This is a genomic window from Flavobacterium sp. GSB-24 (assembly GCF_027924665.1).
GTDB lineage: Bacteria > Bacteroidota > Bacteroidia > Flavobacteriales > Flavobacteriaceae > Flavobacterium.
This window is the reverse complement of record NZ_AP027043.1, coordinates 1,844,868-1,960,210: the sequence shown is the minus strand read 5'-3', so window position 1 is coordinate 1,960,210 and position 115,343 is coordinate 1,844,868. Positions and strand designations below refer to the sequence as shown.

General features: G+C 32.6%; 105 protein-coding genes and 4 tRNA genes (2 of these 109 cut by a window edge). 56 read left to right on the top strand and 53 right to left on the bottom strand.

All coding sequences use genetic code 11. The features are described 5' to 3' along the window. Positions 1-1,695, bottom strand: partial view of an alanine--tRNA ligase gene (gene alaS / locus QMG60_RS08770; RefSeq protein ID WP_281867508.1) — the 5' portion only. Its footprint begins 942 nt before the window's first position; the window shows 1,695 of its 2,637 coding nt (coding positions 1-1,695); it begins with the start codon at positions 1,693-1,695; its stop codon lies beyond the left edge, outside the window. 280 nt (positions 1,696-1,975) lie between these two features. Here alaS and QMG60_RS08765 point away from each other — a divergent pair, with 280 nt between their 5' ends. From QMG60_RS08765 to QMG60_RS08730, 8 genes are all read left to right on the top strand, one after another. Continuing rightward, positions 1,976-2,953, top strand: coding sequence for a M23 family metallopeptidase (locus QMG60_RS08765; protein ID WP_057117100.1), 978 nt, complete (start codon positions 1,976-1,978; stop codon positions 2,951-2,953). Positions 2,954-3,001: 48 nt separating this feature from the next. Continuing rightward, a complete protein-coding gene (locus QMG60_RS08760; protein ID WP_057117101.1) occupies positions 3,002-3,334 on the top strand; it encodes a MerR family transcriptional regulator in 333 nt (110 codons plus the stop codon). Positions 3,335-3,368: 34 nt separating this feature from the next. Beyond that, complete coding sequence (locus QMG60_RS08755) at positions 3,369-3,953, top strand: LemA family protein (RefSeq protein WP_057117102.1); 585 nt, start codon at positions 3,369-3,371, stop codon at positions 3,951-3,953. Positions 3,954-4,023: 70 nt separating this feature from the next. Then, the gene (locus tag QMG60_RS08750) at positions 4,024-4,461 is read left to right on the top strand and encodes a TPM domain-containing protein (RefSeq protein ID WP_281867507.1); all 438 of its coding nucleotides are present in this window, start codon (positions 4,024-4,026) and stop codon (positions 4,459-4,461) included. Between the two features lie 3 nt (positions 4,462-4,464). Continuing rightward, complete coding sequence (locus QMG60_RS08745; RefSeq protein ID WP_134139542.1) at positions 4,465-5,304, top strand: TPM domain-containing protein; 840 nt, start codon at positions 4,465-4,467, stop codon at positions 5,302-5,304. Positions 5,305-5,408: 104 nt separating this feature from the next. Continuing rightward, complete coding sequence (locus tag QMG60_RS08740; RefSeq protein ID WP_281867506.1) at positions 5,409-5,822, top strand: Rrf2 family transcriptional regulator; 414 nt, start codon at positions 5,409-5,411, stop codon at positions 5,820-5,822. Between the two features lie 250 nt (positions 5,823-6,072). Further along, complete coding sequence (locus QMG60_RS08735; RefSeq protein ID WP_057117105.1) at positions 6,073-8,619, top strand: TonB-dependent receptor; 2,547 nt, start codon at positions 6,073-6,075, stop codon at positions 8,617-8,619. A gap of 166 nt (positions 8,620-8,785) precedes the next feature. Beyond that, on the top strand, positions 8,786-9,523 hold the full coding sequence (locus tag QMG60_RS08730) for a DUF2490 domain-containing protein (RefSeq protein ID WP_281867505.1): 738 nt from the start codon (positions 8,786-8,788) through the stop codon (positions 9,521-9,523). Between the two features lie 127 nt (positions 9,524-9,650). On the opposite strand, the gene QMG60_RS08725 is transcribed toward QMG60_RS08730, so the two are convergent. From QMG60_RS08725 to era, 3 genes are all read right to left on the bottom strand, one after another. Further along, positions 9,651-12,404, bottom strand: a complete 2,754-nt coding sequence (locus QMG60_RS08725; protein ID WP_281867504.1) for an outer membrane beta-barrel protein — start codon at positions 12,402-12,404, stop codon at positions 9,651-9,653. A gap of 154 nt (positions 12,405-12,558) precedes the next feature. Continuing rightward, positions 12,559-13,869: a ribosome biogenesis GTPase Der gene (gene der / locus QMG60_RS08720; RefSeq protein WP_281867503.1), complete on the bottom strand. Its 1,311-nt coding sequence runs from the start codon at positions 13,867-13,869 to the stop codon at positions 12,559-12,561. A 274-nt stretch (positions 13,870-14,143) separates the two neighbouring features. Next, a complete protein-coding gene (era, locus tag QMG60_RS08715) occupies positions 14,144-15,025 on the bottom strand; it encodes a GTPase Era (RefSeq protein WP_281867502.1) in 882 nt (293 codons plus the stop codon). A 116-nt stretch (positions 15,026-15,141) separates the two neighbouring features. Between era and QMG60_RS08710 the strand changes: the two genes are divergently transcribed. Next, a tRNA-Met gene (locus tag QMG60_RS08710) sits at positions 15,142-15,214 on the top strand. Between the two features lie 158 nt (positions 15,215-15,372). Here QMG60_RS08710 and QMG60_RS08705 read toward each other — a convergent pair. Continuing rightward, positions 15,373-15,798 (bottom strand): hypothetical protein, encoded by a 426-nt coding sequence (locus tag QMG60_RS08705; protein WP_281867501.1) that lies wholly within the window; start codon positions 15,796-15,798, stop codon positions 15,373-15,375. Positions 15,799-15,819: 21 nt separating this feature from the next. Continuing rightward, positions 15,820-16,611, bottom strand: a complete 792-nt coding sequence (locus tag QMG60_RS08700; RefSeq protein WP_281867500.1) for a hypothetical protein — start codon at positions 16,609-16,611, stop codon at positions 15,820-15,822. A 408-nt stretch (positions 16,612-17,019) separates the two neighbouring features. On the opposite strand from QMG60_RS08700, the gene QMG60_RS08695 reads away from it, so the two are divergent. From QMG60_RS08695 to QMG60_RS08685, 3 genes are all read left to right on the top strand, one after another. Next, positions 17,020-18,159, top strand: coding sequence for a hypothetical protein (locus QMG60_RS08695; protein ID WP_281867499.1), 1,140 nt, complete (start codon positions 17,020-17,022; stop codon positions 18,157-18,159). Between the two features lie 9 nt (positions 18,160-18,168). Next, entirely contained in the window at positions 18,169-18,762 is a 594-nt protein-coding gene (locus QMG60_RS08690) for a hypothetical protein (RefSeq protein ID WP_281867498.1), read from the top strand. An 824-nt stretch (positions 18,763-19,586) separates the two neighbouring features. Further along, positions 19,587-20,681 carry an exopolyphosphatase gene (locus QMG60_RS08685; protein WP_281867497.1) on the top strand — a complete coding sequence of 365 codons (1,095 nt, stop codon included), beginning with the start codon at positions 19,587-19,589 and terminating at the stop codon, positions 20,679-20,681. 73 nt (positions 20,682-20,754) lie between these two features. Here QMG60_RS08685 and QMG60_RS08680 read toward each other — a convergent pair whose 3' ends face one another. Further along, a complete protein-coding gene (locus tag QMG60_RS08680) occupies positions 20,755-21,000 on the bottom strand; it encodes a hypothetical protein (protein ID WP_057117114.1) in 246 nt (81 codons plus the stop codon). 288 nt (positions 21,001-21,288) lie between these two features. On the opposite strand from QMG60_RS08680, the gene QMG60_RS08675 reads away from it, so the two are divergent. Then, positions 21,289-22,548, top strand: a complete 1,260-nt coding sequence (locus QMG60_RS08675; RefSeq protein WP_281867496.1) for a putative DNA modification/repair radical SAM protein — start codon at positions 21,289-21,291, stop codon at positions 22,546-22,548. 5 nt (positions 22,549-22,553) lie between these two features. Further along, entirely contained in the window at positions 22,554-23,336 is a 783-nt protein-coding gene (locus QMG60_RS08670) for a TIGR03915 family putative DNA repair protein (protein ID WP_281867494.1), read from the top strand. Between the two features lie 6 nt (positions 23,337-23,342). On the opposite strand, the gene QMG60_RS08665 is transcribed toward QMG60_RS08670, so the two are convergent. Continuing rightward, positions 23,343-24,809 carry a glycoside hydrolase family 130 protein gene (locus QMG60_RS08665; protein WP_057117116.1) on the bottom strand — a complete coding sequence of 489 codons (1,467 nt, stop codon included), beginning with the start codon at positions 24,807-24,809 and terminating at the stop codon, positions 23,343-23,345. A 204-nt stretch (positions 24,810-25,013) separates the two neighbouring features. On the opposite strand from QMG60_RS08665, the gene QMG60_RS08660 reads away from it, so the two are divergent. Together QMG60_RS08660 and QMG60_RS08655 are read left to right on the top strand one after the other, a co-directional pair. Continuing rightward, positions 25,014-25,553 carry a helix-turn-helix domain-containing protein gene (locus QMG60_RS08660; RefSeq protein ID WP_134139527.1) on the top strand — a complete coding sequence of 180 codons (540 nt, stop codon included), beginning with the start codon at positions 25,014-25,016 and terminating at the stop codon, positions 25,551-25,553. Between the two features lie 88 nt (positions 25,554-25,641). Continuing rightward, positions 25,642-26,580, top strand: a complete 939-nt coding sequence (locus tag QMG60_RS08655; RefSeq protein ID WP_281867493.1) for a hypothetical protein — start codon at positions 25,642-25,644, stop codon at positions 26,578-26,580. 27 nt (positions 26,581-26,607) lie between these two features. Here QMG60_RS08655 and QMG60_RS08650 read toward each other — a convergent pair whose 3' ends face one another. After that, positions 26,608-26,853, bottom strand: coding sequence for a hypothetical protein (locus QMG60_RS08650; protein ID WP_281867492.1), 246 nt, complete (start codon positions 26,851-26,853; stop codon positions 26,608-26,610). A 406-nt stretch (positions 26,854-27,259) separates the two neighbouring features. Between QMG60_RS08650 and QMG60_RS08645 the strand changes: the two genes are divergently transcribed. The 4 genes from QMG60_RS08645 to QMG60_RS08630 all read left to right on the top strand — a co-directional run bounded on the left by QMG60_RS08645 (position 27,260) and on the right by QMG60_RS08630 (position 30,224). Further along, entirely contained in the window at positions 27,260-27,808 is a 549-nt protein-coding gene (locus QMG60_RS08645; RefSeq protein ID WP_281867491.1) for a DUF4494 domain-containing protein, read from the top strand. 202 nt (positions 27,809-28,010) lie between these two features. After that, the gene (locus QMG60_RS08640; RefSeq protein ID WP_281867490.1) at positions 28,011-29,543 is read left to right on the top strand and encodes a glycosyltransferase family 39 protein; all 1,533 of its coding nucleotides are present in this window, start codon (positions 28,011-28,013) and stop codon (positions 29,541-29,543) included. Then, entirely contained in the window at positions 29,536-30,060 is a 525-nt protein-coding gene (locus QMG60_RS08635) for a DUF4269 domain-containing protein (protein WP_281867488.1), read from the top strand. The genes QMG60_RS08640 and QMG60_RS08635 overlap by 8 nt, the downstream gene beginning before the upstream one ends. Positions 30,061-30,151: 91 nt before the next feature. Continuing rightward, a tRNA-Met gene (locus QMG60_RS08630) sits at positions 30,152-30,224 on the top strand. 206 nt (positions 30,225-30,430) lie between these two features. Here the strand turns inward: QMG60_RS08630 and QMG60_RS08625 are convergent. The 5 genes from QMG60_RS08625 to QMG60_RS08605 form a co-directional block, all read right to left on the bottom strand. Further along, a complete protein-coding gene (locus tag QMG60_RS08625; protein ID WP_134139522.1) occupies positions 30,431-32,599 on the bottom strand; it encodes a peptidase domain-containing ABC transporter in 2,169 nt (722 codons plus the stop codon). 7 nt (positions 32,600-32,606) lie between these two features. Then, complete coding sequence (locus QMG60_RS08620) at positions 32,607-33,749, bottom strand: HlyD family efflux transporter periplasmic adaptor subunit (RefSeq protein WP_281867486.1); 1,143 nt, start codon at positions 33,747-33,749, stop codon at positions 32,607-32,609. Between the two features lie 114 nt (positions 33,750-33,863). Beyond that, on the bottom strand, positions 33,864-34,331 hold the full coding sequence (locus tag QMG60_RS08615; RefSeq protein WP_281867485.1) for a CPBP family intramembrane glutamic endopeptidase: 468 nt from the start codon (positions 34,329-34,331) through the stop codon (positions 33,864-33,866). A gap of 69 nt (positions 34,332-34,400) precedes the next feature. Next, positions 34,401-34,565 (bottom strand): class IIb bacteriocin, lactobin A/cerein 7B family, encoded by a 165-nt coding sequence (locus tag QMG60_RS08610; protein WP_134139518.1) that lies wholly within the window; start codon positions 34,563-34,565, stop codon positions 34,401-34,403. An 18-nt stretch (positions 34,566-34,583) separates the two neighbouring features. Further along, on the bottom strand, positions 34,584-34,742 hold the full coding sequence (locus QMG60_RS08605) for a hypothetical protein (protein ID WP_166669269.1): 159 nt from the start codon (positions 34,740-34,742) through the stop codon (positions 34,584-34,586). Between the two features lie 322 nt (positions 34,743-35,064). Here QMG60_RS08605 and QMG60_RS08600 point away from each other — a divergent pair, with 322 nt between their 5' ends. The 9 genes from QMG60_RS08600 to QMG60_RS08560 all read left to right on the top strand — a co-directional run bounded on the left by QMG60_RS08600 (position 35,065) and on the right by QMG60_RS08560 (position 45,066). Further along, the gene (locus QMG60_RS08600; protein ID WP_134139517.1) at positions 35,065-36,780 is read left to right on the top strand and encodes a helix-turn-helix domain-containing protein; all 1,716 of its coding nucleotides are present in this window, start codon (positions 35,065-35,067) and stop codon (positions 36,778-36,780) included. 145 nt (positions 36,781-36,925) lie between these two features. After that, complete coding sequence (locus tag QMG60_RS08595) at positions 36,926-37,102, top strand: hypothetical protein (RefSeq protein WP_166669268.1); 177 nt, start codon at positions 36,926-36,928, stop codon at positions 37,100-37,102. Positions 37,103-37,144: 42 nt separating this feature from the next. After that, entirely contained in the window at positions 37,145-38,836 is a 1,692-nt protein-coding gene (locus QMG60_RS08590) for a S8 family serine peptidase (RefSeq protein ID WP_281867484.1), read from the top strand. A 46-nt stretch (positions 38,837-38,882) separates the two neighbouring features. After that, positions 38,883-40,583: a S8 family serine peptidase gene (locus tag QMG60_RS08585; protein ID WP_281867483.1), complete on the top strand. Its 1,701-nt coding sequence runs from the start codon at positions 38,883-38,885 to the stop codon at positions 40,581-40,583. Beyond that, on the top strand, positions 40,580-42,781 hold the full coding sequence (locus QMG60_RS08580) for a lantibiotic dehydratase family protein (RefSeq protein ID WP_281867482.1): 2,202 nt from the start codon (positions 40,580-40,582) through the stop codon (positions 42,779-42,781). Before QMG60_RS08585 ends, QMG60_RS08580 begins: the two co-directional genes overlap by 4 nt. Further along, on the top strand, positions 42,782-43,657 hold the full coding sequence (locus tag QMG60_RS08575; protein ID WP_281867480.1) for a thiopeptide-type bacteriocin biosynthesis protein: 876 nt from the start codon (positions 42,782-42,784) through the stop codon (positions 43,655-43,657). It begins immediately after the preceding gene. Positions 43,658-43,797: 140 nt separating this feature from the next. Next, positions 43,798-43,953 (top strand): hypothetical protein, encoded by a 156-nt coding sequence (locus QMG60_RS08570; RefSeq protein ID WP_166669266.1) that lies wholly within the window; start codon positions 43,798-43,800, stop codon positions 43,951-43,953. A 141-nt stretch (positions 43,954-44,094) separates the two neighbouring features. Then, positions 44,095-44,601, top strand: coding sequence for a PRC-barrel domain-containing protein (locus tag QMG60_RS08565; RefSeq protein ID WP_134139512.1), 507 nt, complete (start codon positions 44,095-44,097; stop codon positions 44,599-44,601). Positions 44,602-44,994: 393 nt separating this feature from the next. Next, positions 44,995-45,066, top strand: a tRNA-Glu gene (locus QMG60_RS08560). Positions 45,067-45,175: 109 nt separating this feature from the next. Here the strand turns inward: QMG60_RS08560 and QMG60_RS08555 are convergent. Beyond that, positions 45,176-45,481, bottom strand: a complete 306-nt coding sequence (locus tag QMG60_RS08555) for a hypothetical protein (RefSeq protein WP_057117129.1) — start codon at positions 45,479-45,481, stop codon at positions 45,176-45,178. A 523-nt stretch (positions 45,482-46,004) separates the two neighbouring features. Here QMG60_RS08555 and QMG60_RS08550 point away from each other — a divergent pair. Continuing rightward, positions 46,005-46,493, top strand: a complete 489-nt coding sequence (locus QMG60_RS08550) for a DUF1761 domain-containing protein (protein ID WP_057117130.1) — start codon at positions 46,005-46,007, stop codon at positions 46,491-46,493. A gap of 118 nt (positions 46,494-46,611) precedes the next feature. Beyond that, complete coding sequence (locus QMG60_RS08545; protein WP_057117131.1) at positions 46,612-47,757, top strand: GNAT family N-acetyltransferase; 1,146 nt, start codon at positions 46,612-46,614, stop codon at positions 47,755-47,757. Between the two features lie 12 nt (positions 47,758-47,769). On the opposite strand, the gene QMG60_RS08540 is transcribed toward QMG60_RS08545, so the two are convergent. Continuing rightward, positions 47,770-48,639: a diacylglycerol kinase family protein gene (locus QMG60_RS08540; protein ID WP_134139508.1), complete on the bottom strand. Its 870-nt coding sequence runs from the start codon at positions 48,637-48,639 to the stop codon at positions 47,770-47,772. Positions 48,640-48,700: 61 nt separating this feature from the next. Between QMG60_RS08540 and QMG60_RS08535 the strand changes: the two genes are divergently transcribed. Beyond that, positions 48,701-49,663: an App1 family protein gene (locus QMG60_RS08535; RefSeq protein WP_057117133.1), complete on the top strand. Its 963-nt coding sequence runs from the start codon at positions 48,701-48,703 to the stop codon at positions 49,661-49,663. Positions 49,664-49,875: 212 nt separating this feature from the next. On the opposite strand, the gene abc-f is transcribed toward QMG60_RS08535, so the two are convergent. Then, entirely contained in the window at positions 49,876-51,789 is a 1,914-nt protein-coding gene (abc-f, locus tag QMG60_RS08530; RefSeq protein WP_281867479.1) for a ribosomal protection-like ABC-F family protein, read from the bottom strand. A gap of 65 nt (positions 51,790-51,854) precedes the next feature. On the opposite strand from abc-f, the gene QMG60_RS08525 reads away from it, so the two are divergent. Further along, positions 51,855-52,238 (top strand): DUF983 domain-containing protein, encoded by a 384-nt coding sequence (locus QMG60_RS08525; RefSeq protein ID WP_057117153.1) that lies wholly within the window; start codon positions 51,855-51,857, stop codon positions 52,236-52,238. Here QMG60_RS08525 and QMG60_RS08520 read toward each other — a convergent pair. From QMG60_RS08520 to topA, 8 genes are all read right to left on the bottom strand, one after another. Continuing rightward, positions 52,219-53,292 carry an FAD-binding oxidoreductase gene (locus tag QMG60_RS08520; RefSeq protein WP_281867478.1) on the bottom strand — a complete coding sequence of 358 codons (1,074 nt, stop codon included), beginning with the start codon at positions 53,290-53,292 and terminating at the stop codon, positions 52,219-52,221. The two genes, QMG60_RS08525 and QMG60_RS08520, sit on opposite strands and share 20 nt — an antisense overlap. A 71-nt stretch (positions 53,293-53,363) precedes the next feature. Continuing rightward, the gene (gene gldN / locus QMG60_RS08515; RefSeq protein WP_134139669.1) at positions 53,364-54,353 is read right to left on the bottom strand and encodes a gliding motility protein GldN; all 990 of its coding nucleotides are present in this window, start codon (positions 54,351-54,353) and stop codon (positions 53,364-53,366) included. Between the two features lie 188 nt (positions 54,354-54,541). Further along, the gene (gene gldN, locus QMG60_RS08510) at positions 54,542-55,531 is read right to left on the bottom strand and encodes a gliding motility protein GldN (protein ID WP_057117156.1); all 990 of its coding nucleotides are present in this window, start codon (positions 55,529-55,531) and stop codon (positions 54,542-54,544) included. A gap of 44 nt (positions 55,532-55,575) precedes the next feature. Further along, positions 55,576-57,117, bottom strand: coding sequence for a gliding motility protein GldM (gldM, locus tag QMG60_RS08505; protein ID WP_057117157.1), 1,542 nt, complete (start codon positions 57,115-57,117; stop codon positions 55,576-55,578). A 51-nt stretch (positions 57,118-57,168) separates the two neighbouring features. Further along, positions 57,169-57,816 (bottom strand): gliding motility protein GldL, encoded by a 648-nt coding sequence (gldL, locus tag QMG60_RS08500; protein WP_057117158.1) that lies wholly within the window; start codon positions 57,814-57,816, stop codon positions 57,169-57,171. Positions 57,817-57,875: 59 nt separating this feature from the next. Next, positions 57,876-59,276: a gliding motility lipoprotein GldK gene (gene gldK / locus QMG60_RS08495; protein WP_134139488.1), complete on the bottom strand. Its 1,401-nt coding sequence runs from the start codon at positions 59,274-59,276 to the stop codon at positions 57,876-57,878. A gap of 263 nt (positions 59,277-59,539) precedes the next feature. Then, positions 59,540-60,691, bottom strand: a complete 1,152-nt coding sequence (locus QMG60_RS08490) for a formimidoylglutamase (protein WP_281867477.1) — start codon at positions 60,689-60,691, stop codon at positions 59,540-59,542. A 6-nt stretch (positions 60,692-60,697) separates the two neighbouring features. After that, on the bottom strand, positions 60,698-63,214 hold the full coding sequence (topA, locus tag QMG60_RS08485; RefSeq protein ID WP_281867476.1) for a type I DNA topoisomerase: 2,517 nt from the start codon (positions 63,212-63,214) through the stop codon (positions 60,698-60,700). 407 nt (positions 63,215-63,621) lie between these two features. On the opposite strand from topA, the gene miaB reads away from it, so the two are divergent. From miaB to QMG60_RS08435, 10 genes are all read left to right on the top strand, one after another. Continuing rightward, positions 63,622-65,067, top strand: coding sequence for a tRNA (N6-isopentenyl adenosine(37)-C2)-methylthiotransferase MiaB (gene miaB, locus QMG60_RS08480; protein ID WP_057117162.1), 1,446 nt, complete (start codon positions 63,622-63,624; stop codon positions 65,065-65,067). Between the two features lie 84 nt (positions 65,068-65,151). Further along, positions 65,152-65,523 carry a GxxExxY protein gene (locus QMG60_RS08475; protein ID WP_281867475.1) on the top strand — a complete coding sequence of 124 codons (372 nt, stop codon included), beginning with the start codon at positions 65,152-65,154 and terminating at the stop codon, positions 65,521-65,523. A gap of 61 nt (positions 65,524-65,584) precedes the next feature. Continuing rightward, positions 65,585-66,844: a sigma-54 dependent transcriptional regulator gene (locus tag QMG60_RS08470; protein ID WP_057117163.1), complete on the top strand. Its 1,260-nt coding sequence runs from the start codon at positions 65,585-65,587 to the stop codon at positions 66,842-66,844. A gap of 96 nt (positions 66,845-66,940) precedes the next feature. Next, complete coding sequence (locus QMG60_RS08465) at positions 66,941-67,444, top strand: LptE family protein (RefSeq protein WP_281867474.1); 504 nt, start codon at positions 66,941-66,943, stop codon at positions 67,442-67,444. An 80-nt stretch (positions 67,445-67,524) separates the two neighbouring features. Then, positions 67,525-69,207, top strand: coding sequence for a tetratricopeptide repeat protein (locus QMG60_RS08460; protein ID WP_281867473.1), 1,683 nt, complete (start codon positions 67,525-67,527; stop codon positions 69,205-69,207). Positions 69,208-69,210: 3 nt separating this feature from the next. Continuing rightward, complete coding sequence (secG, locus tag QMG60_RS08455) at positions 69,211-69,552, top strand: preprotein translocase subunit SecG (RefSeq protein WP_134139479.1); 342 nt, start codon at positions 69,211-69,213, stop codon at positions 69,550-69,552. 143 nt (positions 69,553-69,695) lie between these two features. Further along, a complete protein-coding gene (locus tag QMG60_RS08450; RefSeq protein ID WP_012023920.1) occupies positions 69,696-69,971 on the top strand; it encodes a co-chaperone GroES in 276 nt (91 codons plus the stop codon). A gap of 81 nt (positions 69,972-70,052) precedes the next feature. After that, the gene (locus tag QMG60_RS08445; protein ID WP_281867470.1) at positions 70,053-70,409 is read left to right on the top strand and encodes a four helix bundle protein; all 357 of its coding nucleotides are present in this window, start codon (positions 70,053-70,055) and stop codon (positions 70,407-70,409) included. A gap of 128 nt (positions 70,410-70,537) precedes the next feature. Beyond that, complete coding sequence (groL, locus tag QMG60_RS08440) at positions 70,538-72,169, top strand: chaperonin GroEL (RefSeq protein WP_057117167.1); 1,632 nt, start codon at positions 70,538-70,540, stop codon at positions 72,167-72,169. Positions 72,170-72,468: 299 nt separating this feature from the next. Further along, on the top strand, positions 72,469-73,668 hold the full coding sequence (locus QMG60_RS08435) for an ectonucleotide pyrophosphatase/phosphodiesterase (RefSeq protein WP_281867469.1): 1,200 nt from the start codon (positions 72,469-72,471) through the stop codon (positions 73,666-73,668). A gap of 253 nt (positions 73,669-73,921) precedes the next feature. On the opposite strand, the gene QMG60_RS08430 is transcribed toward QMG60_RS08435, so the two are convergent. The 5 genes from QMG60_RS08430 to QMG60_RS08410 form a co-directional block, all read right to left on the bottom strand. Continuing rightward, positions 73,922-74,761, bottom strand: a complete 840-nt coding sequence (locus QMG60_RS08430; RefSeq protein WP_281867468.1) for an oxidoreductase — start codon at positions 74,759-74,761, stop codon at positions 73,922-73,924. Positions 74,762-74,852: 91 nt separating this feature from the next. Next, a complete protein-coding gene (locus QMG60_RS08425; protein ID WP_281867466.1) occupies positions 74,853-75,761 on the bottom strand; it encodes a helix-turn-helix transcriptional regulator in 909 nt (302 codons plus the stop codon). A 360-nt stretch (positions 75,762-76,121) separates the two neighbouring features. After that, a complete protein-coding gene (locus QMG60_RS08420; protein WP_281867465.1) occupies positions 76,122-77,651 on the bottom strand; it encodes a SulP family inorganic anion transporter in 1,530 nt (509 codons plus the stop codon). Positions 77,652-77,894: 243 nt separating this feature from the next. After that, positions 77,895-78,134, bottom strand: a complete 240-nt coding sequence (locus QMG60_RS08415; protein ID WP_241774361.1) for a hypothetical protein — start codon at positions 78,132-78,134, stop codon at positions 77,895-77,897. Between the two features lie 8 nt (positions 78,135-78,142). Then, positions 78,143-79,132, bottom strand: a complete 990-nt coding sequence (locus tag QMG60_RS08410; RefSeq protein WP_281867464.1) for a hypothetical protein — start codon at positions 79,130-79,132, stop codon at positions 78,143-78,145. 87 nt (positions 79,133-79,219) lie between these two features. Between QMG60_RS08410 and QMG60_RS08405 the strand changes: the two genes are divergently transcribed. Next, a complete protein-coding gene (locus QMG60_RS08405) occupies positions 79,220-80,305 on the top strand; it encodes a histidine kinase (protein ID WP_281867463.1) in 1,086 nt (361 codons plus the stop codon). Next, complete coding sequence (locus QMG60_RS08400; protein WP_281867462.1) at positions 80,278-80,991, top strand: LytTR family DNA-binding domain-containing protein; 714 nt, start codon at positions 80,278-80,280, stop codon at positions 80,989-80,991. The genes QMG60_RS08405 and QMG60_RS08400 overlap by 28 nt, the downstream gene beginning before the upstream one ends. Positions 80,992-81,065: 74 nt before the next feature. Here QMG60_RS08400 and QMG60_RS08395 read toward each other — a convergent pair whose 3' ends face one another. Further along, positions 81,066-81,482, bottom strand: a complete 417-nt coding sequence (locus tag QMG60_RS08395) for a hypothetical protein (protein ID WP_134139471.1) — start codon at positions 81,480-81,482, stop codon at positions 81,066-81,068. Between the two features lie 287 nt (positions 81,483-81,769). On the opposite strand from QMG60_RS08395, the gene QMG60_RS08390 reads away from it, so the two are divergent. The 6 genes from QMG60_RS08390 to QMG60_RS08365 all read left to right on the top strand — a co-directional run bounded on the left by QMG60_RS08390 (position 81,770) and on the right by QMG60_RS08365 (position 86,003). Beyond that, positions 81,770-82,234, top strand: coding sequence for a hypothetical protein (locus tag QMG60_RS08390; protein WP_057117174.1), 465 nt, complete (start codon positions 81,770-81,772; stop codon positions 82,232-82,234). Between the two features lie 379 nt (positions 82,235-82,613). After that, on the top strand, positions 82,614-83,843 hold the full coding sequence (locus tag QMG60_RS08385; RefSeq protein WP_281867461.1) for a TMEM143 family protein: 1,230 nt from the start codon (positions 82,614-82,616) through the stop codon (positions 83,841-83,843). 89 nt (positions 83,844-83,932) lie between these two features. Next, positions 83,933-84,397, top strand: a complete 465-nt coding sequence (locus QMG60_RS08380; RefSeq protein ID WP_281867459.1) for an Mpo1-like protein — start codon at positions 83,933-83,935, stop codon at positions 84,395-84,397. Positions 84,398-84,477: 80 nt separating this feature from the next. Beyond that, entirely contained in the window at positions 84,478-85,011 is a 534-nt protein-coding gene (locus tag QMG60_RS08375) for a hypothetical protein (RefSeq protein WP_281867458.1), read from the top strand. A 253-nt stretch (positions 85,012-85,264) separates the two neighbouring features. Continuing rightward, positions 85,265-85,456, top strand: a complete 192-nt coding sequence (locus tag QMG60_RS08370; RefSeq protein ID WP_281867457.1) for a hypothetical protein — start codon at positions 85,265-85,267, stop codon at positions 85,454-85,456. A gap of 163 nt (positions 85,457-85,619) precedes the next feature. Then, positions 85,620-86,003: a hypothetical protein gene (locus tag QMG60_RS08365; protein ID WP_281867456.1), complete on the top strand. Its 384-nt coding sequence runs from the start codon at positions 85,620-85,622 to the stop codon at positions 86,001-86,003. 266 nt (positions 86,004-86,269) lie between these two features. Here the strand turns inward: QMG60_RS08365 and QMG60_RS08360 are convergent. From QMG60_RS08360 to mraZ, 15 genes are all read right to left on the bottom strand, one after another. Next, positions 86,270-86,343 (bottom strand) — tRNA-Arg (locus QMG60_RS08360). 94 nt (positions 86,344-86,437) lie between these two features. Further along, a complete protein-coding gene (locus QMG60_RS08355; protein ID WP_057117182.1) occupies positions 86,438-86,887 on the bottom strand; it encodes a GatB/YqeY domain-containing protein in 450 nt (149 codons plus the stop codon). Between the two features lie 205 nt (positions 86,888-87,092). After that, positions 87,093-89,069 carry a cell division protein FtsZ gene (gene ftsZ / locus QMG60_RS08350; protein ID WP_281867455.1) on the bottom strand — a complete coding sequence of 659 codons (1,977 nt, stop codon included), beginning with the start codon at positions 89,067-89,069 and terminating at the stop codon, positions 87,093-87,095. A gap of 86 nt (positions 89,070-89,155) precedes the next feature. Further along, positions 89,156-90,565: a cell division protein FtsA gene (gene ftsA, locus QMG60_RS08345; protein WP_057117184.1), complete on the bottom strand. Its 1,410-nt coding sequence runs from the start codon at positions 90,563-90,565 to the stop codon at positions 89,156-89,158. Between the two features lie 6 nt (positions 90,566-90,571). Beyond that, positions 90,572-91,294 carry a hypothetical protein gene (locus QMG60_RS08340; RefSeq protein ID WP_057117185.1) on the bottom strand — a complete coding sequence of 241 codons (723 nt, stop codon included), beginning with the start codon at positions 91,292-91,294 and terminating at the stop codon, positions 90,572-90,574. Continuing rightward, on the bottom strand, positions 91,281-92,630 hold the full coding sequence (gene murC / locus QMG60_RS08335; RefSeq protein WP_057117186.1) for a UDP-N-acetylmuramate--L-alanine ligase: 1,350 nt from the start codon (positions 92,628-92,630) through the stop codon (positions 91,281-91,283). The genes QMG60_RS08340 and murC overlap by 14 nt, the downstream gene beginning before the upstream one ends. Before the next feature lie 202 nt (positions 92,631-92,832). Beyond that, positions 92,833-93,918, bottom strand: coding sequence for an undecaprenyldiphospho-muramoylpentapeptide beta-N-acetylglucosaminyltransferase (gene murG, locus QMG60_RS08330; protein ID WP_281867454.1), 1,086 nt, complete (start codon positions 93,916-93,918; stop codon positions 92,833-92,835). A 42-nt stretch (positions 93,919-93,960) separates the two neighbouring features. Further along, complete coding sequence (locus QMG60_RS08325; protein WP_281867453.1) at positions 93,961-95,271, bottom strand: FtsW/RodA/SpoVE family cell cycle protein; 1,311 nt, start codon at positions 95,269-95,271, stop codon at positions 93,961-93,963. 78 nt (positions 95,272-95,349) lie between these two features. Next, positions 95,350-96,681 (bottom strand): UDP-N-acetylmuramoyl-L-alanine--D-glutamate ligase, encoded by a 1,332-nt coding sequence (gene murD / locus QMG60_RS08320; RefSeq protein ID WP_057117189.1) that lies wholly within the window; start codon positions 96,679-96,681, stop codon positions 95,350-95,352. Next, on the bottom strand, positions 96,682-97,917 hold the full coding sequence (gene mraY / locus QMG60_RS08315; RefSeq protein WP_281867452.1) for a phospho-N-acetylmuramoyl-pentapeptide-transferase: 1,236 nt from the start codon (positions 97,915-97,917) through the stop codon (positions 96,682-96,684). 112 nt (positions 97,918-98,029) lie between these two features. Further along, positions 98,030-99,493 (bottom strand): UDP-N-acetylmuramoyl-L-alanyl-D-glutamate--2,6-diaminopimelate ligase, encoded by a 1,464-nt coding sequence (locus tag QMG60_RS08310; RefSeq protein WP_281867451.1) that lies wholly within the window; start codon positions 99,491-99,493, stop codon positions 98,030-98,032. Continuing rightward, positions 99,490-101,499: a penicillin-binding protein gene (locus QMG60_RS08305; RefSeq protein WP_281867450.1), complete on the bottom strand. Its 2,010-nt coding sequence runs from the start codon at positions 101,497-101,499 to the stop codon at positions 99,490-99,492. The genes QMG60_RS08310 and QMG60_RS08305 overlap by 4 nt, the downstream gene beginning before the upstream one ends. Further along, entirely contained in the window at positions 101,490-101,837 is a 348-nt protein-coding gene (locus tag QMG60_RS08300; protein WP_134139452.1) for an FtsL-like putative cell division protein, read from the bottom strand. Before QMG60_RS08300 ends, QMG60_RS08305 begins: the two co-directional genes overlap by 10 nt. A 21-nt stretch (positions 101,838-101,858) precedes the next feature. After that, a complete protein-coding gene (gene rsmH / locus QMG60_RS08295; protein WP_198530118.1) occupies positions 101,859-102,767 on the bottom strand; it encodes a 16S rRNA (cytosine(1402)-N(4))-methyltransferase RsmH in 909 nt (302 codons plus the stop codon). Then, the gene (gene mraZ / locus QMG60_RS08290) at positions 102,742-103,215 is read right to left on the bottom strand and encodes a division/cell wall cluster transcriptional repressor MraZ (RefSeq protein WP_134139448.1); all 474 of its coding nucleotides are present in this window, start codon (positions 103,213-103,215) and stop codon (positions 102,742-102,744) included. The genes rsmH and mraZ overlap by 26 nt, the downstream gene beginning before the upstream one ends. 378 nt (positions 103,216-103,593) lie before the next feature. Here mraZ and QMG60_RS08285 point away from each other — a divergent pair, with 378 nt between their 5' ends. Next, on the top strand, positions 103,594-104,358 hold the full coding sequence (locus QMG60_RS08285; RefSeq protein WP_057117196.1) for an alpha/beta hydrolase: 765 nt from the start codon (positions 103,594-103,596) through the stop codon (positions 104,356-104,358). 43 nt (positions 104,359-104,401) lie between these two features. Continuing rightward, positions 104,402-105,034 (top strand): ribosome biogenesis GTP-binding protein YihA/YsxC, encoded by a 633-nt coding sequence (yihA, locus tag QMG60_RS08280; RefSeq protein WP_057117197.1) that lies wholly within the window; start codon positions 104,402-104,404, stop codon positions 105,032-105,034. 929 nt (positions 105,035-105,963) lie between these two features. Here yihA and gldC read toward each other — a convergent pair. Next, on the bottom strand, positions 105,964-106,302 hold the full coding sequence (gene gldC / locus QMG60_RS08275; RefSeq protein ID WP_057117199.1) for a gliding motility protein GldC: 339 nt from the start codon (positions 106,300-106,302) through the stop codon (positions 105,964-105,966). Then, positions 106,302-107,258, bottom strand: coding sequence for a gliding motility lipoprotein GldB (gene gldB / locus QMG60_RS08270; RefSeq protein ID WP_057117200.1), 957 nt, complete (start codon positions 107,256-107,258; stop codon positions 106,302-106,304). The genes gldC and gldB overlap by 1 nt, the downstream gene beginning before the upstream one ends. 100 nt (positions 107,259-107,358) lie before the next feature. Between gldB and nadE the strand changes: the two genes are divergently transcribed. Both nadE and QMG60_RS08260 read left to right on the top strand, forming a co-directional pair. Then, a complete protein-coding gene (gene nadE / locus QMG60_RS08265) occupies positions 107,359-108,165 on the top strand; it encodes an NAD(+) synthase (RefSeq protein ID WP_281867449.1) in 807 nt (268 codons plus the stop codon). Positions 108,166-108,258: 93 nt separating this feature from the next. Continuing rightward, positions 108,259-108,888: a response regulator transcription factor gene (locus tag QMG60_RS08260; protein ID WP_008467169.1), complete on the top strand. Its 630-nt coding sequence runs from the start codon at positions 108,259-108,261 to the stop codon at positions 108,886-108,888. Positions 108,889-108,986: 98 nt separating this feature from the next. Here QMG60_RS08260 and dnaG read toward each other — a convergent pair whose 3' ends face one another. From dnaG to QMG60_RS08235, 5 genes are all read right to left on the bottom strand, one after another. Then, positions 108,987-111,053, bottom strand: a complete 2,067-nt coding sequence (gene dnaG / locus QMG60_RS08255) for a DNA primase (protein ID WP_281867447.1) — start codon at positions 111,051-111,053, stop codon at positions 108,987-108,989. 128 nt (positions 111,054-111,181) lie between these two features. Continuing rightward, the gene (locus tag QMG60_RS08250) at positions 111,182-112,210 is read right to left on the bottom strand and encodes a hypothetical protein (protein ID WP_057117203.1); all 1,029 of its coding nucleotides are present in this window, start codon (positions 112,208-112,210) and stop codon (positions 111,182-111,184) included. Positions 112,211-112,326: 116 nt separating this feature from the next. Continuing rightward, complete coding sequence (locus QMG60_RS08245) at positions 112,327-113,067, bottom strand: hypothetical protein (protein WP_281867446.1); 741 nt, start codon at positions 113,065-113,067, stop codon at positions 112,327-112,329. Then, positions 113,054-113,614: an RNA polymerase sigma factor gene (locus QMG60_RS08240; RefSeq protein WP_281867445.1), complete on the bottom strand. Its 561-nt coding sequence runs from the start codon at positions 113,612-113,614 to the stop codon at positions 113,054-113,056. Before QMG60_RS08240 ends, QMG60_RS08245 begins: the two co-directional genes overlap by 14 nt. A gap of 216 nt (positions 113,615-113,830) precedes the next feature. Continuing rightward, positions 113,831-114,808 carry a polyprenyl synthetase family protein gene (locus QMG60_RS08235; RefSeq protein ID WP_281867444.1) on the bottom strand — a complete coding sequence of 326 codons (978 nt, stop codon included), beginning with the start codon at positions 114,806-114,808 and terminating at the stop codon, positions 113,831-113,833. Positions 114,809-114,969: 161 nt separating this feature from the next. Here QMG60_RS08235 and QMG60_RS08230 point away from each other — a divergent pair, with 161 nt between their 5' ends. Further along, positions 114,970-115,343, top strand: the beginning of a protein-coding gene (locus QMG60_RS08230) for a hypothetical protein (RefSeq protein ID WP_057117209.1). It continues 487 nt past the right edge of the window; 374 of the gene's 861 nt are visible here — the first part of the coding sequence; its start codon is at positions 114,970-114,972; its stop codon lies off the right edge, out of view.

The window sequence follows — 115,343 nt, the reverse complement described above, 5'->3', positions numbered from 1 at the left end:
TGATGTTCTTAAATCAGTATTTACTTTTGCCACAAAACCTGCTTCTACATTTTCTGGAAGCTGTTTTGCAAAATGCAAAATCAAATTATTTTCTTTTTTAGTATCGATGATTTCGATCGTTTCATTTGCAGAAACCAGAGTTCCTTTATCACCAACTTGTCCTCCTCCTTCTGGATAAAAAGGTGTATTATCTAAAACGATTTGGTACAAAACACCATCTTTTTTAGAATCAACTTTACGAATTCTTGTAATTTTTACTTCGTTTTCTGTTTTATCATAACCCACAAATGTTTCTACATTTCCAGGAATTAAAACCTTCCAGTCTTCTGTAGAAACTTCAGAAGCCGCACGAGAACGTGTTTTTTGTTTTTGTAATTCAACTTCAAATTCTTCTTCCTTATATGAGAAACCTTTTTCTTTTAGAATAAGAGCTGTCAAATCTTTTGGAAAACCAAACGTATCATACAATTCAAAAACCTTAGCACCAGAAACTTCTTTTCCTGTAGTTTCTGCTACTACATTTTCTAACAATTGTAATCCTTGATCTAAAGTTCTTAAGAAAGAAGCTTCTTCTTCGCGAATTACATTCGTAACCAATTGCTGCTGCGATTTGATTTCTGGGAAAAATTCTCCCATTTGGTTTGCCAGAACTTCTACCAATTTATTGATAAAAGGTTCTTTTGTACCTAAAAATGTAAATCCGTAACGAATAGCACGACGCAAAATTCTACGGATTACATAACCTGCTCCTGTGTTTGATGGCAATTGTCCATCAGCAATTGCAAAAGCAACCGCACGAACGTGATCGACAACTACACGAATCGCAATATTTGTTTTATTTTGTTCTTCTGAGATGTTTTTAACCTCATCAGATGTATATTTCAAACCTGTAATCTGCTCAACTTTTTCGATAAGCGGTGTAAAAACATCCGTATCATAATTTGATGTTTTACCTTGCAAAGCCATACACAAACGCTCAAATCCCATTCCCGTATCAACGTGCTGTGCAGGAAGTTTTTCAAGAGATCCGTCAGCTTTACGGTTGAATTCCATGAATACATTATTCCAGATTTCAACTACTTGCGGGTGATCGTTATTAACTAAACTTTTTCCTGACACCAATGCTTTTTCAGATTCTGGACGTAAATCAACGTGAATTTCAGAACAAGGTCCACATGGTCCCTGATCGCCCATTTCCCAGAAATTATCTTTTTTATTTCCAAGAATAATTCTATCCTCGTCAATTAATGTTTTCCAGATATCCCAAGCTTCTTGATCAAAAGGAACATTGTCTTCTTTACTTCCTTCAAAAACAGAAACATAAAGATTTTCTTTAGGAATTTTATAAACTTCAGTCAAAAGCTGCCATGCCCAATTGATTGCTTCTTTTTTGAAATAGTCCCCAAAAGACCAGTTTCCAAGCATCTCAAACATAGTATGGTGATAAGTATCAAAACCTACATCTTCCAAATCATTATGTTTTCCTGACACACGAAGACATTTTTGCGTATCGGCTATTCTTTTACTTTTTGGAGTTCCATTCCCTAAGAAAAATTCTTTAAACTGGGCCATTCCCGAGTTATTGAACATTAAGGTTGGATCATCTTTAAGAACGATAGGAGCCGATGGAACGATTAAGTGTCCATTGCTTTTAAAAAAGTCTAAAAATTGTTTACGTACGTCTTGTGATTTCATATTTAAATTAGAAAATGTATCTGTTTACAAATGTGTCAATTGATAATTAATGAATTAGCTAATTTGTCAATTTGAAAATGTGATAATAATATGATTTTTAATTAAAAAACTTTAAGTTAGCAACAATAAAATTATTAATTCATACATTATCTAATTATCTAATTGCCCCAATTATCTAATTAAATTTGTTCTTGTAAAAAAGCGGTCAGTAACTGAAACATTTATGTGTTTTGTTCGTCTAACTTATTTTACGAGCTGCAAAAATAGCGTATTTTAAAATATGGCGAAAGTAAAATATTATTACGACTCAGAAAATCTGGCTTATACGAAAATAAAAACCAGAAAAAGAATTAAAATCGGTTACGCATTACTGTTTTTATTGGCTTCGGCACTGTTTGGTTTTTTAGTTTTTGTTCTTTTAATTAATACTCCCTATTTTGAAACTCCAAAAGATCGTTTACAGGCACGTGAAATTGAAAATTTAAAATTACAGTATTCGATTTTGAATAAAAAACTAGACGAAATTGACGAAGCTGCAGACGCATTAGAAGAACGAGACAATAATATTTATAGAGTTTATTTTAATAAAGCTGAAATTCCAGATTCTATTAGAAAAGCAGGTTTTAGAAATCCTGAAAGATACAAAGCTTTAGAAGGTTATAATAATTCGCAGTTGGTTACAAACACCACTAAAAGAGTAGATAAACTTTCTAAACAATTGGCAATTCAATCTCAATCTTTGGACGAAATATTGAAATTAGCGGGTGCAAAAGAAAATTTATTATTAGCAATTCCAGCGATTCAGCCCGTTCAAAATGAAAATTTGAAACGTGTTGCTTCTGGTTTTGGATATAGAATTGATCCTTTCACGAAAGTGCGAAAAATGCATAACGGAATGGATTTTACTGCCAACACTGGAGCACCAGTTTATGCCACTGGTGATGGCGTTGTAGCAAGAGCTGACAACACAGCGTCGGGCTTTGGAAACCATGTTGTAATCAGGCACGGTTTTGGATATGAGAGTTTGTATGCACATTTGAGCAAATACAACTGCAGACCCGGACAACATGTCAAACGCGGCGATGTTATTGGTTATGTTGGAAGCACAGGAAGATCTGAAGGGCCTCATTGTCATTACGAGGTTCATAAAGATGGAAAAGTGGTAAATCCATTAAATTTTTACTACGGAAATATATCTGCGGCAGAATATGTAGCAATTTCGCAAATGGCCAACCAAGAAAATCAATCATTAGATTAATATCACGAAAAAATAGTATTTTTGGAATAAAATAGAAAAAAACGAATCATGCATATTGAACTTTCTAAAGATAAAAGATATTATAGTATTGGCGAAGTTGCCAAGGCTTTTAATGTCAATGCTTCTTTGATACGATTTTGGGACAGTGAATTTGATATCCTGAAACCTAAAAAAAATGCAAAAGGAAACAGAATGTTCACTCCAGACGATGTTACAAATCTTCAGTTAATTTATCACTTGGTCAAAGAAAGAGGTTTTACTCTTGAGGGCGCCAAAATACATTTAAAAGAGGGACAGAAGAAAACATTAGATAAATTCGAAATAATACGTAAATTAGAGTCGATAAAAACGCAATTGAACGACATAAAAAACGAATTGTAATTAAAAATAGATATAAACATAAATCAAAACAAACATGAAAAAGTGGTTAATCCCTGTAGGAATTATTGTAGCACTTATTGCTATTATCGCATTTTGGTCGATTGGTATTAAAAATACTGCTTTACAACACAGTCAAGCCGTAAATAAAGAATGGGGAAATGTTCAAACGGCTTACCAAAGACGTAATGATCTTATCGGGAACTTAGTAAACACTGTAAAAGGTGCCGCTGATTTTGAAAAAGGAACTTTAACAGCAGTAATCGAAGCTCGTGCAAAAGCTACTTCAGTAACAATTGATCCAAGTAATGTAACTGCTGAGCAATTAAAAGAATTTAATCAAGCTCAAAGCGGTGTAAGTTCATCATTATCAAGATTATTGGTTTCTGTTGAGCAATATCCAACTTTAAAAGCAAACGAAAATTTCTTAAAATTACAAGACGAATTAGCAAGTACTGAGAACCAGATTTTAACTGCTAGAACTCGTTTTAATGAAGCTGTACAAGTTTACAACGGTTATGTTTTAAAAATTCCAAACAACTGGTTCTTGAGCGAATACAAAGAAAAACCTTATTTCGAAGCTTCTACGGGAGCAGACAAACCTGTTGAAGTAAAATTCTAAAAGATTAGAATAATATAAAATCTATCCCGTCCCGAGGTTTCGGGATCGGGACTAAACTCTAAAATTAGTCATGTCAAAAGTAGAAGATTTTTTAACCAAAGAAGAAGAACAAGAGATTGTTGAAGCTATTCGTATGGCAGAAAACAATACTTCTGGCGAAATTAGGGTACATATAGAAAAAACAACTTCTAAAGCTCATTTTGACAGAGCTTTAGAAGTTTTTCATGAATTGCGAATGGATGAAACGAAATTGAAAAATGGCGTTCTACTCTATCTTGCAGTTGAAGATAAAAACTTCGTAATCTGCGGCGACAAAGGAATTAATGATGTAGTAGCTGATGATTTTTGGGATTGCACCAAAGATGTTATGACAAGCCATTTTAAATCTGGAAATTTTAAGCAGGGAATTGTCGATGGTATTTTAAGTGCCGGAGAACAACTCAAAAAATATTTTCCATCTTTGGAAGATGACACAAACGAATTATCTAACGAAATCTCAAAAGGATAAATGATGAAAAATTCCAAAAATAAAATCTCAAATTCCAATAGAATTTTTCAGTTTACTCTTTTGTTTATATCGTTTTTAACCTGTAATATCATTTTTGCACAATTTGAAATTCCGGAAAAACCTAGTTTTCAAACTTCTGTTTACGATTATGCCAATGTTTTAAGTTCTACTGAAAAAGCGCAGTTAGAAGAAAAACTTATTCGCTATTCTGATTCTACGACAACACAGATTGTAGTGATTACAATTGAAAGCTTAAAAGGCGAAGATGTAAGTCAGCTGGCAACAAAATGGGGACAAACTTGGGGAATTGGAGGAACAAAGCAGGACGATAATGGTGTTGTAATTCTATTAGCTAAAAATGAAAAAAAGATAGCTATTAATCCAGGATACGGACTTGAAGATCGTTTAACAGCAGGAATTGGCGGTACAATAATTCGAAATATCATTATACCAGAATTTAAGGCCGGAAGCTTTTACAATGGTCTTGATAAAGGTACTGATGCAATCATAGATGTTTTTAAAGGAAAATTTAAAGGCGAACGCAAACAAACCAAAGGCAAAGATTTTCCAATTTTTCCTTTTATTGTTATCGTCGTAATTGTACTAATTTTACTTGCCCGCAATAAAAAAGGCGGCGGAGGTAATTCTGGCAATAATGGCGGTGGAGGTCCTAGCCTGCTTGACGTAATTATTCTAAGCAATCTTGGAAGAAGCGGCGGCGGAGGATTTGGAGGCTTCGGCGGCGGATCATCTGGTGGTGGTTTTGGCGGCGGAGGCGGAGGTTTCGGCGGTGGATTTGGCGGTGGAGGTTTCTCTGGCGGTGGTTCTAGCGGTGGCTGGTAAACTTACTTTGTTTCAAGTTTTTTTGGTTTCTCCCGAAGTCTCGGGATCAAGTTTAGGTTTCAAGGTTAAAAAATCTTATTTTTACAATTTACAATTTAATATAGATGTTATCACATAAAGCAAAATACGCCCTTAAAGCATTACTTTATTTAGCAGAACAAGACGAAAATCACATTTCTAGAACTGTAGAAATTGCTGATGGCGCCAATATTCCTAAAAAGTTTTTAGAACAAATTTTATTAGATTTAAAACGAGGACATTTTGTGAGCAGTAAGCAGGGAAAATTTGGCGGATATTATCTAATAAAATCAAAAAATGACATCACTCTGGCAGAAATTCACCGATTATTTGACGGTGCAATTGCACTTTTGCCATGTGCTTCTTTAAATTTTTACGAGCCTTGTTCTGATTGTAAAACCGAGTCTGAATGCAGTCTGCGTCACGGTTTAATGCTAATTAGAGACAAAACTTTAAAGGCTATGGAAGGTATCACAATCGCTTCATTGGTAAATAAATAAAAAAATATTTTTTAATTCCTAGTAAATCGATAGAATTAATATTTATATTTGCAGAAAATAATTAACTAATCATTTACTAAATTTTAACTCATGAAAGTACATTCTAGTCAATCAGGTGTAACAAAACTTTTGCAAAACAAACCAAAAAGACTTTCAGCCTCTACTGAGAGCAATTCATTTATAATGTGTATGTGTTGATTTAAAAAAATTTTATTTTAAATTCTACTAATCACATATACTTAATATAAAAATGAAAACATCTATAAAAAATATCTTTACATTATTATTATTTTTAACCTTCTCTATTTCATTTGCACAAAACATTGAAGGTGTAGTTACGACAAGTGAAAACATTCCTTTAGAAGCGGTAAACGTGGTAATTAAAGGAACTACTCATAGCGCTATAACAGACAACAGCGGTAAATTTATCATTGACTCACAAGGCAGATTACCATTGACTCTTTTGATTCAATATGTTGGATATAAAACAACTGAAATTGAATTAAGTGCCATTCCAGCAAATCCAATTCAGGTTGCTCTTAAAGAAGAAAACGAACTTGTTGAAGTTGTAGTTTCTTCAAGACGTCGTATCGAAAAAGTTCAAGATGTGCCAATTGCGATTTCTGTAATTACAGGAAAACAAGCAGAACAAACTGGGGCATTTAACGTGAACCGTATTAAAGAATTGGTTCCTTCTGTTCAGCTTTACTCTTCAAACCCGAGAAATACGGGTATCAACATTAGAAGTTTAGGTTCTCCATTCGGATTGACAAATGATGGTATTGATCCAGGTGTTGGTTTCTATGTTGATGGTGTTTATTATGCACGTCCGGCCGCTACAACACTTGATTTTATCGATGTGGAACAAATTGAAGTTTTACGCGGACCACAAGGTTCATTATTTGGAAAAAACACAACTTCGGGGGCTTTCAATATTACAACTCGTAAACCAAGTTTTACTTCTGGCGCTGACTTTGAAGTGAGTTACGGAAATTACAATTTCTTACAGGCGAAAGCTTCTCTTACTGGAGCTTTGGGTAAAAAAGTCGCAGGTAGAATATCTTTTTCTGGTACGCAACGAGATGGTCTAGTTGATAACATTGTAACTGGAAGACCTACAAATACTTTAAACAATCAAGGAATTAGAGGTCAATTACTTTGGACTCCAACAGTAAATACGAATGTCATATTTGCTGCCGATATTACAACACAACGTCCTGACGGATATGCTCAGGTTGTTGCAGGTGTAGCTCCAACGCAAAGAGCAGCATACCGCCAATTTGATGCTATTATTAAAGATTTGAATTACCAATTGCCAAGTCTTAATGCTTTTGATCGTAAAATTGATCAAGATACACCTTGGCGCTCTAATCAAGATATGGGAGGTTTCTCTTTAAATATTGATACAAAAATTGGAGGCGGAACTCTTACTTCAACAACTGCATGGCGTTTTTGGAACTGGGACCCTTCAAATGATAGAGACTTTACAGGATTACAAGTTTTGGCAAAATCTCAAAATCCTACAAGACAAACTCAAATTACACAGGAAGTTCGTTACGCAGGACAGTTAACTTCTAAAATCAGCGGTGTTGCTGGAGTATTCTTTATTGACCAAACTTCGCAAACTGATGGTACTGAAGAATCTGGAAATGCACAATGGAGATTTGCTCAAAGTTCAACTAGTTCTTTATGGAAAACCCCAGGTCTTTTTGAAGGATATGGAATTAAAACCGATGCCAATATTAGAGCTTCTAGTGCAGCTGTATTTGGCCAAATTGACTGGGCTATTACTGATTTTCTTCATGTCTTACCAGGTTTACGTTATAACTTTGATAAAAAAGATGCTCATTATGCCCGTACAACTTATGGAGGTTTACAAACAACAGATCCTGCTTTACTTGCTTTGAAAAAACAAGTGTATTCTGATCAGGCATTTGATTCTGCTATTGACAATACCGATTTTTCTGGAAACATAACAGTTACTTTAAAAGCTTCAGACAAAATTAATGCGTACGGAACTTTTGCAAAAAGTTACAAACCAGTAGGCGTAAACGTTGCTGGACTTCCAACTGATTCTAAAGGTAATCCGTTATTAGAACTTGCGGTTATTAAACCTGAAAAAGTATATCATTATGAAGTTGGAGTAAAAACTTCACCTTTCAGAAATTCCATTTTCAATCTAGCATTCTTTAAAACAGATATTAAAGATTTCCAAACAAACGTTCAGGCTGCAGAATTAGGTGTTAATCGTGGATACCTTGCAAATGCTGACAAAGTACGCGTACAAGGTGTTGAATTAGATGCTAGTTTTGTTATAAATCAGCATTTAACTATTAATGGTGCTGCCACTTATACAGATGGTACGTATGTAAAATTTACAAATGCGCCTCTTCCGTTAGAAGAAACTGGAGCTCCAGTATCTTTTAAAGATGTTTCTGGCACTAATTTGCCAGGTGCTTCAAGATGGGCAGGATCTTTAGGAGGTGAACTTTCTGACAATGCAAGATTCTTCGGAAATGCTGGAAAAATTTTCCTAGCTGTTGATTCTTACGCTCGTTCTGAATTTTCTTCAAGCCCTTCGGCTTCAAAATATTTAGTTGTTCCAGGATATGCGATTTTCAATGCCCGTTTAGGTTTCCGTGCCGGACAAGGTTTATCTGTTCACTTTTGGGGACGCAACCTTTTAAATAAAGATTACTACGAGCAATTATTACCGGCCGGTGGTAACGCTGGACAATATGCTGGAGTATTAGGTGATCAAAGAACTTATGGGGTTACATTGAAGTACTCACTATAAGGTTAGAGTTAATTAGTTTAGTATTAAAACCGAGATCTATTTAAAAATATATCTCGGTTTTTTTATTGTACGAGATTGAAATCACAAATTACTATTTAAAGCAAATTTTATTCTTCTTCAATCAATCTTCGTTTGTATATATTCGCAGCCTGAATTTATATGTTGAATGAAGATTTTCAAATTAATATGTCTTTTAGGCTTTTTAAGTCCCATTTTATCGGCACAAAATATAAAGAAAACAGATCAGCAGACACTGACTTGGATTCGTTATTACAACATATTTCCTTTAAGCGAAAAATGGGCGATTCATTCTGAATTTGACAATAGAAGTTTTGTAAATCCAATTCATGAAAATCTTTTTGTTATAAGATCTCAGGCTCGTTATCGTGCGAGTAAGATTATGGACTTCGGAGGCGGATTTGCCTATTTTAATGTGAATACTCAAAACCCAAATGTTGATCCTGATTATTCTGTTCCCGAATATCGCGCACAACAAGATTTAACTTTTATAAATGATATTGCTAAAATCACCTTTCATAATCGTTTTCAAATAGAAGAACGTTTTATTCAAAAAACAGACAAAAATAAACTTTTAAACGAATTCTCATTTGCGTACAGATTTCGTTATCGCCTGCAAAGTACTTTTACGATTTGGGAAAAAGAACAACGAAGCATAAAAGGAACTATTTCAGATGAAGTTATGCTGAATTACGGCAAAGACAATAGAAAGAATACCTTTGATCAAAACCGGTTGTATATTGCATTAAGGTATCATTTCACGCCAAATCTGGGTTTAGAATTAGGATATCTCAAAAATTTTCAAAGACGCTCCAGTGGTATCGATTTCTATGACCGTGATATTATTAGGTTTACAGTTTACCATAGAATTAATCGTAGATTTTAGATCTAAAAAAACCGAATCAAATTAAAAATTTGATTCGGTTTTTTACTTTGAGCCTTTGTCCCTCTGAACCTCAGCAACTCAAAACTTAGTGCCTCAGAACCTCAGCCTCTTAGAACCTCAACAAAAATTATGACCCTCTCTGTCTTTTTCCTCCTTTTTTACTTTCGGCGAAGTTTCCGATTTTGTAGGCCAGAGAAAACATTACATAACGTTTTAAAACTGTATTTTCTTCATCACGAATGGATGTTGAAGAAATTGTTCTTGTTGCACTTTGATTTTGATTTAAAACATCATATACTTTAACTTTTGCATATAATTTTTTGTCTAAGAAACCATATGACAAACTCGTATTCCAAAGAAAGAAATCCTTTTTGAAGTCATCTGAAATATTTGAATTGTAAGTATATCCGAAATCATTTCCAAAAATTAGATTTGCCGGCCAATACGATGTTGTCTGCAGATTAATTCTATGAATAACATTTGATGTCGCATCTCTTGAATAATTTTCATATCGAGTTTCGTTATATGATAAACTGTAAGATGGCGCAATCGAAAGTACATCACCATAATCGTAAGATGCATAAACACTTGGCGTTACTACAATAGATTTTGCATTATATAATTGTGCATTTGTAAATCCTTTATCAAAATTATAATTTCCGCTTAAACGCAATCCGTATCTTAAAGTATGAGCATCTTTTTTAATTTGCTGATTCCAGTTTCCTCCAATAGAAGCTGAATAAGTTCCTGAAATATTCACGTACGTTGTATTTCTTTTTCCACTTTCATCATAAATTGAAGTTGAAACAACATCGTTATTATAATAATCTCCTTTTATAAAAACACTGTAGCCAGAACGCGTTCTAAAATCAAAATTCTTAAAATCGATTCCTGCACTGTTTTTCTCAATCGGATTTAAGTCTGGATTTCCAATTACACTATTTAACGGATTGTTTAAATTCGCTACAGGCATTAATTGGACTGCAGATGGAAGTGCATTTGAATAATCATATTTGAAAGTCAAATTCTTTGAACGATTGAATTTATATCGAAATTGAGCATTCCCATACGGAAGCGCATATCTTTTATTCAAATCTGTTGCTTGATTAAGGTAAAAAGAATGATTATCAAATTCAACTATTGAGGTTCTTGAATTTACATTCAGGCTAAATTTACTTTTCTGCCAGCTGATCCCAACCTTTGGGGTAATTGAATTTTGCTTAGATGTGGTATAATTCGTCAATGATAAATTTAAATCTGAATATTGATCTGTATTTTCATCAAAATTGAATGTTTTTTGATCATTTACAGAATTCTGCCAGTTAAAATCGGTTCCAAAACGTACTCTAAGCGAATCTGTTATCGGCTCTGTATATTCTAGATCCAAAGCATAATTATCACTTTTAGAGGTATTCTTTGCATTTTGATTTCTTTCATCATTTGGTTTTCCATCTTGGTAAAAAATAGTTTCAGAAACGTTGATACCGTTTGAATCGTTTTTAATGTTATTGTTATTAAAAACTACACTAAGGTTTCGAGATTTTTTTTGAAAAACTTTATTAAAATTAATACTATTGGCAAAATTCAAATTTGAACCTTCCGTATGCGATGTGGCGCTACTTTCGTTCAAAGAATCTTCATTTTCGTTTTCAGAAAAAGTCGATGAAGATGAATTACTTGTCGATTTCGATTGATTTAATTTTGGAGCAAAAACGATCTGCATTGTTGGATCGATTTTATATTCTAATTCAAAATTGACATTATTTCCAGTATTTTCATTTTTAGTTTTAGAATCTGCTTCGGTCACAATATTTCCAGTTGGCAGGAAACTTATTTGATTTGATTTACTATCATTTTTAGTAATGGAATTGGTGAAATTATAACTGCTCATAAACTCCAAATCGTTTGTCCAGTCATCAGAATAATTAATTCCAGCCAAAGTAGATTGCGTAATTCCTTTTCCGCCCCCGCCAGCGCCTTGACTACCTCCTTTTGCGTTACGTCCGCCACCCATATTATCAAAAACCTCATCCATAGAAAATCCGGTTGAGTTGATATTATTTGAGGAAGCTAAAACGCTGATTTTTTGTTTATTCTTAAAAAAGTTCATCATTAAACTGCTTTCATAGCGCTCGTCTGATCCATATCCGCCAAGTACTTTTCCAAAATACCCTTTATTTTTCTTTTCGTCAATGGTAATATTTACAGTCGAATAGTCTGAGCTAGATTCCTGCTTAGCGAGTTCTTCTTTCTTGGTTTTAAAATCAGAAACCTGAATTTTTTTAATAATATCAGCTGGAAGGTTTTTAATTGCAATGGCTCCGTCTTTGTCAAAAAACGTTTTTCCGTTTACTAAAAACTGAGTGACTTCTCGCCCATTTACCGTAATTTTTCCTGTATTATCTACATCAAATCCTGGTAATTGTTTCAGTAAAGTTTCTACATTCGCATCTGGACGAACCTTATAAGAGCCTGCGTTAAATTCTAAAGTATCTTTTTTAATTGTAATTGGCGGCGCTTCGCTTTTAATTACTACTTCGTTTAAGACATTTGCATTTTCAAGCATGTATAACTTTCCGAAATCTTTACTTTCTGTAAGTCCTTTTTGTTCTTCGTAATATGCTTGATAACCAGTATAATTCACTTTTAAAAAAACTGGTTTTTCATACTTTTTAGTATTAATAATAAAATTTCCGTTTTTATCTGTTGTAGCATATTCGATAATAGTAGAATCTTTTACGGTAGTAAAATAAACGGTAGCAAGTTCAAGCGGCAATTGCGTGTTGATATCAACAACAGTTCCTTTAACAACAATATTATTTTGGGCATTTGCCGAGTAAACAAAAGCTAAAAACAATAGAAATGAATAAATTTTGGTCATAAATTAGGTTAGTTAGATCAGTAAGACTTAAAAAAATGCAAAAGGTTTAATTGTGTTTTTTACATTTATTCAAATATAGTGCCAATAAAAAATCAGTTTTGTAATTATATAGACACCAAACATAAAAAAGTCCCCTATTTTTGGGGACTTTTTTTTATTTTTCTCTGATATAAATATCGATTGGGACTCCAGAAAAATCCCATTTCTCTCTAATTTTATTTTCCAAATATCGTTTATATGGTTCTTTAACATATTGCGGCATATTAGCAAAAAATACAAACTGAGGTGTTTGAGTTGGTAATTGCATACAATATTTAATTTTCACATATTTTCCTTTTGTCGCCGGCGGCGGATAAGCTTCAATAACTTTCAACATAAATTCGTTGAATTTTGAAGTAGGAATTCTTTGTTTTCTATTTTCAAAAACCTGAACCGTAGCTTCCAATGCTTTTAATAAACGCTGCTTTGTTAAAGCAGAAACGAATAAAATAGGCACATCTGTAAAAGGCATTAATTCTTTTTTGATTTTCTCTTCGTAATCACGAGTAGACATGGTATCTTTCTCTACCAAGTCCCATTTGTTTACCAAGATTACCACACCTTTACGGTTTTTCTCTGCAAGCCAAAAAATACTCTGATCCTGACCTTCAAATCCGCGGGTTGCATCGATAACTAATATACAAATATCTGCATGCTCAATTGCACGAACTGAACGCATTACAGAATAAAACTCTAAATCTTCTTTAACCTTTGCTTTACGACGGATTCCCGCAGTATCTACTAAGTTAAACTCAAAACCAAAACGGTCAAATTTGGTATCAATTGCATCACGAGTTGTACCTGCAATATCTGTTACCATGAAACGTTCTTTACCAATTAATGCATTAATAAAACTTGATTTACCTGCATTTGGGCGACCTACAACAGCAAAACGTGGTAAAACCACTTCTTCTTGAGGCTGCTCTGGCTTTTCTGGGAAAGCATCGATTAGAGCATCTAATAAATCTCCAGTTCCGCTTCCAGAAATACTGGCGAAAGTAAAATATTCACCCAGACCTAGGTTATAAAACTCAACTGCATCTTTTTCACGCATAGCGTTATCAACCTTATTTACAGCCAATAAAACTGGTTTTGTTACTTTACGCAGTAATTTAGCAACCGTTTCATCCATTGGTGTAATACCTTCTTCAACATCAACCACAAAAATAATAACATCTGCTTCGTCGATAGCAAGCTCTACTTGTTTACGGATTTCACCTTCAAATACGTCATCAGATCCGCGAACGTATCCACCTGTATCAATGACAGAAAACTCTTTTCCGTTCCACTCGCTTTTACCATAGTTTCTATCACGGGTAACCCCAGATACTGAATCTACAATAGCTTCTCTTCTTTGTATCAGCCTATTAAAAAGGGTCGATTTCCCTACATTAGGTCTTCCTACTATCGCAACAATGTTATTCATTTTTTTGAATTTTAGATTTCAGATTTAAAATTTCAGATTTCGTTTTTGACTAAACCACAATAAATTATAAACCAAAAATGCCTTATTTAAATTTTTTGCAAAGGTAGTCTTTTTTAGTTTGCAGTCACAGTTTTAAGTATTCAGTTAAAAAACTGGTAAAAACGTGACCTCTAAATTAAAAACTGACTACTTTTTTTGGAGTTGTTTCCTGCTATATTTAATTCGCATTCACAAATTTCAGACTGAGACTGTAAACTGCGACCGAATACTCTTTTTACTGATTATACCCAAATCGTTTCAGCATATTCGCGTTGCTTCTCCAGTTTTTATTCACTTTTACATATAGTTCGATGTGAATTTGTTTTCCGAAGAATTTTTCTAAATCCGCACGTGCATCGGTTCCTACCTTTTTAAGGGCTGCTCCTTTATGTCCTATGATGATTCCTTTTTGCGTATCGCGTTCTACCATAATTACCGAACGAATTCTGATAATTTTTTCATCTTCAAAAAATTCTTCTGTAACGATTTCAACTGCATACGGAATCTCTTTACTGTAATTCAATAAGATTTTCTCACGAATGGTTTCATTAACAAAGAAACGTTCTGGCTTATCTGTTAATTGATCTTTAGGATAATAAGCTGGTGATTCTGGAAGTAATTCGATAATTCTTCCGAAAACTTCTGGAACATTGAAATTCTGCAAAGCAGAAATCGGGAAAATTTCTGCATTTGGTACTTTCTCTTTCCAAAAAGTAACCTGCTGCTCTAATTGTTCCTGATTAGAATTATCGATTTTATTTAACAGTAATAAAACTGGAATTTTAGCGTGAATAATTTTCTTGAAAAAATCTTCATCTTTTAAATCCTGCTCTCCTATTTCTACCATGTAAACTAAAATATCAGCATCTTCAAAAGCCGATTTTACAAAGTTCATCATAGATTCCTGCATTTCGTACGCCGGCTTAATGATCCCAGGAGTATCAGACAATACCAATTGAAAGTCTTCACCGTTTACAATTCCTAATATTCTATGACGTGTAGTTTGTGCTTTAGATGTAATGATTGACAATCGCTCTCCGACGAAAGCGTTCATCAATGTTGATTTTCCAACATTTGGATTCCCGATGATGTTTACAAAACCTGCTTTATGTGACATTTGCATAATATTTAAGGTGCAAAGGTAGTCATATCAACTCAATACAGAAAATAAAACATTTTTTAAAGTTTTCGTTGGATTTCTAAAAAATCGGCGTATCTTTGCACCCGAAACATCGCGGGATAGAGCAGTAGGCAGCTCGTCGGGCTCATAACCCGAAGGTCACAGGTTCGAGTCCTGTTCCCGCTACTACTTTAAAGCAAAAGCCTGAGAAATCTAGATTTCTCAGGCTTTTTTTGTGTTTCGAAAAATACTGTTTTATATTTTTTTTATATTTGTTGCAATTCGTGAACAATTATTTCAAAGCCAGTTGGGTACTATTATTCTAGAGACAACTAAGACGATTTTTATCCAAAAATCACAATTGAAATATTAACTTTAATATAATAAGTCTTATCATCACTTTCCCTTATTAAAATAATTTTATAATTTTTCATAAAATCCATTAGTCCTTTTATATCTAATGATATTTTCCCTTGATTTATAAAAAATTTTGAATTCCTTATAAAATACTTTAAATCTAAGACCTCCATAGGCTTTAAATCAAATAAAATTTCAGCTTCTTGAAAACAAAATTCGGTGTGTCCATTTCTGTCTTTAATAAAAAAAGTTTTAGGAATATTCTTGTTTTCAAATAGATAGAAATTATCTATTTTAAAATACAGCGTATCTCTTTTTTCTTTTACCTGAGCTTGTACATTACCTAAAAAAAATAAACATATAATAATTGTACATCCTGTAAAAAGAGAGCTTTTAAATTTCGACATCATCATTCAAATCAAATTAAGTTTGAACTATTTACTACAAAGACTAACTTGTGTTAGCTTCTTAGCTACATTATTAAACGTTGCATTTATTGATGCTTTTTTTTCAGGAGTCAAATTGTCCCAAGCCACCACATCCACCTCTTTCAATCCATTCCAAACCATTGCTTCATACAGTTCATCATTAGGCTCTTCCCCGTAAAAATTTACATATTTATCAAAATCCTCTCGCAAAACATTTTTGTGAAAATCTTTTAGAGCCTCTTTCATACTACTCATATACTGGTTAGCCATAGCACTATGATATTGCTCACCCGCATATCTTGAATAAACCTCTCTAAAATTGGCCGCCTCTATATCATTAATATCTGTTGTAAGTAACTTTCTCAACATATCAGCGTGTATATATTCATGTAAAATTAATCTAGCTGCTTCAGAACTTATAGATTCAACTTTAGAACTACTAATTAATATTTGCAAATCATTACTACCAACAGTATAAGTGGTCTTTCCATTTATTTCTTCGTTGTCACTATTAAAAACTTTATCAGCCGAACCAATGACAATGTTAAATTTCGCATTACCTTCAAAATTACTTAATAATTTTTCAATAAAAGAATTTCCATTCTGATTTAGTAAATTAATTATACATTTTGCCTTACCAGTAAGATTATCAATAATTTGTGGTTTAGCCGGAGTACTTGTTCCAGGATTTGAACCAGTGCCGCCCCCGCTGCCATAGCTTGGAGGAATGTCTTCTTCTCCTGTTAGTCCTCCACCTTCACAATACAACAATTGAATCGGATGAAAACCATCTTCCATTAAACCTATTGACTAAATCCACTAAAGTAGCTATTAGAGCTCATAATTTTTATTCGTCAATTAAAGAATTCTTTTATTTATTCATTTTACTGATTTTATTTATTATAATTCTATCAGTTTTAGAATAAGTTTTAATTAAAATGATGATTTATAAAAAAATATTACAACAGAATTTGTACATCGAAATGAAGTCAATGGACGATACAAGGATAAAACTTGAGCAATAGATCATTTTTTTGTAATTGCCGAGAGTTATCGATAAATTGAAAACCCTTAAATTTAATTTAAATGAAATCAAAAATATAAAAAGATGCTTAAGAAACTAAACTTTTAATTCGTTACGGTTTCACGTAAGGTTTTTTAGAATTAAACTTACAATTTTGTATCGAAACTTAAAATAAAAATTAAATGAAAGCAATTACAAAAATGTTAAAAGCCTTTGTGCTCTTAAGCTTTTTACTTTTAATTACAAACTGTGTTACAGATGAAGCAGATCAACAATTAATTAATCAATCAACAAACGATGTTAAAGTTTGGTATGACGCCCATCAAGCTGAGTATACGTCTACTATTTTAAAATTTGCTTCTGTTTTAAAATGGGACGATGCTATTATTACAGAGGGGACTGAAGGTCAAGTAGTTGAAATACCTTTTGAACTTGAAAAGAATTTAAGCTCCACTAATGAAAAAGGTAATTTATACAATGACCACCACCGATTGATGTTTATAAAAGATGGTCAAAATAAATTTAAAGTTTACTACGTTCAAATATTTACAAATGATGAAAATTCTAAAGTATTAGATAAAAATTATAATTATTATAATATTAATGATAATTTTGATGGTAAAGTTTTTGTGCAAGATTTAGCTACTAAAAAAACAGTTAAGCTAATTTTTAAAAATGGTAAAGAGGTAAAACTTTCTTTAACATCAAAAATGCGAGAAGAACAAGTAGACTGTGTTTGGTATGGTTACTGGTACGGGGATGGGCATTTTGAACCAATTGGTTTAGTTTACTGTGAAGGTGCTGGCCCTGTAGATGACGAACCAAATCCGGGTTACGGCGGTAGAGGAACTAGTCCATCGACTCCATCACCACCAAGTATAGAAGATGATGCACCGCCAAGTTGCGCGAGTTTTAATTTTGTGAATACCACATCTTTATGGCAAACGGCATTAGTTAAAAATATTACTTTTAGAATTGTATTATTGGATGAAACGGGCGCACATATCATACATTCAATTAGTTATCCACAACCAATTTCATTTGGTATGCCAACTAATCATAGCGTTGGTGGCACTAATATTACAGCGGGTATTGCAGCAACTTTAAGTGCACAAGCTCTTAAAATTTCAATGCAAGAAGTTGTTAATATGTATGGATCAAAATATGTATCAGAAATGGTAGTTGACCAGTATTTTAGAGAAAGATTAGCTAATAATTATCCATTAGTAACATCTGGTGGTAGAGTAAATTTCAATTCGACAGAAAACTTACCAGCGACAAATTATCAAACAACGTTATTATTTTCGGATGATTGCGAATAAATTTGACTTATGATTGAAAATGTTTTAAAAAATTTGGTATATACCTTTTATCCCAAAAATATATCTTTTGAAAAAGAGCGTGAAAAATACATTGCTTCCACGGAATATACTAATTTAGCTACCATATTAAATAAATTCGAGAAAGAATACAAAGAGGTCTTTTCAAAAAAAATTCTCAGTGAATTTCAAAACGACTATACTTTAAAGAATTTTCAAGATTTTACCCTATTTAACTATGGTGATAAGTGTATGACTTTTAATTTTACTTATATTGAAAATGGTCAATTGTACACGGTGTCATTACTAATTAGTGTTATAATTCCTTACTATGCTATTAAAGTTCAGAAGAATATTATTGAATTATTTCATTCAGAAAATAGAATAGCTGAGATTGAAAAGGCTAATAATGAAGTAAGAACACTAAAAGAAATAATAATCGATTTAGAACAAATCGTTGAAAGTAGATTTTTATATAATAAATTTCCAAATGAAATGCTTAATATTATTGTCGATGATATCTGTTTTCAAGAAGCTGGTTTTGGATACTTTAAGCTTTTTAATGCTTTTTTTAATAATCTAATAATGAATGAAAATGAAAAATAATTTTTTAATATTTTTAACAATCGGCATATTACTTTTTGTTTTCCTGTATTTCTCTGATTTCTACTTTAATTTAAATATTGGCGACACTTATTATGTTGTAAATTATTTTTATGTAGCACTTCTTTTTTTAATATTGGGGAGTGTTTTATTTTTGGCAAAATGGTTAAAAAAAAGAAAAACTTTTTAACTTATTTCCTTAAACCTCAAATAAATTTGAGGTTTATTTTATTAAAAAAAACACCCTTTACAAAAGTTCCTTTTTGATATAATGTAGCAAAAAAATTTCTATACATGTTAATATTTAAAAGTGAAAGAGTGTGGAAAACACTATAAAATCATAATACAAAGCAAGTAAACAGCAAGACATGTGTTATAATTTACAATTTATTAATACGTATGGACATATTATACATAATCTCCAATTAACTAGTTAAATTATTAAATACTTCCCGCTACTAAGACAAAAGTTTCAGATTTCTCTTAAGCTTTTTTATTATACAAAAATCACTAAGCCCGCTCATTCTCTCCTACCATTTTACTCTAATAAATTGATTTCTATTGTGATATAAAATCTTGTTTAACGTCTAAAATATCGTCTTTTAATATAAAACCACAAACTTCCAAGCATAGTAATAAAACTTAATAATTAAATAATATGTTTTCTTACTAACTGACTTTAAATTAGTAAATGTTTTTATAAATTTGCGATCCTGTAATGAAACCTGATTTTTTAAATAGAAAATTATGACTTTCACACAAATACCACCAAAATCACTTTAAAGTCTTTATTCGAAAACAAATAATATAATCACAATTACAATACAATGCTTAAAAAAAACAAACCCCAAGTTCTATTTTTTATTCTTTTAAATTTATTTTTTACGCTTAATTCATTTTCTCAAAAAAGCATTTATGCCGGAATTGAAATCGGCCGTAGGGCTATAAAAGTTTCTGTTCTCGATGTAAGTAACATTAAAAAAGCCGATTATAAAATCCTTTCTTTCTGGACAGAAAGAATTCCTTTTGCCGATCATATTGCTGCTTCTGGCGAACTTACTCAAGATGACATCACTAAAACTAGTGTTATTGTTGTTGATCAATTAAAGAAAATAAGAGCCGAGTATAAAATTCATGAAGAAAACATTTTTATTGTTGCTGCTCCAGTTTTTCAATCTGCACGAAATATTGATGTTTTAAAAAACAAAATCTTTTCTCTTAACAATAAAGAATTAGAAGTGCTAGATGCAAACGAAGAAGCAAAAACTTTAGTTAAAGGTGCTATTCCTCCTGTTGATTATGCAAATGCTTTCCTTCTTGACATTGGAGCTCAAACTACTAAAGGCGGTTACATTGATGAGCTTAAAGACAACAAATTAGAGTTTATTCCTTTAGCATTAGATTTTGGTACAATGACACTTACTGATGCTGTAGAAAAAACGGTTGTAAATAAAAGTCAAGTAAATGATATGTCGACTTATCAAGAAAAATCTTTTGACTTTAACCCAATTCTACGTAAGAAGACAAAAGAAATGTTTGATGCAAATCCTCCTTTAGAAAAAAAGGATAAACTATATTTATCTGGCGGAGCTGTCTGGGCATTTTCGACACTATATTATAACGAAAACGTTAAGGAACATTATATTACATTAAGTTTACAAGACGTAATTGATTACGATGCCGTTCTAAAGAATAACTTTAGCAAGTTTACAAACTTGGCAAAAACGAATAAAGAAGCTGCGAGAGTTTTAAGCACTTACGACCAAAAATACCTTATTTCTGCAAACAACATTCTAGTGACTTGTCTAGAAAGTATTCCAAATTTAGCAGCAAAGAAAATATACTTTGTAAAAGAAGGACAAGTAACTTGGCTGATCTCTTACATTGCAGATCGTTCTAAAAAAGTAAATACAAATTTCTAAAAAGTATCTTTCACTTATACAAAAGCTTCAGAGAAATCTGGAGCTTTTTTTATTCGATTCCTTAACCAACAAATCAAGCAGCTTTTTTTACCCTGCGTTTTTTCTTCTCTAAAAGTTGGAGATTATTTTCGGCACAAAGAATCTTTTCTGTTGTACCATTTTTTTGAATTTCAATCAAATAATGAAAATCTCTTTCTTTTGAAGCAGATCTTATTATAAGTCCTTTTTTAAAATCCATTTTTCTTTCGATCACTGTTCCCTTATAAGATATTCCACTCAATGCAGTGTAGGTTACATCTTGTCCTTGTATAAATTTCATCGTTTTAGCTATTCGGTTTATTATTCGCTAATACTAGTAAAAATCAATCATTAAGGGGGTTTGATTAATTTTTATACTGTTGCGCAATATAAAGACATTGAAAAAACTGCAGCTGCGTATTTATACCTGTTTTCGGATTATGAATGTTAATTTTTCAGAATAGATATTTACTTATCTGCTCAAAAATTGATACAATTTAGAACAGCTATTTTCGAGTCATTTTTGAGTCAAATGAGTAGTTTTGAAGGTGATAAATTTCATTTCAAACAACAAATAAACAAGATCAAAATGGTACATGAAAGAGTGATGGAGAAATTGGCGATCTTAGCAGATGCAGCCAAATATGATGTTTCTTGTTCTTCAGGTCAGAGCAATCGCAAGAATAAAAATAAAGGATTAGGAGACGCTTCTGCAAATGGAATCTGCCATGCATTTACCGAAGACGGCCGCTGTGTGGCTCTGCTTAAAATTTTATTGACCAACCATTGCATTTTTGATTGTGCTTATTGTGTCAGCCGAAAAAGTAATGATATAAAACGAGCTGCCTTTACGGTTCAAGAAGTTGTCAATCTTACAATTGGTTTTTATAGAAGAAATTATATCGAAGGATTATTCTTGAGTTCGGGTATTTTTGATAATCCCGATTATACAATGGAACGTCTGGTTAGAATAGCGAAAAAATTACGGCTGGAAGAAAATTTTAACGGCTATATTCATTTAAAAGCTATTCCAGGCGCCAGTGACGAATTACTAAAAGAGGCTGGACTTTATGCAGATCGTTTGAGCGTAAATGTAGAAATGCCGACTGAACAAAGTTTGAAACTGCTTGCGCCAGATAAAAATCACATCGATGTACTTAAACCGATGGAATATCTTAAAAATGAAATTGTAGGCTACAAAGAAGAGAAAAAATTAAACTATAAAGCACCGCTTTTTGCGCCTGCAGGCCAAAGTACGCAAATGGTTATTGGCGCCACAAAAGAAAATGATCTCGAAATTTTAGGCATGGCCAATTATTTCTACGAAAAAATGAATATGCGCCGCGTTTACTATTCTGGATATGTACCCATAAGCTACGACAATCGACTTCCTGCAATTGGCACACCAGTACCTATGATTCGGGAAAATCGTTTGTATCAAGCCGATTGGTTAATTCGCTATTACGGATTTAATGTAAATGAAATTGTTGGTTTCGATCAGCCAAATCTGGATCTCGATGTCGATCCGAAATTGGGCTGGGCTTTACGAAATCTAGATCAATTTCCTGTTGATATTAATACCGCAGATTTAGAATTAATTCAGCGTATTCCAGGAATAGGATTTTTGAGTGCTAAGAAAATTGTTGCCGCCCGACAGTTTAAAAAACTCCAGCCGCAAGATTTAAAAAAATTAGGAATTGCTTATAATCGCTCTAAATTTTTTCTAGCATTTGCATCTCCTTTTTATCTGCAGAAAGATTTGACTTCTGTTCAAATAAAAAATCAGATTTTAAATTTACAAAACAGTAAATACCAAAATAATTTTTCTAACCAGCTGGCTTTATTTTAATTATAATGACACAAGTAATTTATGACGGAAGTTATGAAGGCTGGCTTACAGCTGTTTTTGAAGTTTATGAATATAAGCTCGAAGATGTAATTTTTGCTAAAAAAGAAGTTTCAAATGTTTTACTTTTTTCAAATACTCATTTTGTAACGACAGATAACAATAAAGCCAATCGAGTTTTAAATGGTCTACAAAAAAAACTTTCGACCAGTGGTTTTACGAACCTTTATTATGCTTTTTTATCAGAATTGAATCAGATTGACGAAACCTTATTTCGATTTGTGCAATATGTGTTTTCAAGTTCACAAAACATCGAACAAGATTTTAGCAATAATGATGTTCTCAATGTTAGAAAGGCTACACATTTAACTGGAAAAGAAAGTCATAGAATGAAAGCTTTTGTTCGTTTTAAACTAACTAAGGATGAATTGTATTATGCAATTGTCGAACCCGACTGCAATGTTTTGCCGATTATAGAAAATCATTTTAAAAACCGTTACGCAGACCAGCGCTGGCTTATTTATGATGCAAAACGTAAATATGGCATTTATTATGACCTGGAAAATGTCTCAACTGTCGAATTAACGTTTGATTCGAAAATTTCTTCATCCCAATTTTTAGCTGAAATAGCCGATGAGGATGAAGAATTTTTTCAAAATTTATGGCGCAATTATTTCACAAGCGTTAACATTGAATCGAGAAAGAACACGAAACTTCATATCAAACATATGCCCAAGAGATATTGGAAGAATTTGATAGAGAAAATTCCAGATCTTAAAAATAAGCGTTAAACACTCTTATTTACTATTCTTAAGCGCATCCAGCAATTCGGCCAAATTAACTACACCATAAGTAGAACAATAATCTGATACTGCATAAGGTAGTATTAAACTATCGTTATGAATAATGGCACCGCAGGAATATACCACATTTGGCACATATCCCTCGCGCTCATCTTCTAATGGAGAAAGCAATGGTTCTGTAAGTCTTCCTATTTCTTTAGAAGGATCGTCGAGATCAAACAATGAAGCTCCAATACAATAACGTCTCATTGTACCTACGCCATGCGTAATTACAAGCCAGCCTTCTTCTGTCCACAACGGCGAACCGCAATTTCCAATCTGAGTCAATTCCCACGTATAACGAGGTTCCTGCAAAAGAATTGGCGTATTCCATTGTGTTGCACGATCAGAATACATGATATAATTATTTACACCGTCTATTCTGGCAAGCATGGCATATTTACCTTTAATTTTTCTCGGAAACAAAGCTAGATTTTTATTCTGAGCGCCAACACCATGAAGAGGCATGACTCTAAAACTGTAAAAATCTTCGGTCGAAATAAGTTTCGGCAATATTGTATGTCCGTTATAAGCGGTATAAGTTGCCATTACACGAACAGAATCATCATCGTCTACAAAACGTACAAAACGAGCATCTTCTATTCCTCGGCTTTCAGAATCAGAAATTGGAAAAATTACACGTTCTGTAATATCAGAATCGTGCTTGAATTGTATGTCGTAAAACGAATTCGCCAGCCACAATATTTCCTGTAATGCAGTTTTTCTCTCTTCACGAATAATAGGATCACTCAAAGCTGTGTTTAGCATATTTTTGAGAATCGCAAATTCAAATTCATCTGGGAGGTCCTGCATAATCTGGGTAATATATTTATCCGTCGTATGCATTTCTGTCAATTTCGTTAAAAATCTTTCCTTATTAAATAAAGTCTTATGTTCGATTTCGGCTTTATCAATATGGTTTCCAATTTTCATGATATGCAGATTATTGTCTCTGTCCAAGATTCCTCTTCTAAAAACAATAGACGAAATATGACCTTCGCCAGTTGCACGAAAAGAAATTACGACACGTTTTTCGCCTGCTTCCAAACCTGTTTGGTCAAAATCTTCTACAATTGAAGGATTGAAAATTGCCGCAGATTCAATTGCATATTCCATTGTGCAATATGATCCAATAAGCATTTTTCGATCAAGAGACATTGCCTCATAATCAATTTTCATTTCTTCAATAATAGGTCTTATTCGTTCGCAATGTCTAAAGAAAACTGCAGAGATGTTTCTATGACGTCTCGCAAATTCTCGCAGTGTTTGTTCTAAAGTTTGTAAAACTTGTTTTTCGTCCAACATCATTATCCGAAGTACCATCTGTTGGGTTCGTTCGTACCCGTTCATAAAATATCGGGCGACAACTCTTCTCGAATCTGGTGTAAATTTTATATTTTTTCGGACTACTGATACTCGCATAAGTTTATTTTTGGTTAAAGTAAATCTTTCTTAATACATAACAAGTTAATAATTTTGTTAAAGAAAAACGATTAAATTTTTATTAAACTTTTCTATTTCTGTTATGCGTAGTTAAAAATGTTAAAGGAAAATAAGGAATTAAATCGCCGGTGATCAAAACTTTTTTCTATTTTCGTCAGCAAACTTCCAAAGCAATTTATAAGAATGAAGAATAAAGTCAAAATTTTGAGAGAGGAAAAAAACATGACTCAAAATGAACTTGCCGAAAAATCTGGACTTTCATTGCGAACTATTCAGAGAATTGAAGCAGGAAATATTCTTAAAGGATTTACTTTAAAAACAATTGCACAGTCTTTAGAAACTGAACCCGAAAATCTAATTGCTACAAAAGAAAACAGCGAAATTGAAAGGGCCAAATTAATTAATCTTTCTGCTTTAAGCGGATTTATTATACCATTCGGAAGTATTATTTTCCCTTTAATTTTAACTTACAAAACCAAAGACTTTAAAAACAGAGAACTTGGAAAACAAATCATCTCCATTCAAATCTTTCTGAGTCTTATACTTTCGTTTTTAATGATCTTGAGTCCGTTCATTCAAAAAGCATTTTCTATAGAATTTCCTCTTTTTCTGGTTCCGTTAATTGTAATTCTCTCCTTAAAATTAGTTGTTGTTATATTAAACGGAATTAGTTTAAACCAAAAACAAAGATTAGCTATTAAACTAAAACACAACTTCTTATAGTTAAAGTCATAAAACTGACGTAAAAATGTCGCCTAGTTTTTTCACCAAAATCGGAAACTAAATCCGAATGTTGCAGAAAAAACAAACCATGAAATTATTTAAGAAAATTGCAATTATTAGTGTAACAATTATTGTTTTGTCATTATTTGGAGGATATCTTTACTTTCAAAAGAAATTTACACCACCAGAAAACTACCTGAATGTTTCTGGAACAGCAGAAAATATTCCGACAAGATGGATTTCTACAAATGAAAACTCACATGCTGCTCTGCTTCTGCCGATTAAATTAAATGGAATTGATAAGACATTTTACATGCAGTTAGATTCAGGTTCGCCAATTACTGTTTTCTACAAAAATTCTTTAGAATCAATTTCCGAAAAATTTCCTAATCGAATTAAAATCGATAATGAAAAAAATAAAATCTCAACAGGTTTTAAAATCGGAAATTTGAATGTTATTTCTTCTGATTTTGAAGTTTTAAATTATGGCAGTAAAATTGACTTTGACAATGCAAATGCCGAAAATATAATTGGAACAATTGGAACAGATTTATTAGAAAAAAGAATAACTGTTTTAGCTTTTAAGCATAACAAATGTTCTTTTATCGAAAAAATACAGGAAAATAATTTTATAGATTTTGAATTTAAAAAACGTAAAATCTTGATTCCTGCTAAGGTCGACAATGAAAATTTAAAATTATTGTATGATTCTGGAACAAGCGGTTACGAATTGATTACCACAAAAGAAACTTGGGAAAAGTACAAGTCCAAAACAAGCGCAATAAAAACTGAAAAAGGAAATTCTTGGGGTAATACTTTGGCTGTGTTCTCTGCTTCTGCCAATAAGAAAATACAATTTGGAAATGCATCCTTACCACTTTCAGAAGTTACTTATATTGAAGGTACATCAAAACTACAAAACTTTTTAATGAAACAATCAGGCATGCAGGGAATGATTGGAAATAAGCTTTTCCTTAATCATACTTTAATTTTAGATTGCAAAAACGAAAAATTTAAGCTGGAATAAAAATAAAATTTATCCATTAAAATAATTTTAAGAATTGATTTCGATAATTTCTTTGACGTTCTCGATAAACGCTTCGGTATCTTTAATTTCTTGTTTGATCGTTGAGTGATGATCTGATAAATTGTATTGTTCTATCATATCTTTTTTCATGTATTTTATCACCGATTCAAGACTTCGAGTATCGTTTTGATTTGCTTTTTTAAATTCACGATGTTTACTTTCGAGATATTTTAGTGTTTCGTTTAATCTTTGAACGTTTAATTTTCCTGTCATTGTATTCCTTAAATTATTAAAAAATAACAGCTAGAAATGTGGCAAAACTCAATATGCCCCAAAAACTAATACCATTCGAATTTACCTCACTCCTAGCCATTATCTTCTCACACTTACGTTCAAATTGACCATTTGGTTTGAGAATGACCTAGTTTTTTTATCAATTTAAAATTAAAGGCAAATAATTTATTGGCTTACAATAATTTAGAATCAAAAAATATTTTTGCAATTCTAAAATCCAAAAGAATGAATGTGATTACAAAGTATTTTTCCAAGCAAAAACACAACAATCAGAACATCAAAACATTATAAAAAACCATCCAAAATTGTGAATATCTATTTCAAGTTTTAACTATTTATTTTCATGTAAAATTTATCTTTGACATCCTTAAAAATTTAAAAAGAAATGAGCGCAGTTTGGTACGAATGCAAAGTAAAATATAGAAAAACAGATGAAACTGGAGGACAAAAAGTTTTAACCGAGCCCTATTTGGTTGATGCTTTGTCTTATACAGAAGCTGAAAAAAGAATGACTGAAGAAATGGCCGCCTATACTAGTGAAGAATTTAAAATCACAGCGATCAAAGTGGCAAACTATGCCGAAATTCATCCTTTTGAAAATGCGGACAGATGGTTTAAATCTAAAATCACTTTAATTGCTTATGATGAAGAAAGCGGTAAGGAAAGAAAAACAAGCATGTATATGCTGGTTCAGGCAAATGATGTTCGCGAGGCTTTTGACAACACACTTCATATAATGAAAAATACAATGGGCGAATATTCTATTCCGTCTATTTCAGAAACACCAATTATGGATGTTTTCCCTTATTTCAGTGGTGAAGAAGGCGAAACAGAAATGCTGGAAAGATTCAATACCTTAAAGGCTTCTAAACCTGAAAAAGCAGAAGCCGAAATTGTAGATCACATGGAATTTGAAACAGCAGAAGAGGAATAATTTTTTTTAATTTTCAAAAAAGAAATTCCAAATTCCACAAAAAGAAATTAATCTTTATAAAATAGCTTCAGAGAAATCTGGAGCTTTTTTTTATTTCTAAAACAACGAAACCCAAACCTTTTATAACAATCAAAATAAATATTATATTCGCTTTACGTTTGTACTGACAGAAAACCACTTACAACTAAAAACCAAAAACTTCATGACTAAAAAAACACTGATTTTAATTGGGTTTATTATTCTAAAATTTGTTTTGCAGTATGTTTTAATTAGTCCCGAATATGATTTGCAGCGCGACGAATATCTGCATTTGGATCAAGCACATCATTTGGCTTGGGGATATTTATCGGTTCCGCCGGTAACTTCATGGTTTTCGTATATTATTTTCCTTCTAGGGAATTCGGTTTTTTGGATCAAGTTCTTCCCTGCTCTATTTGGTGCGTTAACACTTCTTGTTGTCTGGAAAACTATAGAACTTTTAAAAGGAAATCTTTATGCATTAATTCTCGGAGCACTCGGAATTTTGCTTTCTTGTTTATTGCGCATCAATACGCTTTATCAGCCAAACTCTTTAGACATTTTATGCTGGACTGTATTTTATTACATTTTAATACAATACATAATTTCCGAAAAACCAAAATGGCTTTATTTTGCAGCAGTTGCGTTTGCTTTTGGTTTTCTAAACAAATACAATATTTTATTTCTCTTACTCGGATTAATTCCTGCCATTTTACTATCAAATCAGCGAAAAATAGTAGCGCAAAAAGAACTTTATTTTAGTTTGATTTTAGGGTTAATTTTAATTCTGCCTAATCTTCTTTGGCAATACAATAATCATTTTCCGATTGTACATCACATGAAAGAATTGGCAGAAACACAATTGGTAAATGTTAATCGTATCGGATTTTTGAAAGAACAAATTCTATTTTTTATCGGCTCTTTGTTTGTCATTTTTGGTGCACTTTATGCATTATTAGTTTACAAACCTTTTAAGAAGTATCAACTCTTTTTTGGAGCTTTTATTTTTACTCTTCTAATTTTTATCTACTTCAAAGCAAAAGCTTATTATGCAATTGGTTTATATCCAATTTATATTGCTTTTGGTGCTGTTTTTTTATCTGAAATTTTAAATAATGGATGGAAACGTTTTTTAAAACCTGTTTTTATTCTCATTCCATTATTACTTTTTATTCCAATGTATAATATTGCTTTTCCAAACAAAAGTCCAGAATATATTGTGGAGCATCCAGAAAAGTACAAAAAGCTGGGAATGCTACGCTGGGAAGACGGAAAAGACCATCATCTGCCTCAGGATTTTGCCGATATGCTGGGCTGGAAAGAATTGGCCAGAAAAACTGATTCAATTTACAATTTAGTGCCCAACAAAAAAGAAACTATTGTGCTTTGCGATAATTACGGACAAGCTGGAGCGATTAATTTTTATTCTAAAAAAGGAATTAAAGCCGTTTCCTTCAACGCTGATTATCTGCATTGGTTTGATCTTGATATTCAGTACAAAAACCTCATTCGTGTAAAGGATTATGACGAAAATAATGAAGAACTTAAAGAAACGAGTCCGTATTTTGAAACGGCTGCAATTGGTGGTCAAATAACAAATCGATATGCGAGAGAATACGGAACTACAATTTTTGTTTTCACGAATGCAAAAATCAATATCAATAAGAGGTTAGAGCAAGAAATCAACGAAGAAAAAAGCGACATTATAAATGATTGATTTCAAGGACATATCTTATTTAAAAACAGGAAACCCAAAACAGCAAGCCGCATTTCATATTTTAAATCAACATAAAGTTTTAGAAAATCTTGCTGACTTTGACCCTATTTTAGTGGGCACAATTCCAATAAATATCAATATTGAAAATAGTGATTTAGATATTCTCTGTTATTGGAAAAACAAATCTGAATTTATGGAGAAAATTAAAGATTTGTTCCAAAATGAAAGCAATTTTGCGATTCGAGAAGATCTCATTAACGAGCAAGAATCTGTTATTGCGAATTTCTTTATTGACGCTTTTGAAATCGAAATCTTCGGGCAAAATACTCCAACAGAACTTCAAAACGGATACAGACATATGGTTGTTGAAGATCAAATTCTTCGTTCCAAAGGCGAAAACTTCCGATTAGAAATCATTAAACTAAAAGAAAAAGGAATAAAAACCGAACCTGCATTTGGCTTGCTACTTGGCTTAACAGGAAATGTTTACGAGGAATTATTAGATTTTAAAATCTAACAAAAGCCCTGATTTTGAAAAATTATACTAAATAAAGTACAAAAATTATTTGCATAACCGTATTTAGTGTGTATCTTTGCACCCGAAACATCGCGGGATAGAGCAGTAGGCAGCTCGTCGGGCTCATAACCCGAAGGTCACAGGTTCGAGTCCTGTTCCCGCTACTAAGACAAAGCTTCAGAGAAATCTGGAGCTTTTTTTTGTTTTCTAACTTTAGCTGATATTTTTATATATGTTAGATTAACGAGTAAGAAAGAAGTATAAAGCTCTAAGAAACACAAAAAAAGTACGCAAAGTCAGTCCGCTGAAACTTTCAGGATTTCGCAGGTTTTCAACTGAACACTTTGAGGGAGCGGGAGAACTACAAACTTTAAACTAAACTCTGTTTTTTCCACAAGTCGAAGTATTTTTCTTTTTTCTCAAGTAAAACATGATGACTGCCTGATTCTACAATTTCACCATTCTGCATTACCATAATTTTGTCAGCATTTGAAATTGTACTTAAACGGTGAGCTATAATAATGATAGTCTTACCTTGTTTTTTAAAGTTGCTTATAGTTTCTCTAACAATCATTTCAGAACTTGTATCTAAGGCTGAAGTGGCTTCATCCATTAATAATATTTCAGGATCTTTATACAAAGCTCTTGCAATCGCGATTCTTTGCTTCTGCCCTCCAGATAGCATTGCTCCGTTTTCACCAATTTGGGTTTCAAAACCATTAGGCAACTTCTCAACAAATTCAATAATTCCCAATTGCTTTGACAAATCCAATATTCTTTGAATGTTAGGAAAAGAATCCCCTAATGCAATATTTTCTATAATATTTCCCGAGAATAAATTCAGCTGCTGCGGAATAACTCCAATAAGCTGTCTCAAACTTTTATAATGTATAAATTGAGTATCATAATCCCCAAGATATATTTTCCCTTCATTTATTGAATATAAATTTTGCAATAATGAAATCAATGTTGTTTTTCCACTGCCGCTTTCCCCTACTATTGCTGTTGTTTCATTTTTTCTAAATACAGCGTTAAACCCTTTAAAAACTTCCATTCTTGAACCATATCTAAAACTAACATTTTCAAATTTTATATCTCCGATATTTTCTCTTTGCATTTCAATTTTATTCTCTGTCTTTTCACGCTCCAAATCCATGATTTCAAAAAGCCTGTCAGCTGCAATAAGAGCATTTTGCGCTGTTTTATTCATCCCTATTAAAGACGCGACGGGCGAAGTAAAATAGCCTACCAAAGCATAAAAAGAGAATAATTCGCCTGGCGTAATAGCACCATCAATTACATAACCTGATCCTACCCACATAAGAATTACTGTAAATAAAGAAGCCAAAAATTGTGTAGAAGTGCCTGAAAAAATACTATTTAATCCTGATTTATAAGCTGTAAACAAAAGTTTGACAAATTTATTTTCGGTTTTTAGATTTGAAAATTCTTCTATTCCAAATTCTTTAACTGTTCTTATATGCGTGACGCTTTCAACCAATTGAGTCTGAAGCTCGGCTGCATTCTCCATTATGCTTCGTTCAACTTTCCTATTGAACCTATTGAGAATGAAATAAATTAAACCATAAAAAGGTACTACCCCTAAAATAATTAAAGCTAATTTCCAATGATAGGTAAACATCAAGGCGAATGAAAAAATGACAATAAAAACATTTACAATCATATCAATTGCTACTTCATTAATAAACGATCTGATTTTGACTGCATCATTAATTCTTGATGTAATTTCCCCTATTTGCATTGTGTCAAAAAAGCGCTGAGGCAAATGCAATAAATGTTTATAATAACCTAAAATTAACTTAGCATCTATTAGCTGTCCCGTTTTCAAAACAAAAATACTTTTTTGAGAACCAACAAATCCTTGCAGCAAAATTACACCAAGCATACAAACGCTTAGCAAATTAAGAAGTTTGCGATTGCCTTCTACCAAAATATAATCTGTAATCTTCTGGATATAAATAGACATTGCCAATCCTAAAACGGTAAATATTATTGCGCCAAACAATGCCTGAATTAAAATAGTTTTGTGAGGCTGGATCAGGTGCCAAAATCGAGTCAACGGTGATGTTTTTTCATCGTACGTTCTAAAGCTATCGTTTTGTGCAAAAAGTATTAAAACACCTGACCAGATCTTCTGAAACTCTTCAAAAGTGTACACTTCCATTTTCCCTACACCTGGATCCATCACCGTAATTTTGGACTGATTTTCAACTTTAGATTTTTCAACCCTGTAAATTACCACATAATGTTGCAGCTGTTGCTTTATAAAAACATGCGCAATTGCAGGCATTGGTATTTTATCTAAAGAATCTATTCCTCCCTTTACTCCTTTGGCTGTAAAACCCATTTTCTCAGCTGCTTCAATAATGCCAAGAACATTGGTGCCTCGTTTATCTGTATGTGCATATTGGCGAATTCGTGCTATTGGGAGATTAACCTTGTAATGATTTCCAATAGATACAAGACAAGCAGCGCCACAATCTTTAATATCATGTTGTTTTATTTTGATAGATGCCATTATAGTACTAATTCTCTATTGATAATTGTTTTGGGTTTAACCAGTCATCTACTTTGTCAAATAATAAATCAAACAAAGTTCTTCTGGTTATATAATAACGTGTAGTAAGTGTCATTCCTTTTGAAACCGCGGTTTTATATCCAGATCTAAGTTTCATTTCTGTTGAGGTTAATTCACTGCGAACTTTAAAAAAAGTCTGGTTTTCCTGAACAGAAATATTTCTGTCTATATCGATAACCTTCCCTTCAAGTAATCCCCATTGATTATAATTGAAAGCATCAAATTGAAATTTTACTTTCTGATTTTTATGAATAAGTCCAATATCACTTGGAGAAACCATGCTTTCGACAATTAAATGATCTAATGCTGAAATAGTTGCGATAGACTGAGATGCATTTAAAAAAGAACCTTTCTGTAAGCCTGAAAAATTCTCAATTGTTCCAGAAATTGGCGCAATGATAACATAATTTTGCTCTTCAACATTAATTTTTTCAATACTCCCGTTAAGATTTTTTATACGTTCTTCGAGATCTCTTTTTTGATTTTCCCAAGTTGACTTTTGCTCGCTTATGTAACTTTTCAGAGCTTCATTTGCCGAGCGCAATTCATACTCATATTTTTCATATTCTACTTTTGCAATAATATTTTTATCATATAAACCTTTATTTCTATTGAAATTTACAGTTGCCTGTGAGATCTTACTTTCTAATTCACTTTTACGGGATTGAAATTTTAAATATTCTTCTCTTGCAGTTGTCGTTTTTAAAGTAGTTGTTCTAGCAGATAAAATTGATTTTACATCTTCTAAAAGCTCTGTAACAGAATTAGACACTACATGCTGAGTATTTTTTTCTGTTTCTAGATTTTGTTTGGCAATTTTCAGCAGTATGTCTCCTTTCTGTACTACCTGATTATTTTTTAGATTAAGATATACTATACGTCCACTTACAATTGCAGTTACAGGAACATTATCCGTTGTACTGCGAACAATTCCGCGACTTTGACTGCTAATATCAACTTTAATGATGGGCAACAAAAACAATAAAATAATAATCGTCAAAACAACAATCAAGTAGATAGAAAAACTTCCGGTCTTGTTTTTTGAAACAAGATTTTCCAATGTATTTACTGTATCTGAACTAAAATTCATTTCATTTTAATATTAACGGAATTTGATAAAATATAAGGAATTCTAAAATCTGAAATGGCACAGATCTTCCGTAACAAAAAAATATTGCACGGGTAAACTCTTTTAGAAATTATTTTAAGTTACATAGGTTTTGATAAAAAAAACAAAACCATTATAGATAATATGGGCTACTAATGGTAGTAATATTGCACCCTTTTGATTCTTGCCCCTTATATATAAAAAGGCAAATAACAAGCCTCCTGTGAAAGCGTACAAAAAGTAAAAAATATTATAAAGATGGAATGATGCAAAGACAAAAGCAGATAAAAAGCAACAATATTTTAATTTCATTTTTAAACTTTTAAAAATCTCAATAACTACGTACTGAAATAGTAAAGTTTCAATGAGAGGAGCAACTAAAACAAATAAAACTATTTTTTCTTTAACTGTATAACTATCGTTAAAACCTTTATTTAACGAAATATCGAAAAGATTTGAAATAACCGAAAATATGTAATTATTTAAAAAATTAAGAAGAATTACAAGCAATATCAATTCCCACCGCTTTAGTCCAAATACAATATTTTTTATTTTTGAGGTCATATATATTAATTTTAATAAAGAGGCTTTTTTATCGCCTCTTTATTTTTTAACTTATTTAATGAATAAATATTACCATCTTTGATATACTTGTGGCTCAATATCTCTATACGCAGCATACAAACGCCCCGCAACATAACCAACGCCATAAGCTAAATCTTCCCATATTCCGCCATCAATTGCTAATAATTCTTCTGAATTTAATTCATTTACATTCAGTTCGTTTAAATTTTTCATGATAAATTATTTTTTTAATTATTTACTACCAGCTTTAAAGCCATCACTAATTCCTTTTTTTATTTCATCCCAATGATCCACAATTTGGGTAGCGAACCATTCTGGCCATCCACCACCCTCAATAGAAATACTTTGATCTCTATTAAGCTCAACTACATTTAAATTTTCTAAATTCATGATTGATTTTTTTAATGATTAAACATTTGAATTAATTTATTCTTGCAATCGGCCAATTACATTACAAAAAAGAAATTTGTTTCTTGCAGCGACGTCCTACTGTAAAAAATGCCTCACTTTTCTGAAACCAAAACTAGACAAACATGATACTACTCACAAATGTTGGCTATCGAAATTCAGGAATGTCGATAGTAAATTCAGGAATTTCATCAAAAAACACTCCCAAAATACACTATATCAAATAATTACAAAAAATAAAAAAAGCTAAGTATTAGTAATACTTTTTTTGGAGTTATTCTATTTTTGTAAGAAACAACAATACATGATTAACAATAGACCATCAAAAGTGTTATTAATACTTTTATTCCCGTTTTTTTTATTCGCCCAAGTTGACAAAAATGATCTTAAAAAACTATCATATGATGATTTACACGATTTGTATTTTAAAAATATAGGTAATCAAAAGAAACAATTATTATATACAAATGCCTACATGGCTAAAGCAATAAAAGAAAATAGTAATATTAGAAAAGCCAGGGCCAATTACCAAATTGCGTTATTCTACTATCAATCCGACAGAAATAAAGCTATTCAATATCTTGATAGTGTTATCAAATATTCAAAAGAATCTAAAGATAAATTTTTCCCAGCAGCAGCTTATTGTGAAAAGGCAGATCTTTTAAAGTTTCAATTTAAGTTTAAAGAGGCAATGCTTAATTATAACAGAGCGGAGAAAGTGGCACTTCAAACTAATTTAGACTATTACTATGTAGTGAGAGAATATATAGGAATTACTAAATCAGAAGACTTGGGAGAATACAATGAAGCTTTAGAAATCTACAAAGAATGCTATAAGTATTACAAAACGAAAGATTTTAGATCTGAAAGATACGCCAAAGATTATCAAAGCATTATTTTTGGAATTGCAGATTGTCATAAATCTTTACAGAACATTGACTCCACAACATATTATAATAAACTTGGCTATAATGAATCTAGAATAACTAAAAATGAAGAATATCAATATCTTTTTATTTTAAATGAGGGTGCTAACCAAGTATTGAAACAGAATTACAGTTTGGCATTAGACAGTATAAACAAAGCACTGCCTAAGATGATAGAATATAATAACACAGGAAACATTTTAGCTGGTTACTACTACTTAGGAAAAGCCTACGATGGGCTAAGAAAAAAGACAAAAGCTGCAGAAAATTTCATTAAAGTAGATTCTATCTATAAAATGACAAAGGAAATAAGTACCGAGTTTGTAGATGGATATCCATATTTAATTACTTACTACAAAAAATTAGGGGATAAAGAGAATCAATTAAAATATATCACTGCATATATGTCAATCGATAGTTCTTTACAAAAAAATTACAAAGAACTAAATAAATTGGTACATAGAGAATATGATGTTCCTCGTTTAATATCTGACAAAGAAAATCTTATCACTACTCTTAAGAATGATGAAATAAAAACACATTGGGGATTAGGTGTTTTATTTTTAACGACCATCAGTTTAGGCGGTTTTGCTTTCTATGAGTATCGTACAAAGAAACAATATCGATCTAGATTTGAAAAAATAATAAATCAAAATCCCGTAAATAACATTAACGAATCTGAGATTGAAACTAATCCTAAAATTGATCCAACTAAAAGTGAAGAAATAGGTATCGCACAAGAGTTAGTAAATCTAATTTTGGAAAAACTTAGTTTTTTTGAAGATAATAAAGGATATCTGCAATCAAATATAACAGTCCAAATTTTATCCACCACATTTGAAACCAACAGTAAATACGTGTCAAAAATAGTTAATGTATACAAAGAAAAATCATTTACTCAATACATAAATGATCTACGAATTGAGTTTGCCATTAAACAATTACAGGAAAACAACAAGCTTAGAAAATATACTATTCAAGCACTTGCATTAGAGTTTGGTTTTAACAATTCAGAATCTTTTTCGACTGCATTTTACAAAAAAACAGGTTTAAAACCAACCTACTTCATTAAAGAACTGGATTCTGCAATATAGAACAAACCACTAATTAACAACTTATTAAACTCAGAAGTCGACTCGAAATTCAGGAATTTCGACAAGTATACTAACTTACTTTTCTATTATACAAAGTAGACTGATTACATTTGCAACAGTAGCGTAATTTAAAAACTTATTAAAGATGAAAATGAAAAAACAAAAAAAAGAAATACAGAAATTCAGTCTTGAGAAATTCGAAGTCGCAAAACTAAAAAACTTACATTTAATTGTTGGTGGGGGAAATGATATCGATGATCCAATCGATACAAATGATCTTAAAGGAAAAAAAGGTTCTTCTGAAGTTTGTAATAAACCATAAAACTAATTATCTAATTTCACTAAAAAAAGCATTTATTCAGACATGAAATTAATTAATAGTTTCTTGATTTTTTTCTTCATTTTTGTAAGTTGCAAATCTGCCAAAGAATATAAGAATTCTAACAGAATTCTAAATTCTGAAAACAACCCAAAAACAATATCATTAAATAATTGGTATCAAAAAGATTACCAAGAAGATACTATTTCCGGTATTTCACTAGATAAATGGTATCGCCTAAATAAAAAGAAACCAAAAATTAAAAATATTATTGTAGCTGTAATAGATACTCAAATTGATATAAATCATGAAGATTTAAAAGGACAGCTTTGGATAAACAACAAGGAAATTCCAAATAATGGAATTGATGATGATCAGAATGGTTACATAGATGATATTAATGGATGGAGTTTTACAGGTACTAAAAGTGGTGGTTATGTAGTCTGGAATAGATATGAATATGTTCGCATTCTACAAGAATGGACACCTCTATTTAAAGATAAAACAGAATCTCAAATTGATTCTAAAGATTTATACAAATACAATGAATATCAAAGAGCTTTAAAAAAATTTGAAGAAAAAGACAAGTTTTACAAAAATTGGTTAAAATCATTAGATCATAATGTCGCTATTTATCCTTTAGTCAAAGATACGTTAAAACATTTTTTCCCTAAGGAAGATTATACCTACAGACAATTGGATAGTCTCTATAAAAAATATAAAATAAATGATAAAAGATATCGACAAAGAAGAGATGACGGCGATACAGATTTAGGAGCGCTAATTTCTTATATGATGGTTAGTTTAGATGTTGATCAAAATTCTTTACAAGACATATTGGACCAACAAACTCAACTTGATTCTATAGTAAACAAAAACTTGAATATAAATTATAATGAGCGTCTTTCAATAGGTGATAATCCAAATATTTTAGAAAAAGGATATGGCAATAACAATGTCAGTAATAATAAGGTCGGACATAGGCCAATTCAAGATCATAACACAATGGTTTCGGGAATTCTCGCAGCCAACAGAAATAATGATATTGGAATAAAAGGCATAGCAGATATAAAAATTATGCCTTTAAATATATCTCCTTCAGGAGATGAGCATGATAAAGATATTGCAATGGCAGTTCGTTATGCCGTCGATAATGGAGCCAAAATAATTAATATGTCATTTGGAAAAGAGTTTTCCATGCATAAAGATTGGGTATCAGAGGCTTTTAAATATGCAGAAGAGCATAATGTTCTTTTAGTACACAGTGCAGGAAACGACAGTGAAAATTTAGACAAAGTATTTCACTATCCTAATGATCAAAATTATGAAGGCATTCGAGGAATCTGCAATAATTTTATTAGTGTTGGCTCGACTACTAAGAATCTAGGGGAAAAATTAGTTTCTGATTACTCTAATTACGGCAAAGAAAATGTGGATTTATTTGCTCCTGGAGAAGATATTTATACTACTGGAGCTGGGAACATTTATAAAACCGATTCTGGAACTTCATTTTCAGCACCTATGGTATCTGGAACTGCGGCAATAATTTGGTCTTATTATCCGAATCTTACAGCAGCTCAGGTTAAACAGATTATTATGGATTCTGGAACTGCATATAATTTCGAAGTTATATTACCAGGAACAAAAGATAAAAAAGTTCCCTTTTCTGAATTATCTAAATCAGGAAAAGTTCTAAATGTCTATAATGCGATGCAACTTGCCAAAAAAATCCGATAAAAATAAAAGATAGATATACATCACATTTAAAAAATCAAAGCCAGCAATGAAACATATACTATTTTTTATTTTGCTTCTTTTGTTATTTGTCGGATGCAAAAGCAAAAAAGATTTAAATTCAACGACAAGGAATTCTGTTAAAAAAGAACTCTCTAATAAAGAAATGCAAACTTGGTATCAGAAAGATCTGGTTTTAGATGGTATACTTGGTATTTCATTAGATAAATGGTATGCATCTAATAAAAAGAAACCAAAAAGTAAAAACATTATTGTAGCTGTACTTGACACTCAAATTGATATAAATCATGAAGATTTACAAGGACAACTTTGGATCAACGATAAGGAAATCCCAAACAATGGCGTTGATGATGACCACAATGGTTATATAGATGATATAAACGGATGGAATTTTAAAGGAACCAAAAAAGAAGGTTATCTTGTATGGGGTAATTATGAGTATACACGTCTGGTAAGAGATTGGGAACCATCATTTAAAGATAAAACAGAGGCTCAAATTGAGGCTAAAGATTTATCTAAATATAAAGAATATAATAGAGCTTTAAAAAAGTTAGAAGAAGAAAATAAATATTATAAAAACTGGTTAAAATCTCTGGATCATGACGTTGCTATTTATCCTTTGGTAAAAGATACTTTAAAATATTTTTTCCCTAAAGAAGATTATACATACAATCAATTAGATAGTTTATATAAAAAATACAAGATAAACGATAAAACATATAGACAGAGACGCGATGATAATGATAAGGATCTAGGAGCATTAATTTGCTATATTATGGTTAATCTGGAAGTTGATCAAAAAACTTTCAAAGATGTGAAAGATCAGCAAGCTTATCTCGATTCTGTTGTAAAGAGAAACATAAATAAAAATTACAACGATCGTTTATTAATAGCCGATAATCCTAATGTTTTGGAAAAAGGTTATGGTAATAATAATGTAAATAATAAAACAGAATATCAATCTGTACAGGAACATTCTACCAAAGTCTCAGGAGTAATTGCTGCCAACAGAGAAAATAATATTGGAATTAAAGGAATTGCACAAAATGTAAAGATTATGCCCTTAAGTATTATTCCTGTAGGGGATGAACAAGACAAGGATGTTGCTATGGCAATACATTATGCTGTCGATAATGGTGCTAAAATAATTAATATGTCTTTTGGTAAAGAGTTTTCTTTACATAAAGAATGGGTCGAAGAGGCATTTAAATATGCCGAAGAACATAATGTTCTTCTTATTCATTGTGCAGGAAACGATGGATTTGACATCGACAAAAACCCTTTCTACCCAAATGATACTGATTTTGAAAATTTCAATGAAATGAATCCTAATTTTCTTAATGTAGGATCTATTACACATAAACTTGATATTACTTTTGTTTCTGACTTTTCTAATTACGGAAAACATAATGTAGACCTATTTGCTCCCGGAGATGAAATATATTCTACAATTACCAATAATCGTTACATATTTGATTCCGGTACATCATTTGCTGGACCAATGGTGTCAGGAACGGCAGCATTAATATGGCTATATAATCCTAAACTTACCGCAAAAGAAGTCAAACAAATCATTATAGATTCTGGAACTCCATATGACATAGAGGTTATTTTACCAGGAACAAAAGACAAAAAAGTCCCGTTTTCAGAATTATCAAAATCAGGAAAAGTTCTAAATGTTTATAATGCTATGCTATTAGCCGAAAAAGTTAGCAAAAAGAAGAAATGAAACCAAAGTTTAAAATTTCTTCTTTTTCACAATATATACTGAGAACCCCTTTATTCCCCATTCCTTTTTATTTGCATCTTCTCAAAAATTATAATTGTGAAAAGGCAATTTCTATTTACAAAAATACACTAGTAAAAGAAGCGTTAAATCTAGCATCTCCAGAACTGGTAAATGAGCTTAACAAATGGGAAAATTCTAAAGCTGATTCTTCTAATGAAAAATCAGCTTTAGAATTTACATTACTCAAATATATTGCAAGAATGTCTTCAAGATGTACGCCTTTTGGCCTTTTTGCTGGATGTTCTGTAGGGGAAATGAATGCTGATACCAATATAATATTAGATTTACCTGAAAAACACAAAAGATTCACTCAATTAGACATGCAGTTCTGGGTAGCATTGCTGCAAAATATCACCAAACGAGAAAAAGCAATTTATAATTTAAAATATTTTCCAAATTCTTCTATTTATGAATTTGGTGATTTTTATAGATATATAGAATACAAATACATAAAGACAAAGCGCGAACATACTATTACATCCTTACGAAAAACTGAAGCTTTAAATGAGATAATAAATCAAATAAAATCAGGATTAACTGTAGACGAAATGGTTTCTATTTTAGCAGATGATGATTCTCAAAAAGAAGAGGCTCTAGATTTCATTATACATCTTATAGATTTCCAGTTTTTAGTAAGCGAAATAGAAGCCGCTGTAACTGGCTGTAACGATTTTGATCGCGTTGTGTCCATTTTAAAAAATATCCCAGATCTGGAAGAGGAATATCAATTTTTAAAGGGACTGAATAAACAAGTTTTAGATTTGGATCTTTCTCTGATTCCGGCAGAAAATCAGTACAAAGAAATCAAAGAAAATATTTTCAAAAAAAAGTTTGAATATGATGAAAAATATCTTTTACAAACTGATTTAAACATAACTTCTATAACAAATAGTTTAAATACTGCTATTTCAGAAAAGGTTATCAAGGGCCTTTATTTTTTTAACGGTATACATCCTGCAAAAAAACCTCATAATCTCAAGATGTTTATCAAAGCATTTTCTGAAAGATATGAAACACAGCAAATGCCTCTTATGGCTGTTTTAGATACAGATTGCGGATTAGGCTATCCTGTAAATCATGAAATGAATGATTCGCACGAGATCCTTGAAGCTTTTACTTTTAAACGTAAAAAGAGCAAAAATGAGACTCAGAGCTGGACTTCATATGATTCTATTCTAGAAAAAAAACTTCAAGAGTGTCTTTCAAAAAAAAAGAACAAAATAGAATTACATGAAAGTGATTTTCCTTATTTTGATACTAATCTGGATCAGATTCCTGCTACATTCTCTGCAATGATTGAGATATACAGTAATCAAAAGCTGGCAATTGAATCTTCAGGAGATATTAGCGCAGCAAAACTCTTGGGCAGATTTTGCAACGGAAACACTGATATTCAAAAACTTACTAAAAAAATTATAAAAAAAGAACAAGAATACCATAATGATAAAATTCTAGCTGAAATTGTTCATATCCCTCAATCCAGAACTGGAAACATTTTACGAAGACCTGTTTTAAGAAATTATGAAATTGCCTATCTGGCGAATTCAGGTACTGAAAAAGAAAACACTATTGAGTTAAATGATTTATTTGTCTCTGTGAGAAACGATGAAATTAAACTCTATTCTAAAAAACTCAATAAAGAAGTTATTCCTTGTCTTTCAAACGCTCATAACTTTAGTAATAATTCACTCCCCGTTTATCATTTTTTATGCGATTTGCAGGGGCAGAATACAAGACCAATATTTAGCTTTAGCTGGGGAATTTTAGAGTCTCATTATAATTATTTTCCGAGAGTAGAATACAAAGAAATTATACTTTCGAAAGCGAAATGGCATATTGCTAAAGAAGAAATGGCTCCATTTTTTAAATTAATTGGTAAAGATCTATTGGAAGCATTCTCGCTTTGGAGAAGCAACAGAGGTATTCCATATCTCGTAAACTGGATCAATTCAGACAATACACTTCTTTTAAATTTTCAAACAGAAATTGGAATTCAATTGTTTTTAAAGTCAGCTGGAAAGAGAGACAAAATTATTCTGGAAGAATTTCTATTTACGGAAGAACCTATTGTAAAAAATAATAAGGAAGAAGGATTTAGCAACCAATTTATATTATCATTTTTTAAAGAACAATTATAAATGCAGAGAAATTTTTGTTTAGGGAGTGAATGGCTTTACTATAAAATTTACACAGGAGCGAAAACAACAGATCTTATTTTACTTGAAAAATTATATCCTGCTATTTTACAATTAAAAAAGAAAAAAATCATTCAAAAATGGTTCTTCATTCGATACCAAGATAATGACACACATTTTAGAATCCGATTTTTATTGGAAAACAAAAAAGATCTATCAAAATTAATTAATATGCTTTATCCAATTCTGAATGATCTGCTTCAGAAAAATTTAGCGTGGAAAATTCAAACGGATACTTATAAAAGAGAAATAGAAAGATACGGCGAAACCACTGTTGAAGATTCCGAATTTTTATTTTGGAAGGATAGTGAAATGATGATTAAATATATTTCGCTAAAGAAAACATTTCAAAAAAAAGAAATGGCACTTTTATTTAGTTTTTGCTCGATCGACTCTCTTTTAAATTCTTTTTATTTATCTGCGTCAGAGAAGTTCAGTCTAATGCAAACTTTACAGCACTTGTTTAAGGAAGAATTTGAGGCAGATAAAATATTAAAAAAAGAACTTGATAAAAAATACAGAGAATTATCTAACGAAGTAAAGTATTATATAAAAGGACAAAATAGATCTAATATCCCTGATTTTTACGAATTAATTGAAGAAAAACAAAATCAAACCGCAGAGAAAATCTTAGAAATAAAAAATGCAATTCAAATCGATCTTTATGACTTTTTAGCAAGTCATATACATATGATGATTAACCGCCAATATACCTCTAATCAAAGAATGTATGAGCTTATTATTTATGATCATCTCTACAGATATTATAAAACTTTAAATTACGAAAAAAAACATTCCCTCAAAGCTAATACTACTTAAAATAAAACTTGCTTTCTGATAATCAATTACTCTACTGGGAATTGTGTAACATCCTGCTGAAATTAAATACTTTCGAATCTTTTCTCATTTGTACCTTTAATAGTAATTAAAAACTATTCTATAATCAAAAAAAATACGTTATGGCAGAGATTAAAATTGAGAAAAAGAAGCCGATATGGCCATGGATTGCAGTAGTGCTAATCATAGCAGCGCTTGTTTACTACATATTTGTACAAGATCATGAAACTACAACTGAAAACAATGTAGAAGTTGAAAACACTACAAGTGGACAATAAACATTATTAAGAAAAAGCAGGAATTAATTGCTTTGTACATCTATTAAAGCTTTGTACAAGACATTTTTTACATATCTGCTAAAAGTTTGTTGCAGTTATATGCAGCATACATATGAATATATAATATTAAAAAAAGAATTTATGGAAAATAAACATAGAAATTTATACAGACTCGACGAACTTTCTGATTATAAGATTGCTTCCAATTATTCAGACGTAAGAGGATGGAAAATTGTAGATGCTGATAACCGCACTATAGGTACAATTGATAATCTGTGGGTTAATAAAGATATGCAGCGCGTTGTCTACTTAGACGTAAAAATCGATAAAACATTAATAGACGATAGCCGAAATGAAGTACACGATGCAATAGCAAACGACAATGGAAAGGAATTTATCTATCAAGATGGAGACAGTCACATTATTGTACCTATTGGATCTGTTAGCATTAATAAAGACACGAAAACTGTAATGGCCAATACCATAGGATATGATACATTTAGACATACAAGCAGATATAGCAGACAGCATAATTTTGACAGAAATTACGAAAGAAGTGTAATGAAATCTTATTATCCTGAAAATGATTCCAGCTTTCTATCAGATGATGATACTTTTTATAACCGCAGGGAATTTGACAGCAAATAGTACTGCGACTACATAAAATTAAATTACAAAAGATCAAACTTTAAAAATGTTTGATCTTTTTTTTATGGATATTGTTGTTGCCTTTAGACCTAGTTGAACTCTTTCATTAGGACTTAAAAAAAACAATCCTAAATTTTTAAAGGAATATTCTTTCAAAACATATTTAAACCAATATTTTTTTAATATTCACAAAAATTGTCATATAATAAATATCATTTTTTTGATAAAAAACAATCAACTACTAATCAAACAAATACATTTAAATCAATCTCATTTATTTACCATTTACAACTGCAAAATTTGAAGTTATCAAAATGACAAAACATTTTTTTTCTAAAAGACACTTGTATATTTGAAAATTAGTTATAGTTTTGCACCCGCATTACAAAAGCAGGTCCGTTCGTCTATCGGTTAGGACGCCAGGTTTTCATCCTGGTAAGGGGGGTTCGATTCCCCCACGGACTACTTAGTCATAATAAAAGCTTCAGAGAAATCTGGAGCTTTTTTGTTTCTATTTAAAACAAAAAAAGACCTTTTTCAAAAGGCCTTTTTCATATTAATATTTTGAGAAAAATTATGCTCTAAACAAAGCATATTTATTGTAGTTATACAAAACCTTATCATACGGAACATAAAGCGAAACAATCTTTTCTGTTGATTCATCAAATTTGATTCCGTTATGTTTTCTGAACAAATAAATCTCTTTTAAACAATTAGAAAGACTTTGGTGAATTTCACTTGTAAAAGTTGGCAGTTTTTTATCTCCAACCAAAAGGTCAATTTGATAATTTGAACTGCTTTTTGATAAGTTATTACCAATAATTCTTATTGTAAAAGTTGTTGACTTTCCGTATTGTTCACCTTGGTATTGTAGTGTCATAATTTCTGTTTATTAAGTGATTAATAATACCGACCATCAATCGGTTTTTGCTTCTTGGAATAGTTATATTAAAGTTATAAAAAATTTGGACAAACATAAAAAATCCTTTCTAAATTAAATGTTATTTTTTTAATACCCTTTAAATTCTAAAAACAAAAAACCGTAACGAATTACGGTTTCAGCAATTAACTAAATATATTTAATCAACTTTTTTAACGAGTGTAAAATTCATTCATAAGCACGATTAATTTTGGGTAACTATTGTAATTTATTTTCAAGATTTATGGATTTCGACTGAATAAAACAAAAACTAGCGTATTGGTAAAAAACGCTAAAGTTTAATGATAGATTTTAGTTTTTAATTCTTCGACTAAATTATGCATTTCATAGATATAATGCACATAATGTCGACAAACTGTTAATAAGTAAATAATTAATACGATTTATTCTTCCTTTATTAAATAATAGATGTGAATTATTTTTTTGATTACATTTGACTAACTAATTCTAAAAACCTCATATTATGGAAATTAACTTCGTTGCACTTCTTTTAGCAGCAATTGTCACTCTTGTTGTTGGATTTATTTGGTATAATCCGAAAGTATTCGGAACGATCTGGATGAAAGAAAATAATCTTACTCAAGAAGAATTAAGAAAAGGCAGTATGATTAAAATCTTTGGATTAACGTACATTTTTTCTTTAATGATTACGATGACTTTAATGTCGTTGACAATTCATCAGTCTGGCGCGGTGGGTATGGTTGGCGGACCACCGTTAATTGACAGTGCAAAACCATCATTCGCTGCTTTTATGGCAGATTACGGAATGGCGTACAGAACTTTCAAACACGGCGCGCTTCACGGATTTATGTCTGGGTTGTTTTTTGCGTTTCCCCTAATTGGAATTAATGGTTTGTTTGAAAGAAAATCTTGGAAATACATATTTATTCACGCTGGTTATTGGATAGTTACGCTGACTTTAATGGGCGGAATTATCTGCGGTTTCGCATAAATAAAAAAATATATAACCCGTTTGAAACCTAAAGTCAAACGGGTTTTTCTTAATAATAACTTAAAGAAAATGAGTTATTGCAAATATTATCTAATTTTGACGAAATTAGTTCACTCTCTTGAATACAACCTATTCTTTCCAGATTTACAAAAGCGCTTCATTACTGCCTGTAGAATGGAATTTGCTTGCTGCTGATAATATTTTTTTAACGCGAGAATATCTCGAAGTTCTGGAAAACTCTTCTCCAGTTAATATGACTTGTCATTTTATCGGAATTTTTGAAGAAGAAAAACTGATTGGAATTGTTTTAACGCAGTTTTTATTTGCCGAAAAACTAGAATCGTTTGGGGAGCGTGATAAATGCTTAAAAACATCTGTTCGAAATTTTGCTTTAAAGAATTTTGCATCGCATGTTTTATTCATTGGCAATAATATGCTTACTGGTCAGAATGCTTTTGTTTTTGATAAAAATATCAAGCAGTCAAAAGCTATTAAAACACTTCATAAAGCTATCAATCAGCTTAAAAAAGATTTAAAGGAAAGCGGAAAAAAAGTTCATATAACGAGTATAAAAGATTTTACTGCGAAAGAAATAGAACCTTTACAAGCTGAATTCAAAAATAACTATACGTTTTCGACACAGCCGAATATGATTTTTGAAATTCCTAAAAATTGGGAAACAGAACAAGATTATATTGATGCTTTATCTAAAAAATACCGTGACCAATACAAACGCGCCCGAAAAAAATCTGACGGTATCTTGAAACAAAAAATGTTTTTAGATGACATTAAAAAATATGAAGATGTTATTTATGACTTGTATTTTCACGTTGCCAAAAACGCTCCTTTCAATACTTTTTTTCTAGCTCGAAATCATTTTAGCTTTTTTAAAGAAATAATGGGTGAGAACTTTTTGCTATATGGTTATTTTTTAGACGAAAAATTAATTGGTTTCAACACTTTGATTAAAAACGGCGATGTAATGGACACCTACTTTTTAGGCTATGATGAAAGTGTACAGCGCGAAAAAATGCTGTACTTAAATATGCTGTACGACATGATTGCCTATTCTATTAAAAAAGGTTTCAGAGAAATTGTTTTTGCTAGAACGGCACTTGAAATTAAAAGTTCTGTTGGAGCAAAACCTGTAAAAATGTATGGTTTAATTACACATAGCAATGCATTGATTAACCATAACATTTCTAGGTTTTTTAATTATCTGGAACCAAAAACAGAATGGCAGGAAAGAAATCCTTTTAAATAATACACTTTACCGCTAAGGAACAGCCAATTTCATTTGCTTGTGCAAAATATGAATTTCTAAAGATTTCTGTGCCCCGCAATATTCTCCGTCAATCTGAAAATTTACTGGATAATCTGTTTCTATAGTGGCTTTGTCTGTTGAAATAATGACAATATCATCAGAATCGATTGGCATATTTCCCGTAATAATTTTTCCAATTAAAAGTAAATCCAGGCTTTTTAAAATTACCAATTCAAACTTTCCGTCATTCATAGAACCATTAGGATTTATGATTACTCCTGTTCCATATTTCTGCGAGTTGGCAACTACAATCATTCTTGCAACGTGCTGAACTGTTTTGTTGTTTGCCGTAATAGTTGCTACAAATGGTTCTTCTGCCTCTTTAAGAGTTGTAAAAGCTTGTAATGCATATCCCCAAAAACCCCTCACATCACTTTCTTCGTAGTTTTTTACCAAGTTTGCGTTTAAACCAAGATCGCTTAAATGAATACTTTTTTTGCCATTGATGCAAATCATGTCCATTTCGATATAGTTGTTTAAAAAGGCTATTTTAAGGTTCTCTTCGATTCCAGCCGGAAGATCTAGATCTACCGAAAGTCCGTTTGCAGAGCCAGCTGGCAGAATACCGATTATGACGTCGTGATCTTCCATTGCTTCTGCAACCATTTTTATAGTTCCATCGCCTCCTGCTACAACAATTCGTTCAGGATTATGCTGCTTATATATAGTTTGTATTGCTTTTAAATCGTTTTTTCCTGTGGTTTCATAAACCTCCAGATTAAAATGATGTGTCGACGCAAATTCTTCAACAGATTCAATTAAATCCGATTTGTCTAGATCTCCAGATATCGGATTTACAATAAATAGTATATTCTTTTTCAAAATTTTATTTTTAAAACCAATTAATTTAAGTAATTTACAGTTACCTAAATATACGTAATTAATGAAACCAATTCTACAATTATATCGAGGTTATGCAAATGAGCAAGAATTAATTGTGATGGGGCATGTTTTAAGAAGAGAACACAATTACGATTTTGAAAAAAAGAAGTTAAAAAATGCCACCTCGATTCTCAAATTATTCCGAATAAAAACCATTAAAAATTTTGATGTTTATCTTCATTATAATGAGGAAATAATTCACACCAAAACTTTAGATGATGGTTATTTTAAATTTTGTATTCCGCTTGAAAAGGAAACGCATTTTGGCTGGATGCCTTATGAAGTAAGCCTGAAATACAATGACATAAAAACGAGCTGCAAAGGCAGTTTTATAAGACCCCATAAAGGCAAACTCGGAATTATATCAGATATCGATGATACTTTTTTGATCTCGCACACCAATAATTTCTTTAGAAAAATCTATATTTTACTTTTTAGAAATGTAAACGACAGAAAGGTCTTTAAAGATGTTGTTTCGCATTATCAGGCGTTGAGCCAGTCAGGAAGAGAGAATCCAGAAGAGGCAAATGCTTTTTTCTATGTTTCGAGCAGTGAATGGAATTTATATCGATTTATTGCAAAATTTACCCGAATTAATAAACTGCCAAAGGCGGTTGTGCTGCTTAAAGATATCAAAAGAGGAATTACGGATTTTTTTATGAGCGGAAGAGGGAATCACGATCATAAATTTGAAAAAATAAAACACGTTGTAGAATTCTACCCTACTCTCAAATATATTTTAATGGGCGATGATTCCCAGCATGATCCTGTATTGTATGAACGAATCTGCAAAATATTTCCCGTTACCGTGATCGCTGTTTACATTAGGCAGACTGGTAAATATCAGAAAAAAGAAGTTCAAAAAATTCTTAAAAACCTTGAAAGCCTAAATGTCTCAGTTTGCTATTTTAAAGACAGCAGTAAAGCGATTGAGCATTCGAGGTCTATTGGGATCATTAAGTAGTTTGTTTTAGGTTTTAGGTTTTTGACCACCTTGAAACCTGAAACCTGAAACTTTTTCTAGCCCAGATTGCAGTGGAAAGCCCGGAATAAAAAAAGCAAAAGTTTCTTGTTCTAAAAAAGCGACCAACGGAAGCTCTTTTTAGAACATTAGAAACTTTGCTTTTTTTATGAGGACTTGAAACGGAAAGCTGGATCAGCTCCCGAAAAATTATATTATGCACTAAAATTATCAATTTCTTCTTGAACGACTTCCCAATCTAAAAGTAACTGATCTAAATCTTTTTTCTTTTTGTTGTAAGCTGTAAAAAATGAGGCGTCTTCTATATGTTTATCATAATTAGAAGCCAGCAGTTTATCGTCGTGCTGAATGTCTTTTTCTAATTGCTGAATCTGACTTTCAATTTTACTTAATCTGTTTTGAAGTGCTTTTCCTTTTTTCTGGTCTTCGTACGATATTTTGTTATTTTCTTTTGGAGCTGTTGTTTTTACAACATCTTTTTTCTCAACCTCGCGCATGTTTTCTAGATTACGCTGTTCTAAGAAAAAGTTGATGTCTCCCAAATATTCTCTGATTTTTTGATCTTTGAATTCGTAAACAATGTTTGACATTCCTTGAAGGAAATCCCTGTCGTGAGAAACCAATAATAGTGTTCCTCCAAATTTTTGAAGTGCGGCTTTTAAAACATTTTTAGATTTGATATCTAAGTGGTTTGTCGGCTCATCCATCAGCAATACGTTAATTGGTTGTAATAGTAATTTACAAAGTGCCAAACGGTTACGTTCTCCTCCAGAAAGTACTTTCACTTTTTTCTCCACATCATCTCCACGGAATAAAAATGAACCTAACATGTCACGAACTTTCATACGATTTGTATCAGTCGCAGCATTTTCCATAGTTTGCAGCAAAGTGATTTCGCCATCTAAGTATTCGGCCTGATTTTGTGCGAAGTAACCCAATTGAACATTATGCCCTAATTTGATGTTTCCTTCGTACTCAAATTCGTTTACCAATGCTTTGATGAAAGTAGATTTCCCTTGTCCGTTTTGTCCAACAAATGCAATTTTACTGCCTCTTTCTACCAATAAACTAATATCTTTTAGAATCGTTTTGTCTCCGTAGCTTTTGGTAACATTTTCTGCTTCGATTACAACTTTCCCCGGCTCTTTTGAAACTGGGAAAGAGATGTTCATTACAGAGTTATCATCTTCATCAACTTCGATTCTTTCTACTTTATCTAATTTTTTAATCAACGACTGAGCCATCGAAGCTTTTGAAGCTTTGGCACGGAATTTCTCGATTAATTTTTCTGTTTCTTCAATTTTTTTCGCCTGATTTTTTTGAGTTGCTAATTGCTTTTCGCGAATTTCATGGCGTAATTCTAAATATTGAGAATAGGGTTTATTAAAGTCGTATGCTTTTCCTAAAGAAATTTCGATTGTTCGGTTGGTAACATTATCCAAAAACATTTTATCGTGTGATACAATCACCACAACGCCAGGATAATTACGAAGAAAACTCTCTAACCAAATAATACTTTCGATATCTAAGTGGTTGGTTGGCTCATCTAGAAGCAATACGTCATTTGACTGCAAAAGTAATTTTGCCAATTCGATACGCATTCTCCAACCTCCAGAAAATGTTTCGGTTTGATTATTAAAGACTTCTCTTTTAAAACCTAAACCTAAAAGGATTTTCTCTGTATCTCCAACATAATTATAACCGCCTAAAAGCTCAAAGCGATGTGTATAATCAGATAAGTCTTCGATAATCTGGCTGTATTCTTCACTCTCATAATCGGTTCTTGTAACCAATTGATGATTGATTTCTTCTAATTTCTTTTCTACAATTTTGATCTCTGTAAAAGCCTCATATGCTTCTTCCAGCACAGTTCTTCCCTGCTCAAAATCAATATCCTGACGTAGAAAACCCATTCTGATATCTTTCTCTTGCGAAATAACTCCTGAGTCTGGTTTAAAATCTCCTGCCAGCATTTTAAGCATTGTAGATTTACCTGCTCCGTTTTTACCCACAAGACCAACTCGGTCTCCTGCACCTAAACGAAAAGTAACTTCTTCAAATAAATATGTTCCTCCAAAAGAAACCGAAAGATTGTGTATGTTAAGCATAATTTGTGACTGTTGTTACAAGAAATAAAGGCGTAAAAATGTACCTTTGATCAAAATTTTTGCAAATGTTAAAAAAAGGATCCAAACTAAATAGTATTTTAACAGGAAGTTGTCCAAAATGCCAAAAAGAAAGCATGTATGAAGACAAAAATCCGCTTCATTTGACTAAAGTTCTAAAAATGAACGAAAAATGCAGTCATTGTGGATTTAAATATCAAATTGAACCTTCGTTTTTTTATGGCGCAATGTATGTAAGCTACGGACTAAATGTAGCTGTTGGAATTGCCGCATTTATTGTTTCTTTTGTCTTTTTTGGAGCTACTATCGAACAATCGTTTGTATCAATTATTCTGACTTTAGTGGTTTTATTTCCTTTTGTGCTGCGCCTCTCTAGAAACTTATATATAAATATGTTTGTTTCTTATGATCCTAAGGCCGGTCAGAAATAATACTTTTTAAATATCTTTTATGAAATCGCTTAATATCTGCTTCGCGATCTATAGGAATATTGTTTTCGATATGATCGTATAAAGCTTTAGCCATTGCCGGGCCCAGCATTACGCCGCGAGTACCAAGTCCGTTGAGGATGTGTAGTGATTTATAAACTTCATGTGTTCCCAAAAGAGGTCTTCTATCCGAAACGGTAGGTCGTACTCCTCCAAAGTGCTTTACAATTTCAAAATCACACGTAATAATTTCTTTTATACGCTCTAGAAGTTCTTGTTTACCTTCTTCTGTGGGTGTATCTGTTTTATCCTGCCAATTGTACGTCGCACCTACTTTGAACAAATTTCCACCCAGCGGTAAAATGAAAACACTGGTATTTACAATTACATCAATATTTAATTTTGGTGCTTTTATAATAAATAATTCTCCTTTTGTACCATCCAGAGGCAGGTAACTGAAATAAGGATTTTTATGCATTCCGAAACCTTCTGCAAAAATAATATGACGCGCTTTTATATTTTTATATTGAATTCCAGAATCTAAAATCTCTAGGAAACTGCTGTGAAAAGAATCCTCAAGTAATAAATTATTTTCAAGCAAATATTCTCTATAACTATCTAATAATAAAGCAGTCTTAACATAACCAGTATGCAAAACCTCTCCATAATCAAAAGGAGAATCGATACTATTATATTTCTTAGTAATTAATTTGGTAGATAGGAAAGGTGCCAAATTAATTTTATCAGAAGCTGCAAACCAGTTGTTCTGCTCTTCAATTGAAAAGAACTTTCTTAAAACCGGCATTTTAAAATTGAATTTCTCTCTTAATTTATCTTCTACCTGGTCATAGAATTCATTCATGAGAACTAATTGTTCTTGTGCCTTCCACACTTCACTAAAACGCTTTAGAATAACAGGATTGTACAAACCTCCTGCTACTCTAGATGAGTTTTGCGATTTGTTATCCAAAACCAAAATAGTTTTATTGTTTTTAAGTGCAGTTTCGGCAAAAGAAATTCCAGCCAATCCAGATCCGACGATTAAATAATCAAGCATTGCGAAGTGTATAAATAAAAAACTCTTACTACAAAGGTAGCAAGAGTTTTTCTATAATTTGATTTGAGTACTTAGTAATTCCACATATCTTGCTCGAAATTACGTATCTTTTCTTTTAATCTTTCTGATTCTAATAACTGACTCTGTGCATCGTCACGAATATAATCTTTGATCTCACGATCTCCGTACATATTCTCTTCTTTATAAATAACCGCATTAAATCTTCTCGAATTCAATATTTGATCAAATGAAATTGGAAGTGCTGAATTTTGATCATTAAAGGCTTTAGCCTCGTGTAAAACTTCCCTCGCATTCGGGAAAAATACCCAAAACAATTCAATGTAATCCTTCTCGTCACTATTCATGGTATAAACATCTGGGGTTACCGGACAAATGCCAAGTAAACGATATTTCAATTCACTCTGACGTTTATCAAAATACCAAAATCCTTTAATTTTATATTGACTAACATCTGCTGCAGTAAGATCTTGCTTCAATATATATTCAGCAGGAACAGTTCTAGTTGGTCCAACTGTTCGATCTTCATACGTTACTTTTTTGTTCTTTCCCGTACCAGTAACAATCTTTTTCTTAACCACACGTGTTTTGTAGTCATCTGGATATTGATTGATTAATTCTCTACCTGCATCTGTTGTATCTACACGAGATAATGCCCCTTCAATGTCTTTTAAAGATTTCTTTGTATTAAAATAACTGTCTGCATAAACTTCCGTTATTCTACCATTCTTTATAGCTTTCGTCAAAACATCGTAAAGTGAGCGTCTATCAGGGCCAATGTTAGCAGTATCAACAGGAAAATATAATGGAAAGTTGATTTTTTCATTTAAGTCAATGATTTCCCAAGTAGTTTTCCCCATCAAAATATCTCTATCATCTACATAACCATAAGCAAGGGGCTTATCGTTATCAGATACCATCTGTGCAGGTGTTTTAATTCCTATCTGATCTGCAGTTTTTGCATTAAGTAAATTAGACTGCGCATTAGAAGCTAAGCCTCCAGCGATGGAAACAATAGCTATTAAAAAATTTCTTATTTTCATCATAATATTTATTACAAGACATTAAACGAAAATTCATTATAAATATTGTTATTTTTCTTACATAAATAAATTATTATAATTTTGAGAGCTTTTAATTCAGCTTAAAAGCTTTTTTGATTTATTACATAAAAAAAAACTCTTACTACAAATGTAATAAGAGTTTTTTAATTATTATGCTATGTATCAACTTAGTAGTTCCACATATCTTGTTCGAAATTGCGAATTTTCTCTTTCACTCTTTCAGATTCTAACAATTGATTTTGAGCATTGTCTTTCATGTAATCGCTAATAGCTCTGTCTCCATAAAGATTCTCTTCTTTGTAAACAACAGCATTAAAACGTCTTGAATTTAAAATCTGATCAAATGAGATTGGAAGAGCTGAATTGTTATCATTGAAAGCTTTTGCTTCATGCAGAGCTTCTCTGGCATTTGGGAAGAATACCCAAAATAATTCAATATAATCCTTTTCATCACTATTCATTGTATAAACGTCTGGAGTTACTGGACAAATTCCAAGTAAACGATATTTCAATTCACTTTGACGTTTATCAAAATACCAGTATCCTTTAATTTTATACTGAGTAACATCTGCAGCCGTAAGATCTTGTTTCAAAATGTATTCAGCAGGAACCGTTCTTGTTGGTCCAACTGTTTCTTCAACATAAGAAACACTTTTATTTTTACCTTTACCCGTTACTACTTTTTTCTTCACAACACGTGATTTGTAGTCATCTGGATATTGGTTAATTAACTCTCTACCTGCATCTGTTGTATCAATACGAGATAATGATCCTTCGATATCTTTCATAGATTTTTTGGTATTAAAATAACTATCAGTATACACTTCTGTTACTTTTCCACCTTTAATAGCTTTAGTCAAAACGTCATAAAGAGAACGTCTATTAGCACCAATATTAGCTGTATCTACAGGAAAGTATAATGGAAAGTTGATTTTTTCATTTAAATCAATGATTTCCCAAGTAGTTTTTCCCATCAAAATATCTCTATCATCTACATAACCATAAGCCAAAGGCTTATCATTATCAGATATAAGTTGAGCAGGAGTTTTAAGTCCAATCTGATCAGGCGTTTTTGCGTTAAGCAAATTAGATTGCGCATTAGAAGCAAAACCTCCAGCGATAGAAACAACGGCTATTAAAAAATTTCTTACTTTCATCGTGGTATCATTATAAGATATTGAACGTAGCTTACACTACTTTATTATTGTATTTCGTAAATTACTGGAGCAGTTCTTGGCAATAAATAACTACCTGCACCTACCAGTTTAGTTTTAATTTCAGAAATAGTAACTTGGTCTCCTTTACCTGCTCTTGAAAGTACTTGTTTACATTGTGCATTCATTTTGTTTCCTGAAACAACAACTGTAGGTTGTCCAGCAATTTTCATATTGAATCCAACAACATCTAAACCAACCTCAAAATCAAAATCAAGAAGTTTAGCTCCAATAGTAGCAATCTCAAGGTTAGATTTAGGTCCTTTTACAACACCCATTTCTCCTCTAATTGTTCCTGTTGGACCAGGAATACCTTTAATTCTGAATGTTTTCTTGTCTGTTACTTTATCACCGTTTGGTAATGTACCAGTGACAGAAATTGTAGCTTCAGTACCTTGACCTGGGCTCATGTTATATTTTCCTGGTTTTCCAGCTGAAGATAATCCTGGAGCACTAGCAACGATTTTGTTAGCGTCAACACCAGCGAATGATACGGAGATTGGGTTAACAACTCCTCTATATACAACATTCATTTTATCTGCAGAAATTGTAGCAGAGTTTGGTCTTGGAACTACAACATATTTTCCAGAGAATTTTAATGGAATATTTTTTCCATCTTCTAAGAAAGTAAATTGCCCATTGATATCTTGTTCTCCAACTCCACCAGCAGTTAAAGAGATAACAGCTTGTCCGTTTACGATTTGTCCTGGACCTTGGAATGAAGTAGGTTTAGTGTTTTCGTCATAACGACCTAAAACAACTTTACCTGTAACTTTTTCACCTTGGAAATATGCATTTTTGTCTAAAACAACAATTGCTTGATAATTACTGTAAGAAGCAGCAGCAACTGCAGCTTTTCCTAATGCGCTGTTATAAACATCAGTTTCAACTTTTTTAACATCATTCTGCCAAGTTGAAAGTTTTGCAGCAGATGCGATTGCAGGAAAACCTTTGAAGTGATAAGCTAAATACTTTTCTTTAATTCCTTCTTTGTTTTTTACATCAGAAACATCAAATTTCTTTTCAACCTCAGCAATAATTGCTGCGTATTTTTTGTCTGTTCCTAAAGCACCTTTAATATCTGCTTTGTATTTTTCGATTTTAGAAATAATTTCGTTACCTTTTTTAGTGTAACCGTCTCCTGTAAACCAGTCGTCGATATTATCTCCTCTATCCATTGACTCATAAGGCATTTTTCCAGTTTCTTTATCAACTTCGAAACCTTTAACTGCCTGAGCTTTTAGAGTAGCTATATAATCATAAAAATCTTTTGTAATTGCTTCAACTTTATGAGCTGTAACTGCAGCAATAGCGAATTCTCCTTTTGCTTCAGCAGCTTTTTGATCTAAAGATGTTAATAAACCTGCATTTGTTTCTGTTGAACTTGTATTTGCACTTTCAAATTTTTCATTCATCAAACCAAAAGCAGAAATAACTTCTTTTGATACGTTCATTGCTAACATTGCGATGAAAACCAGATACATCAGGTTAATCATCTTCTGTCTAGGGGTTAATTTTCCTCCTGCCATTTTTTTCTAATTAGTTCTTTATTAATAAATTTAATATTAGTTAAAAACTAATTATCCTTTGTTACTCATTGCAGAAAGCATACCACCGTAAACACTGTTTAAAGAAGCAATGTTTGCAGTCATAGATTGCATTTGCTCTTTTAATTTAGAAGCGTTTTCAGCGATTTCTTTGTTAGCTTCAGCGTTTCTAGAAGCGCTTTCTAACTGTACTTTATATAGACTGTTTAATGATTCCATTTGAGCAGCAGCAACAGATAATTCTTCAGAATATTTCTTTTGACCTGCGATTGAATCTACAGTTGGAGCAATTCCTTTAGCAGCAGATTCGAAGTTTTTGATGCTGTTTCCTAAACTTGACATTAATTCACCGTCAATTTTAGCTTCTTTTAATAATGTGTCTAATTTTTGAGATAATAATCCTTGAGCTTCAGTTGGAGCTTCAACTTTAACCTCTTTTTTTCTAGCTTGTCCGTTAGCTAATTCAGGGTAAACAAGAGTCCAATCTAACTCGTCTTCAACAGGTTCGAAAGCAGAAAGTGCAAAGATTAACGCCTCAGTAACCAATCCTACTGAAAGCATAACTGTTCCTGTTAATGGTCCAATTTCAAAGTGAGTAATTTTGAATAAAGCTCCAACGATTACCACTGCCGCTCCCATACCATAAGCGAAATTCATTGCTTTTTTACTTAATAATGCCATAATACTTTTTTTTAGGTTTTAATTTAAATAGATTTGTTGGATATTGATAAAATTATAAATTACTTTCTTTTGTTAGAGCTTCCAGTTACTTGAGTTCCCATGTAATCTTGTACAGTTCTAAATCCGATATAACTTCTAGCTGAATCAGCATATTCGTGGTCACGAGTACTAACTTGTAAGAAGTAAGCAACATCTTTCCAAGAACCTCCACGAACCACTTTTCTTTGATTTTTACCATCAATTACGTTTGGATTCATTGTTGAAACATATTCGTAAGCATTTGGATTATAAGCTGAATCAGTCCATTCTGAAACGTTTCCTGCCATGTTATATAATCCGTAACCATTTACGTCGTATGATTTCGCTTCAACAGTATACAAAGCTTCATCAGCAGCATAATCTCCTCTGCTTGGCTTAAAGTTTGCTAAGAAACAACCTCTATCGCTTTTAGTATAAGGACCTCCCCAAGGATAAGTAGCAGATTCTAGACCACCTCTTGCAGCATACTCCCATTCTGCTTCAGTTGGTAATCTGAAAGCATTAACTAAGTCACGCCCTTTTTTCTTAGATTTGATATAACTATTTTTATTTAAAGTTCTCCAAGCACAAAATGCTTTTGCTTGTTTCCAAGTCACACCTACTACAGGATATTCTCCATAAGCTTTGTGCCAGAAATAATCATTATGCATTGGCTCATTATATGAGTAAGCAAAATCTTTAATCCAAACTGCAGTATCAGGATAAACATTTACCTGTTCTGTTTTTACGAAATCACTTCTTTTTCCAACTTTAGCTTTTGCAGCAGCTTGAATATCCATCCAAGAATAACGGAATTTCAATTTATTTACATCAATTGTTCTTAAACCATTGTATGATTCTTCAATTGGTAAATACATAGAGTCCATTACTTCAGCATAATACTCATCTGGATACGCTTTTGTATCTTTAATTAGTTTAACTTTTCTGTTTAATTTTCTTCCAGCATATGGATCATCTTTTGTACCAACACTATAATAGTTATCGTACATATATTTATCATAAGCTGTCATTTTTTCTGGATCAGAATCGTTGAAAGCATAGTCAGAAATACTTCCGCCTTTTTTTCCTTTTCCGTCAGTAGCTTTCTGTCCTGTCTCATCAGCCAAGATTGCTAAACGAACTCTCATTGTAGAATCTTTTACCCACTCTACGAATTGACGGTACTCACTATTTGTAATCTCAGTTTCATCCATATAAAATGAACGAACAGTTACAGTTTTAGTTGGAGCATCTTCTACGTTAGCTAAATCAGCATCTGATTTACCCATTATAAAAGATCCACCCGGAACTAATGTCATTCCATAAGGCTTCTCGGGATGCCATTTCCCTCCTGTAACACCAACTAATTCACCTTTGTCACCTGACTTACCACAGCCGATTACTAGTGTTAACATTGCTGCAAATGCAATAAACTTCTTCATATAAATTTGGGATTATCTATTCATTATTAAAAGTCCGTAAACGTATTTATTATTTATCTAAAAAACAATACTACTTGCGAAATTTATTTTACCGTTCAAAAATAATGTTAAATAAAATAAAAAAAAAATATTTTATCGATAAACTGTGTCAAAAAATCGATGTAAAACGTTAATTTTTATGGTATATAACAATTTTCTTACTAATTTATTTTAACTTTTTTTAATTAATTTTTAAAATTTAAGATTTCGCTTAAATTTTCTCGTTATAAAGCGTTTTTTCGTTGTGCTTTCCACCATCTTTCTGGCAATTCTTGATTGCAAGCTGACAAATATTCGTCATAAGAACAGGGTAATAACGTATTTCTTTTTAATTTATTGCTGCCATTTGATTCAAAAGGAATTTCTATCCACCAGCGATCTGTTTTATCACTTTTATAGAAAATCAATTCTTCATCTTCAAGAGGCACGATATATTTTAAATAGTTAGCTCGGCTTCCAAATGGATATTCTTTTGAGCGATAATGATAACCTTCAATAAAATACCATACAATTTGTGAAATTATTACCGATTCTGCCATTGTACTATTGTGATTAAAGATTCCAAAAGAGGATACTTTATCACTAATTCCAGCGTATCTTGCCAATGAACAGATTTCTTTACCGTTGAATCCGTTAGGCTCAAAAGTAACAGTATTCCCTGAAGCAGAAGACTTTACAGAGTTCAAATCAATACTAACTAAATCTGCATCTCTAAAAACCGGTTCTGCTAAGGTTATTTTATTTGAAATTTCTCCCAGACGATATGCATCAAAAAACAACTTTTCAATCAAATCAATCTCTTCTTGAGAATTATAATACGTCTGATATCCTATATTACAATAATTAAAAAGATTATTTGGCTCATCAATAATAATTTTAGTGAGGTACGAATTAGCTGATACTGACTCATTTTCCTTTCCGAAATCAAACTTATTATCAACAGCAACCAAGTTAACCATTTGCTCTAGATCGTCATAAGCACGATACAAAGCATATGTTAAATCTTGAGAACCTCCCAGGACTATAGGAATGACTTTATTCTTAATTAATGCAGCTGTAACTTTCTTCACTGCAAAGTAAGTATCCTCTATTGAGTCTCCAGCAAGTATATCTCCTAAATCGGCAATCGATGCATCCCAGTTGCCTGGAAACATTCCATATAGCTTTTTACGTACCGCCGAAAGATTAACTTCATTAACCATATTAATGTTGGTACGATCTTCTAAAACACCAACTATGGCTATATTAATTTTTTCAATATCAGGAAACTGATCTTGGGTGTGAAAGACAACTTTACTCCCAAGCTCTTGTGAAGACAGTGCGCTGACGAATTTTACAATCGCATCATTAACTGGTTCTAGAAAATCAAATTCCATCTATACTTATTTCTTTTTAGCAGCTGTTTTTTTAGCTGGTGCTTTTTTAGCAGTTGTTGTTTTTTTAGCTGCCGTTTTCTTTGCAGGTGTTTTAGCAGCAATCATTTCTTGAACTTGAGCTAATGTCAATTGCGATGCATCAACATCTTTACTCAACTCAATTTTGATTTTTCCTTTTAGAATTACAGAACGTCCCCAACGGGCTTTTTCTACTACAATTCCTTCATCTTCCCAATTATGAATAACTTTATCGATGTTTTTCTGAAGTTTTTCTTCAATAAGTTCTTCAACATCTGATTGTGATAAATTATCAAAATTGTATTTCTTATTCACATTAATAAAAAGACCATTCCATTTGATGAATGGACCAAAACGCCCCACTCCTTTTTGAACTGCTTCTCCTTTATAAACTGCAATCGGCGCATCTGCAAGTGCTTTTTCGTCGATTAACTCTTTTGCTCTTTCTTTAGAAACACTTAACGGATCTTCTCCTCTTGGCAACGAAATAAAAACGCTTCCGTGACGAACGTAAGGTCCATAACGACCGTTGCTTACTTCTACTTCTTCTCCTTTATATTCACCTAAACTCTTTGGAAGCAAAAATAAATTTAGAGCTTCTTCGAGTGTAATGTTTCCAATATTTTGATCTGCCATTAAGCTGGCAAACTTTTTATCCTCATCATCCGCTTCTCCAATTTGAGCCATTGGTCCAAATTTTCCTAAACGAACAGATACTTGTCTTCCATCTGCATCTTTTCCTAAAATTCTCTCGCCGCTTTCACGTTCAGCATTTGCTTCAACTTCTTTCACATTTGGATGAAATTGGTTGTAGAACTCCTGCATCATTTTAGCCCAGTCAATATTTCCTTCAGCAATTTCGTCAAAATCCTGTTCTACTTTTGCCGTGAAATTATAATCTAGAATGTTTCCGAAATTTTTCACTAAGAAATCAGTAACAATAGTTCCGATATCAGTTGGAACTAATTTTCCTTTATCTGAACCTGTGTTTTCTTTCAGTAGTTTTTCTCCTACTTTACTATTTTGTAATGTAAGTTGTGTATAATTACGCTCCTGACCTTCAAGTGTTCCTTTTTCAACATAATTTCTATTGATAATTGTTGAAATTGTAGGCGCATAAGTAGAAGGACGGCCAATTCCAAGTTCCTCAAGTTTTTTTACCAAAGAAGCCTCAGTGTAACGTGCCGGCGGTCTTGAATATCGTTCTGTAGCTGTAATATAATTATTTACTAACTTTTCGTTTACTTTTAATGCAGGAAGCATTCCTTCTTGTTCTTCTTCGTCATCATCATGACCTTCAAGGTATACTTTTAAGAAACCTTCAAAAAGCAAAACTTCTCCAGAAGCTGTAAAAATTTCGCTGTGATTATCAGCTTCAATTTTCACATTTGTTCTTTCCAACTGTGCATCGCTCATCTGAGAAGCCAAAGTTCTTTTCCAGATCAAATCGTATAAACGAGCCTGATCACGATCGATATTTACCGTGTGACGAGACATATCAGTTGGACGAATTGCTTCGTGGGCTTCTTGAGCTCCTTTGTTTTTATTAGCAAAAACACGAGGTTTTGAATATTCTTTTCCGTACGATTTTATGATTTCAGCTTCTGCGGCATCCATTGCTTCTTTAGAAAGATTTACCGAGTCCGTTCTCATATAAGTAATAAGTCCGGCTTCGTATAGGCGCTGTGCTAACTGCATTGTGATTCCAACTGGCAAATACAATTTTCTTGCTGCCTCTTGTTGAAGCGTAGAAGTTGTAAAAGGAGATGTTGGAGATTTTTTGGTAGGTTTAGTTTCTAAATCGGCTACCTTATATTTAGAACCGATGTTTTGATTTAAGAAATCTTCGGCTTCTTTTTTTGTATTGAAGTTTTTTGGCAGTTTTGCCTTGAAAACTTTTCCTGCTTCATTTACAAACTCTGCAACTATAGAATAAGATGCAACTGCAGTAAAGTTTTGAATTTCGCGTTCTCTTTCTACAATCAAACGAACAGAAACAGATTGTACACGACCAGCAGAAAGTCCGCCTTTAATTTTTCTCCACAAAACCGGAGATAATTCATAACCTACTAAACGGTCTAATACTCTTCTCGCCTGCTGCGCATTTACTAAGTTATAATCAATTTCTCTTGGATTATCGATTGCTTTTAGAATCGCAGATTTTGTAATCTCGTGAAATACAATTCTTTTGGTTTTTTTAGTATCTAATTTCAGTTCTTCCGCCAAGTGCCAAGAAATAGCCTCTCCCTCGCGGTCCTCATCGCTTGCTAACCAAACCATTTCGGCATTTTTAGATAGTGTCTTAAGTTTACTTACCAAAGCTTTTTTATCGGGAGAAACTTCATATTTAGGTTTAAAACCATTCTCTACATCTACTCCTATTTCTTTGGATGGTAAGTCTGCTATGTGACCATAACTTGACTCCACCTGAAAATCGCTCCCAAGAAATTTCTCGATCGTTTTCGCCTTTGCAGGTGACTCCACTATTACTAAATTCTTTGCCATTGCTCTATTTTTCTGCAACAAAAGTATCTATTTTTTTTAAATATTAACCTTGCTAATGAATTTTTGAAGTATTTTGATATTATGAAACTTAAAATTGCAGATTTATCTGTAATAATCTCGATAATATATATAGGTATAACTTTTAATCGATTATGACCTATTAAATGTGCTTTTAAATTTTAGTTCCGAAGCCTCGGGATAGATTTTAGATTTTAGATTTTAGATTTTAGATTTTAGATTTTAGATTTTAGATTTTAGATTTTAGATTTTAGATTTTAGATTTTACGTAAAAAAAGCTAAAGCTTTTTTTTTATTCTTTCAATCTGCAATCTAAAATCTAAAATTTCTCCTCTGCCATCTTGTCATATGATCGTATTTACGCTATCTTTGCACTTTGAAATTTTACAATGGAAAAGATTATTGAAGAAAGCAAGCAGGGCGAAAGTCTTGTTTTAGAAAATAAACCTGAGAATACTAAAAAACTTTTTATAGAAAGTTACGGCTGTGCAATGAATTTTTCGGACAGTGAAGTCGTAGCTTCCATTTTGTCTGACGGAGGATATAACACAACTTCTGTTCTAGAAGAAGCCGATTTGGTTTTGGTTAACACCTGTTCTATTCGAGATAAGGCTGAACAGACTATTCGCAAGCGTTTAGAGAAATATAATGCCGTAAAACGCACGAATCCGAAAATGAAAGTGGGTGTTTTAGGCTGTATGGCCGAGCGTTTAAAAAGTCAGTTTCTGGAAGAAGAAAAAATAGTTGATCTTGTTGTTGGCCCTGATGCTTATAAAGATCTTCCAAATTTATTGGCTGAAGTTGAAGAAGGACGTGACGCCATTAATGTAATTTTATCAAAAGAAGAAACTTACGGAGATATTTCGCCTGTTCGTTTAATGAGTAACGGAATCACAGCTTTGGTTTCGATCACCCGCGGATGCGATAATATGTGTACCTTCTGCGTTGTACCTTTTACGCGCGGTCGTGAGCGCAGCCGTGAGCCGCAGAGTATTATGGCTGAAATTCAGGATTTATGGAATAAAGGTTTTAAAGAAATTACGCTTTTAGGCCAAAATGTGGACAGTTATCTTTGGTACGGAGGAGGTTTGAAAAAAGATTTCGTGAATGCATCTGAAATGCAGAAAGCTACTGCAGTCGATTTTGACCAATTATTAGAAATGGTTGCGGTTGGTTTTCCTAAAATGCGTATTAGATTTTCGACTTCTAATCCGCAGGATATGCACGAAAGTATTTTGCACGTTATTGCGAAATATCCAAACATCTGTAAACATATTCACTTACCAGTTCAGTCTGGAAGTAACAGAATTCTGAAAGAAATGAATCGTCTGCATACACGTGAAGAATACATGGCTTTGATTGACAAAATTAGAGCGATTGTTCCAGATGCATCAATTTCGCAGGATATGATTGCCGGTTTCCCAACGGAAACAGAAGAGGATCACCAAGATACCATGAGTTTAATGGAATATGTAAAATATAATTTCGGTTATATGTATTCGTATTCTGAACGCCCAGGAACTTTGGCTGGAAGAAAAATGAAAGATGATGTTGAAGAAGAAACAAAAGCCAGAAGATTACAAGAAATTGTTGATTTACAACAAAAACACGCTTGGTTTAGAAGTGAGGAATTTGTGGGCAAAACAGTTGAAGTTTTAGTAGAAAAAGTTTCTAAAAAATCTAAAGATGAATTCTCTGGAAGAAATTCTCAAAGCATAACAGTGGTTTTCCCAAAAGAGAATTATAAAATTGGAGATTTCGTAAACGTAAAAATCACAAGCTGTACTTCAGGAACTTTAAAAGGCGAAGCGGTTGGTTTGAGTGAAATGAATTAAAGTTGTTGCCACGAATTTCACTAATTTACACGAATTTTCTTTCAAATAATTTATAATCAATAAATTGCTGGAAAAAGTAAATTTATGGAATTATATAGAAAAGAAGAGTATTTTAAAATTGTAGGCATTTGCATGGAGATTCATAGGATCCTTGTTGGGGGACTTCTTGAAATAGTTTATAAAGATGCATTGGAATATGAATTTAGAAAGAACAATATTCCTTTTCAACGTGAAAAAGAATATGATATTCATTATAAAGACATTGTTTTAGCACATAAATTTTATGCTGATTTTGTAGTGTATGATGAAATTATTTTAGAAGTAAAAGCTTCTAAAGATATCATTGATGAACATACTGCTCAAACAATAAATTATTTAAAGCTGGCAGATAGTGATTTAGGAATTATTGTTAACTTTAATAAAAAGTCTTTACAACACAAAAGAGTTATTCATTAACCCAATTTCAAAATTCGTGTGAATTAGTGAAATTCGTGGCAAAGAGAAACAAAAAAAATAAATGGAAACAGTTCAAGCAATAAAACAACGATTTGAGATTATTGGTAATGATCCAAAATTAAATCGCGCCATCGAAAAAGCCATTCAGGTTGCTCCTACTGATATTTCGGTAATGGTGACTGGGGAAAGTGGTGTTGGTAAAGAAAATATTCCAAGAATTATTCATTCGCTTTCACATAGAAAGCATGGAAAATATATTGCGGTAAACTGTGGAGCTATTCCAGAAGGAACAATTGACAGTGAACTTTTCGGACACGAAAAAGGAGCTTTTACAGGCGCTACAAGTACGCGCGAAGGTTATTTTGAAGTAGCCGACGGCGGAACTATATTTCTAGATGAAGTTGGCGAATTACCATTGACAACACAGGTAAGACTGCTGCGTGTTTTAGAAAATGGTGAATTCATAAAAGTGGGTTCATCTCAGGTTCAAAAAACAAATGTTCGTATTGTTGCAGCAACAAATGTGAATTTATTCAATGCTATTGAAAAGGGTAAATTCCGTGAAGATTTATACTATCGTTTGAGTACTGTCGAAATTACTTTACCTCCTTTGCGTGAAAGAAACGACGATATTCATTTGTTATTCAGAAAATTTGTGGCCGATTTTGCTCACAAATACAAAATGCCGCCTTTAAAATTAGACGATGATGCTGTTCAGTTATTACAAAAATTCAGATGGAGCGGTAACATTCGTCAGCTTCGAAATGTCGCTGAACAGATTTCTGTTTTAGAAACCAATCGTGACATTACACTGGCAACTTTAAAATCGTATCTGCCTGCAGAAGGAAGCAATTTACCTTCTGTTATTAATGACAGTAAAAAAGAAAGCGACTTTAGTACCGAGCGAGACATTTTATACAAAGTCCTTTTTGACATGAAAAGCGATTTAAATGATTTGAAAAAACTGACTTTGGAATTAATGAAAAATGGTACTTCTAAAGTACAGGATATTAATCCGAATTTAATTCAGAAAATATACGGGAACCAGCAAAACGACAGCGAAATTGATTTTGAAGAAGAACCAAGAACAGCTGTTATGACTGCTCCTGCAGTTAGAGAAGAAAATTACCAAATTCCTGATGATAACTATTTATTTGCCGAGACAATTGAAGAAGAAGAGATTCTGCGTTTGGAACAAAAAGAAATCGAAATGATCAAAAAATCATTAGAAAAAAACAAAGGAAAACGTAAAGCAGCGGCAGATGAATTAGGAATTTCTGAAAGAACATTATACCGCAAAATCAAACAATTTGATCTTTAATTTCTGCAAAGAAGTTAAGACTTGAAATTGTTTAAACGAAATGAATATCTTTGACCGAGCGTCAGCTGAATGGCGAAGAAATACTTATAGAATAAAATGAAACACTTAAAATATCTTTTACTATTATTAGTTGCTACAACTTTTAGCGGTTGTTCTGTTTACAATTTTACTGGAACGGGAAAAATTGATGCAAAAACCTTTCAGGTGAATTTCTTTCAAAATAATGCAGACTTGGTTGAACCTGGAATCGACAGGACTTTCACATTGGCCCTACAGGATTTGATTATGAATCAGACCAACTTAAACTTAGTAAGTAATGGCGGAGATTTGAAGTACGAAGGAGAAATTACAGATTACCGAATAACTCCTATGACAGCAACTGCAGATCAGCAGGCAGCACAAAACCGTCTATCTATACGTATTAATGTAAGATTCTCTAATAAGAAGAAAGAAACAGATGATTTTGAAAAATCTTTTGAATTCTATTATGATTTCCCAGGAAGAGATCTTCCAACTGGATCTGTTTTAAATGAAGCAATCAGAGTTATTTTTGAAAGAATTACGCAGGATATCTTTAATGAGTCATTAGCTAAATGGTAATTCTTTATTTGTTGAAATCATTTAATTGATTTTAAAACCAATAAACAGTTAAACTAAAAAAACGATTAAACAAACAAAAAATGAACGTTACTGATTATACCTACTTAATGAACAAACCGGAAGCTATTACAGAAAAGCAGGCGGACGCATTAGGAAGTGTTTTGAATGAATTTCCGTATTTTCAAAGTGCCCGTGCATTGCGATTAAAAGGACTTTACAATCAAAACAGCTTTAAGTATAATTATGCATTAAAGGTTACGGCCGCTCATACTTCCGATCGTTCTGTTTTGTTTGATTTTATTACTTCTGAAGCTTTTACTTCTATTCAAAATGATTTCTACGAACAAAAACTTAGAGACCTTCTTGAAATTACTGTTTTTGACAGTGAGATAATTTCGCCAGAGCAAATTCAGAAAGCACTTGAGGTAAAAACAGACACTCTTGAACAATCTATTTTGAATTCTATTAAAGAATCAGAAACACCTTCAATAGATCAATTTGTAAAAGTTGAAGAACCTTTAAAAATAGAGGAACCAATAAAATCTGAAGAAACCAAAAATATTCCAGAAATAGATCCGTCAATTTTTACGGCAATCAAAGAAGCTCAAACAGTAACTTTTGAAAAGCCAATAGAAATTGAAACACCAAAAGCTCTTCCAGAAATAGATCCTTCTATTTTTAGTGCGATCAAAGAGTCGCAGTCAATTACTTATGAAAAACCAGTAATTGAAGAAGAAAATAAGATTGATACAATTGAAGATTCAACTTTAGATATTACAGAAGAAACTAAAACTCCGACTATAACAGAACCAACAAATATTGAAGTTCCTAAATTTGATCGTGTTGAAGATTCTATTTTAAGTTCAATAAGAGGAGCTGAAACTGCTTCTACACCTGAATCTGTAAAAGTTGAAGAGCCTAAAATTGATCCCGCAATTGAGCGTTCGATTTTAAATTCAATTAAAGAAGCTGAAGCTGCAACTTCTCAAGAACCGAAAACTGAAGAAGCAAAAATTGATATTATTGAAGAGCCAGTTTTAAATTCAGCTGAAGAAGAGGAAGATGATAGTGTCATCGAAGAAATGATAATTCCTGAATTTAAAATTAATCCCGTTGAACGATCAATTCTTTCTTCAATTAAGGAAGCTGAAACTGTAATTCCTGATGAAACTAAAGAAGAAATTCTGAAAGAAACTAAAGAGGAAATCACAGAACAAGTTCAAGAAGAAATTCCAGCAGCGACTGAAGAAGAAGTTCAAGAAGAGAGAACCGAAGCTGTAATAAATGCAGAAGAACATTTAGAAATTGGAAAACCTTTAGATTTTTCGCTTAACGAAAAACACTCTTTTCAAGAATGGCTTCAACTATCTAGAACAGAACCAATTGATCGTTCAGACGAAGTTTCGGCAGATGAAGAAATTAAAAACACAACTGTTGAAACCAAAAAAGAAGAGCCGTCAATTAATGAAGAGAGACTAAAAAAAGCTGAAATTATCGATAAATTTATCGAAACCAATCCGAAAATCTCTCCAATTAAACCTGGAAACAGCGCGCCGGTGGTACAAATTGAAAGCAATACCGAGGATAATTCGTATTTGATGACTGAGACTCTGGCTAGGGTTTATCTGGAACAAAAGAAATATACAAAAGCAATTCAAGCTTATGAAATATTAATTTTGAAATATCCAGAAAAAATTACTTTCTTTGCAGACCGCATATCGGATATAAAGATTTTACAACAAAATAACAATAACAATAATTAAGTAATGAGCACATTTTCAATTTTTTTAGTTTTAATCACAATAGTTTGTTTTCTATTGATCGTAGTTATTATGGTACAAAACCCTAAAGGAGGCGGATTGTCTTCTACTATCAGCGGAACGCAGATGTTAGGAGGAGTACAAAAAACAACTGACTTTTTAGATAAAAGTACTTGGACTTTAGCGACCGTTCTAATTGTGTTAATTTTACTTTCTAGCTTAAGTTTCTCTGGATCTTTAAGCGATACTGATTCTAAAATCATTGATAAAACTGAAGCTCCTGTAAATACACCAGCTGCACCAGCGCAAGGAACTACTCCTGCTCCAGCAGCACCAGCAGCTAAATAATTTCAGCTCGATATAAAATCTAATGCCAGCCTGTCAAAGCTGGCATTTTTTTTAAGAAATAATGTCAGTTTTAGCACCATGGCACAATTTCTGAAAGTTTATTGAACATTAAAAAATGTATAACTAATAATAATATAAAAATCATGGCTTTAAACATTAAACCGCTTTCAGACCGCGTACTTATTGAGCCTGTTGCAGCCGAAACGAAAACTGCCTCAGGTATTTTTATTCCAGATACTGCCAAAGAGAAACCACAAAAAGGAACTGTGGTTGCAGTAGGAAACGGATCTAAAGATCATACAATGACCGTAAAAGTTGGTGATACTGTTCTTTATGGCAAATATGCCGGAACTGAATTAAAATTAGAAGGCACTGATTATCTAATCATGCGCGAGGATGATATTCTGGCGATAATTTAATTGCTGTAAGCTTTAAGCCGTAAGCTATAGGCTTCACCAAAAGCTTAAAGCCTATTGCATAAAGCATAAAGCCAAAAAAGAATGAGAGATTTTAAGAAATATGATATTTGGCAGCTAAGTCATTCTTTAACTTTAGAAATCTATAAAATTACTTCTCTTTTTCCAAAAGAAGAATTATACGGATTAACAAGTCAGATCAGAAGGGCTTCTTCATCAATTCCAACTAATATTAGTGAAGGATGCGGAAGAAATAGCGACAAAGAATTCAATCAATTTCTCAACATCGCTTTAGGCTCTGCCAATGAAACAGAATATCTTGTGATTTTAGCTAAAGATTTGCAATATCTTAATAATGAAATTGCTCAAGATCAAATAGAAAAAATCAATAGCATTAAAAGCAAAATTTACAAATTAAAACAAGTATTAGTAAAGCAATAGGCTGTAAGCTATAAATCCCAATAAAAACTTAAAGCCTACTGCATAAATCTAAAAGCAGTAAAAAAAAATTAACCAAGCAGTAGAAAGGCGTAAAGCCTAAAGCCTACTGCCTAAAGCAAATAAAAAAAATGGCAAAAGATATAAAATTTGATATTGAAGCACGTGACGGATTAAAACGTGGTGTTGATGCATTAGCAAATGCTGTAAAAGTAACGCTTGGACCTAAAGGTCGTAATGTAATTATCGGAAAATCATTTGGTGGACCAACAGTTACTAAAGATGGTGTTTCGGTTGCAAAAGAAATCGAATTAAAAGACCCATTAGAAAACATGGGCGCTCAAATGGTTAAAGAAGTGGCTTCTAAAACCAATGATTTAGCAGGAGACGGAACTACAACTGCTACAGTTTTAGCTCAGGCTATCGTAAAAGAAGGTCTTAAAAACGTTGCTGCAGGTGCAAATCCAATGGATTTAAAACGTGGTATCGACAAAGCTGTTGAAACTATTGTTGCCGACTTAGCAAAACAAGCTAAAGTTGTTGGAAGCGATTCTGATAAAATCAAACAAATTGCTTCTATCTCTGCGAATAATGACGAAGTTATTGGTGAGTTAATCGCTACTGCTTTTGCAAAAGTTGGAAAAGAAGGTGTAATTACTGTTGAAGAAGCTAAAGGAACTGATACTTTCGTTGACGTTGTTGAAGGAATGCAGTTTGACAGAGGATACCTTTCTCCTTACTTCGTAACAAACCCAGAGAAAATGGAAGTTGAATTAGACTCTCCATACATCTTATTATACGACAAAAAAGTATCTTCTTTAAAAGAATTACTTCCAGTTTTAGAGCCAGTTGCTCAATCAGGAAAACCATTATTAATTATTGCTGAAGATGTTGACGGAGAAGCTCTTTCTACATTAGTGGTAAACAAATTAAGAGGTGCTCTTAAAATTGCTGCTGTAAAAGCGCCAGGTTTCGGAGACAGAAGAAAAGCAATGTTAGAAGACATCGCAATCTTAACTGGTGGAACTGTAATTTCTGAAGAAAGAGGTTATACTCTTGAAAATACAACTATCGAAATGTTAGGAAACGCAAAAAGAGTTTCTATCGATAAAGACAATACTACTATCGTAAGCGGTGCTGGTGAAGCTGATATCATCAAAAACAGAGTAAACCAAATTAAAGGTCAGATGGAAACTACAACATCTGATTATGATAAAGAAAAATTGCAAGAGCGTTTGGCTAAATTAGCTGGTGGTGTTGCTGTTCTTTACGTTGGTGCTGCTTCTGAAGTAGAAATGAAAGAGAAAAAAGACAGAGTTGATGATGCTTTACACGCAACTCGTGCTGCCGTAGAAGAAGGAATTGTTGCTGGTGGAGGTGTTGCTTTATTAAGAGCAAAACTTGCTTTAGCTGACTTAAAAGCTGATAACGCTGATGAGGCTACAGGAATCCAAATTGTTTCTCGTGCTGTTGAAGCTCCATTAAGAACTATCGTTGAAAACGCTGGTCTTGAAGGTTCTGTTGTTGTGGCTAAAGTTTCTGAAGGTTCAGGCGACTTTGGATACAATGCAAAAACTGACGAATATGTAGATATGCTTACTGCTGGAATTATCGATCCTAAAAAAGTAACTCGTGTAGCTCTTGAAAACGCTGCATCTGTTTCTGGAATGATCCTTACTACAGAATGTGCATTAATTGATATTAAAGAAGAAAATGCCGGAGGCGGAATGCCAATGGGAGGCGGAATGCCAGGAATGATGTAATCATTCTTTTCTTAAAACTTAAAACGCCAGATTAATATCTGGCGTTTTTTTGTTTTTATTTGCCACGAATTTCACGAATTTTCACGAATAATTTTTTCTAAATCTTGCCATTTTTTTTAGCCATAGATTAAGGATTAAAAAAGATTATAATCTGTGAAAATCATTTTAATCTGTGGCAACTTTCTTCTAAACAAAGCATTTTTGAAAATTCGTGGCAAACATTTCCGTTAGTTTAACATTCTCTTTTTCTTTAAAAAATCTGTTATTTCTACCTTTGCAGTTCTATTTAAAATTGCAAAATGAGAAAATTTACAACTCACCTTTTATCTTTCACATTCTTATTTCTTACTACTCTTTCACATTCCCAAACCAATAAAGATGCTTATGTTGTTTTAGTTTCTATGGATGGTTTTCGCTGGGATTATGGTAAGCAATTCAATCTTCCGAATCTTAAACAAATTTCAAAAGAAGGCGTTCATGCAAAATCTATGAAACCTTCTTATCCAACAAAAACTTTCCCTAATCATTATACTATAGTGACAGGACTTTATCCAGATCATCACGGAATTATTAATAATGTTTTTTATGATGCCTCTTTAAACGAATCATTTTCTTTATCAAGCAATGCAAAAAATGATTCCCGATTTTATGGCGGCAATCCGATTTGGAATTTGGCTGAACAGCAAGGCGTAAAAACGGCTTCTTTTTTCTGGCCGGGCTCTGATATAGATAATAGAAATCCGAGTTATTTTAAAAATTACAATGGTAAAATTCCGTATGGAGCTAGAATTGATACGGTTATGAAATGGCTGCAACTACCAGAAAACCAAAGTCCTCATCTTGTAACTTTGTATTTTGACGAGCCTGACCACAGCGGACATAATTTTGGCCCAAATTCGCCTGAAACAAAAAAAGCAGTTACAAAAATGGATTCTATTATGGGAGAATTATCGCGAAAATTGGATCAACTGCCAATTGGAAAACAAATCAATTTAATTATTGTTTCAGACCACGGAATGGCCAATATCAGCAATGATAAAAAAGTGGCTGTTTTAGATTATTTAAAACCAGAATGGCTTGGCTACAAAGATGTTATTAACCCAATTATGAGTTTGCAGGCAAAAGCTGGATTTCAGGATTCGATTTATAATGCTTTAAAGAAAGTTCCACATATTAAATTCTGGAAATCAACCGAAGTTCCAAAGAGACTTCATTACGGCACTAATGCGCGTGTACATGATTTCGTTATTGAAGCCGAAAAAGGATATAGCTTAGTCAGTAAAGAAAGTACGCATATAAAAGGCGGAACGCATGGTTATGATAACAATGAAAAAGATATGCATGCTATTTTTTATGCAAAAGGTCCTGCTTTTAAAAGAGATAAAACAGTCAAAACTTTCCCGAATGTTTCTGTTTACCCGCTAATTGCCCATATTCTAGGTTTACAAATTGGAGAGATTGATGGAAAATTGAGTGATGTAAAATCAATGCTTCGTTAATTAGATAATGTGGCAATTAGAAAATTTGATAATTAGAAAATGAATTAAATATCACCCTGAGCGAAGTCGAAAGGCATTCCAATTGGCACGCGGACTTCTCCCGAGGATTCGGAACGCTCAGCCTGACAGTTTATAAACACAACAAACCCGACAGGTTTTAAAAACCTGTCGGGTTTGTTATATTCAGAGAAGACTCACGTAAGCGTCAACAGTAAAATCATTTTCTAATTATCCAAATTGACAAATCATCTAATTAAAAATTAGTCCCAACTGAAACCTCTTTCCATTTACCCAATTCATCTTGGACACTTGCAATTTTCTGATTTGCCATATTAAAAGCATCTTCTCCTAAAAATAAATGCAACGGCGGATTTTCATCTTGGCTCACTTTAATTAATGCATCGGCTAATTTTTCTGGATCTCCTGGCTGATTTTCGTTGATGCTCTCTTTGTGAGCATTTTCAGATTGTCTAACTTCTTTGTAAGCCGCAATCGGATTTTCTGGCAATAACAGAGAACTATCTTTTAAGAAATCTGTTCTAAAATAACCTGGATAAACAATTGTTGCATGAACTCCGAACTCTTTTACCTCAGCAGATAACGATTCTGTTAAACCTGCAACGGCAAATTTTGTAGAACAGTAAATTCCCCAGCCTGGAAAATTCCCAACATAACCTCCAACAGAAGAAATATTAAAAATATGTCCTGATTTGTTAGCACGAAGAATCGGCATTGTATTTCTAATTACATTCAATAATCCGAAAACATTTACCTCGAAATTTTTTCTAGATTCCGCATCTGTTAATTCTTCCAAAGCACCTAATAAACCATAACCCGCATTATTCACTAAAACATCGATTGTTTTAAAATGACTTATAGTTTTTTCAATAGCATTTTTAACGCTTTTTTCATCAACCAAATCCATTTCTAAAGGAAGAAAGTTTTCAGATGTATTTCCTAATACTTTCATCAAAGCCTCTTCACTTCTAGAAGTTGCAGCAACTTTAAAACCTTCTTCTAATAATTTTTTAGCTAATTCTAATCCAAGTCCTTTTGAAGCACCTGTGATAAACCAAACTTTGTTATTTTCCATGATTTTAATTTTTTACGTTTTAATTACAGGACAAAGTTATGAGCGAAGTGCTTCTCAAACATTAAAAGAATCAAACCAGAAATTGCAAAAATCAAACAATTTCTACCTGACGATAGTTTTTTGGTGAAACCTGAACATTTTTTTTGAAGAAATTAATAAAATGAGATGATTCCTCGAATCCCAGACACCACGCAATTTCATTAATATTCCAGTTGGTTTGTTTCAGTAAAATCATTGATTCCTGAACAATTCTTTCTGAAATAATCTGAGAAGTTGTTTTTCCAGTTGTTTCTTTTAAAGATTTATTCAAATGATTGATATGCACATTTAACTGATTTGCAAATTCAGATGGTGAACGAAAAGTAATTTGCTGCGTAATAGATTCAATCGGAAACTGACGCTCTAATAATTCTAAAAACAAAGATGAAATTCGGATAGTCGCATTCGATTTACTGTATAATGAAGTAGTTACAGCCTGCGTTTTGAGTGCTAAATGAATAATCTCAAAAACTAGATTTCGAAGAATATCATATTTAAAAGCATAATCAGAATTAATTTCATCGAACATTCTTAAATAGATGGCTTTAAGAGATTCTGCTAATTCTGTTGAAACTGGAACCACGGGATTTCCGCCAGGCTGAAATAATGGATACTCTTTTAAATTTCCAAATTGATTAAAAAAAGCATCCGTAAAAATGCAGAAAAATCCAGTTTGATTCTCATCTATATGTTCCCAGCTGTATGGAATCTGCGGATTTGCAAAAAATAAAGCCTGATCTTCAATGACTGCTGTTTTATCTGCATAATGAACTTTGTTTTTACCAATAATCAAACTTATTTTATAAAAGTCTTTTCGGGTATAAGGCAAAGGATTACAAGTACTTCCAACATAATCATCCAATTTAAAAACATTAAAATGTCCCATTTCTTTTTTAAGATTCTCGGGCATTCCTTTTATTTTAATTGTATAAAAATCTTCTAGTGTTTCTGTCAGTTTCATTTTGTAAAGTTACAAAAATCAAATTATTTTAATTAGAAATTTTGTCAATTAGAAAATTAGATAATTGGTGTGTGGCTTCTCCCGAAGTTTCAGCACGCTCAGCCTGACAAACTTAACACATTACAAAAATTTTAATCATAATCCAATTACATCTGTAGAGACGCACCGCAGTGCGTCTTATGCGCAGAAACAACGCAACAATATAACGCAAGAAACCCGACAGGTTTTAAAAACCTGTCGGGTTTAACCTATGATAAGAAGCGATACACAAACAGTAAGCAGACGCACTGCAGTGCGTCTCTACAGAAAATTGGATCGCAACATTAAAATTCACCATTAACAATTCACAATTCACAATTATCAAGACACTACTTTATAAGTTGGATCTTCAATTACATTTACATTAATAACGGCATCCGCATTTTTAAGTAATTGCCTGCAGTCTGGACTTAAATGCTGTAATTCTATTGTTTTGTTTTGTTGACTGTATTTTTTAGTCAGATTGTTTAAAGCTTCAATTGCAGACATATCAGAAACACGGCTTTCTTTAAAATCAATTATAACGTTTTTGGGGTCGTTTTTTACATCAAACTTTTCCATAAAAGCAGTTATGGATCCGAAAAATAAGGGACCATAAATCTCATAATGTTTTACTCCATTTTCATCAATATAATGTCTCGCACGAATTCTTTTAGCACTTTCCCAAGCAAAAACTAGAGCAGAAATAATCACACCAATTAAAACCGCCAAGGCTAAGTTGTGCAATACAATCGTAATTACAGCAACCAATATTCCGACAAAAATGTCGTGTCTCGGCATTTTGTTTATAATCCGGAAACTTGCCCATTCAAAAGTAGTAATCGCAACCATCATCATGACGCCGACTAAAGCTGCCATAGGCAATTTACCAATTACAGGCGCGCCAAAAAGTATAATCAGCAAAATAGTCAAAGCTGCAATAATTCCAGAAAGTCGCGCTCTAGAACCAGCACCAAGATTTACCAAAGTCTGTGCGATCATTGGGCAGCCTCCCATTCCGTAGAAAAATCCGTTTAATATGTTTGAACTTCCCTGCGCAATACATTCGCGATTACTGTTTCCGCGAGTTCCAGTAATTTCGTCGACTAAATTCAGCGTAAGCAAACCTTCAGTCAAACCAACGGCCGCGACAATTACAGAATATGGAAATATCACTTTTAAAGTGTCAAAAGAAATCGGAATATTTGGTATATGAAACGGAGGAAATCCGCCTTGAACAGAAGCAATATCTTCTACCGTTTTGGTTTCGATATTAAATACAATTACCAACGCAAAGACAATCATAATTGCTACCAGAGATGCGGGAACTGCTTTTGTGATTTTTGGAAAAATTAAAACAATAGCAACTGTAAGTGCGACCAAACCCAGCATAATATACAGTGGAGTTCCCTGAAGCCAAGAAACCTGACCATTTACAACGGTTTTAAACTGCTCCAGCTGCGACATGAAAATTACAACCGCGAGTCCGTTTACGAAACCAAACATAACAGGCTGCGGAACGAGCCGAATAAATTTTCCAAGTTTAAAAAGTCCGACACAAATCTGGACTACTCCGCCAAGTGCGACGGCTGCAAAAACATATTCTATTCCGTGCGATTTCATTAAAGCGATCAAAACAATTACCGTTGCCCCTGCTCCACCAGAAATCATTCCGGGTCTTCCTCCAAAAATAGCTGTTACTAAACCCGCTATAAAGGCCGCATATAACCCAACCAAAGGCGGAAATCCTGCAAGAATAGCAAACGACAAAGATTCTGGAATCATGGTCATTGCCACTGTTAAACCAGCTAAAATTTCATTTTTATAATTGACTTCTTGGGTAAAATCGAAGAGTTGGAACGCTTTTTTCATGGCACAAAATTAGAAAAATAATATGCAAAAAAAGAACAAACCTTTTCGTGGTGAAAAAGCGGCAAGAAATTAATGCGATAAGCAGAACAGCTATATTAACGTAATTGTTCTAAGAGAAAAATTAAAATGTAAAGAATAAAACCTGTCATCTTGATAATTTATATTAAATTAAAATTATTAAGCAAAAATACTTACAAAAGAAACAAATACAGCTGCGTACTTACACCTGTTTTTCAATATAAATTAATCAAGTCTTACACAGGTATAACCTAGGCAATGCATATAATCCACTATATTATCGCACTCCAGATCTATACCTTCTACCCTTAAAATTTTATCGCAGTCTTCCAGATCAAAATTTATTTTATAATCTGGAAATTGAGTTTGAATAACGGCGATGACATAATTTTTATCAGATTCTTTCTGAACATTCGTTTTAAAAATTTCCACAACCATGGGTGACTCTTTTAATTCTTTAAACATATACATTCTTACTTTCTATTAAAAAGATTATAAGATACTCCGAATCTAAAATAACCCTGTGTATCTTCTTTTTGATCATAAACATAGCGATTGGTGCGTTCTCCCTTCTCGGTAATTCGAGCGCTGACAACATTATTAAAACCGCCTTTTACAAATGCAATCAGCTTTGGGGTAAAGCTGTATTCATAAGTAATGCCCGATTTTAATTCTAATTGATTGAGTTCGTAAACTCCATGTAAATTTGAGGAGTTTAAATTTAGATAAAAACTTTCAGTATTTAATTCCGTTCCTAAGGAAATTCTTCCGTTTTCTAACAATTCTCTTCTAAATAATAATCGCTGTGGGAGAATAAAATCCATATCCCATTTTGAGTTTTTAAATTTATGATTCATCGAGAAAAGCGGCGTTAGCGGTACAATAGAAGACGGATCCAGCAATACCAAAACTCCAGCAGTAATTGTCGTAGAAGGAGTTCTCGTAAGCACCAAAACTGACGATGCAAATCCTTTTATACGCTGTAAATTCTCTTCATTTCCATCAACTGATGCTGTAGCACTGTAAATAACAGGTTTATTAAAAAGAGATGCCATATAGGTTGCCGTCACAGCACCTGCCCAGTAATGAATGTCTTCATTTTCTCTTCTATAAGTTTGGGTTGTGGCATAACTATAAATGTCTCCAAACTGATAACTTTCATATTTATAACGAAGCGAAGTCGTCAAAACAAAACGCTTTGATTTTGAAGCATAAAATGGCAGATTAAAAGCTGCTTTAAAACGACTGTGATTTTCAACTCTTCCTCTTTCCAATTTATTCCCAAATAATTCAGAATCGTAATTAGAAGGTCCTAACTGTTCATATTGCAAATCAAAAGTTCTAGTTGTAGGGAATTTGTCTACTATTGCTTTTCCTAATGTTTTTATACCTGGCTCTTTTTCCTGAGCAATAGCGTGCACGGAAATAAACACAACGAAAACTGAAATGATTTTAGACTTCATAATTGGTATAAATTGTTTTTGGAATAAATTATAAATTCGGCTCAAAAGTAATTTACAAGCTCATATTCTAATAGTAATTTTATACCAGTGGCGTATGATTTATACGAATGGCGTTTGTATAATTTCCCTCTTACAATTGGCTTAAAACTATACGATTATATTATTTTTGCCGTTATGACAATCGCTAAAATTTATCAGAACTTTTTTTTACGAAATCTCTTTGTAAATACACTTGTTTATTTGGTTATTCTTGCTTGTGTTTACGACGAAATAAGACTCGACGGACACAGCTGGGCATATATTTTGAGCAAAATTGCCGTCGGATATTTCCCTTGCATTGTCTGGATAACATTTTTTAATGTTTTCATCATCAAACCTATTTTATTCAAAAAGAAAGTCAAACTCTTTTTCACGCTTCTTGTTGGGTATTGGACTTGTTTTTACTTTTTTATGAATTGGTTTTTTCCTCTGGTGGGATTAGGGAATTTTAAGACACTTCAAATATTATCTTTAATAATCAACGGAACATTTTTTTATTTCATTCATGTCGTTATCACCAAAAAAATCATGGATGCCGATAAAGATATTATGAATTTCAAATCGGAACTTTCGTTTTTAAAACAACAGTTAAATCCGCATTTTCTACTCAATGCGATGAATAATCTTTACGGCGAAGCCTTGGCCGAACCCGATAAAGTTCCAGACCGAATCCTGAATCTTTCGGATATGCTCCGTTATCAGATTGAAGCTTCTAAAAAAGATTTTGTTTTGGTGGAAGAAGAAATTGCTTTCGTAAAAAAATATATTGAATATTATACCTTTAGAAACGAACGTTTGAATGTAACACAAAATCTAGAAGGTGCATTTGACCAAATCGAGATTCCGCCTTTATTTTTTTTACCATTGGTAGAAAATGCCGTGAAGTTTTCTGCCGAAACTGCAGAACCTTTTATTAATCTGGATTTAAAAGTAAAATGTCGAAATTTGTCCTTTACTTTAAAAAACAATTATCTTGATTCGGGTTCGCGTCTTTCGAGCACAGGAATCGGAATTGAAAACCTAAAAAGACGTTTAGAAGTTTACGGCTTAAAACACGATTTAAGCTGTAAAAAAGAAAAAAACATGTTTGTAGTAAAATTAAGTATATGGCATTTACCTACCGCTGTCTCATAATCGATGACGAATCGCCGGCGCACAAAGCACTGATTTCGCACATCTCGAAATTTGACGAACTGGAACATTCCGGAAGCGCTTTTAATGGTATGGAAGCCATAAAACTACTTAACGAAAACCAATATGACATTATTTTTCTAGACATTAATATGCCCGTAATTTCGGGTGTCGAATTAATGGAATTGCAGCCCAACCGACCGCTTACAATTGTCACAACAGCTTATTCTGATTTTGCGCTTTCGGCTTACCAAAACGATGCAATTGATTATTTAATGAAACCCATTTCGTTAGAAAAATTTTCAAAAGCCATAGAAAAAGCCAAAACTTATTATTCTGGAAATACTCTTAAAAAAGAAACAAATAGTAACGAAAAAGTACTTTCGTACCGTTCTAATGGGCAATTACTAGAAACTCCGCTTGCTGATATTTTATATATAGAAAGTCTGGGCAATTACATGAAACTGCACAACTGCAAACTAAAATCGCCAATTATTATTTACGGTTCACTCGCTAGCATAAGTACAGAGATTGACTGTTCAAATTTCCTTCAAGTACATCGTTCTTATATCGTCAATACTGCTAAAATTACCGCTGTTACTTTTAAAAATCTCACTATGTCTAATGGCGAAATTATTCCTGTGGGAAGGAAGTATCAAATTTTGCTAGATAATATTTCAATTAGATAATTTGTCAATTTTGATAATTAGATAACTTTTGGAAAAGTTGAACTTCATGCTTTAATTTTAAACCCATTTTGGATTTACTTCTTTTTCCTTAGATACTCAATCGCCCCAGTAGACCATAAAGCCAGAAAAATCAAAACAGGCTGAAAAAACAATCGTATCAAACGCGCTTGATCTGTGTTCATGCCCAGCGCATCAATTCTATTTAAATATTGGGCAATATTGCCCGGAAAAACCATTACATAAAATACGGCAAGGAAAATTCCCATGTGAACTTTATATTTCGTCAAAAAAATAAGAGCAAGCCCAAGTATTAACTCTACGATTCCAGAAAGAATCACTACTAAATCTTTATCCATAGGAACCCAGTTAGGAACCTGCGCCTGAAAATCTATTCTTTGAAAAGTAAGATGCCCAAAAGCAGCGGTTATCATAAAAAGTCCCAGCAAAATTCTAAAGAAATTTTGTGTTTTAGTTGTGTGTATATTTTCCATAGTAAAGATCATTAATTAAAATTTGAAAGAATTATCTATCAAATTTAAGACGTTAAATGACAAACTCCATTTCATGCAATTTATCTTTTTGTTACATAATATCTATGTCTTAAACCTTGTGAAACATGTTAAAAACCTTTTGCATAACCGATGTTTTAGACATTATAAAGCAATTCAGCATTCGTTGTTTATTCTTTTCTTTAAAAAAACATTTTATCTGAATAACTTTTCTTACTTAATTGGTTAAATTCGCATGCTACAAAACCACTAAGAATATTTTATAACCAATGAGCATATTCAATTTATTTAAACGATCAGATATAGAATGCCCGAGGTGTCTCGGCAAAGGATTTGTTGAATGGGAAGACATTGTTCGTTTAAATAGACAATTAAAATGGGTTCCTGCACCCTGCGCTTATTGCAATGCAGTTGGAAGGGTGCCTAAAGAAATGCTGTCTAAAGTTACTGTAGACTGCATGTATCTCACTATAGATCTCCCAGAATCTGTAATCGAAAAAATAAAAGAAGGTGATCAAGAAACAATAGAGAAAGGAAAACAACGCGAACTTTTTGTTGATCATCTTATACAATTTGCAGAACACCACTATTTAACACAAAATATGGACGCAGAAAGCATCGCCAATTTGTATTTAAACACAGAAGAAGAATCTGCTCTTTTTTCTGTAAATAAAGACGAATTAATCAAGTACATTCAAGGCGTAATCGAATTAAAAAAATCCGGACAAAATTAAACCAATTTGATTCATAAAAAACAAACAATCAAAACCTTAGCATCCTAGTAACTAGCACTTAAAAAAAACACGTATAAATACCTATAGTCACAATTTTATTATGTACTAATATTGCTAAGAATAATTTTTAGTTAGAATATAAGTTTTCTTCGAGAAGGCTTTTTAAATTTTTTGTCACTTTTTTTTTGGAACACAAAGTGGGATTTCAAATCGCTGGTAACGATTAGAAATCCCACTTTTTTTGTTTTGATAATGTTTTTCCAATTAAAACCTTGTGCCTTTACACTCTGCCATTTTGCCCCTCTCTTCTCTTTGCCCCTCAAAAAAAAGAAGTATTTTTGCGTTTAGTAAACGCCACGAAATTAAAGCCCAAAATCAAATGACACGAGAACATTATATTCCGTTTAATAAAGAATTTTTACTCGAGCAGCAGATTGCAGCTTTCGCGGAAGATCAACAAAAGGCTGCAGATTTTAAAAAGTTTTTTGATATTATAGAGCATTATTATCATTACGAATCTTTTAATCTTAACCGAAACTTAAAGCAGCATTACGCGCTTTACGATCCAGATTTGAGCGAAAAAGAACGTGAAGGTTTTATTGGTAAAAGTGATTTTGGAGTTTTTAAAAAAACCTTACTTAAAGTTTTAGAACGCGGCAACTATTACAGAATTAACGAAGAAATTTTAAAAGAAGCCTTTCAAGAATCTGATTTAATTGGTTTAAATCTCGCAATAGATTTTAATGCTTTCAAAGATTACGAACTATACGCACGTGGCCATCATAAGGCAAAAGAAAAAGTCAAGAAATATTTTTTCTGGAAAAAAGAAGTGGAAATCGAATATTACGATCGTGTTCTTATCTACCTCAATTACAGCGACGCAGATTATCTAACGGCAAAAAAAGTCAAATTAGGAAAGATGCCCATTGATCCAGGTTCAATTGCCTTGAAAATATTTAAACGCGTTCCTAAAAACGATCTTGAAACGATATTTCCGAATGCAATTCCGAAAATGTCATTGAAAGACAAAATGCTACTTTGGGTTCCTGGAGTTTTTGGTGGAATTTCGCTTTTAAGTGCCAAAGTAATTCCCGCGCTTATCAATATGTACGATGCTTATCAAACAGGCGAAACCATTGATTTATTGAACAGTAAAACTTCCTTAAACCAAGGATTAATTGCTTTAGGGATTTTAGCAGCTTATTGTTTCCGCCAGTACAATAACTTTATAAATAAGAAAATTAGGTATTCTAAAACACTTTCGGATAGTTTGTATTTTAAGAATGTCGGAAACAACAGCGGTGCTTTTTATTCATTACTAAATTCATCAGAAGAAGAAGCCTTAAAAGAAACAATCTTGGCATACGCATTTCTAAATAGAAGCCAAACCCCATTAACAGCCGAAGAGCTAGATTCACAAATTGAATCTTGGTTTTCTTCTCATTTAAAAACCGAGTTGGATTTTGATGTAAACGATGCATTACTAAAATTAAAAAGTATTGGAATAGGAATAGAAACTAACGGGAAATGGCAGGTGATTCCTCTAAACGAAGCACTAATCAAAATCGATGAGTTGTGGGATAGTGTTTTTGAATATAATCAGAAGTAGGTTTATTGATTTTAGTTTATTGTTTATGTTGTAATTACTAATGAAAAATTTTATTAGATTTACTTCAACTAACTATAAACCAACAAAAAATGAGAACATTAGAGCAATGGTTTGCAGAATATGCCGTAAGCCACCAAAACCCAACAAACAAAGCGATACACTATATTTGTGTTCCTGCAATTTTCTTTTCTATTGTAGGTTTATTAAAGAGTATTCCGAGTGGAATTATCGCTGATACCTTAAAATTAAATTTGCCAATTATTGAAAATTGGGCATTTGTAGTTTTACTTTTCGTTCTTATTTTTTACATCAGATTATCAGTTACAATGGCGATTAAAATTGCTATTTTTTCTGCAATTTGTTTGGTTATTAATTATTACATCGGGCAAATTGTTCCGCTGTGGGCATTCTCAATTGGCGTTTTTGTTATTGCCTGGATCGGACAATTTTACGGACACAATATTGAAGGCAAAAAACCTTCTTTCTTAAAAGATCTTCAGTTTCTATTGATTGGTCCGGCTTGGGTGGTAGAAAACTTGTTTTCTAGAAAGTAACTTATATGATTAGTAAAAAATAAGTATTATCTTATTTTAAAAATATTATTTATATTTTTGATTTACCAAAAACTAATCTTATGATACAATTAATCTGGGTAATACTAAACATTGCCATCATACTTTACTTTATTATTCTATGTTTTAAAGCTGTTAAACTGATCCGTGATAATATCGGTATATTTGCTGCCGTAGTATTTTCATTTGTTTTATTATCTTTTATTACAAATCCAAAAAAAGATAAAGATACTGAGAGTCAAAGTTTAAGATTTGACTCTAAAGAACAAAAAAATAAAGAGCTAATTCAACCATTTCTCAACACTTATTTGTCCAAAACAACAATTGACGAAGATTTAATATCAACTATTAATCTAACTGTAATGTATGATGCAAAAAAAGTACTTTCAGCGAATGTAAACAAAACTGGATTTACAGGTGGTACAACTTGGAAACCATCTTTTATCGATGTTCAAAAAATAGACAACAAAAATAAATGTAAATATATTATTTATGGTGTTAACGAATGGAGGCTGGCTGGTTTTCTTTTATACTCACAATCTAAAAATTACGAAGGCATAACAGAGTTAAAAAATGACTTTTATATACCAAAGTAAAATCACAGGTTAATAATAAAAAACAAACTTATACTAAAAAGGCGTACAATATTTTATCGTTTTTAAACCAAAAATATAATTTAAATATTTTTATACTAGCCAGATAATCCCATTTTAGACAGAGAAAAATCTTCCTATCGATTGCTTGCGGAATTTTAAAAATTACACCTAATGCGTGCAGAAAAAGATAAATTCTAAATTAAAATTTGGCGTAAAAAATCTTTTAACAACTAAAACTATAAACATTTAAAACATGGAAAATAAAAAACCAATTACATTTATTTTTTGGGTTATCGCTATCATTTTAGGTGTAACCTTATACAAGCAATTTGACTTTCAAAATTTAAAATTTGAGAAACCCGGACTAGCAGTTGTGTATATAATTGTTTTTGTGTTTTCTGTTTTTGTTTTAATTAAAAACTATAAAAAGCATTCTCGAAAATAAAAAAATAAGATAAATGGGTGTAGGAACATTAATTGGATCTCTTCTTCTAATTGCTTTAATTCTTTTTTTTACTTGTATACTTATATATCACAAAAAAAGAAAATCTACAATTGGCATCATACTTTCTTTATGTTTATTAATTTGTCTTTTATCATTTTTTTTTATGAATAAAATAGACGAGCTAAATATCTCCAAAAATGATGTTAGAAAAGACTTAAATCAAATCAACATTGAACTTAATACTAATTTTATAATTAAGGAAAACACTGTTTCCGGTGTTCCAGAAAGATATCAAAAAACAGTAATTGGAATATCAAAATCTGAAGTTGAAAGAATAATAAACGAGATAAAAAATTCTCAAAATTTTAAACATTACAGCAATAATGTTTCTTTGCATGTCACTTTTGAAGGACAAATACAAAATATTAAATACCCTAAATATTATTCACGAGAACTATATAAAGAAATTGAAAATATACCAACTCGAATATTTTTAACAGTTTACGAAGGAAAAGACATATTGGAATATCAAAAAATGGAAGATTAGACATTCCCATCAAAAGCCATTTGACAAAATTAGAGTTTTAACTGAATTTAAAAAATGTTCTTGTATTTAGGATGATTTAGATCCAAAGAATGGGTCTAATTTAAGAATGATGTTAACTACAAAATTGATCAAAAAAGCATGACGGTGTTCGAACCAAAATTTAGCGTAAATACTGATGTGATAAAAGAATAAAAATTATTAGAATAATTTTCGAACCATAAAAAAAGCCTGAGAATATACATTCTCAGGCTTTCATTATTTTAAAGTGACCGCGGAGGGGTTCGAACCCCCAACCCTCAGAGCCGAAATCTGATATTCTATCCAGTTGAACTACGCGGTCAAAATATTTAAAATTGTCAATTTTTTATCCCGAAGTTTCGGGACCAAATTCCAAGTTTAGCATTGGAATTTGGAATTTTTACTATTGGAATTTTCTAAGAAAGTAATTTTTTCACAATTGTAGAAATAGTTTTTCCTTCAGCAGTTCCGCCTAATTGTGCAGAAGCTAATCCCATAACTTTTCCCATTGATGCAATTCCAGAAGCACCTGTTTCTGCAATAATTTTAGCAATAACAGCTTCTACTTCTTCTTCGCTTAATTGAGCTGGTAAAAACTTCTCGATTACTGCAACCTGAGCCAATTCTGGTTCAGCTAAGTCAGGACGATTTTGTTCTGTAAAGATTCTTGCGCTTTCTTTACGTGTTTTTACCAATTTTTGAAGTAATTTAATTTCTTCATCTTCTGATAATTCTTCTTTTGATCCAGAAGAAGTTGCTGCTAGTAACAATTCAGATTTAATAGCTCTCAATGCTTCTAATGCAACAGTATCTTTTGCTTTCATGGCCGTTTTGATCTCGTCCATGATCTTTGCTTGTAAACTCATCTTTGTCTTTTTATTTGAATAAGCAGTGCTTATAAATTGATATTTTATATTGAAAGTTTGTTCTCGACTTCGCTCGAAATGACAATAAAATTAACTTTAAAAATCAACTTGAGAAGTCAAATTTTTAAATTCTGTGCGAAGATAAAAAAAATAACCCGAAAATTAAATCCAATTTTCGGGTCATCCTAATATTATGATGCTAAAATTAATCTACGTTGTCGTGCAAAAATGAATTGTTTGAACGCAATTGTAAATCGTTGTTACTATCTGTCCCAACAGAAATTCTAGAATTTGTATTATTTGACTGTGAATTCGATAAATCAATTCCTAATCTTTTGTAAGCTGGTTCTTTTTCCAACTCGTCAATTCTAGAAACATTATTATGGAATTTATAGTTAAACTCTTTTAGTTTCTTTCTTCTTTCTTCTGCTCTTAAACGAAGTGTTTCTTCAATTGTTAATTCCATTGGAGAAACTTCAGAAGTCGTTGTAAAATCGGCTTGACTTGCAAAATCAGTTCTTGGTTTCAAAGTAATGTTTAATTCCTCTGGAACAACATCTTCAACCACTTTTTCAACTGGTTTAGAAGTAATCAAGTCGTTTTCAACTTCCATATATTCTTCTAAAGAATATTTGATGATTCCGTTATCAGAAACTTCTGTTACCGGCACAAACTGCACTGGATCATTTACTTTTATCTCACGTGTTTCGTTTGTTAATTCAAACAAAACTTTATTATCTTCAATAACTGGTTCTCTTTTTACAGGCTCTGATTTAAACAAAGGTAGATCAAAAGAAAAAGTAGTCTGCTCTTCTCTTTCAAAAACTCTTTGTTGCTGCACAGGCTGTTGTTGTACTTGTTGTACAACTGGAGTTTCTGGTGCAGAAATTGTAAAATCGATATCTGTAATTGGCGAAACAATTTCGAAAGTCACATCCAAATTTTTAATAAATTCAGACATTACCACTAACTCTTCCTGATTGATTGCTGGAGCAACAGCTTGTGGAGTTGGCGTAAATGTTTCGTCATCATCCATTAAATCAAAAACAACTTTATCTTCAGTTTTTGCTGTAGGTGTATCAACTGTTAAGTCGAAAGAAGTAAGTGGTCTACTAGTTAAATTATGAACACTTCTCTGCTCATCTTCTAACGTATGAATGATTTTTTTAGGTTCTGTATTAACAATTTCATTTTGTTGTTCTACATCAAAACCTGTAGCAATAATAGTTACTGCAATTGCTTCACCTAGAGTTTCGTCTTCACCAACTCCCATGATAATATTTGCATTGTAACCAGCCTCAGCTTGAATGTGATCGTTGATTTCTCCAATTTCATCAAGAGTAATCTCATTAGTTCCAGAAACGATAAGCAACAATACGTTTTTGGCACCTGTAATTTTATTGTCGTTTAACAAAGGAGAATCCAAAGCCGAAACAATAGCGTCTTTTGCTCTGTTTTCACCTGTTGCCACAGAAGATCCCATGATAGCTGTTCCACTGTTAGCCAAAACAGTTTTTGCATCACGTAAATCGATATTTTGAGTATAGTGGTGCGTAATTACTTCGGCAATACCTCTAGAGGCAGTTGCCAAAACTTCATCCGCTTTAGAGAATCCAGCTTTAAAACCAAGATTTCCGTATACTTCTCTTAATTTGTTGTTGTTGATTACAATTAATGAATCGACTTGCTTGCGTAGTTTTTCGATTCCAATAATTGCTTGCTCCTGACGTACTTTCCCTTCAAATTGAAACGGAATGGTCACGATACCAACTGTTAGTATTTCTCTTTCTTTTGCTAATTGAGCGATTACCGGAGCAGCACCTGTTCCTGTTCCTCCACCCATACCAGCAGTAATAAATACCATCTTAGTATTTCTATCTAACATTTTTTCAATATCAGAAATACTTTCGATAGCAGACTGCTGTCCAACATCTGGGTTTGCTCCTGCTCCTAATCCTTCAGTTAAATTAACTCCTAATTGAATTTTATTTGGTACTGAACTATTTTGCAGCGCTTGTGAATCGGTATTACAAACGATAAAATCTACGCCCTTAATACCTTGCTTGAACATGTGGTTGATTGCGTTACTTCCGCCTCCGCCTACACCTATTACTTTGATTACATTTGATTGATTTTTTGGTAAATCAAATGAAATACTTCCAAATTCTGAGTTGCTCATCATCTTTTTGGTTTTTGAAATTCTTATTTAGTACATTTTTTACTTCTTGACTTGGGGCAAAAAGTAATTTCCTTCTCTTGTTATTCTAATTATTCTGCGTTGTCTAAAAATTCTTTGATTTTATCAACGTATCGATCAAAAAATGATCTTCTTATTTTATTTTCAGTAGACTCGTCTTTAGCTGCTTTATGACTCACAACTTCTCTTGTCTCTTCAATAGCTTCTACTCTCTCAACGTAGTTTTCTTCTACTTCGTATCGCTGTACTGGAGTTGGTGCATTTCTATAAACCACTTTTGGCTGTTCATTAACCAGTTCCATTCTAACAGCACTTTGAGAACTGTTTTCAATGCTGTTCATTACTAATCCAACCGCAGTCGCGAATAATGGACTAGAGATTTCTTCTCCAGAATTCCCTGCTAAATGCTCATTTGGATAACCAATTCTAGTATCCATTCCTGTAATGTATTCTACCAATTGTTTGATGTGCTTTAATTGCGCACCGCCGCCTGTTAATACAATACCAGCAATTAGTTTTTTACGAGGATCCTCGTGACCGTATGCTTTTATTTCTGCAAAAACCTGTTCTACAATTTCCACAACTCTTGCGTGAATAATTTTAGATAAGTTTTTTAATGAAATTTCTTTTGGTTCTCTTCCTCTTAAACCAGGAATCGAAACGATCTCATTATCTTTATTTTCTCCCGGCCATGCTGATCCGAATTTGATCTTTAAAAGTTCTGCTTGTTTTTCGATAATCGAACAGCCTTCTTTAATATCATCTGTAATTACATTTCCACCGAAAGGAATCACCGCTGTATGACGAATGATACCATCTTTGAAAATAGCCAAATCTGTTGTTCCGCCACCAATATCGATAAGCGCAACACCAGCTTCTTTTTCTTCTTGACTTAAAACCGCATCGGCAGAAGCTAATGGCTCTAGTGTTAAACCAGATAATTCAATTCCTGAACTCTGAATACATCTTCCAACATTTCTGATTGAAGAAGCCTGCCCAACTACAACGTGAAAACTAGATTCTAATCTTCCGCCGTACATTCCGATTGGCTCTTTAATTTCAGACTGCCCGTCGATTTTAAATTCCTGCGGTAAAACATGAATAATTTCTTCTCCTGGTAACATCGCCAGTTTATTTACCTGATCGATTAGGAGCTGAATATCATTTTCACCAATAACCTCTTCTGGATTATTTCTGCTGATGTAATCAGTATGCTGTATACTTCTGATGTGCTGCCCGGCGATCCCTACAACAACATCTTTTATTTTGTAACCTGAATTATTTTCTGCTTCGATTATCGCTTGTTGAATCGATTGAATCGTCTGCGTAATGTTGTTTACTACTCCTCTGGCAACACCCAAACTTTTGGATTTACCAATGCCCAAAATCTCCAACTTACCATATTCATTTTTCTTGCCAATCATGGCAACGATTTTGGTTGTTCCAATATCTAGACCTACTGCAATGTTATCTTTTTCCATTTTCTATTATTTAGTGCAAACTACTTGTTCCGTAAACCTAAGGTCAATTTTACTGTATTTATATAACGAACTATCTAAAACTGCTTTTTGAAAAAAGGCTTTATAGTTTCTAAATTTCTTATCAACATTCATTGTTCTGCCGAAATCTATGAAGTAATCATAGTTACGATTAAACATTTTTAGGCTTCCATTCGGCATAATCTCTATTGCAATGATGTTTTTTTTCAAAAACGCATCGTCATAAATTGTGCGAAATAAAGCTGCTAAATCTTCGTTATTTTTTTTATTAATTGCCCCTGAAACAAGCGGAACTCTTGCAGTAAAATTGTCAGACAAAGGCATTTTATTACCCTCGTAATCAATATAAAAAGAAGCGTCGCCGTCATAAACTCTTGCTATGGGCGTCTTCTGTTTTACTACTGCTTTTAGAACTCCATCGATACTTACAAAAACATTTGACTTCTCAATCATCTCTTGTGTATCGAGGGTTTTCTCTATCTTATTCAAATCTACTTCATCTTTTCTAATACTTGAAGCGTCTCTTTTATTTTCTATCAACAATTTATTAACCGTTTCAGGCTTCACAAAAAGCGTATTTTCTCCTACAAAAACGACCATCGATTTTTTCAATTTTCGATCGCCATTTCGATGTTGTGCGAATGAAAATAAAAAAACTACAAGACCTAAAATAAGTACTAATCGAATATTTGTCCAATTAAATATTTTCATTTAGCATTTTTTTAATTGACGGAACCATTTCTCCTATATCACCAGCTCCAATTGTCACAATTATTGGTGCATCGCTGGCTTTGATTTCACGCAATAAATCGTTTTTTGCAACAATTTTTTTGTTCGAATTTGTCATTTTACCCAAAAGCCATTCAGATGTTACTCCTTCCATCGGAAGTTCTCTAGCTGGGTAAATATCCATTAAAAACACTTCATCAAATTTTGATAAGCTTTCGGCAAATCCATCAGCAAAATCTTTTGTTCTGCTAAATAAATGAGGCTGAAAAATGGCCAGCACTTTACGACCTGGATACAATTCCCTAACTGCCTGATGAACAGCATTTATTTCTGTCGGATGATGTGCATAATCATCAATATATACTAATTTTTCACTCTTAATTTGATACGAAAAACGTCTTCTGATTCCGTTGAATGAAGCAATGGCTTTTGCAATAGACTCGGTCGGGGTGCCAAAAGTGTTAGCCATCGCAATAGCCATCAATCCATTCATTAAATTGTGTTTCCCAGGCAGCCCAAAACGTAGGTCTTTCATAATTTCTGACGGTGTCTGCACATCAAAAACATAAGCGCCATCTTCTATTCGAACATTAAAAGCCTTATATACAGCATCTTCATTTATAGCACATTGAACGCCCTCAAGAGGTAATTCTTTTGTTATGAAGAGATTGTTTTTATCTTCTACTTTTGCCGCAAATTCTCTAAAAGAATCCTCAATTGCCTCACTAGTTCCATAAATATCCAAATGATCTGCATCCATAGACGTTACACACGCGATATCCGGACGTAAATGCAAAAATGATCTGTCAAATTCATCGGCTTCAACAACAGTTACTGTTTTTCCGCTTCCAATTAGATTTGAATTATAATTTTCAACAATTCCTCCAATAAAAGCTGTAACATCAGCTCCGCTTTGAAATAAAATATGCCCCAGAATACTAGATGTTGTTGTTTTTCCGTGTGTTCCAGCAACTGCAAAACAAAATGTATCTTTACTTATAATTCCAAGAACTTCTGCACGTTTTTTAACCTCGTAATGTCTTTCTATAAAATAATTCCATTCTGAATGTGTTTTTGGAACCGCTGGTGTAAAAATTACCAGTGTATTCTCAACATAATAATCGGTTGGAATTAAACTAATATTATCTTCAAAATGAATATCAATACCACTTTCAATCAATTCACTTGTCAGCATAGAAGGGGTTTTATCATAACCTGAAACTTGTTTTCCAATATATTTGAAATAACGAGCCAAGGCACTCATTCCGATTCCTCCGATACCAATAAAATAAACGTTCTGTATTTGATTTAAATTCATCTTAATTTCTTCTTTAAGTATTAAGTTTCAGGCGCTAAACCATAAACTTTATGCTTTATAATTGTGTTAAGCTTTCATCTTGGTTTTTCCTAAAAAACTAAAAACTAAGCCATTATGTTTTTATACTTATAAGAATCGAAAGTCCCCTAAAATAGCGTTCTTCTTTTCTCTTGATGTTGTATAATTTTCGCCAAAATTTATATTATAACAACTTTTTTATTTCTTCTACAATTACTTTCGTAGCATTTGGCATTGCTAATTTTTTGATATTATCACTTAATTGTTTCTGTTTTCCCTGATCTTTCAGCAGCGCTTCAAAAACGATGCTAAATTGACTTTCCAATTCAGATTCTTTCAATAAAATTGCACCTTTTGAATCTACAATTGCCTGCGCATTTTTAGTCTGGTGATCCTCAGCAACATTCGGAGACGGAATAAAAATCACTGGTTTTCCAACAATACATAATTCTGATACTGACGAAGCTCCTGCTCGTGAAATTATTACATCTGATGCTGCATATACAAAATCCATTCTTTCAATAAAATCAACCACTTTTACATTTGGCTGATTGTATTTTTTATAATCTTCAAAATATAATTTTCCACATTGCCAGATTACCTGAACATCTTGCGAAAGAAAATTTTGCAATTCTTTTTCAATTAACTGATTGATTCTTCTCGCTCCTAAACTTCCCCCTAAAACCAACAAAGTTTTTTTATTTGGATCTAAACCATAAAACGAAATTGCTTCATCACGTTTACTGTCGATATCAATTAAATCCTGACGTACTGGATTTCCAGTTAAAACAATTTTTTCTTTCGGAAAAAAACGTTCCAAATTTTGATAGGCTACACAAATTTTATTCGCTTTTTTACTCAATAATTTATTAGTGATTCCCGGAAATGAATTCTGCTCTTGAACCACTGTCGGAATTCCTGCCGAACCAGCCGCCTGCAGTAAAGGTCCGCTGGCAAAACCACCCGTGCCTATTACTACATTTGGTTTGAATTTTTTAATAATTCTTCTTGATTCCAATAAACTGCTTGCTAGTTTAAGAGGAAACATCATATTTTGTAAAGTCAATTTTCTTTGTAAACCAGCTATCCAAAGACCTTTTATCTCGTAACCTGCCTGAGGCACTTTCTGCATTTCCATTTTATCTCTGGCACCAACAAAAAGAAATTCTGCATCAGGAAATTGTAATTTTAATTCATTTGCAATCGCAATCGCAGGATAAATATGTCCTCCTGTTCCTCCTCCGCTAAGTATGAATTTATACTTTGTCATCATTTAAAAAATTACAACGTTTTAAAAACTATTTTTTTTATTTTATTTGTTTAAAACTGCATTCATCGGATTCCTCGAATTATCTTCTATAGAATACATTTGCTCTTCTTCATATATTTCTTGAGGAACTAAATCTTCTTCTGCCAGTTCTTTATCGATCAATCGCTGTAATGCTTCTTTTCTTTTTTCTTTTTCCTTTTTTTCTTCGGCAATTTCTTCCTCTTTTTTCGTAACACTGATTATTATTCCCAGCGAGAAACAAGTCATCCAGATCGAACTTCCTCCACTACTTATCAATGGCAGTGTCTGTCCAGTTACGGGTAACAGTTCAACCGCTACCGCCATATTAATCATCGCTTGGAATATCATCGGAAATCCGAGACCGACGACGACTAATTTTCCAAATAAGGTGTTTGCTTTATGAGAGGCAATCACAAATCTGAACAACAGCAATAAATACAGAAGTAATATCGAAACTCCTCCAACTAAGCCATATTCTTCAACTACAATTGCGTAAATAAAATCGGAAGATGATTGTGGAAGAAAGTTCTTTTGAACACTTTTTCCAGGTCCTAATCCGCCTAATCTACCTGAAGCAATCGCAATTTTTGCTTTTTCAATTTGATAATCGTCTTCGTCTGGTTTATCTGTCGTAAAGTTCATGATACGGCTTTCCCATGTTGAAACCCTGCTGAAAAACCTAGAGTCTGGAAAAGCTTTGGCTACCAAAAGGAAAAATGCCAGCATTGCAATTCCTGAACCTATAATAAATCCTATATATTTTAATGGATATTTACCAATGAACGTTAGCATCATAACCATCGAAAAAATCAACGCTGTGGTCGAAAAGTTGGCTGGTAATATAAGTGCCAAAGTGATAAATACCGGAATCCAAAGTTGAATAAATGAGGTTTGAAACGGCTCATTTTCTTCTTTCTTTTTTGACAAATAACGCGCAACATAAATAAACAATACGCTTGCTGCTAGAGTCGAAGTCTGAAACGTGATTCCAATAAACGGAACCTGAATCCATCGACTTGCATTTGCGCCCGCAATTACGGTTCCTTTTAATAATGTGTACAATAATAGAATCCAAACTACTGGAAGCGCTATTTTAGAAATCGCTCTAAAATAATGATACGGCACTTTGTGAACCCAGTATATAATTAGAAAACCTATACAAACGTGAGCCAAATGTTTTACCAAATAACCCAATGTATTACCGGTTCCATGACCAATATAAGCCAGATTACTACTCGCACTAAAAACAGGCATAAACGAAAATAACGCCAATAAAGCCACAAATGACCATATTACCCTATCTCCTTTTAGTTTGTTTACTAATTGCTTCATTGTTTTTAGTTTCAGGTTTCTTTTGTTTCAGGTTTCAAGTTCCTCATAACATGAAACTTGAAACTTGAAACTTTTATTCTACAAGTTGTGTACCGCTTGCTTAAATTGTTTTCCTCTGTCTTCGTAGTTTTCAAATAAATCAAAACTTGCGCAGGCTGGAGACAACAATACTGCATCACCTTTTTCTGTTAATCTTTGAGCCGTTTTTACTGCATCGTTCATATTGTTCACTTCAACCATAATATCAACAACGTTTCCAAAAGCATCTATAATTTTACGGTTGTCTACTCCTAAACAAATAATCGCTTTTACTTTTTCGCGGACTAATGACATTAATTCGTTATAATCGTTTCCTTTGTCAACACCACCCACGATCCACACGGTTGGAACATTCATACTATCTAAAGCAAAGAATGTAGCATTTACATTGGTCGCTTTTGAGTCATTGATATATTGAACGTTTTGTATTTTTAATACTTTTTCTAAACGGTGCTCAACACCTTGAAAATTAGATAAACTTTCACGAATAGTTGCATTTCTAATCTGCATCAATTTCGCCACAGAGCTTGCTGCCATTGCATTTTTCATATTATGTTTTCCTTCTAACGCAATGTATTCTGTTTCCATTGTAAACTCTTCTTGGTTGATCTTTATTTCCATTTTGTTGTTATTTATAGAAGCCCCTTCATCGAATGTTTTCGTTAATGAAAAAGGAATTAATTTTGCTTTTGTTTTGTTACTCTTTAACCATTCTGTGCTTGCCTCATCGTCTGCATCGTAAATGAGATAGTCGCTTTCGGTCTGGTTCATCGTTATCCGGAATTTCGAATTAATATAATTTTGATATTTATATTCGTATCGATCTAAATGGTCTGGACTAATATTGGTTATTATGGCAATATCTGGTCTGTAATCTATTATTCCGTCTAACTGAAAACTGCTTAATTCAAGAACGTATGCATCAAATTTATTTTCGGCTACCTGCCAAGCAAAGCTCTTTCCGATATTACCGCCTAAACCGACATTTAATCCTGCCGATTTCAGCAAATGATAAGTCAGCATTGTTGTTGTTGTCTTACCGTTACTTCCAGTAATTCCTATTGTCATTGCTTCTGTAAAAGGTGCTGCAAATTCAATTTCAGAAATCACCTTAATCCCTGCTGCAACCAGCTTTTTTACTATTGGTGATTTATCTGGAATTCCTGGGCTTTTCATTACGACATCGGCATTCAAAATCAAATCTTCTGTATGCTGCTCTTCTTCCCAGGCAATTTTATTAATGATAAGAACTTCTTTGTAACTCTCTTTTATCTTTCCAAAATCTGACACGAAAACATCGTATCCTTGTTTTTTCCCGAGGATTGCGGTTCCAACTCCACTTTCTCCTCCCCCAAGTACTACTAGCCTCATTTATCTTAATTTTAAAGTAATAATTGACAATATGGCTAACATCACTGCAACAATCCAGAAACGGGTCACTATTTTACTTTCATGATATCCTTTTTTCTGATAATGATGATGAAGCGGCGACATCAAGAAAATTCTTCGACCTTCACCAAACCTCTTTTTTGTATATTTAAAATAAGATACTTGAATAATTACTGAAGCACTTTCTGCTAAGAAAATACCACAGAACAAAACAATCAATATTTCTTTACGAACTGCAATTGCCAAAACAGCGATAATTCCTCCAATTGTTAAACTACCTGTATCACCCATAAAGACAGATGCCGGATATGAATTGTACCAAAGAAAACCAATCAGCGCTCCAACAAAAGCTGAAATAAAAACCGTCATTTCTCCCGAATTGGGGATATACATAATATTTAGATAATTCGAGAAAATAATATTTCCAGAAACAAACGTGAATATACCGAGGGCAAGGACAGAAATTGCCGAAGTTCCTGCGGCGAGTCCATCGATTCCATCTGTTAAATTGGCTCCGTTTGAAACCGCTGTGATGATAAAAATTACAACTGGAATAAATATTAACCAAGCCCATTTTTCATATCCATCTCCCATAAACGACAAGATTTCAGCATAGTCAAATTCATTGTTTTTTACAAATGGAATTGTTGTTGCTGTTGATTTCTCTTCTACAGGTGCAGATAACACAACAGTTGTATTTGCAGTGCTTGTTTTAAAAACATCCGTACGTCCTGTATCTGTTCTTACTGTAACAGCAGGGTTAAAATAAAGAACAGCTCCAACGATAATTCCTAATCCAACCTGACCAATAACTTTAAAAATACCTTTAAGTCCTTGTTTATCTTTTTTAAATATTTTGATGTAATCGTCAACAAAACCAATTGTTCCCATCCATAATGTAGTTACAATAAGCAATACTATATAAATGTTATGTAATCGAGCAAATAACAAAACTGGAACTAATGTGGCAAAAATGATAATCAATCCGCCCATTGTTGGTGTACCAGCTTTTTCATTTTGACCTGCAAGACCTAGTTCACGAACAGTTTCTCCAACTTGCTGGCGTCGAAGAAAATTAATTACCCTTTTACCATAAATTGTTGATAAAAGCAATGAAAGCATAAATGCCAAAGCCGATCTAAATGTGATGTACTGAAACACTCCTGTTCCAGGTAAATCTAATGTCTTGTCAAAATATTCAAATAAATAGTATAGCATATATCTTTTATTTTAAATTCCAATTTTGAATTAAAATTCCAATTTTTATCCCGAAACTTCGAGACCAATTCCAATGTTGCATTGGATTTTGGAATTTGGAATTTTGATTTTGTTATTTGTTCAATTGTTCTAAAATTTCCTTTACTGTTTCCATATCATCAAAATGATGACGAACACCATTTATTTCCTGATACGTTTCATGTCCTTTACCGGCAATCAGAATAATATCTTTTGGCTGAGCCAATTGACAAGCGGTTTTAATAGCTTGTTTTCTATCTGTAATTCGCAGCATTTTTTTATAGTTGTGAGGCTCCACTCCCTGCTCCATTTCATCCAAAATGACTTCTGGATCTTCATTTCTTGGATTATCAGAAGTCAGAATAGCTTTATCACTCAAATCTGAAGCAATTTTCGCCATAATAGGACGTTTCGTTTTATCTCTATTTCCGCCACAACCCACAACAGTGATTAACTGTTCATTTTTGGTACGAATATCATTTATCGTCTTCAAAACATTTTCTAAAGCGTCTGGCGTATGTGCGTAATCTACAACAGCCGTAATTCCTCCGTCTGATACAATATACTGAAAACGACCCGAAACACTTTCTAAATCAGATAGTAAGCGCAACGCTTCAAGACTATCAATTCCAAGCTCTACAGCTGTTCCATAAATAGCTAAAACATTGTATGCATTAAAAGTTCCAATTAGCTTTACCCAAACCTCATTATCATTAACTTTTAATAATAATCCTGATAATTGGCTTTCTAAAATCTGAGCTCTGTAATCGGCATAAGATTTTAAGGCGTACGTCTGTTTTTTAGCAGCTGTATTTTGCAGCATTACAGTTCCGTTTTTATCATCTATGTTAGATAAAACGAAAGCTGATTTTGGAAGTGAATCAAAAAACGACTTTTTAACATCTCTGTATTCTGCAAAAGTTGGATGATAATCTAAATGATCGTGTGATAGATTCGTAAATATTCCACCTACAAAATGCAATGCTTCAGTACGTTTTTGATGAATTCCATGCGAACTCACTTCCATAAAACAATGTGTAACTCCAGCTTCGACCATTTCATTTAAATAATGATTAATTGTTAGCGAATCTGGCGTTGTATGCGTTGCTGGATATTCTTTTTCATCAACCATGATTTTTACAGTTGATAATAAACCAACTTTAAAACCTGCTTTTTGAAACAATTGAAATAATAAGGATGCAATTGTTGTTTTTCCGTTTGTTCCAGTTACACCAACTAATTTTAATTTTGCAGATGGATCTTCAAAATAATTAGCAGCCATAAAAGCCAAAGCTGTATTGGTATCTTTTACCTGAATGTACGTAACATCTTTGGTAATATTTTCTGGAAGCGTATCGCAAATGATTGCTTTTGCTCCTAATTGAATTGCTTTTTCAATATAATCATGTCCATTTGAAAGTGAACCACGAATTGCCACGAAAACATCATTTGCTTCGACTTTACGTGAATCAAATTCAATTTTCTGAATAGCAGTTTCTGTTGAACCTTTTACAGATTCAATAGCTACTTTATATAATATGTCTTTTAATATTTTCACGATAATTCTAATACAATTGTTGTGTTTTTGCTAATATTGGTTCCCGCTTGAATCGATTGATTCTTTACTTTCCCCATTCCATTTACTTTTACTTTTAAACCTAAATTCTCCAGTAAAGCAATTGCATCCATTCCCGGCATTCCTTTTAAATTCGGAATCTGATTAACCTTTTTATTGGCTTCTACAATATATTTATCATAACTAGCATCCTGTTTTGGAATTCTAGTATCTAATTTTTTAATCTTATTTGTTGAAGGCGCATCAGTAAAAATCTTTTGAGCGATTCTTTTAAAGACTGGCCCTGCAACATCTGCTCCGTAATAGTTATTCTTAGCCGTATTTGGCTTATGAACCACTACAATACAAGAATATTTAGGATGATCTGCTGGAAAATAACCCACAAAAGAAGAAGCATAATACAACGCTGATTTTCCTTCTTTTCCTCCATAATTCATTTGAGCTGTTCCTGTTTTTCCTGCCATCGAAAAATCTTTCGAATACAATTTAGAACCTGTCCCTTTCTTCACTACATTCAGCAGTACTGCTTTCACTTTCTTTAATGTTTCTGGAGAACAAACTTTTGGATTTATAACTTCAACATCAAATTTCTTGATAGTTTTATTCCACTCTTTAATTTCAGACACAAACTGCGGTTTTACCATCACACCATCATTTGCAACTGAATTGTATAATGCCAAAGTCTGCATTGGTGTAACTGAAACTCCATATCCAAATGCCATCCAAGGAAGCGAAACTCCTGACCAATGTTTGTCTCCTGGCTGTGGTATATATGGTCTTCCTTCTCCTTTGAAATGCAATCCCAGCGTCTTATTTAAGCCATAACTATTGACATGATTTACAAACTTAGATGGGTTATTTTTGTAATTTTCATAAACCGCTTGAACCATTACAGTATTTGATGAAAGTTCAAATCCACGTGCTAATGAAACCTTTCCATAACCTCCGTTGTGCGAGTCACGAACTGATCTTCCATAATATTTAACTACACCGTTATGGCTGTCATAAACTGTACTTGTATCAGCTACTTTATCATCCAAAATTGCCATCAAGTCGACCAGCTTAAAAGTTGAACCTGGTTCGTGAGATTCGGCAATTGCGTAATTTGTTGTTTCGTAATACGATCCGTCCTCTGCTCTTCCTAAATTTGAAATTGCTTTCACATGGCCTGTTTGTGTTTCCATAACTACAACACAGCCGTGATCTGCTTCATAATCTTGCAATTGTTTCAGCAAAGCATGATGCGCAATATCCTGAATAAAAACGTCTATAGTCGAAATAACATCATAACCATCAATTGGATCTACTTCATTCAAATCACGAATTGGTTTCCACTGCCCTTTTGCAATTTTTTGTTTTAGAATTTTACCGTCTTTCCCGTTCAAATAACTCTTAAAAGCCCACTCAATTCCTTTTCCAACTTCTACACCTGTTGCAGGATCAACTCGGTCGTAACCAATTGTTCTTTCTGCAATTTTTCCAATTGGATGTTTTCTAACGGTTTCTTGTTCAACTATAATCCCACCTTTAAAAGCGCCTAAATTAAATAATGGAAAACCTTTAATTTTCACATATTCGGTATAACTTAAATTGCGGGCAATCAAATAATAACGGTTTTTATTTTCGCGCGCTTTTCTTAATTCTTTTTCGTAATAACCTGATGGTCTGTCTAAAACAGTTTCTAAAGAATCTGCTAATTGCTTTACATACTTCTCAAAAGTTTCTTTTTTTGGTGCTTTTGCATCAAAACGAATTTCATAGTTCGGAATTGAGGTTGCCAATAAACTTCCATCAGCAGAATAAATATTTCCTTTGTTTGCCGGAATTACAAAATTTCTAACTGTACGCTGTTTAGCCAGTTTTCTATAATAATCTCCTTCAACCCACTGAATATTGGTTAACTTAACTACAATAGCAATTGCCATCAAAAAGATGAAAACTGCTACGAGGTAAATTCTGTAGGATATATGTTTATCTTCTACTGCCATATTCTTTTAAAGAAATTTTTTTCTTCTTCTTTTGTAACTTCTATTTTAACTGGAGGAACTGTAGAAGGAAAAATTTGTTTTTCCTTCATTTTATCAGAAATCGTTGACTCCATTTTTAATTTCATTAATTCTGAACGTCGATCTACAAATTCAGACCTCAATTCTTTTACTTCGTTGCTTAATTTCGCAATTTCAAAAACCTTTTGCTCGTATCGCTGTGTATTTGCAATCATCAAAATGGCCAGCAGAATTATAAAAACAATAAAACGCCAATTTTTTACCGCATCATCATGTATCAGAAATCTTGCTTTTAATATGCTAAACACGCCGCTTTTCATTTTTTCCTACCTTAATATATATTATATCTTTTCAGCAACTCTTAATTTGGCACTTCTTGCTCTATTATTGATTTTGATTTCCTCATTATCTGGAACAATCAATTTTCCTATTGTTTTAAATGGAACTGAAAAATTTCCGAAAAAATCTCTTTCTGGTTCTCCTTCAAACATTCCGTTTTTGATAAATCTTTTTACCAGACGATCTTCTAAAGAATGATAAGAGATTACAGAAAATCTTCCTCCTGGTTTTAAAACCTCCAATGACTGCTCGATGAATTCTTTCAAAACATCCATTTCCTGATTTACCTCAATTCGAATAGCCTGATAAATCTGGGCCAATATTTTATTTCGAACTTTCTCTGGCAAATATTTCTTCAAAACATCTTTTAATTCGTCTGTCGTTTTGATCGGATAATCTCTTCTTGCCTCTACAATTGTTCTTGCTAAAACTGGTGCATTCTTCAACTCCCCATAATCAAAAAAAACACGACGTAAATCCTGTTCTTCATATTCGTTAACCACCCGATAAGCATTCAAATCATTTTTTTGACTCATCCGCATATCTAGTTCGGCATCAAATCTGGTTGAAAAACCTCTTTCTGGAACATCGAACTGATGTGACGAAACTCCCAAATCTGCCAAGATTCCGTCTACCGATTTTACTCCGTGAAAACGTAAAAATCTTTTTAAAAACCTAAAATTCTCATTTATCAAGGTAAACCTTTCGTCTGGCAATGCATTTGCAAGTGCATCTTCGTCTTGATCAAATGCAAACAGCCTTCCGTTTGGCCCTAATCTTTTTAAAATTTCTTTTGAATGACCACCGCCTCCAAACGTAACATCTACATACACACCGTCAGGTTTAATATTTAAACCATCTACTGTTGGATGAAGCAAAACCGGATTATGATATTCCATTGTCGTCGTCATTAATATTTCCCATTACTTCTTCGGCTAAATCTGCAAAATCCATATCTTCGCCGCTTATTGATTTTTCGTATAAATCTTTATCCCAAATCTCCACAATATTAACCGCAGATGAAAAAACCACATCTTTAGAAATACTAGCAAACGTTACCAAATCTTTTGGAACAAGCAGTCTTCCTAATGCATCAACCTCAACCACTTTAACACCAGCAGTAAACCTCCTAATGAAATCGTTATTCTTTTTTACAAAGCGATTAAGCTTGTTTATTTTTTTCATCATCGCATCCCATTCTTCCATTGGATACAATTCTAAACACGGCTGAAAAACAGAACGCTTCAAAACAAACCCGCTTTGAAGAGAAGCCGTCAATTGCTTTTTCAAAGGTGCGGGCATCATTAGCCTCCCTTTAGCATCGACTTTACATTCATATGTTCCAACAATTGTGTTCAAAAAAAACTAGTTAACATGTTATACAGCAAAAATATAAAAAATATTACCACATTTTACCACTTTATACCACTTTGTTAATAAGTTTAACCACATTGATACCACTTTCTATAATTAACAAACAATCAATACATTAACTATTAATTAACAGATTAATAAATACGTTATTCATTCGAAAAAATAATGCGCTAATTTTCTTAAAAAATTGATTATAATGCAGATTTATTAACATTTTAAGATTTTAACAAAACATGCATTAATTACTGGTTTTTAACGGATTAGAAATTCTACCGAAATTATCTAGTTAAAAAATGGCAGCAAAAATTCATTTTTATTTATTTAACCCTATATTTGTCGAAATTGAAATTGGCATTAGATTAGATGGACAAACACTACAAAAAAGAAGGCAAATACAGCTATTTTGAAGCTGGAGAAGGTACACCTATCGTTATTCTGCATGGGTTAATGGGAGGTCTTAGTAACTTTGATGGTGTAGCACAATATTTCCCAACAAAAGGATATAAAGTTGTTATCCCGGATTTGCCAATATATACTCAAAGTATTTTAAAAACTAACGTAAAAAGTTTTGCCAAGTACGTAAAAGATTTTATTACTTTTAAAGGATTTGACAAAGTAATTCTTCTCGGAAATTCTTTAGGAGGACATATCGCATTGTACCACACAAAGCTTTATCCCGAAAAAGTTGCTGGACTTGTAATCACTGGAAGTTCTGGTCTTTACGAGAGTGCAATGGGAGACAGTTACCCTAGAAGAGGTGATTACGAATACATCAGGAAGAAAGCTGAAGATGTATTTTATGACCCAAAAATTGCAACTCCTGAGCTTATTGATGAAGTGTACGCAACCGCTAATGACCGCATCAAATTAATTAAAACTTTAACGATTGCTAAAAGTGCAATTCGTCATAATATGGCTAAAGATTTACCAAAAATGGATGTAGAAACCTGCATTATTTGGGGTAAAAATGATTCTGTTACACCGCCAAATGTTGCAGAAGAATTTGATAAATTATTGCCAAATTCAACTTTGTATTGGATTGACAAATGTGGACATGCCGCTATGATGGAACATCCTGATGAATTTAATGAAATTCTAGAGAAATGGCTCACCGAGCAGAAATTATAGCCTCTGACTTTCGATTTTAAGAAGGTTTTAAAAAACAAAATACATGAAAATTAATAGCGCCGAATTTATTATCAGTAATTCTGATGCTTCAAAATGCCCAGCTGAGTTTCTGCCGGAATACGCATTTATAGGCCGATCAAACGTAGGTAAATCATCGTTGATAAACATGATTACCAACCATAAAAATTTAGCAAAAACATCTGGAAGACCAGGAAAAACTCAATTAATAAATCACTTTAAAATCAACAATAATTGGTTTTTAGTCGATTTACCAGGTTATGGTTATGCTAAAGTTTCAAAAAAAACAAAATCTGTTTTTCAGCAGTTTATTACTGATTATTTTGAAAACAGAGAACAATTGGTCTGTGCTTTTGTTTTGATTGATATTCGCCACGAAGCCCAAAAAATAGACATTGAATTTATGTCTTATATGGGAGAAAGCGAAATTCCGTTTTGTATTATTTTCACTAAAGCTGATAAAATCAGTAAAGTAAAAGTAGACTCTCATATTGCTGCTTACAAAAAACAAATGTATGCCAACAACTGGGCTGAAATGCCGCAATATTTCGTAACCTCATCTACAGAATCAATCGGAAAAGAAGAACTTTTGTCTTACATTGATGAAGTAAACCAAGAAGTTTTTAAAAACAACAGCGGATTTTTAAATTCTATTTAAAAACATCAATTCTAAATATTTAAACTCCAAATTCCAAAGTATTAAAAATGGAATTTGGAGTTTTTTTATTATTAGTCATCAGTTTTATAAAATTAGAGAATATCTTTCAACTTGAATTCATTAGCATTCCTTTTATATCTTAAAACTTTCCATTCTTTAAATATTAAGAATTGATACAAGATGTAAAACAAAGAATTAAAAAACCAAAAATCAAGTACAAATGGTTCTGTAAAAATTACTGAATCGGTATTACCACTCAAAAAAATACTTAAACTGCTGATAAGGTAAATTATCAATCCATTAGAGAAATACAAATAATCTAGTTTAGCAATTCGAATATTTTGTATCACAAAAGTAAGTGCATATACAATCAGTAACACTGAGGTAACACCAATTTCAAACAAATTAAACTTCCAGTAAAGATCTGGTTTTCTGTAATATTGTATCGCCAATAAAATTAAAACCAGTACAAGAAAAAAAAGTACTGTATTTTTCAACCTAACATTTGTAAACAAACTCCAGAAGAATATACTTAAAGCAATAAATTGAAAAATAAAGTAGTAATGGGAAAGGAAAAAATTTGATCCCGGTCTATAAAACCCAATAATATTACAGCACAATTCCTGCACAAATAAAAACATCAGATAAACCGTAATTATGAAATACTGGACATCTTTGTTTTTTCGCGTCGTATAAAAAAGAATGCTATTTAACAACAAAAAAAATAATCCGACAAGACTTACTAGAAATGGGAACAGCATACAATTAATTTTACCTTACTAAAGTAATCTATAAAAATAAACCTCCTTAAAATTTTTGATTAATTTTATTTTAAAAGCGAAAGAAGATACCTTAAAGAGGAAATAAAAAATCCCAAATTCCAATTTTTAAAGTTTGGCATTTGGGATTTCTTCTTTTTATTAGAATTTTTATTGTTTTGTCAGCTCCAATTTTTCAGCAAAATAATCACAGAAATCTTTCATGGTGTCAGACATTTTTTCATCGTCTGTAGCACGTTTAAAAGTATCTGACATTGCTACTAGAGTCTGGTGGAAGAAAATCTTCATTTCGTCTACCGGCATATCTTTTGTCCATAAATCGATACGCATTGTTTCTTTTGCTTTACTGTCCCAAATAGACAACATTATAGCTTTTGCTTCTTCAGCGTTAACTCCGCCATCTTGAGCGCTCCAAGTTAATTTTTCGGGAACGCGGTTTTCGTCTAATTCTACGTTGAATTTAATCTCTGAATTTATTGTGTCTGCCATTATTTCTTAGGTTTATATTTTGATTTTTCGAAAATCTCTTTCGGCTGAACTTTAAACAATTCAGCTAAAGAAACATTATTGTTTTTCATATAAGAACGCACCATCTGCCACCCAATCCAAGCACCTACACGGCCTGGAGAATCGTTGTCTATTTCCAAATAAAATTTAGAAAAAGGAGCTGGTGTCATAAATCGCGTCGTCAATTTTGGATCATCGCTGTAAAGCATTTCATTTTCTATAAAATAACGCCACATATAGGCTTCATTTTCTTCACACCATTTAATCTGCTCTGGTGTATAACCCATTTTTTCTGCATCTGTATAATCTGGAAGAAGCAGGTCTTTTGCATAAAGCTGTTTTCCTTCAAAAACCATTTGAGCCACTAAACTCCTGTCTGGTAAATTTGGGATATTTCGGTAAGAAAAACTCGAAACTACATCTGGCATAATCTGTCTTTCCTCAAAATTCTGTTTTAAATAGTTTGGAAATTCATAAAACTTATGATCTTTCCCCAGATAGAGTTCTAAAGCTACAATTACAAGGCTATCTGCATAAATTGCTTTTGCACTATAATCCATCTCACCAATAACTGTAATGACTTTTGGAATTTTAGTTTTAGGGAAATAATATTTTACGTGTTGAAAAAGAGCATCAAACTCTTTACGAACTGGTTCAAAATTGCTGTATTTTTTTTGTACCTCTTCATAAACTTCCTTCCAGATCGGATCGTTCATTTTCTGCAACCAAATATTGTCATCGTTGCCGGCAGGAAAGAAAAAAGGATATTGTTTTTTCACCTTTGCAAGATCTTGAGGTTTGGTCTCAAAAAATACCTTATCAAAACGTTCTACTTTTATATCAACGGGAATTTCTTCTACTTCTTTTTCAACCTTAGATTTTTGATCGCAAGACAAAAAAAACAGGCACAGAACCACTGCAAAGCGATAAATTTTCATTTTATTTTAATTAGATTTGTGTTACCAGAATTTAAAGTAAATGTATACTTTGAAATAATTCTGCAAATATACATCCCTGCATTTTAAAACTTAAACTATTATGGCTAAAAAAAGTACAATTCAGACAGAAAAAGTAAATACGCATATTGTAGAGTGGTTAAAAAATTATGCCAATAACGCAAAAGTAAACGGTTTTGTAATCGGAATCTCTGGCGGTGTAGACTCTGCGGTAACTTCAACTTTATGCGCGCAGACAGGACTGAAAGTATTGTGTGTAGAAATGCCTATTCATCAGGCAGAAAGTCAAGTAAGCAGAGCAAAAGAACATATTGAACAGCTAAAAAAGCGTTTCCCAAATGTTTCTGATGTTCAAACTGATTTGACTGAAACTTTTGAATCTTTTAAAAATGCTGTTCCCAAAACAGATGATGATGCAAAAGTAAGCTTAGCATTGGCCAATACACGCGCTCGTATCAGAATGACTTCTTTGTATTACTTAGCTGGTCTTCACGGTTTACTAGTTGCTGGAACTGGTAATAAAGTAGAAGATTTTGGAGTAGGTTTTTACACTAAATATGGAGATGGCGGCGTAGATTTAAGTCCGATTGCCGATTTAATGAAATCTGATGTTTATGCATTAGGAGAATTTTTACAAATTCCGCAGTCAATTTTAACAGCAGCACCTACAGATGGATTATTTGGTGACAATCGTACCGATGAAGACCAATTAGGAGCAAGTTATGATGAACTCGAATGGGCAATGTTAGCCGCGGAGTCAGGAAAAACGGCGGATGACTTCGAGGGGAGAGAAAAATCTGTCTTTGAAATTTATAAAAGATTAAACACCAGCAACAAGCATAAAATGGACCCAATTCCGGTGTGTACTATACCAAAAACGTTAAAATAATTTTTTTTAACATTTGTCTGCAATTAATTACAGAATTTATTTATTAATTTTACAGTTCCAAAAACATGAACAATTCTAAAAAAGGTAAAAATTATGATTAAAGTATGTCTAGCAGACAATCATCCTGTGACGCACTTTGGCGTTAAGTCTTATTTTAAAGACCACGATCAAATTTCAATTGTTGCCAACGTAGGCAATTTTTCAATGGTTAGAGACATTCTTCAGACGAAGGAGATCGACATTTTAATTTTAGATTTAGAATTAGAAGGTCTTTCAAGCATCTTTGAAATTAAATCTATCCTAAAAAATTTCCCAAAAACAAAAATTGTTATTTTCAGTGATCTTGCTGAGCAAATGTATGCTCCAAATGCAATTAAAGCAGGAGTTTCCGGGTATGTACACAAAACAGAAAAACTAGAAACACTAGGACATTCTATTATTAAAGTACACGAAGGAAAAATTATCATCAACGAAACAGTACGCAAAAACATGGCCCTTATTGCGAAACAAAGCAAAAGCGAGCGTCTGTACAGAAAACTTTCAAATCGCGAGATCGAAGTTTTGCGTTACTTAAGTGATGGAAAGAAAAACAATGAAATCTCTAAAATCTTAAACCTGAACGAAAAAACGATCAGTACTTACAAACTGAGATTATTGACTAAATTAAATGTTACTAATTTAGTTGACTTAGTAAATAAAGCGAAGACTTTAGAAATTATTTAATTACAAATCGAAGATCTTAATTTTTATTTTTTAAGTAAATCGGAAATCTTTATAAAAACTCTATCTTTTGATTCATCATTAGATAGAGTTTTTTTCTTTTAATGATATGGCACTACTACTCGCCCTAATTTCTTAGAAAAATTATTTAATAATTTAGAATAATCCACAACCATACTCAAAACTTCAGAATTATCTTCCTGCGGATTTGTCAAAAGAGAATTTTTCAATTCTGCAATAATTCCAGATACCAAATACCATCGCATTGAAAAAATGGTTTCAGAAACATTTTGTTCTATGGTTTCGCTTTTATGTTTTGGATAAATATTCTGTCCCTCCCAATTATGAATGGTAACTCTTTCGTCTTCCATTAAAATATTGGTTACTTCCTGAGCAAATTCGGGCTGTAAATGCATCAAATATTTATCTAAACTAAAAGTCTCATTTTGATTGTAGAAGTCAATTATATTGTTGTAAATATTTTGAAATAATGTATTCGACAATTCTACCTCATCTTCTTGTAGACTTAAATACACTTTTTCAAATACTTTATATTCTCTTTTTTCAGAAACCTCTTTTATGTTTCCTTCTTCATCTGTCTTTAAGAAAACATCTTCGAAATTTTCGACCACACTTCCATACAAAAGAAGAATTTCAATAATTTTTCTTTCAAAGCCGTATAAAATATTTACCTTTTCTGCTGGTGCTTCTGGATAATAACCCGGGTCTCCAGGATAATCATCTGGTGGTCCGGTTCTTGGGTCTTCGGGATCACCTCCTGAAAATCCTGCATTTTTTGGAGGCTGATTTCTATGAACTTCAAAAGGCTTTTGATCCTGTTTTTGTTTTTTGTTCGCCTCTGCAATATCCTTTTGAATTAACTGCGCCAGCGTACTTACCAAAACCTGCTCCGAAATATCCATTATTCGCGCACATTCCTGAATATATACTTCTCGCTGAATACGGTCTGGTATTTTAGAAATACTCGTAACCATATCACGAATCAGGTCGGCTTTTTTGATTGGATCATTTTTAGCTTCACCCATCAAGATCGAAGCTTTAAACTGTATAAAGTCTTTACTGTTTTCTTCTAAATAAGCAACTAATGCATCATGCGAATTTTTACGCGCAAAACTGTCTGGATCTTCTCCGTCAGGAAAAGAACAAACCCTAACATTCATTCCTTCTTCCAAAATCAAATCGATTCCTCGAATTGACGCTCTTAAACCTGCAGCATCTCCATCAAAAAGTACTGTAATATTTCTAGTCAGACGATTTATCAAACGAATCTGGTCTGGCGTTAAAGCTGTTCCTGAAGAAGCCACAACGTTTTCAATTCCTGCTTGATGAAACTGAATTACATCGGTATAACCTTCAACCAAATAACAATTGTTTTGTTTGGCGATAGATTGCTTGGCATGATAAATTCCGTAAAGGACTTTACTCTTATGGTAAATATCACTTTCTGGCGAATTTAGGTATTTTGCCGCCTTTTTATCATTGGTTAAAATACGTCCGCCGAATCCTAAAACACGTCCCGACATACTTTGAATTGGGAACATTACACGTCCTTTAAAACGATCAAAAGGACGGTCTTCTCGGGCAATTGTTAATCCTGTACTTTCTAAAAATTCTAATTTATATCCTTTTCCAAGGGCTTCTTTCGTCAAAGCATCCCAAGTTTCTGGAGAGTATCCTAAGTTGAACTTTTTAATCGTTTCATTGGTAAAACCTCTTTCTTTAAAATAAGATAAACCAATTGCTTTTCCTTCTTCACTATTGAGGAGAACATCCTGAAAATATTTGGCCGCAAATTCAGAAACCAAATACATACTTTCGCGGATGTCTGTATTTGCTTTTTCTGCTTCTGATTGTTCTGTTTCTTCAATTTCGATATTATACTTTCTGGCTAAATAACGAATGGCTTCTGGATACGTAAACTGCGAATGTTCCATCAAAAATTTAACAGAGTTACCGCCTTTTCCCGTACTAAAATCTTTCCAAATCCCTTTTGCCGGCGACACCATAAACGAAGGAGAGCGCTCATCTGAGAACGGACTCAAGCCTTTGAAGTTACTTCCTGCACGTTTTAAATTCACAAAATCGCCGATAACCTCCTCTACTCGAGCAGTTTCAAAAACAGAATCTATGGTATTTTGTGAAATCAAAGTCTAATATATTTTTAAAGTTGAGAGCTTGTAAAAATACGCAAATCCTATTTGAATTTTAATCATTTTTAAAACAAAAAAGCATCTCGTTTGAGATGCTTTTTTTACTAACTAAACGACCAATTCTTTTAGTTTAAATCTACTCGAAGTCCTAACGAAATGTTATTCTCTTTGACTAAATTATTCTGAAATAATGGATTTAAATCGTATTTAAAATATAAACTCAATTCTCTATAACCGATATACGAACTCAGACCGTAAATAAAATTATTTACATTGTAATCCCCTTTTATAGTGGTTTTATATTTTAAATCTTCATCTTCAAATTTTAAAATCTGTTTTGACTTTACATTGATTCCCGCATAGCCTCCAATTCCAAAACGGAAACTTCTATGTGTTTTAAAATAAGTTTTTCCGTTGCTTTCCACTGGTCTTGAAAAATCAAACTCTAAATGTACAGGCGCAACCAAATAGACATTTCTAAAACGAGATTCATTTAAATTAACCGAATTCACTTCCAGATTAGTCTGATCGCCATTTACAACAAAACTCCTGTTGTCTGTCGGACGGATATTGTTGTACATTAATGAAAGTCCATATTTGGCATGAAGCAGATTATCATTTTTCAATAATCTTGAGTTATACGTAAAACCCCATTCGTAAAAATGCGAACCGATAAAACTGTAATTGGAATCCTGAAGCTTTCCATCGACCATCATATTATTCAATCCCATTGCAAATACAAATTGAGAAGTGGTTCTTTTTTCGCCGTGGATAGAATCTTTGGTGTCTTTATGAGATTTCCAGCGAATCATATAGACTTTAGAAGAATCTTCTTTTATCTTTCCATCTACTTTTTTCTGCACCAAATCATTTAATTCATTTTGTGCCAAAGTAATTTTTTCTTCAATAATTACAGCTCGAGCTTCTGCAAGTTCTTTTTTGCGTTTATCAGCCTGTTCCTGCGTAATTTTACCTTCAGATAATTGAACATTTACAGCTTCAACTTCTTCTTTTAGAGCTTCTTTCTCTTCTTTGGTAATTTTCTCAATTTTATTAGCGATTCTTTTCGCTTCAGATTCAAAAGTTTCCTGCCCCATTACTTTGCTTATCAGTAAGAAAAAGAATAGAATGAAATAAATAGTAATATTTTTCATGATTGATTGATTTTAAAAATGATTGATGATTGATTTTTAATTATTATTGATTGTTAATGGTTAATTTTTCGATATGAAATTTGATATTGATATTGCCATTTTCATTGTCATTGCCTCTACTCTTTTTGATTTCTATTCGATAAAGCGACTTTGACATCTTGAAAGTTCTTGTTTACTTTGGTAATCATTTTTTCTCTAAAAGAAAGCTCTAATTCACCGTCTACCTGATTCAGTAAATCGCTGGCATTGATTTTTACTTTTGCCTTTTTAGTAGAACTTTCGGCTAAAACTTTATTTTCTGCAGTTTCTAATAACTGATCTACATTGGAATTTTTAGCATTCTCTGTAATTAAGACTTGATTGCTGGCTGATTGTTTTTCTTGATTGTTTTTGATGATGATTGAAGACTCCGCTATTTGATTTGATTCATTTTTATTGGTTTTATTTGAAATTTGATTGTTCACTTTTTCTTGTTTTGCTGAAGCTTGTTCTGAAACTTGTTCTGAAGTTTTTTCAGCAATTGCATTTTCAGTTTTAATTGAATCTATATTATTTATAGCTGGTTTTGTAACTGATTCTTTTTGGATTTCCTTTTCAACCACTACTGTTTTTGGAACTTCAACTGCATTTTTATTTTGATTGAAAAACAGAGTTCCCACCAATAGAAATCCGATAAAGCTGGCTGCGATGTACAACCATTTTCTTCTCGATTTTTTATTTGAGTCAATCGTAATTGGTTTCTTCTCTTCTGCTACACTCAACATTGCATTCAATCGATCCCAGGCTTTATTGCTTGGTTCAATTTTTCTCTCGTTAAGTTTATCACGGAAATCCTTTTCAAAACTATTCGGTTCCATTATCTTGTTTTTTTAAAATACTAATTTGTGTTTGCAGCATTTTTCTAGCGTGCGATAACTGCGATTTCGATGTTCCTTCATTAATTCCTAACATCTTGGCAATTTCATTGTGTTTGTAACCTTCAATTGCGTATAAATTGAAAACCATTTTATAGCCATCTGGCAGAGCATCAATTAAATATTGAATCTGTTCTACAGTAAACTGGCTGTCGATTTCATTAAAACTTTCTTCTACAAAAAACTCATCTTCGGCAAATTTTACTTTTATCTGAACTCTCAAATACGAAATGCATTCGTTAACCATAATTCGGCGGATCCAACCTTCAAAACTTCCTTTGTGTTCAAAGTTTTTTAAATTCGTAAACACTTTCATAAATGCTGTTATCATTACATCTTCTGCCAGCTGAATGTCTTTTATATACTGTCGACATACACTCAACATTTTTGAAGAAAACTTACTGTAAATCTGCTGTTGTGCCTGCCGATTATTCTCGACAGCCAACTGTATGATTTTGGTTTCTTCTTGATGTAAATGAATAATTTTCATTTATAAGCTTTTGGTTTTTGGTTTGTTTTTGGTTTTAGAAACAGACTTCTATTAGCATAGACGATTGTCGATTTGAAATGGTTGCATGAGAGTAAAAAAAAAAAAAAATTAAATTCCAAATTCCAAATTCCAACACATAGCAATACACAACTGATTTACAACAAAGTAAATCAATTATCTAATTGATAAATTTTCTGATTATCTAATTTAAAAAGATTATTTTTTTCTTTCAATAACGTAGTTGACCATCAAAGTCAGCGCCTCTTTATACTCAGAATCTTCGAAGTTTTGAAGCAGAGAAAGCGCTTCCTGCTGGAATTGCACCATTTTGTCTTCGGCGTAAGCCAAACCATTGTTATTTTTTACAAAGGCAATAACTTCTTTGACCCGTTTTTTGTCTTTGTTGTGGTTTTTGATGGAGTTTATCAGCCACTTTTTTTCTTGCGGCGTACAAGTATTTAAAACGTGAATTAAAGGCAAAGTCATTTTTTGCTCTTTAATATCGATTCCGGTTGGTTTTCCGATGGCTTCTTCGCTATAGTCGAATAAATCGTCTTTGATTTGAAAAGCCATTCCGATCAGCTCACCAAACTTTCGCATGTTTTCTACCTGAATATCATCTTCAATTACAGCTTTCGCACCAAGCGCACAACAAGCTGCTATAAGTGTCGCGGTTTTCTTTCGGATGATTTCGTAATAAACATCTTCGGTAATATCAAGTCTGCGGGCTTTTTCTATTTGAAGCAATTCTCCTTCGCTCATTTCGCGAACGGCTACAGAAATAATTCTCAGTAAATCAAAATCACCATTATCTATAGAAAGTAATAAACCTTTAGACAATAAATAATCACCAACCAAAACGGCAATTTTATTTTTCCAAAGCGCATTGATAGAAAAAAATCCGCGGCGGCGATTACTGTCGTCCACAACATCGTCGTGTACTAAAGTTGCGGTATGAATCAGCTCAATTACTGAAGCTCCGCGATAGGTTCTTTCGTTTACAATACCGCCAGAAACCATTTTTGCAGTAAGAAAAACAAACATCGGACGCATTTGTTTTCCCTTACGGTTTACGATATAATAAGTGATTCTGTTTAGCAAGGCAACCTTCGAGGTCATCGATTCATGGAACTTTTTTTCGAAAAGTTCCATCTCGTTAAAAATAGGCTGCTTTATTTGAGACGTAATATTCATTTAGACTTCAAATATACTATTTTTAATAAAAATACGTTGTGTATTTTAGGTTAGGATTTTAATATTTTATGTCTTAATCTAAAAATTCCCACCAAAAATAGCTCTAACTAATACTGATTTGAATTCATTAATTTAAAAGAAGAACCCAAAACTATTTATTTATGAAAACAAAATTTTTATTACTTAGCACTTGTATTACAATGTCTTTTTTCATCAGCTGTAATTCTGATGAAAAAACAAATGATGGATCTGCAAAAACGATTACGAACGAAGAAATTATCACAAATTCTAAAATCGATGCCTCTGTAGATGATGTTACCAATATTGCCGAAGATCAATTTAGCTCACAAATTAATATTAACGCAAAACCTGGCGGACCTATTAAAAACTTTCTGCCTAGCTGCGCTACCATAACAACAGTTTTAACCAATAATACTTGGACAAAAACAGTAGATTTTGGTGTTGAAGGCTGTACTTTGAATAACGGAAATACGGTTAAAGGAAAAATGATTGTTTCTTTTTCTAATGATTTTAG

What these genes read in the sequence shown, in the direction of transcription:
- QMG60_RS08765 (WP_057117100.1), top strand. Translation starts at nt 1,976, where the DNA reads ATGGCGAAAGTAAAATATTATTACGACTCAGAAAATCTGGCTTATACG.
- QMG60_RS08760 (WP_057117101.1), top strand. Translation starts at nt 3,002, where the DNA reads ATGCATATTGAACTTTCTAAAGATAAAAGATATTATAGTATTGGCGAA.
- QMG60_RS08755 (WP_057117102.1), top strand. Translation starts at nt 3,369, where the DNA reads ATGAAAAAGTGGTTAATCCCTGTAGGAATTATTGTAGCACTTATTGCT.
- QMG60_RS08750 (WP_281867507.1), top strand. Translation starts at nt 4,024, where the DNA reads ATGTCAAAAGTAGAAGATTTTTTAACCAAAGAAGAAGAACAAGAGATT.
- QMG60_RS08745 (WP_134139542.1), top strand. Translation starts at nt 4,465, where the DNA reads ATGAAAAATTCCAAAAATAAAATCTCAAATTCCAATAGAATTTTTCAG.
- QMG60_RS08740 (WP_281867506.1), top strand. Translation starts at nt 5,409, where the DNA reads ATGTTATCACATAAAGCAAAATACGCCCTTAAAGCATTACTTTATTTA.
- QMG60_RS08735 (WP_057117105.1), top strand. Translation starts at nt 6,073, where the DNA reads ATGAAAACATCTATAAAAAATATCTTTACATTATTATTATTTTTAACC.
- QMG60_RS08730 (WP_281867505.1), top strand. Translation starts at nt 8,786, where the DNA reads ATGAAGATTTTCAAATTAATATGTCTTTTAGGCTTTTTAAGTCCCATT.
- QMG60_RS08725 (WP_281867504.1), bottom strand. Translation starts at nt 12,404, where the DNA reads ATGACCAAAATTTATTCATTTCTATTGTTTTTAGCTTTTGTTTACTCG.
- der (WP_281867503.1), bottom strand. Translation starts at nt 13,869, where the DNA reads ATGAATAACATTGTTGCGATAGTAGGAAGACCTAATGTAGGGAAATCG.
- era (WP_281867502.1), bottom strand. Translation starts at nt 15,025, where the DNA reads ATGTCACATAAAGCAGGTTTTGTAAACATCATCGGGAATCCAAATGTT.
- QMG60_RS08705 (WP_281867501.1), bottom strand. Translation starts at nt 15,798, where the DNA reads ATGATGATGTCGAAATTTAAAAGCTCTCTTTTTACAGGATGTACAATT.
- QMG60_RS08700 (WP_281867500.1), bottom strand. Translation starts at nt 16,611, where the DNA reads ATGGAAGATGGTTTTCATCCGATTCAATTGTTGTATTGTGAAGGTGGA.
- QMG60_RS08695 (WP_281867499.1), top strand. Translation starts at nt 17,020, where the DNA reads ATGAAAGCAATTACAAAAATGTTAAAAGCCTTTGTGCTCTTAAGCTTT.
- QMG60_RS08690 (WP_281867498.1), top strand. Translation starts at nt 18,169, where the DNA reads ATGATTGAAAATGTTTTAAAAAATTTGGTATATACCTTTTATCCCAAA.
- QMG60_RS08685 (WP_281867497.1), top strand. Translation starts at nt 19,587, where the DNA reads ATGCTTAAAAAAAACAAACCCCAAGTTCTATTTTTTATTCTTTTAAAT.
- QMG60_RS08680 (WP_057117114.1), bottom strand. Translation starts at nt 21,000, where the DNA reads ATGAAATTTATACAAGGACAAGATGTAACCTACACTGCATTGAGTGGA.
- QMG60_RS08675 (WP_281867496.1), top strand. Translation starts at nt 21,289, where the DNA reads ATGGTACATGAAAGAGTGATGGAGAAATTGGCGATCTTAGCAGATGCA.
- QMG60_RS08670 (WP_281867494.1), top strand. Translation starts at nt 22,554, where the DNA reads ATGACACAAGTAATTTATGACGGAAGTTATGAAGGCTGGCTTACAGCT.
- QMG60_RS08665 (WP_057117116.1), bottom strand. Translation starts at nt 24,809, where the DNA reads ATGCGAGTATCAGTAGTCCGAAAAAATATAAAATTTACACCAGATTCG.
- QMG60_RS08660 (WP_134139527.1), top strand. Translation starts at nt 25,014, where the DNA reads ATGAAGAATAAAGTCAAAATTTTGAGAGAGGAAAAAAACATGACTCAA.
- QMG60_RS08655 (WP_281867493.1), top strand. Translation starts at nt 25,642, where the DNA reads ATGAAATTATTTAAGAAAATTGCAATTATTAGTGTAACAATTATTGTT.
- QMG60_RS08650 (WP_281867492.1), bottom strand. Translation starts at nt 26,853, where the DNA reads ATGACAGGAAAATTAAACGTTCAAAGATTAAACGAAACACTAAAATAT.
- QMG60_RS08645 (WP_281867491.1), top strand. Translation starts at nt 27,260, where the DNA reads ATGAGCGCAGTTTGGTACGAATGCAAAGTAAAATATAGAAAAACAGAT.
- QMG60_RS08640 (WP_281867490.1), top strand. Translation starts at nt 28,011, where the DNA reads ATGACTAAAAAAACACTGATTTTAATTGGGTTTATTATTCTAAAATTT.
- QMG60_RS08635 (WP_281867488.1), top strand. Translation starts at nt 29,536, where the DNA reads ATGATTGATTTCAAGGACATATCTTATTTAAAAACAGGAAACCCAAAA.
- QMG60_RS08625 (WP_134139522.1), bottom strand. Translation starts at nt 32,599, where the DNA reads ATGGCATCTATCAAAATAAAACAACATGATATTAAAGATTGTGGCGCT.
- QMG60_RS08620 (WP_281867486.1), bottom strand. Translation starts at nt 33,749, where the DNA reads ATGAATTTTAGTTCAGATACAGTAAATACATTGGAAAATCTTGTTTCA.
- QMG60_RS08615 (WP_281867485.1), bottom strand. Translation starts at nt 34,331, where the DNA reads ATGACCTCAAAAATAAAAAATATTGTATTTGGACTAAAGCGGTGGGAA.
- QMG60_RS08610 (WP_134139518.1), bottom strand. Translation starts at nt 34,565, where the DNA reads ATGAAAAATTTAAACGAACTGAATGTAAATGAATTAAATTCAGAAGAA.
- QMG60_RS08605 (WP_166669269.1), bottom strand. Translation starts at nt 34,742, where the DNA reads ATGAATTTAGAAAATTTAAATGTAGTTGAGCTTAATAGAGATCAAAGT.
- QMG60_RS08600 (WP_134139517.1), top strand. Translation starts at nt 35,065, where the DNA reads ATGATTAACAATAGACCATCAAAAGTGTTATTAATACTTTTATTCCCG.
- QMG60_RS08595 (WP_166669268.1), top strand. Translation starts at nt 36,926, where the DNA reads ATGAAAATGAAAAAACAAAAAAAAGAAATACAGAAATTCAGTCTTGAG.
- QMG60_RS08590 (WP_281867484.1), top strand. Translation starts at nt 37,145, where the DNA reads ATGAAATTAATTAATAGTTTCTTGATTTTTTTCTTCATTTTTGTAAGT.
- QMG60_RS08585 (WP_281867483.1), top strand. Translation starts at nt 38,883, where the DNA reads ATGAAACATATACTATTTTTTATTTTGCTTCTTTTGTTATTTGTCGGA.
- QMG60_RS08580 (WP_281867482.1), top strand. Translation starts at nt 40,580, where the DNA reads ATGAAACCAAAGTTTAAAATTTCTTCTTTTTCACAATATATACTGAGA.
- QMG60_RS08575 (WP_281867480.1), top strand. Translation starts at nt 42,782, where the DNA reads ATGCAGAGAAATTTTTGTTTAGGGAGTGAATGGCTTTACTATAAAATT.
- QMG60_RS08570 (WP_166669266.1), top strand. Translation starts at nt 43,798, where the DNA reads ATGGCAGAGATTAAAATTGAGAAAAAGAAGCCGATATGGCCATGGATT.
- QMG60_RS08565 (WP_134139512.1), top strand. Translation starts at nt 44,095, where the DNA reads ATGGAAAATAAACATAGAAATTTATACAGACTCGACGAACTTTCTGAT.
- QMG60_RS08555 (WP_057117129.1), bottom strand. Translation starts at nt 45,481, where the DNA reads ATGACACTACAATACCAAGGTGAACAATACGGAAAGTCAACAACTTTT.
- QMG60_RS08550 (WP_057117130.1), top strand. Translation starts at nt 46,005, where the DNA reads ATGGAAATTAACTTCGTTGCACTTCTTTTAGCAGCAATTGTCACTCTT.
- QMG60_RS08535 (WP_057117133.1), top strand. Translation starts at nt 48,701, where the DNA reads ATGAAACCAATTCTACAATTATATCGAGGTTATGCAAATGAGCAAGAA.
- abc-f (WP_281867479.1), bottom strand. Translation starts at nt 51,789, where the DNA reads ATGCTTAACATACACAATCTTTCGGTTTCTTTTGGAGGAACATATTTA.
- QMG60_RS08525 (WP_057117153.1), top strand. Translation starts at nt 51,855, where the DNA reads ATGTTAAAAAAAGGATCCAAACTAAATAGTATTTTAACAGGAAGTTGT.
- QMG60_RS08520 (WP_281867478.1), bottom strand. Translation starts at nt 53,292, where the DNA reads ATGCTTGATTATTTAATCGTCGGATCTGGATTGGCTGGAATTTCTTTT.
- gldN (WP_134139669.1), bottom strand. Translation starts at nt 54,353, where the DNA reads ATGAAAATAAGAAATTTTTTAATAGCTATTGTTTCCATCGCTGGAGGC.
- gldN (WP_057117156.1), bottom strand. Translation starts at nt 55,531, where the DNA reads ATGAAAGTAAGAAATTTTTTAATAGCCGTTGTTTCTATCGCTGGAGGT.
- gldM (WP_057117157.1), bottom strand. Translation starts at nt 57,117, where the DNA reads ATGGCAGGAGGAAAATTAACCCCTAGACAGAAGATGATTAACCTGATG.
- gldL (WP_057117158.1), bottom strand. Translation starts at nt 57,816, where the DNA reads ATGGCATTATTAAGTAAAAAAGCAATGAATTTCGCTTATGGTATGGGA.
- gldK (WP_134139488.1), bottom strand. Translation starts at nt 59,276, where the DNA reads ATGAAGAAGTTTATTGCATTTGCAGCAATGTTAACACTAGTAATCGGC.
- QMG60_RS08490 (WP_281867477.1), bottom strand. Translation starts at nt 60,691, where the DNA reads ATGGAATTTGATTTTCTAGAACCAGTTAATGATGCGATTGTAAAATTC.
- topA (WP_281867476.1), bottom strand. Translation starts at nt 63,214, where the DNA reads ATGGCAAAGAATTTAGTAATAGTGGAGTCACCTGCAAAGGCGAAAACG.
- miaB (WP_057117162.1), top strand. Translation starts at nt 63,622, where the DNA reads ATGGAAAAGATTATTGAAGAAAGCAAGCAGGGCGAAAGTCTTGTTTTA.
- QMG60_RS08475 (WP_281867475.1), top strand. Translation starts at nt 65,152, where the DNA reads ATGGAATTATATAGAAAAGAAGAGTATTTTAAAATTGTAGGCATTTGC.
- QMG60_RS08470 (WP_057117163.1), top strand. Translation starts at nt 65,585, where the DNA reads ATGGAAACAGTTCAAGCAATAAAACAACGATTTGAGATTATTGGTAAT.
- QMG60_RS08465 (WP_281867474.1), top strand. Translation starts at nt 66,941, where the DNA reads ATGAAACACTTAAAATATCTTTTACTATTATTAGTTGCTACAACTTTT.
- QMG60_RS08460 (WP_281867473.1), top strand. Translation starts at nt 67,525, where the DNA reads ATGAACGTTACTGATTATACCTACTTAATGAACAAACCGGAAGCTATT.
- secG (WP_134139479.1), top strand. Translation starts at nt 69,211, where the DNA reads ATGAGCACATTTTCAATTTTTTTAGTTTTAATCACAATAGTTTGTTTT.
- QMG60_RS08450 (WP_012023920.1), top strand. Translation starts at nt 69,696, where the DNA reads ATGGCTTTAAACATTAAACCGCTTTCAGACCGCGTACTTATTGAGCCT.
- QMG60_RS08445 (WP_281867470.1), top strand. Translation starts at nt 70,053, where the DNA reads ATGAGAGATTTTAAGAAATATGATATTTGGCAGCTAAGTCATTCTTTA.
- groL (WP_057117167.1), top strand. Translation starts at nt 70,538, where the DNA reads ATGGCAAAAGATATAAAATTTGATATTGAAGCACGTGACGGATTAAAA.
- QMG60_RS08435 (WP_281867469.1), top strand. Translation starts at nt 72,469, where the DNA reads ATGAGAAAATTTACAACTCACCTTTTATCTTTCACATTCTTATTTCTT.
- QMG60_RS08430 (WP_281867468.1), bottom strand. Translation starts at nt 74,761, where the DNA reads ATGGAAAATAACAAAGTTTGGTTTATCACAGGTGCTTCAAAAGGACTT.
- QMG60_RS08425 (WP_281867466.1), bottom strand. Translation starts at nt 75,761, where the DNA reads ATGAAACTGACAGAAACACTAGAAGATTTTTATACAATTAAAATAAAA.
- QMG60_RS08420 (WP_281867465.1), bottom strand. Translation starts at nt 77,651, where the DNA reads ATGAAAAAAGCGTTCCAACTCTTCGATTTTACCCAAGAAGTCAATTAT.
- QMG60_RS08415 (WP_241774361.1), bottom strand. Translation starts at nt 78,134, where the DNA reads ATGTTTAAAGAATTAAAAGAGTCACCCATGGTTGTGGAAATTTTTAAA.
- QMG60_RS08410 (WP_281867464.1), bottom strand. Translation starts at nt 79,132, where the DNA reads ATGAAGTCTAAAATCATTTCAGTTTTCGTTGTGTTTATTTCCGTGCAC.
- QMG60_RS08400 (WP_281867462.1), top strand. Translation starts at nt 80,278, where the DNA reads ATGGCATTTACCTACCGCTGTCTCATAATCGATGACGAATCGCCGGCG.
- QMG60_RS08395 (WP_134139471.1), bottom strand. Translation starts at nt 81,482, where the DNA reads ATGGAAAATATACACACAACTAAAACACAAAATTTCTTTAGAATTTTG.
- QMG60_RS08390 (WP_057117174.1), top strand. Translation starts at nt 81,770, where the DNA reads ATGAGCATATTCAATTTATTTAAACGATCAGATATAGAATGCCCGAGG.
- QMG60_RS08385 (WP_281867461.1), top strand. Translation starts at nt 82,614, where the DNA reads ATGACACGAGAACATTATATTCCGTTTAATAAAGAATTTTTACTCGAG.
- QMG60_RS08380 (WP_281867459.1), top strand. Translation starts at nt 83,933, where the DNA reads ATGAGAACATTAGAGCAATGGTTTGCAGAATATGCCGTAAGCCACCAA.
- QMG60_RS08375 (WP_281867458.1), top strand. Translation starts at nt 84,478, where the DNA reads ATGATACAATTAATCTGGGTAATACTAAACATTGCCATCATACTTTAC.
- QMG60_RS08370 (WP_281867457.1), top strand. Translation starts at nt 85,265, where the DNA reads ATGGAAAATAAAAAACCAATTACATTTATTTTTTGGGTTATCGCTATC.
- QMG60_RS08365 (WP_281867456.1), top strand. Translation starts at nt 85,620, where the DNA reads ATGAATAAAATAGACGAGCTAAATATCTCCAAAAATGATGTTAGAAAA.
- QMG60_RS08355 (WP_057117182.1), bottom strand. Translation starts at nt 86,887, where the DNA reads ATGAGTTTACAAGCAAAGATCATGGACGAGATCAAAACGGCCATGAAA.
- ftsZ (WP_281867455.1), bottom strand. Translation starts at nt 89,069, where the DNA reads ATGATGAGCAACTCAGAATTTGGAAGTATTTCATTTGATTTACCAAAA.
- ftsA (WP_057117184.1), bottom strand. Translation starts at nt 90,565, where the DNA reads ATGGAAAAAGATAACATTGCAGTAGGTCTAGATATTGGAACAACCAAA.
- QMG60_RS08340 (WP_057117185.1), bottom strand. Translation starts at nt 91,294, where the DNA reads ATGAAAATATTTAATTGGACAAATATTCGATTAGTACTTATTTTAGGT.
- murC (WP_057117186.1), bottom strand. Translation starts at nt 92,630, where the DNA reads ATGAATTTAAATCAAATACAGAACGTTTATTTTATTGGTATCGGAGGA.
- murG (WP_281867454.1), bottom strand. Translation starts at nt 93,918, where the DNA reads ATGACAAAGTATAAATTCATACTTAGCGGAGGAGGAACAGGAGGACAT.
- QMG60_RS08325 (WP_281867453.1), bottom strand. Translation starts at nt 95,271, where the DNA reads ATGAAGCAATTAGTAAACAAACTAAAAGGAGATAGGGTAATATGGTCA.
- murD (WP_057117189.1), bottom strand. Translation starts at nt 96,681, where the DNA reads ATGAGGCTAGTAGTACTTGGGGGAGGAGAAAGTGGAGTTGGAACCGCA.
- mraY (WP_281867452.1), bottom strand. Translation starts at nt 97,917, where the DNA reads ATGCTATACTATTTATTTGAATATTTTGACAAGACATTAGATTTACCT.
- QMG60_RS08305 (WP_281867450.1), bottom strand. Translation starts at nt 101,499, where the DNA reads ATGGCAGTAGAAGATAAACATATATCCTACAGAATTTACCTCGTAGCA.
- QMG60_RS08300 (WP_134139452.1), bottom strand. Translation starts at nt 101,837, where the DNA reads ATGAAAAGCGGCGTGTTTAGCATATTAAAAGCAAGATTTCTGATACAT.
- rsmH (WP_198530118.1), bottom strand. Translation starts at nt 102,767, where the DNA reads ATGACGACGACAATGGAATATCATAATCCGGTTTTGCTTCATCCAACA.
- QMG60_RS08285 (WP_057117196.1), top strand. Translation starts at nt 103,594, where the DNA reads ATGGACAAACACTACAAAAAAGAAGGCAAATACAGCTATTTTGAAGCT.
- yihA (WP_057117197.1), top strand. Translation starts at nt 104,402, where the DNA reads ATGAAAATTAATAGCGCCGAATTTATTATCAGTAATTCTGATGCTTCA.
- gldC (WP_057117199.1), bottom strand. Translation starts at nt 106,302, where the DNA reads ATGGCAGACACAATAAATTCAGAGATTAAATTCAACGTAGAATTAGAC.
- gldB (WP_057117200.1), bottom strand. Translation starts at nt 107,258, where the DNA reads ATGAAAATTTATCGCTTTGCAGTGGTTCTGTGCCTGTTTTTTTTGTCT.
- nadE (WP_281867449.1), top strand. Translation starts at nt 107,359, where the DNA reads ATGGCTAAAAAAAGTACAATTCAGACAGAAAAAGTAAATACGCATATT.
- QMG60_RS08260 (WP_008467169.1), top strand. Translation starts at nt 108,259, where the DNA reads ATGATTAAAGTATGTCTAGCAGACAATCATCCTGTGACGCACTTTGGC.
- QMG60_RS08250 (WP_057117203.1), bottom strand. Translation starts at nt 112,210, where the DNA reads ATGAAAAATATTACTATTTATTTCATTCTATTCTTTTTCTTACTGATA.
- QMG60_RS08245 (WP_281867446.1), bottom strand. Translation starts at nt 113,067, where the DNA reads ATGGAACCGAATAGTTTTGAAAAGGATTTCCGTGATAAACTTAACGAG.
- QMG60_RS08240 (WP_281867445.1), bottom strand. Translation starts at nt 113,614, where the DNA reads ATGAAAATTATTCATTTACATCAAGAAGAAACCAAAATCATACAGTTG.
- QMG60_RS08235 (WP_281867444.1), bottom strand. Translation starts at nt 114,808, where the DNA reads ATGAATATTACGTCTCAAATAAAGCAGCCTATTTTTAACGAGATGGAA.